Annotated in this window: 90 protein-coding genes (1 of these 90 running past the window's edge); 57 read left to right on the top strand and 33 right to left on the bottom strand. The window is 48.9% G+C overall.

From position 1 onward, the window contains the following. Window positions 1-137 precede the first annotated feature (137 nt). Complete coding sequence (locus HGH92_RS10495) at window positions 138-1,361, top strand: glycosyltransferase family 87 protein (RefSeq protein WP_168870675.1); 1,224 nt, start codon at window positions 138-140, stop codon at window positions 1,359-1,361. Window positions 1,362-1,509: 148 nt separating this feature from the next. Further along, complete coding sequence (locus HGH92_RS10490) at window positions 1,510-3,801, top strand: GH92 family glycosyl hydrolase (protein WP_211092572.1); 2,292 nt, start codon at window positions 1,510-1,512, stop codon at window positions 3,799-3,801. 64 nt (window positions 3,802-3,865) lie between these two features. Here the strand turns inward: HGH92_RS10490 and HGH92_RS10485 are convergent, their stop codons facing one another. The 3 genes from HGH92_RS10485 to HGH92_RS10475 all read right to left on the bottom strand — a co-directional run bounded on the left by HGH92_RS10485 (window position 3,866) and on the right by HGH92_RS10475 (window position 8,306). Continuing rightward, a complete protein-coding gene (locus HGH92_RS10485) occupies window positions 3,866-4,954 on the bottom strand; it encodes a family 10 glycosylhydrolase (protein WP_168870674.1) in 1,089 nt (362 codons plus the stop codon). A gap of 5 nt (window positions 4,955-4,959) precedes the next feature. Then, window positions 4,960-6,096 (bottom strand): carbohydrate-binding family 9-like protein, encoded by a 1,137-nt coding sequence (locus HGH92_RS10480; protein WP_168870673.1) that lies wholly within the window; start codon window positions 6,094-6,096, stop codon window positions 4,960-4,962. 161 nt (window positions 6,097-6,257) lie between these two features. Then, window positions 6,258-8,306: a M13 family metallopeptidase gene (locus HGH92_RS10475; protein WP_168870672.1), complete on the bottom strand. Its 2,049-nt coding sequence runs from the start codon at window positions 8,304-8,306 to the stop codon at window positions 6,258-6,260. Window positions 8,307-8,425: 119 nt separating this feature from the next. Between HGH92_RS10475 and HGH92_RS10470 the strand changes: the two genes are divergently transcribed. The 3 genes from HGH92_RS10470 (at window position 8,426) to HGH92_RS10460 (ending at window position 10,288) form a co-directional block, all read left to right on the top strand. After that, window positions 8,426-9,613, top strand: coding sequence for a DUF5009 domain-containing protein (locus HGH92_RS10470; protein ID WP_168870671.1), 1,188 nt, complete (start codon window positions 8,426-8,428; stop codon window positions 9,611-9,613). A gap of 159 nt (window positions 9,614-9,772) precedes the next feature. After that, window positions 9,773-10,015 carry a hypothetical protein gene (locus tag HGH92_RS10465; RefSeq protein WP_168870670.1) on the top strand — a complete coding sequence of 81 codons (243 nt, stop codon included), beginning with the start codon at window positions 9,773-9,775 and terminating at the stop codon, window positions 10,013-10,015. Between the two features lie 21 nt (window positions 10,016-10,036). After that, complete coding sequence (locus HGH92_RS10460) at window positions 10,037-10,288, top strand: hypothetical protein (RefSeq protein ID WP_168870669.1); 252 nt, start codon at window positions 10,037-10,039, stop codon at window positions 10,286-10,288. Here the strand turns inward: HGH92_RS10460 and HGH92_RS10455 are convergent, their stop codons facing one another. The 5 genes from HGH92_RS10455 to HGH92_RS10435 are packed head-to-tail and all read right to left on the bottom strand — an operon-like array spanning window position 10,289 to window position 18,187. Next, entirely contained in the window at window positions 10,289-12,178 is a 1,890-nt protein-coding gene (locus HGH92_RS10455) for a monovalent cation:proton antiporter-2 (CPA2) family protein (RefSeq protein WP_168870668.1), read from the bottom strand. Next, a complete protein-coding gene (locus HGH92_RS10450) occupies window positions 12,175-12,786 on the bottom strand; it encodes an NAD(P)H-dependent oxidoreductase (protein ID WP_168870667.1) in 612 nt (203 codons plus the stop codon). The genes HGH92_RS10455 and HGH92_RS10450 overlap by 4 nt, the downstream gene beginning before the upstream one ends. A 12-nt stretch (window positions 12,787-12,798) precedes the next feature. Continuing rightward, window positions 12,799-14,649, bottom strand: coding sequence for a chloride channel protein (locus tag HGH92_RS10445; protein ID WP_168870666.1), 1,851 nt, complete (start codon window positions 14,647-14,649; stop codon window positions 12,799-12,801). A 16-nt stretch (window positions 14,650-14,665) separates the two neighbouring features. Then, on the bottom strand, window positions 14,666-15,574 hold the full coding sequence (locus HGH92_RS10440) for a transglutaminase-like domain-containing protein (protein WP_168870665.1): 909 nt from the start codon (window positions 15,572-15,574) through the stop codon (window positions 14,666-14,668). A 33-nt stretch (window positions 15,575-15,607) separates the two neighbouring features. After that, window positions 15,608-18,187, bottom strand: a complete 2,580-nt coding sequence (locus HGH92_RS10435; protein ID WP_168870664.1) for an NACHT domain-containing protein — start codon at window positions 18,185-18,187, stop codon at window positions 15,608-15,610. Window positions 18,188-18,916: 729 nt separating this feature from the next. Here HGH92_RS10435 and HGH92_RS10430 point away from each other — a divergent pair. From HGH92_RS10430 to HGH92_RS10420, 3 genes are all read left to right on the top strand, one after another. Then, complete coding sequence (locus tag HGH92_RS10430) at window positions 18,917-30,520, top strand: gliding motility-associated C-terminal domain-containing protein (RefSeq protein ID WP_168870663.1); 11,604 nt, start codon at window positions 18,917-18,919, stop codon at window positions 30,518-30,520. Window positions 30,521-30,627: 107 nt separating this feature from the next. Next, a complete protein-coding gene (locus HGH92_RS10425) occupies window positions 30,628-31,635 on the top strand; it encodes a PorP/SprF family type IX secretion system membrane protein (protein WP_168870662.1) in 1,008 nt (335 codons plus the stop codon). 60 nt (window positions 31,636-31,695) lie between these two features. Beyond that, window positions 31,696-33,753, top strand: a complete 2,058-nt coding sequence (locus HGH92_RS10420; protein WP_168870661.1) for an OmpA family protein — start codon at window positions 31,696-31,698, stop codon at window positions 33,751-33,753. Between the two features lie 132 nt (window positions 33,754-33,885). Here HGH92_RS10420 and HGH92_RS10415 read toward each other — a convergent pair whose 3' ends face one another. After that, on the bottom strand, window positions 33,886-34,401 hold the full coding sequence (locus HGH92_RS10415; protein ID WP_168870660.1) for a hypothetical protein: 516 nt from the start codon (window positions 34,399-34,401) through the stop codon (window positions 33,886-33,888). Window positions 34,402-34,832: 431 nt separating this feature from the next. Between HGH92_RS10415 and HGH92_RS10410 the strand changes: the two genes are divergently transcribed. Both HGH92_RS10410 and HGH92_RS10405 read left to right on the top strand, forming a co-directional pair. Further along, on the top strand, window positions 34,833-36,248 hold the full coding sequence (locus tag HGH92_RS10410) for an MATE family efflux transporter (protein ID WP_168870659.1): 1,416 nt from the start codon (window positions 34,833-34,835) through the stop codon (window positions 36,246-36,248). An 81-nt stretch (window positions 36,249-36,329) separates the two neighbouring features. Beyond that, window positions 36,330-37,253: a PfkB family carbohydrate kinase gene (locus HGH92_RS10405; protein WP_168870658.1), complete on the top strand. Its 924-nt coding sequence runs from the start codon at window positions 36,330-36,332 to the stop codon at window positions 37,251-37,253. A gap of 76 nt (window positions 37,254-37,329) precedes the next feature. Here HGH92_RS10405 and HGH92_RS10400 read toward each other — a convergent pair whose 3' ends face one another. Continuing rightward, entirely contained in the window at window positions 37,330-38,121 is a 792-nt protein-coding gene (locus tag HGH92_RS10400; RefSeq protein WP_168870657.1) for a S1/P1 nuclease, read from the bottom strand. Window positions 38,122-38,224: 103 nt separating this feature from the next. Here HGH92_RS10400 and uvrB point away from each other — a divergent pair, with 103 nt between their 5' ends. The 4 genes from uvrB to HGH92_RS10380 all read left to right on the top strand — a co-directional run bounded on the left by uvrB (window position 38,225) and on the right by HGH92_RS10380 (window position 44,406). Continuing rightward, entirely contained in the window at window positions 38,225-40,276 is a 2,052-nt protein-coding gene (gene uvrB, locus HGH92_RS10395) for an excinuclease ABC subunit UvrB (RefSeq protein ID WP_168870656.1), read from the top strand. A 409-nt stretch (window positions 40,277-40,685) separates the two neighbouring features. Beyond that, window positions 40,686-42,074, top strand: coding sequence for an ammonium transporter (locus tag HGH92_RS10390; RefSeq protein WP_168870655.1), 1,389 nt, complete (start codon window positions 40,686-40,688; stop codon window positions 42,072-42,074). 276 nt (window positions 42,075-42,350) lie between these two features. Continuing rightward, a complete protein-coding gene (locus tag HGH92_RS10385; RefSeq protein WP_168870654.1) occupies window positions 42,351-43,433 on the top strand; it encodes a porin in 1,083 nt (360 codons plus the stop codon). A gap of 313 nt (window positions 43,434-43,746) precedes the next feature. Beyond that, window positions 43,747-44,406 (top strand): DUF2461 domain-containing protein, encoded by a 660-nt coding sequence (locus HGH92_RS10380; RefSeq protein WP_168870653.1) that lies wholly within the window; start codon window positions 43,747-43,749, stop codon window positions 44,404-44,406. Between the two features lie 107 nt (window positions 44,407-44,513). Here the strand turns inward: HGH92_RS10380 and HGH92_RS10375 are convergent, their stop codons facing one another. Together HGH92_RS10375 and HGH92_RS10370 are read right to left on the bottom strand one after the other, a co-directional pair. Next, on the bottom strand, window positions 44,514-44,765 hold the full coding sequence (locus HGH92_RS10375) for a hypothetical protein (RefSeq protein WP_078669459.1): 252 nt from the start codon (window positions 44,763-44,765) through the stop codon (window positions 44,514-44,516). Window positions 44,766-45,080: 315 nt separating this feature from the next. After that, a complete protein-coding gene (locus HGH92_RS10370; RefSeq protein WP_168870652.1) occupies window positions 45,081-46,070 on the bottom strand; it encodes an aspartate-semialdehyde dehydrogenase in 990 nt (329 codons plus the stop codon). A gap of 151 nt (window positions 46,071-46,221) precedes the next feature. Between HGH92_RS10370 and HGH92_RS10365 the strand changes: the two genes are divergently transcribed. From HGH92_RS10365 to HGH92_RS10355, 3 genes are all read left to right on the top strand, one after another. Beyond that, window positions 46,222-47,901: a lamin tail domain-containing protein gene (locus HGH92_RS10365; protein ID WP_168870651.1), complete on the top strand. Its 1,680-nt coding sequence runs from the start codon at window positions 46,222-46,224 to the stop codon at window positions 47,899-47,901. Between the two features lie 95 nt (window positions 47,902-47,996). After that, the gene (locus HGH92_RS10360; RefSeq protein WP_168870650.1) at window positions 47,997-48,662 is read left to right on the top strand and encodes a DUF5606 domain-containing protein; all 666 of its coding nucleotides are present in this window, start codon (window positions 47,997-47,999) and stop codon (window positions 48,660-48,662) included. A 184-nt stretch (window positions 48,663-48,846) separates the two neighbouring features. Continuing rightward, complete coding sequence (locus HGH92_RS10355; RefSeq protein ID WP_168870649.1) at window positions 48,847-50,559, top strand: M3 family oligoendopeptidase; 1,713 nt, start codon at window positions 48,847-48,849, stop codon at window positions 50,557-50,559. A 122-nt stretch (window positions 50,560-50,681) separates the two neighbouring features. Here the strand turns inward: HGH92_RS10355 and HGH92_RS10350 are convergent, their stop codons facing one another. Both HGH92_RS10350 and HGH92_RS10345 read right to left on the bottom strand, forming a co-directional pair. Beyond that, complete coding sequence (locus tag HGH92_RS10350) at window positions 50,682-51,116, bottom strand: Fur family transcriptional regulator (RefSeq protein ID WP_168870648.1); 435 nt, start codon at window positions 51,114-51,116, stop codon at window positions 50,682-50,684. 14 nt (window positions 51,117-51,130) lie between these two features. Next, window positions 51,131-51,757: an SCO family protein gene (locus tag HGH92_RS10345; protein ID WP_168870647.1), complete on the bottom strand. Its 627-nt coding sequence runs from the start codon at window positions 51,755-51,757 to the stop codon at window positions 51,131-51,133. A gap of 222 nt (window positions 51,758-51,979) precedes the next feature. Between HGH92_RS10345 and HGH92_RS10340 the strand changes: the two genes are divergently transcribed. The 3 genes from HGH92_RS10340 to HGH92_RS10330 all read left to right on the top strand — a co-directional run bounded on the left by HGH92_RS10340 (window position 51,980) and on the right by HGH92_RS10330 (window position 56,292). Beyond that, on the top strand, window positions 51,980-52,378 hold the full coding sequence (locus HGH92_RS10340; RefSeq protein ID WP_168870646.1) for a MerC domain-containing protein: 399 nt from the start codon (window positions 51,980-51,982) through the stop codon (window positions 52,376-52,378). 9 nt (window positions 52,379-52,387) lie between these two features. After that, window positions 52,388-53,572 carry a GTP-binding protein gene (locus tag HGH92_RS10335; protein ID WP_168870645.1) on the top strand — a complete coding sequence of 395 codons (1,185 nt, stop codon included), beginning with the start codon at window positions 52,388-52,390 and terminating at the stop codon, window positions 53,570-53,572. A gap of 257 nt (window positions 53,573-53,829) precedes the next feature. Then, complete coding sequence (locus HGH92_RS10330; protein WP_168870644.1) at window positions 53,830-56,292, top strand: TonB-dependent receptor; 2,463 nt, start codon at window positions 53,830-53,832, stop codon at window positions 56,290-56,292. Between the two features lie 7 nt (window positions 56,293-56,299). On the opposite strand, the gene HGH92_RS10325 is transcribed toward HGH92_RS10330, so the two are convergent. The 3 genes from HGH92_RS10325 to HGH92_RS10315 all read right to left on the bottom strand — a co-directional run bounded on the left by HGH92_RS10325 (window position 56,300) and on the right by HGH92_RS10315 (window position 58,416). Further along, window positions 56,300-56,971, bottom strand: coding sequence for a hypothetical protein (locus HGH92_RS10325; protein WP_168870643.1), 672 nt, complete (start codon window positions 56,969-56,971; stop codon window positions 56,300-56,302). 72 nt (window positions 56,972-57,043) lie between these two features. Beyond that, on the bottom strand, window positions 57,044-57,610 hold the full coding sequence (gene purN, locus HGH92_RS10320) for a phosphoribosylglycinamide formyltransferase (RefSeq protein ID WP_168870642.1): 567 nt from the start codon (window positions 57,608-57,610) through the stop codon (window positions 57,044-57,046). 53 nt (window positions 57,611-57,663) lie between these two features. Beyond that, entirely contained in the window at window positions 57,664-58,416 is a 753-nt protein-coding gene (locus HGH92_RS10315; RefSeq protein ID WP_168870641.1) for a copper resistance protein NlpE N-terminal domain-containing protein, read from the bottom strand. Between the two features lie 447 nt (window positions 58,417-58,863). On the opposite strand from HGH92_RS10315, the gene HGH92_RS10310 reads away from it, so the two are divergent. The 16 genes from HGH92_RS10310 (at window position 58,864) to HGH92_RS10235 (ending at window position 75,452) form a co-directional block, all read left to right on the top strand. Then, the gene (locus HGH92_RS10310; protein ID WP_410493880.1) at window positions 58,864-60,138 is read left to right on the top strand and encodes a c-type cytochrome; all 1,275 of its coding nucleotides are present in this window, start codon (window positions 58,864-58,866) and stop codon (window positions 60,136-60,138) included. Between the two features lie 94 nt (window positions 60,139-60,232). Continuing rightward, entirely contained in the window at window positions 60,233-63,295 is a 3,063-nt protein-coding gene (locus HGH92_RS10305; RefSeq protein ID WP_168870640.1) for a TAT-variant-translocated molybdopterin oxidoreductase, read from the top strand. 117 nt (window positions 63,296-63,412) lie between these two features. Further along, window positions 63,413-64,855 carry an NrfD/PsrC family molybdoenzyme membrane anchor subunit gene (nrfD, locus tag HGH92_RS10300; protein ID WP_168870639.1) on the top strand — a complete coding sequence of 481 codons (1,443 nt, stop codon included), beginning with the start codon at window positions 63,413-63,415 and terminating at the stop codon, window positions 64,853-64,855. 48 nt (window positions 64,856-64,903) lie between these two features. Continuing rightward, window positions 64,904-65,491, top strand: coding sequence for a DUF3341 domain-containing protein (locus HGH92_RS10295; RefSeq protein WP_168870638.1), 588 nt, complete (start codon window positions 64,904-64,906; stop codon window positions 65,489-65,491). A gap of 81 nt (window positions 65,492-65,572) precedes the next feature. Next, a complete protein-coding gene (locus HGH92_RS10290; RefSeq protein ID WP_168870637.1) occupies window positions 65,573-66,181 on the top strand; it encodes a c-type cytochrome in 609 nt (202 codons plus the stop codon). A gap of 50 nt (window positions 66,182-66,231) precedes the next feature. Next, the gene (locus tag HGH92_RS10285) at window positions 66,232-67,437 is read left to right on the top strand and encodes a quinol:cytochrome C oxidoreductase (protein WP_168870636.1); all 1,206 of its coding nucleotides are present in this window, start codon (window positions 66,232-66,234) and stop codon (window positions 67,435-67,437) included. A 141-nt stretch (window positions 67,438-67,578) separates the two neighbouring features. Continuing rightward, a complete protein-coding gene (locus tag HGH92_RS10280) occupies window positions 67,579-68,541 on the top strand; it encodes a cytochrome c oxidase subunit II (RefSeq protein ID WP_317166385.1) in 963 nt (320 codons plus the stop codon). 106 nt (window positions 68,542-68,647) lie between these two features. Continuing rightward, on the top strand, window positions 68,648-70,459 hold the full coding sequence (locus HGH92_RS10275; RefSeq protein ID WP_168870634.1) for a cbb3-type cytochrome c oxidase subunit I: 1,812 nt from the start codon (window positions 68,648-68,650) through the stop codon (window positions 70,457-70,459). A gap of 113 nt (window positions 70,460-70,572) precedes the next feature. After that, window positions 70,573-71,472, top strand: coding sequence for a heme o synthase (cyoE, locus tag HGH92_RS10270; protein WP_168871518.1), 900 nt, complete (start codon window positions 70,573-70,575; stop codon window positions 71,470-71,472). A 17-nt stretch (window positions 71,473-71,489) separates the two neighbouring features. After that, entirely contained in the window at window positions 71,490-72,053 is a 564-nt protein-coding gene (locus tag HGH92_RS10265; RefSeq protein WP_168870633.1) for a heme-copper oxidase subunit III, read from the top strand. Between the two features lie 27 nt (window positions 72,054-72,080). After that, entirely contained in the window at window positions 72,081-72,755 is a 675-nt protein-coding gene (locus tag HGH92_RS10260) for a cytochrome c oxidase subunit 3 (RefSeq protein WP_168870632.1), read from the top strand. An 80-nt stretch (window positions 72,756-72,835) separates the two neighbouring features. Next, on the top strand, window positions 72,836-73,240 hold the full coding sequence (locus HGH92_RS10255) for a cytochrome C oxidase subunit IV family protein (protein ID WP_168870631.1): 405 nt from the start codon (window positions 72,836-72,838) through the stop codon (window positions 73,238-73,240). Window positions 73,241-73,296: 56 nt separating this feature from the next. Further along, entirely contained in the window at window positions 73,297-73,989 is a 693-nt protein-coding gene (locus HGH92_RS10250) for an SCO family protein (protein WP_168870630.1), read from the top strand. Between the two features lie 85 nt (window positions 73,990-74,074). Next, window positions 74,075-74,647: a DUF420 domain-containing protein gene (locus HGH92_RS10245; protein WP_168870629.1), complete on the top strand. Its 573-nt coding sequence runs from the start codon at window positions 74,075-74,077 to the stop codon at window positions 74,645-74,647. A 64-nt stretch (window positions 74,648-74,711) separates the two neighbouring features. Next, window positions 74,712-74,930: a hypothetical protein gene (locus tag HGH92_RS10240; protein ID WP_246496227.1), complete on the top strand. Its 219-nt coding sequence runs from the start codon at window positions 74,712-74,714 to the stop codon at window positions 74,928-74,930. A gap of 45 nt (window positions 74,931-74,975) precedes the next feature. Continuing rightward, window positions 74,976-75,452: a GNAT family N-acetyltransferase gene (locus tag HGH92_RS10235; protein WP_168870628.1), complete on the top strand. Its 477-nt coding sequence runs from the start codon at window positions 74,976-74,978 to the stop codon at window positions 75,450-75,452. Between the two features lie 103 nt (window positions 75,453-75,555). Here HGH92_RS10235 and HGH92_RS10230 read toward each other — a convergent pair whose 3' ends face one another. The 3 genes from HGH92_RS10230 to HGH92_RS10220 all read right to left on the bottom strand — a co-directional run bounded on the left by HGH92_RS10230 (window position 75,556) and on the right by HGH92_RS10220 (window position 77,099). Continuing rightward, entirely contained in the window at window positions 75,556-76,104 is a 549-nt protein-coding gene (locus HGH92_RS10230; protein ID WP_168870627.1) for a MarR family winged helix-turn-helix transcriptional regulator, read from the bottom strand. Between the two features lie 124 nt (window positions 76,105-76,228). Further along, window positions 76,229-76,489, bottom strand: a complete 261-nt coding sequence (locus tag HGH92_RS10225) for a DUF2024 family protein (protein WP_168870626.1) — start codon at window positions 76,487-76,489, stop codon at window positions 76,229-76,231. A 31-nt stretch (window positions 76,490-76,520) separates the two neighbouring features. After that, window positions 76,521-77,099, bottom strand: a complete 579-nt coding sequence (locus HGH92_RS10220) for a protoglobin domain-containing protein (RefSeq protein ID WP_168870625.1) — start codon at window positions 77,097-77,099, stop codon at window positions 76,521-76,523. Between the two features lie 218 nt (window positions 77,100-77,317). Here HGH92_RS10220 and HGH92_RS10215 point away from each other — a divergent pair, with 218 nt between their 5' ends. Continuing rightward, on the top strand, window positions 77,318-78,589 hold the full coding sequence (locus HGH92_RS10215; protein WP_168870624.1) for a chloride channel protein: 1,272 nt from the start codon (window positions 77,318-77,320) through the stop codon (window positions 78,587-78,589). Window positions 78,590-78,613: 24 nt separating this feature from the next. Here HGH92_RS10215 and HGH92_RS10210 read toward each other — a convergent pair whose 3' ends face one another. Continuing rightward, a complete protein-coding gene (locus HGH92_RS10210; protein WP_168870623.1) occupies window positions 78,614-78,940 on the bottom strand; it encodes a DMT family transporter in 327 nt (108 codons plus the stop codon). Window positions 78,941-79,098: 158 nt separating this feature from the next. Continuing rightward, window positions 79,099-80,007 carry a methylmalonyl Co-A mutase-associated GTPase MeaB gene (meaB, locus tag HGH92_RS10205; RefSeq protein ID WP_168870622.1) on the bottom strand — a complete coding sequence of 303 codons (909 nt, stop codon included), beginning with the start codon at window positions 80,005-80,007 and terminating at the stop codon, window positions 79,099-79,101. Window positions 80,008-80,197: 190 nt separating this feature from the next. On the opposite strand from meaB, the gene HGH92_RS10200 reads away from it, so the two are divergent. The 4 genes from HGH92_RS10200 (at window position 80,198) to HGH92_RS10185 (ending at window position 83,471) form a co-directional block, all read left to right on the top strand. Further along, window positions 80,198-80,833, top strand: a complete 636-nt coding sequence (locus tag HGH92_RS10200) for an LON peptidase substrate-binding domain-containing protein (RefSeq protein ID WP_168870621.1) — start codon at window positions 80,198-80,200, stop codon at window positions 80,831-80,833. A gap of 220 nt (window positions 80,834-81,053) precedes the next feature. Further along, a complete protein-coding gene (locus HGH92_RS10195; RefSeq protein WP_168870620.1) occupies window positions 81,054-82,346 on the top strand; it encodes a hypothetical protein in 1,293 nt (430 codons plus the stop codon). A 10-nt stretch (window positions 82,347-82,356) separates the two neighbouring features. Continuing rightward, entirely contained in the window at window positions 82,357-82,905 is a 549-nt protein-coding gene (lptC, locus tag HGH92_RS10190; protein ID WP_168870619.1) for an LPS export ABC transporter periplasmic protein LptC, read from the top strand. Window positions 82,906-83,132: 227 nt separating this feature from the next. Next, window positions 83,133-83,471, top strand: coding sequence for a tRNA-binding protein (locus tag HGH92_RS10185; RefSeq protein ID WP_168870618.1), 339 nt, complete (start codon window positions 83,133-83,135; stop codon window positions 83,469-83,471). Between the two features lie 1,038 nt (window positions 83,472-84,509). On the opposite strand, the gene HGH92_RS10180 is transcribed toward HGH92_RS10185, so the two are convergent. Then, window positions 84,510-86,663: a S9 family peptidase gene (locus HGH92_RS10180; RefSeq protein ID WP_247654860.1), complete on the bottom strand. Its 2,154-nt coding sequence runs from the start codon at window positions 86,661-86,663 to the stop codon at window positions 84,510-84,512. Window positions 86,664-86,968: 305 nt separating this feature from the next. Between HGH92_RS10180 and lysS the strand changes: the two genes are divergently transcribed. The 3 genes from lysS (at window position 86,969) to HGH92_RS10165 (ending at window position 90,346) form a co-directional block, all read left to right on the top strand. Then, window positions 86,969-88,477, top strand: coding sequence for a lysine--tRNA ligase (lysS, locus tag HGH92_RS10175; protein ID WP_168870617.1), 1,509 nt, complete (start codon window positions 86,969-86,971; stop codon window positions 88,475-88,477). A 237-nt stretch (window positions 88,478-88,714) separates the two neighbouring features. Beyond that, a complete protein-coding gene (locus HGH92_RS10170; RefSeq protein WP_168870616.1) occupies window positions 88,715-89,548 on the top strand; it encodes a universal stress protein in 834 nt (277 codons plus the stop codon). Between the two features lie 42 nt (window positions 89,549-89,590). Then, a complete protein-coding gene (locus tag HGH92_RS10165) occupies window positions 89,591-90,346 on the top strand; it encodes a DUF4197 domain-containing protein (protein ID WP_168870615.1) in 756 nt (251 codons plus the stop codon). 72 nt (window positions 90,347-90,418) lie between these two features. On the opposite strand, the gene HGH92_RS10160 is transcribed toward HGH92_RS10165, so the two are convergent. Together HGH92_RS10160 and HGH92_RS10155 are read right to left on the bottom strand one after the other, a co-directional pair. Continuing rightward, window positions 90,419-91,297: a flavin reductase family protein gene (locus HGH92_RS10160; RefSeq protein ID WP_168870614.1), complete on the bottom strand. Its 879-nt coding sequence runs from the start codon at window positions 91,295-91,297 to the stop codon at window positions 90,419-90,421. Between the two features lie 2 nt (window positions 91,298-91,299). Next, a complete protein-coding gene (locus tag HGH92_RS10155; RefSeq protein ID WP_168870613.1) occupies window positions 91,300-92,313 on the bottom strand; it encodes a fumarylacetoacetate hydrolase family protein in 1,014 nt (337 codons plus the stop codon). Between the two features lie 250 nt (window positions 92,314-92,563). On the opposite strand from HGH92_RS10155, the gene HGH92_RS10150 reads away from it, so the two are divergent. Both HGH92_RS10150 and HGH92_RS10145 read left to right on the top strand, forming a co-directional pair. Further along, window positions 92,564-93,811 (top strand): serine hydrolase, encoded by a 1,248-nt coding sequence (locus tag HGH92_RS10150; RefSeq protein WP_168870612.1) that lies wholly within the window; start codon window positions 92,564-92,566, stop codon window positions 93,809-93,811. 177 nt (window positions 93,812-93,988) lie between these two features. Further along, window positions 93,989-94,645, top strand: a complete 657-nt coding sequence (locus tag HGH92_RS10145; RefSeq protein ID WP_168870611.1) for a sterol desaturase family protein — start codon at window positions 93,989-93,991, stop codon at window positions 94,643-94,645. A gap of 115 nt (window positions 94,646-94,760) precedes the next feature. On the opposite strand, the gene HGH92_RS10140 is transcribed toward HGH92_RS10145, so the two are convergent. From HGH92_RS10140 to HGH92_RS10115, 6 genes are all read right to left on the bottom strand, one after another. Further along, a complete protein-coding gene (locus HGH92_RS10140) occupies window positions 94,761-95,108 on the bottom strand; it encodes a hypothetical protein (RefSeq protein WP_168870610.1) in 348 nt (115 codons plus the stop codon). Then, complete coding sequence (locus HGH92_RS10135) at window positions 95,108-96,049, bottom strand: DUF6263 family protein (protein ID WP_168870609.1); 942 nt, start codon at window positions 96,047-96,049, stop codon at window positions 95,108-95,110. Before HGH92_RS10135 ends, HGH92_RS10140 begins: the two co-directional genes overlap by 1 nt. Before the next feature lie 18 nt (window positions 96,050-96,067). Beyond that, window positions 96,068-96,841: a TIGR02757 family protein gene (locus tag HGH92_RS10130; RefSeq protein WP_168870608.1), complete on the bottom strand. Its 774-nt coding sequence runs from the start codon at window positions 96,839-96,841 to the stop codon at window positions 96,068-96,070. 194 nt (window positions 96,842-97,035) lie between these two features. After that, window positions 97,036-98,175, bottom strand: coding sequence for a cystathionine gamma-synthase (locus tag HGH92_RS10125; RefSeq protein WP_168870607.1), 1,140 nt, complete (start codon window positions 98,173-98,175; stop codon window positions 97,036-97,038). Between the two features lie 353 nt (window positions 98,176-98,528). Continuing rightward, a complete protein-coding gene (locus HGH92_RS10120; RefSeq protein ID WP_168870606.1) occupies window positions 98,529-99,119 on the bottom strand; it encodes a DUF2911 domain-containing protein in 591 nt (196 codons plus the stop codon). Window positions 99,120-99,215: 96 nt separating this feature from the next. Beyond that, complete coding sequence (locus HGH92_RS10115; protein WP_168870605.1) at window positions 99,216-99,812, bottom strand: ACP phosphodiesterase; 597 nt, start codon at window positions 99,810-99,812, stop codon at window positions 99,216-99,218. A gap of 376 nt (window positions 99,813-100,188) precedes the next feature. Here HGH92_RS10115 and HGH92_RS10110 point away from each other — a divergent pair, with 376 nt between their 5' ends. Both HGH92_RS10110 and HGH92_RS10105 read left to right on the top strand, forming a co-directional pair. Beyond that, window positions 100,189-100,620, top strand: a complete 432-nt coding sequence (locus tag HGH92_RS10110) for a hypothetical protein (protein ID WP_168870604.1) — start codon at window positions 100,189-100,191, stop codon at window positions 100,618-100,620. A 166-nt stretch (window positions 100,621-100,786) separates the two neighbouring features. Further along, window positions 100,787-101,761 carry a deoxyhypusine synthase family protein gene (locus HGH92_RS10105; RefSeq protein WP_168870603.1) on the top strand — a complete coding sequence of 325 codons (975 nt, stop codon included), beginning with the start codon at window positions 100,787-100,789 and terminating at the stop codon, window positions 101,759-101,761. A 117-nt stretch (window positions 101,762-101,878) separates the two neighbouring features. Here HGH92_RS10105 and hemW read toward each other — a convergent pair whose 3' ends face one another. Next, on the bottom strand, window positions 101,879-103,003 hold the full coding sequence (hemW, locus tag HGH92_RS10100) for a radical SAM family heme chaperone HemW (RefSeq protein WP_168870602.1): 1,125 nt from the start codon (window positions 103,001-103,003) through the stop codon (window positions 101,879-101,881). A gap of 246 nt (window positions 103,004-103,249) precedes the next feature. On the opposite strand from hemW, the gene HGH92_RS10095 reads away from it, so the two are divergent. The 9 genes from HGH92_RS10095 to HGH92_RS10055 all read left to right on the top strand — a co-directional run bounded on the left by HGH92_RS10095 (window position 103,250) and on the right by HGH92_RS10055 (window position 113,762). Further along, window positions 103,250-104,272 carry a DUF4271 domain-containing protein gene (locus tag HGH92_RS10095; protein WP_168870601.1) on the top strand — a complete coding sequence of 341 codons (1,023 nt, stop codon included), beginning with the start codon at window positions 103,250-103,252 and terminating at the stop codon, window positions 104,270-104,272. Between the two features lie 162 nt (window positions 104,273-104,434). Then, window positions 104,435-105,100, top strand: coding sequence for a uroporphyrinogen-III synthase (locus HGH92_RS10090; RefSeq protein WP_247654859.1), 666 nt, complete (start codon window positions 104,435-104,437; stop codon window positions 105,098-105,100). 219 nt (window positions 105,101-105,319) lie between these two features. Next, window positions 105,320-107,365, top strand: coding sequence for a thioredoxin domain-containing protein (locus HGH92_RS10085; protein WP_168870599.1), 2,046 nt, complete (start codon window positions 105,320-105,322; stop codon window positions 107,363-107,365). A gap of 266 nt (window positions 107,366-107,631) precedes the next feature. After that, complete coding sequence (locus tag HGH92_RS10080; RefSeq protein WP_240975088.1) at window positions 107,632-108,915, top strand: SUMF1/EgtB/PvdO family nonheme iron enzyme; 1,284 nt, start codon at window positions 107,632-107,634, stop codon at window positions 108,913-108,915. A 129-nt stretch (window positions 108,916-109,044) separates the two neighbouring features. Further along, complete coding sequence (gldL, locus tag HGH92_RS10075) at window positions 109,045-109,791, top strand: gliding motility protein GldL (RefSeq protein WP_168870598.1); 747 nt, start codon at window positions 109,045-109,047, stop codon at window positions 109,789-109,791. A gap of 48 nt (window positions 109,792-109,839) precedes the next feature. Further along, window positions 109,840-111,381 (top strand): gliding motility protein GldM, encoded by a 1,542-nt coding sequence (gene gldM, locus HGH92_RS10070; protein ID WP_168870597.1) that lies wholly within the window; start codon window positions 109,840-109,842, stop codon window positions 111,379-111,381. A 21-nt stretch (window positions 111,382-111,402) separates the two neighbouring features. Then, on the top strand, window positions 111,403-112,434 hold the full coding sequence (gene gldN, locus HGH92_RS10065) for a gliding motility protein GldN (RefSeq protein WP_168870596.1): 1,032 nt from the start codon (window positions 111,403-111,405) through the stop codon (window positions 112,432-112,434). Window positions 112,435-112,530: 96 nt separating this feature from the next. After that, on the top strand, window positions 112,531-113,100 hold the full coding sequence (locus HGH92_RS10060) for a Crp/Fnr family transcriptional regulator (protein WP_168870595.1): 570 nt from the start codon (window positions 112,531-112,533) through the stop codon (window positions 113,098-113,100). A gap of 65 nt (window positions 113,101-113,165) precedes the next feature. Then, complete coding sequence (locus HGH92_RS10055) at window positions 113,166-113,762, top strand: DinB family protein (protein WP_168870594.1); 597 nt, start codon at window positions 113,166-113,168, stop codon at window positions 113,760-113,762. Window positions 113,763-113,764: 2 nt separating this feature from the next. On the opposite strand, the gene uvrC is transcribed toward HGH92_RS10055, so the two are convergent. Continuing rightward, window positions 113,765-115,343, bottom strand: partial view of an excinuclease ABC subunit UvrC gene (uvrC, locus tag HGH92_RS10050; protein ID WP_168870593.1) — the 3' portion only. It continues 227 nt past the right edge of the window; only the last 1,579 of its 1,806 coding nucleotides appear in the window; its start codon lies beyond the right edge, outside the window; its stop codon occupies window positions 113,765-113,767.

Below are 115,343 nucleotides of genomic sequence, written 5' to 3'. Positions count from 1 at the left end.
CGCCATTAATCTGCAGTCCGCTAAGTGGGCTTCTTTTGAAGATTAATTACTTCCTTACTTTCAGAATTGCCGTCTCCCAATAGGGGGATGCGGCTTTTTGCTGCGTCATATCAGCATATAGAGCATTTAGACCTACGATGAATCACACAGCTGTACAAAGCAAACGAAACCTGCTGACTTATTTGGGCGAAAAGGAATGGTTGATCATGTTCCTTTGGTTTGGACTGGCTTTTATTGGTGCTATTACGGAAATATCCCGCGGTAATATCAATAACTTCCTCATTTTCAAGAATGTATTCTTTCACCTGATACACCAGCAACCCCTGTACATCGAGTATCCGCAGGAATACTACGATGTAAATCTGTATGGACCTGTGTTCAGCCTGGTCATTGCTCCTTTTGCCGGACTGGAAACGAAGGTAGGCGCGCTGTTGTGGGCCATGACCGGCGCTGGCGTATTGTATTATGCCATCCGCCAGCTGCCGCTGAACAGATTACAGCAAAATATTATTCTGCTGTTATGTACGCAGGAGCTGATGGGGGCCAGTGGCTGGTTTCAGATGAACCAGTTCATTGGGGCTTTTATTATTCTCACCTTCGCCAGTATTGTGAAAGGCAAGGATATGCTGGCTGCCTTCCTGATCGTGCTGGGCACTTTGACGAAGATTTACGGTATCGTAGGACTGGCATTCTTCTTTTTCAGCGGCAACCCCAGGCGGCTGATTGGAGGGCTGTTCCTGTGGGGTGCTATACTGTTCGCAGCACCAATGCTGCTTTCCAGCCCGCAATATGTTGTCAACAGTTACTTTGAATGGTATGGTGCCCTCGTACATAAAAATGCGCTGAATGAGGCTGTCACCACCACTTTCCAGAATATTTCCGCCGGAGGGTTTATTCAGCGGGTGCTTCATCTGCCGGCGTTGGATAATATGTACATCCTGGTACCAGCGGTTTTGATTTTCCTGTCACAATACATACGACTTCCCTACCGCTACAATTCCCGGTACCGGTTGTATATACTGTGTTCTGTGCTGATGTTCCCGGTGTTGTTCAGTAGCAGCTCGGAATCACCGACTTACATTATCGCCATACCAGCTATCTGTATCTGGTATGTAATGCAGCCCGCTACGCGTGCGAATAATATATTCCTGTTTTTCGCTATTCTGCTTGTGAGCTTCTCCCATTCCGATGTGGTGACGCCCTGGGTGCGTAAAAACCTGGCTGTGCCTTATGCTTTGAAAGCCCTGCCCTGTCTGGTACTTTGGCTGATGATCGCCTGGGAGATTTTTACAAAACAGTTCCTGAAGAAACCGGCCAAGCCTGAAGCGGCGCCGGCACTGGCACCTGCGGGTCAACTTTAACAGCAACGCTTTTACGATACAGGAGGGCCGGTATGATTACCGGCCCTCCTGATTTTGAGGCATCTCCGTCAATAACCTCCCATTCACAAAAAAAGTGCTTGAAAAGTTATCCTGAGCGCGTATATTAGCTTGCTAAAAGGATTTAGTTATGAATATGGGATTTAGGATCGGTGGGGCGTTGACTTTGTCTGCCCTGATGCTCAACGGCACGCAGGCATCAGCGCAGGCAAAACAGGCAAAGCCCGCCAAAGGCTTCATCGAAAGCAGATCGGTAGCGGCGGTAGACCCTTACATCGGCTCTGGCGGCCATGGCCACGTATTTGTAGGTGCCAGCGTGCCCTATGGCGCGGTACAGGCAGGCCCCACCAATATTGTTAAAGGATGGGACTGGTGCTCCGGCTATCACTACTCTGATAGTGTTGTCATCGGCTTCTCTCAGATGCACCTGAGCGGCACCGGCATCGGCGACCTCGGCGATGTGCTGATCATGCCCTACACCGGGAAAATCCGCACTAACCGCGGCACCCAGGAAAATCCTACTTCCGGCTACGGCTCCCATTATTCACATGCCCGCGAAAAAGCCCGCCCGGGATACTACGCGGTAAAACTCGACGACTATAACATCGATGTAGAACTGACAGCCTCCGAAAGAGTAGCGCTGCATAAATATACTTTCCCGAAAAACGAACCGGCCAATATCATCATCGACCTGAAGGAAGGTATCGGCTGGGACGCCCCGGTGGAAACATTCATCCGTAAAGTAGATGACTATACCCTCGAAGGATACCGCTACTCCAAAGGATGGGCGGAAGACCAGCGCGTATGGTTCACCATTAAATCCAATGTGCCGGTAAAACAATTCCAGGTCTTCGAGGGCGATAACAAACAAACAGGCATCTCCCTGAAAGGAAAAGCAGTAAAAGGAGTCATCTCCTTTGAAAAATCACCGGGACAGGTAATGCTGAAAGTAGGCATCTCCCCTGTCAGCAGCGCTAATGCATTGACCAACATCAACGCGGAAATGCAGGGCTGGGACTTTGCCAAAGTGGTGAACAGCGCCAACGCCAAATGGGACAAAGAGCTGTCTAAGGTAGATATTCAAACAAAAGATGAAGCGGCCCGCCGCGTATTCTACACCGCGCTCTATCATACCATGATAGACCCTGCCCTCTTCAACGACCATGATGGCAGCTACCGCGGTACAGACAAAAAAGTATACCCTAACCCGGGCTTCGATAACTATTCCGTATTCTCCCTGTGGGATATCTACCGCTCTGCCGCTCCGTTGAGCACTATCCTGCACCCGGAGAAAGTGAACAGCTTCGTGAACTCCATGATCACCATACACAAACAACAAGGCAAACTGCCGGTATGGCCGCTCATGGGCAGCGAAACCAACTGTATGGTAGGCTATCATGCAGTGCCTCCTATCGTTGACGCCTATCTGAAAGGATTTACCGGCTTTAATGCAGAAGATGCTTTTGCAGCCATGAAAGCTACTTCCATGCGCGATGACCTCGGCGTTAAATACGTAAAAGAAAGAGGTTATATCCCGGCTGATAAAGAATATGAATCAGTGTCCAAAGCCCTGGAATATGCTATCGATGACTGGTGCATCGCTGCCATGGCTAAAAAAATGGGCAAAACGGAAGACTACGAATACTATAAAAAACGCGCCGCCTACTATAAAAACTACTTCGACAGCACCATTAAATTTGTACGTCCGCGTATGAGCGACGGCAGCTTTAAAACACCATATGATCCGTTCAACTCTATCCACGAGAAAGGCGACTTCACCGAAGGTAACGGCTGGCAATACACCTGGCTGGTGCCACAGGACGTGGAAGGACTGATCAGCCTGATGGGTGGCGACGAAGCTTTTACCCGCAAACTGGACAGCCTCTTCACAGCGAAGGGAGATATGGGCGCAGAGGCATCCAACGATATCTCCGGCCTGATCGGCATGTACGCTCATGGTAATGAGCCCAGCCATCACGTAACGTACATGTACGCTTTCGCCGGCAACCAGTGGAAAACAGCAGAGAAAGTAAGACAGGTGATGAAGGATTTCTACTTCGACCAACCGGAAGGCCTTGCCGGTAATGAAGACTGTGGCGCAATGTCTTCCTGGTATGTGTTTTCTTCCCTGGGCTTCTACCCGGTAAACCCCGCCAATGGCGTGTATGTGATGGGAAGTCCGCTGTTTGACAAAGCGACGGTGAAACTGCAGGGCGGTAAAACGTTTACCGTACAAACCATCAACAATAGCAAAGAGAATATTTATATACAGAGCGTTACGCTTAACGGGAAGCCATATACGAAGAGCTTCATCACACACCAGGACCTTGTAAAAGGTGGTACGATGGTGGTGACCATGGGTAACAAACCTAATGTCAATTTTGGTAAGGCGGTTGCAGACAGACCAGCCAACAATCTGTAAGCATACTGCAAAAAAGAAGCGGGCTGTTTAAGAAATTAAACAGCCCGTTTTTTATGTATTTATTTTATACGCTTTCTCCTAATACCTGTAATACTTCCGGCGTCATGCTGCCGAAAATGGATACCCCTGCCGCTCCATTGTCTATGGCCAGTTTCACGGCTTCACGCAGATCACTGTAGTTATTATTGAAATCAGGGAGGAACAACCCGGCATACAATGGAAAGGCACCATGCAGGGTTTTTACGCCCTCGGCCACCGCGTCCCCAATCCAGGTGATGTTTTCCCGGTAGAAGCCATGGTAGATCATCGGCATAACAGCATTCAACGGCCAGTTGGTCCAGTCCTGCCGTACAATACGTTTGGCAATTTCCGGCGTCGGAAACACAGCGGCGGAAATAGGCTTTTTATGTTGCCGGGCTACCTGCGCCAGATTCTTTACCACGTTGGTGATACGGTCATAGCGGAATTTACGCCAGGAAGGGCTTTGATCAGGATGCTCTATCTCCAGCGGATCTTTGCCATAGGCGGATTTGTAGGCGCTGCGGCAATCCTGGCAATAGCAGAAATCGTATTCCGGTAACTCCTTCGACTGGTCGATGCCGTATTTGCTCCAGAGGTTTACCGGCAGTATCACGTCGCAGAAACGAACATAATCCAGGTGGATACCATCTACATAGTTTTTGGCCAGCGCCTGTTCTACCTGCGATTTCAGATAGTTGACCACTTCGGGTTTGCTGGGACATAACCAGCGGTAGTAATCCACATACGGCGGATGATTGGCGCAGGACTCCCCTTTGCGGTTTACAGCATACCATTCGGGATGACTTGCCAGCAACTCTTTCTCGCCGCGGTTCATCGTCCACATCCAGCGGTGCGCTTTAATGCCGGCAGCTTTGGCTGCTTTAAAGTGTACTTCGCTGTCTGCCTCAAAGAAAAGGTCCGTGATGCCCGCTTTGCGGTAAGTGGCATAACGTTTTTGCAGATCGGCTGCTTTCTCCTTCGGATCTGGATTGATCCATACCCGGTGCTGTATCCCTATTTTTTCCATGGACTGCGGCTGTTCTGTTGCACCGGTCACCATCACGGGCAGTACCGGTTTTGCCAGCGCCAGACTGCCCAGTCCCATTGCTTTGATGAATTTACGTTTATTCATAACCGTTATTTTCTGTTAGTATAGATACGACCTTCCTGGTTAATATAAATCGTACCGTCTAATTTGCCGCCTTTGACGGAGGCGGTAAACTGGGAGCTAATGCCTTCCAGCAGCAGTGTGTAAGTAACGCCATCGGCGGCGGTTTGTCTGGCAGGCACTTTCAGCGCTTCAAGGGTGGCGGCAAATTTGCCGTGCTGCTCCTGATAACGCATCTGCTCATGGAAGACATGCCACAGCAGGCGTTTGGCAGGTTCGGCGACCGGCATCCGGAATGGAGCGGTTGCTTCGCTGGTGGATTGTGTGCTGAACTGCAGGTATCCCCACCTTTCAGGGGCATGCATGTTGATGATTTCCTGCGGAGACCATACCCAGTTGTTTTCCGGCTTTTTCAGCTTCACATACCGGCCATCTTTTATATTGGTGTCCCATTCCACCCGGGAAAAATTGATACGCCAGGTACTGCCATCGGAAGGGCGTTGCACATCGTTGAAGAAACGCAGTGCATTAAACGGTATGGCCATTTCCACGGTCCATTCCTGGTCTTTGTCGTTGGGTTGATTGAGGGTGCCGTTAATATGAACGGCGGTCTTAAGTCCTTTAGTATCCCAGTTGAGCAATGCGTTGCCACCATGCCGGTATGGTTTGTTCATAAACAGGTCCATAACAGTATTGTAGGCGTTGATTTCCAGCTCAAAATACTGATGAGTGTCACCATCGGGATCAATAAACACTTCAAAATCATTGTCCTGAAATATGATGGCATCATGATCCTTAAGAGTGGCCCATATGTGCGGTTCCTGCATCACCGCCGCAATGTAAAGGTAGTGCTGGTCCCACATCATTTTTACGCGGGTACGAAGCGGTGGCGCGGGTTTGGCATCTCCTTCAATATCGGTGAAATCGTCTGTCCAGGGCACCTGGCTCCATGCTTTTTCCGACAACCGGCCATCAATGGCCACACTGTCGGATGTATGATAACATACATAGTGGCGGGGCTTGCCGGTAAATGGTTTGAAGGCTTCTGAAAAAGTTTGTGCCGATATGTTTTTAATACTGGCACAAGTAGCAAATACCCCAATAATAGCAATGGTAAAAAAGTGCGCGACCGGTTTCCGTCGCCCATGATTGAATGAACGTCCCATTTCTCTATAGCTCCAAAGTTAATTTAGCAATCCAATTCCAAAATATGCTCCCAAGATAGGCAATAGTTCGCGCAATATGTAGAGTGACGGCTTTCAGACAAATAAAAAAAACCTGACTGGAAAGGAATCCCAATCAGGTTTTTGAAATGTATAAAATGATATTACCAGATGCGTACCCGTGAACTGTCCGCTCTCCACATGCCATCACCTTCTTTCAGGTTGTACACTTTATAGAAAGCGTCTACATCGCTGAAAGGTCCGTTCACCCTGAATTTAGCAGGTGAATGCACATCAACGAGCACTCTCCTGGCCAGTTCTTCTTTTTTGGTATGGCTCAGCCAACCGAGGGAATAACCCATGAAGTAGCGTTGTGCGGGAGAATAACCGGAGATAGGTTCATTCTTTTTAAACTGTGCTGTTTTCTGGAATGCGTCCCATCCCAGCAGGATACCGCCAAGGTCTGCGATATTTTCGCCGAGCGTGGCTTTACCGTTGATGTGCAGGGTGTCCACTACCAGGTAGGAGTTGAACTGTTTCACCATCACGGCTGCACGCTGATTGAATTTCGCTTCGTCTTCTTTGGTCCACCAGCTTTTCAGGTTACCTTCTGCGTCAAACTGGCGGCCTTCGTCATCAAAGCCATGGGTAATTTCGTGGCCGATGGTGGAAGCGCCGGCATAACCATATACGAGTGCATCGTCGAGCTCTTCGTCACGTTTGCCGGGAACGGTGAAGATGCCTGCCGGCAGTACAATTTCATTGTTGCTGGGATTGTAGTAGGCGTTATATGTCTGCGGTGTCATGTCCCATTCGGTACGGTCTACCGGTTTGCCCAGTTTGCTGACCTGGTAGTTGTGCCACCATTGCTGCGCTGCTCTTGCATTCTCAGCATATGATTGTTCCTTGATGGCCATGGCGGAGAAGTCTTTCCATTTATCCGGGTAACCTACTTTCTTGGTGATTTTAGACAGTTTGTACAGCGCTTTCTGCTTTGTGCTGTCGCTCATCCAGGTAAGGTTTTCGATACGTGTTTTGAGTGCGCCGCGGATATCTTCCACGAGGGTCTCGTATCTTTTTTTCGCGGTAGCGTTGAAGAATTCTTTTACGAACAGCTGGCCAAGTGCTTCGCCCATAGCACCCTCTTCAGCGTCGAGCACACGTTTCCAGCGTGGCTTCTGTTTCTCCTGCCCTTTTAACAAAGTGCCGTAGAAAGCGAAGTCTGTGGAGGCAATGTTATCGCTGAGAGCAGAAGCGGTGCTATTGATCAGGTGCCATTTGAGATAGTTCTTCCATGCGTCCAGCGGCTGCGATTTGATAGCGTTGCTAAGGGCGGTATAGAATTCCGGCTGACCAACAATAATCGTATCTGCGTGACTGTTAATGCCTTGTTGTTTGATAAAGGCCGCCCAGTCAATGTTGCCGGCTATTTTATTCAGCTGGGAAACGGCCATTTTATGATAGTTGGCTTCGGGATCGCGGAGGTCGGCCAGTTTGCGGCTCGACTTGGCCAGTATGGTTTCCAGCTGTACTACGCTGGCAGCAGCAGCTTTGGCTGCGGTACTGTCCATGCCGGTGAACTGCAGCATTTTCGCGATATGCGCAGGGTAAGCCTGCCTTATTTTTGTGGTGCGTTCGTCGGTGTTGAAGTAATAATCACGGTTAGGTAAACCAAGACCGCCCTGATAAAACTGCAGGGCCATGGCTTCACTGTTCTTGGCATCCTGCGCGATGTACGGGCTGCACATGGCGTTGGTGAAGATGTTCTGCTGTGCGGCCAGGGCTACCAGCTCCTGTGTGTTGCTAACAGCATCGATGGCTTTGAGGTCAGCCTCGATAGGTTTAATACCTGCTGCGTTGATGGCAACGGAGTCCATTCCGCTTTTCCAGAAGGCCGCGATTTTACGGGAAATATCATCGCCCGGTTTTTCCACAGCCTGTTCATTGATGAGACGGAGACGTTTGTACAGCTCTTCCTGTACCAGGTTACCAATGCCCCAGGAGCTGTATTCCGCAGGGATAGGGTTACGTTTGATCCACCCGCCGTTGACATAATCAAAGTAATCTTGTCCGGGGTTGACGGTGCTGTCTATGTTGGCAGCCAGGATGTCGGGAGTGGCCTGTTGTTTATCGGCCGTCGACTGGCCCTGGTTGCAGGCGGCGATGCATGCGATGCCAGCGATGCTGACGCCTGTGAGCAGGTATTTCCTCATAAGTGTGAATTGGTTTATGGCCGGAAAGATAAATTTTTTTGACCAGCGGCCGATTAAAATAGGCTTAATACTGTCAGTTTTATATTGTACTTTGGAAGATAGTCAACCACTTTTCCCCTATGATCAATAAACTCTCCACCGGCCGTATTCTGTCTATCGATGCTTTCCGTGGAATCACTATCCTGGTAATGATTTTTGTCAACAGCGTTGCCGGCGTTGCCGGTATCCCTTCCTGGATGCAGCACGCTCACGCTGATGAAGACAGGATGACTTTCGTGGACGTGGTGTTCCCTGCCTTCCTCTTTATCGTGGGCATGTCCATCCCTTTCGCTATCAATAGCCGGCTGAATAAAGGCGACAGCTTCTGGCAGTTGCAGAAACATATCCTGTGGCGCACGCTGGGACTATTGGTGCTGGGGGTGTTTATGGTAAATACCGGTGATCTCAACCCTTCGGCAACAGGTATCAGCAGGGCGTTGTGGGCGCTGTTATTTTACGGCAGTGTGATACTGGTTTGGAATGTGTACACTTTTAAACAAAAATGGATCAGCTGGATGATGAAAGGCATCGGTGCTGTTGTCCTGATCGTCCTGGCAGTGATTTTCCGAGGCGGCGATGATGGAACGCATTATCTCACGCCGCAGTGGTGGGGCATACTGGGACTGATCGGTTGGGCATACCTCTATGCCTGCATCATTTACCAGCTCTTTAAAGGAAACCACAGTGCTATCTTCCTGATGATCGCGGTGTGTATCGGTTATTATATTGTATGCAGACAACCCTTTGCCCAAAAAAGCGAATGGAGCTGGCTGGCATCGCAGAGCGGTAATGCAGCACATACAGCCATCGTGTTGTGCGGGATGCTGTTGACTTTGTTTTATTTTGATGAAGACCTGGGACTGACCGGCAGCCGCCTGATATCGAGGGTTACAGGATTTTGTGCGGTGCTGTTGATCGCCGGTGCCTGGTTGAGGCCAGCCTATAAATTATCCAAGATCCAGGCTACACCCAGCTGGTGCCTGTATTGTGCGGCTATTTGTGTGGCCGTTTTTTCACTTTTGTATTTTTTGATAGATGTAAAACATTTCAGCAGATGGACTTCCTTCTTTAGGCCTGCGGGGGCTAATCCACTGCTCACCTATATTCTGCCGGATATTGTGTATTTCGGAATGATAGCATTAGGACTAAGGCTACCGGCTGTTTTAGAGCAGGGCCTGCCTGGCATTATATGGTGTATGTGTTTCGCAGTAGCCATGTTATTTGTGGTAAAAGGACTGAATAAGTTACATATCCGCCTGCAACTGTAACAATATTCCCCACTCCTTCGTTATAGCGTATACGTTATGTAGAAAAATATCTGCATGAACAACATCCGTATGTCGTTGTTGTACCGTAGATATGGTAATGGCATTTTGTTTGTCGCGTGATTCCGCAGATCGTATTCTTTATCCCAAATTTTACCCCCGATGAAAAAAATAGCAATTGTTCTGATGCTGGCAGGTGTGATTTTAGCTATCTTAGCGCAGTACGCCTACACGAATGACTGGATGTGGTTTCGGATTTTCCACACACTGGGATTCATAGGATACATATTTATCATTAGCGGACTGGCTTATTTTTCCCTGTGGTTCATTCATCAGCTTTCCCGCGATGAAAAAAACAGGATCAAGCGTTATTATCATCAGCAGCACAGCGAAAAAGAAGCCTGAGCCCTACAACGGCAGTAACCAATGGCAACAGATACCTTCACGCTTAAGTTTGAATATAAGGGCCACCCTCATATTCTGGAAGTGAACACCGTACACCAGACCTACAAAACCATATATAAAGTCGTCATCGCTGAACACGAAATTAGTTTTGAGCCAGATGAAGAAGGTTACGTGCGGGCCATTTCCGATAAGCCCATGCACGACCATAGCCGCCCGGTAGACGTCGAATTGTTGCACCACGTGGCGGAACTGATCATCCACCACATCCAATAATCAGCTTTCTGCTTCACCGCGAACTTCATCCCGGACAGATTCCGGGTCCCAGCCCTGCCCTTCGTCCAGCCAGGTCTTGATACGGTCAGAGGCAATGAGTTTCTCCATCTCTTCGATACGCTCCCGCATACTGATGAGGTATTGTTTTTTATCGTCGCGCGTAGCCGATAAGCCCTTCAGCGTCCGTTCATCCTGCCGGAAGAAAGTCCGCGCCGCCCTTTCGCTGTGATAGGCACGTGCACCGAGCATCCGGAGGGCGTCAGCGCCCATGCGCAGTGAGGTGTCCACCGTTTCGCGGTAAATATGCAATACGCCCAGGTCCATCAGCTCAAAACTGTCTTCCACCTGCTGCGCTCTCACCAGCAGCTGCAAATGCGGAAAATATTTCTGGGCCAGTTCCACGATCTGGCGTGTCTGCTCATATTGATCAGTAGCCACAATCAGCAGTTTGGCGTCGGCAGCGCCGGCAGCCGCCAGCAGGTCGTACCGGGAGGCATCGCCATAATATACTTTAATGCCCAGGTTATGCAAGGCGTCCACCCTGTCGGAATCCATATCAAGGATGGTACATTTGATGCCGTTAGCCCGCAGGAAACGCCCGGTCATACTACCAAAGCGCCCAAAGCCCGCAATAATCACCGGGTTCTTTTCATGTATTTCATCGGAAGACCGCTCATCCTGCTTCGGTATCTGACGGGTAAACCGCGGCTGTACCACTTTCTCATACAATAACATAATCAGCGGCGTCAACGCCATACTGATGGCCACAATAGCGGTCAGCATCGCGGAAAGCCTGGCATCGATCAATCTCACCTGGTTGCTGAAAGCCAGCAGCACAAAGGCAAATTCACCAATGTCGGCCAACGCAAAAGCAAACAGCAGGTTCTGGTCTGTACTTAGTTTGAATACCTTCCCCAATATCATCAACACCGCCGCTTTGATTAACATCAGGCCCAGCACAAGCCCAAATATCAACAACGGCTCTTCCATGATAAGGGTAAAATCAATGGAAGCGCCTACAGCAATGAAAAATAGTCCCAGCAGCAAACCTTTGAAGGGCTCTATGTCACTTTCCAGCTCATGACGGTATTCACTGTTGGCGAGCACTACACCGCCCAGAAAAGCACCCAGCGCGGAACTTAAGCCTACCAGGTTCATTAGCACGGCAATAGCCACCACCATTAACAGGGCCATGGCGGTAAACAGTTCCCTTACACGCGTGCGGGCAATGATACGCATCAGCGGATTGACAAGATAACGGCCGGCAATAATAATAGATGCTACAGCCCCCAGTACAACGAGTGTTTGTCCCCATGCCGGAAGATTGTCGCGCAACGACGATTCATGCAGATCGGCAGTATTAGCGGCGCCACTGGCCAGCAGCGGGAAAATGGCCAGCATCGGGATAACCGCGATGTCCTGGAACAACAACACGGAAAAGGCGCTCTGCCCCGCGGCAGTGCCCATCCACCCTTTTTCATTGAGCGTTTGCAACACAATAGCGGTTGATGACAATGACAGGATCATGCCCAACGCCAGTGAAGCGTTGAATGGCTGTCCCAGCAGGTAAGCCAGACCGGCGATGGCAGCGGCACTGCCCAGCACCTGGAGCCCTCCCAGCCCCAGAATGGATGTCCGTAACCGCCATAACAATGTTGGCTCCAGCTCCATCCCGATAAGAAATAACATCATCACCACGCCAAACTCGGCGAAATGCATAATGTCTTCTCCCTCTTTACCAATGAAGCCCATGACAGACGGGCCAATGATCACGCCGGCTATCAGGTAGCCCAATACGGCGCCCAGCCCCATTTTCTTGGCGAGCGGCACAAACACAATGGCGGCGGCCAGGTATACCATTGACTGAAATAGCAGCGAATGTTGGTTCATATGGAGCGGGTTTGGGATGGAAGTTGTAATGCCTCGTTCATGTAAGTCAGCCGTGGCAGGGCTGCCGGATCTATCTTGTCGTCGCGCAGCAACTCCAGCATATGACGGTATTGCTCCGCAGCCGTACGTATATCTTCTATGTCCATGCGGTGTACGCCGTAAATCACATAAGGAGCGGCATATTGCATGTTGCACAATGCAGCGGTCTGTGAATACGGCAACAGAAACTGATGTACCGGATACTGATGGATGCCTTCAGGCTGATAGTTTCTTTCTGAGCTTCCGGCAGAAATCACATTGCCGAAATACTTTCCCTGCAAAGCTTTGCCGGTATGTCCGTATGCCCAGCCGTGTTCCAGCACCAGGTCCAGCCACTGCTTGATAATGGCCGGAGCACTATACCAGTAAAAAGGATGCTGTAAGAGAATGATATCATGCTTTTCGAGCAATTGCTGTTCCCTGGCCACGTCAATGTCAAGATCCGGGTACCATTCATACAAATCGTTGATGGTAATACCCTTGATACCCCTGATGGTGGCCAGCAGCTGCTTATGCACCCTGGATTTTTCCAATGCAGGATGTGCAAAATTGATTAATACCCGCGCCATATTTTGATGTGTCTATCCTTCGGAATATTCCTGTAACAATAACCGGTACTTATTCAGTATACGTGATTTGGAAACAAACCCCATCAGCCTTTTGTCCTGCACTACCGGCAAGTTCCAAACATGTGCCTCATCAAATTTTTTGAGCACCAGCGTAATGTTGTCTTTTAAAGATACTACTGCCGGCGGAGCTTTCATTAATTTCTTAACCGTGATGGTATCATATAGGTCCGGACTGAACATGATGGGACGAATGTCATCGAGCGTGATGATGCCTTCCAGTTTGTCCTGCTGACTTACAACGGCAATGATATTACGGTGCCCGTCTTTCACGAGTTCTATCAGCTCCCGCAGACTGCTGCTGATATCCACCCGCTGGATGTCCTGTTCCACGAGGTCCTGCATCTTCAGCATCAGCAGGATGTTGTTGTCGTGCGCTTTGGTAAAGACTTTACCTTCTTTGGCCAGCTCGGTAAGCTCTGGTGAGATAGGGGAAAACCATTTGGCCATCAGGTACGAAGTGGTGGAAACAATCATCAGGGGGATAAACAAATCATACCCGGAGCTGGATTCTGCAATCAGGAAAATGGCAGTCAGCGGAGCATACATCACACCCGCCATCACGCCAGCCATGCCTACAATTACGAGATTGGTGACCGGTACATCAGTGAAACCTATCTGAGAACAGAGCATCGCAAAAAAGAATCCCAGGAACCCGCCGGCAAAAAGGGAGGGCGCAAAATTGCCCCCATTGCCACCGCTCTGGATGGTGATGGACGTGGCAAACGCTTTCAGCAGGCATACGCAACCGGTGAATACCAGCAGCATCCAGCTTTGTGGTGGGAAGTACCCGAAGAAGCTGTTTTGCAGAATGGTTTCGCCATGACCTCCGGCCAATGATTTTACGACCGTGTAGCCCTCGCCGAACAACGGCGGCATCGCCACGCAAAGGATGGACACCAATACGCCACCCAGCATGGCTTTACGCAACGCGCTCCATTGCAGGTGCTTAAAGAAATGTTCTACTTTCTTCGATAACACCACAAAGTAACGCGCGTAGAAACCGCACAGCAGGCCGAGGACAATATAAAAAGGTACGTTATGATAGTTGAAGGGGGTGCGTGATTCAAAATGAAAGAGCACTTCTTCCTGGAGAATGATCTTCGATAACAGGCTGCCGCAGACGGCGGCCACCACCAATGGCATGAAATCGGAAAACACAACGCCTGTCAGTAAAATTTCAAAGGCAAACATCATCCCGGCGATGGGGGCGTTAAAGGCAGAGGCAATACCCGCTGTAGCGCCAGCGGCCAGCAGCAACGTCCTCTCTTTGTACCCCAGGGAATACGTCCGGGCATAGTTCGAGCCCAGTGCCGCGCCGGTAACGGCAATAGGGCTTTCCAGCCCGGCAGAGCCACCCAGGCCAACGGTGACGGCACTTTGCAGTATCTGCGAATACATTTTCACCGGGGGGATAAGGCTGGAGTTTTGCGCAATTTCGTGCAGAATGGCCGGAATCCCTTTGCGGGACTGACCCTTGAAAAAGAAAATAACGATCAGGGTGGTCAGTACAATCCCCAGAAAGGGAAAGACAACGTAAAAGATCACCTGGGTACTGAAGTGTACCTTGTAGGTAATAACGTAGTGGATATAGTGTACCAGCATTTTGAGCACCACTCCTGCCAGGCCGGCAGAGCAGCCCACGAGAATACCGGACAGCAGCAGGAACTGACTACGGTTCAGTTTGCTGTGAAGCCAGTGTAGAAGCAGCTCATAGCTTTTGGCTTTGCGGAGGCTGTATTGTTCAAAATCCCGTTTAAACCTGAAAAAACCATGGTGCTTCCGGATACGGCTATATTTACTCATGGCGCAAATTTAAAGATCAGAGCTCAATCAACCCATAAACTTTATCATTCATGTAAGGTCCGCCTGGATGTCTGGCGGTATAATCCAGGTTGATCCAGTACTCCCCTTTCAATTCGTGGTAATAGAGTTCTTTGATTACGGGTTTGGGAAACAAGGTGATAATGGCCTGCTTCATGATCTCAAAATCTTCTTTGTCGCCGCAGTACAGCTCAGGATAGGCGTGCCCTTTGATCAGTACGATACGGCAGCGGGCCCCAATGGATTGAAGACAGGAGGTCATCAGGATGGAGTGATCGTCACAGTCGCCACCAAGGCCATTCTGGATCGTTTCCTGCGGCGTGGCGAAATATTCGTCACGACGGGAATCCAGGACATATTTAAAATTGCCGTTGATATACCGGAAGAGAGACAGGAAACGGGTGATCTTCCCGTATTTATAAAAATACTCGTCGTAAAAGTCCAGTGAGTGCTTCACGGAGAAGTTGCGGACCACGGAGTCCTGGTAATTGACTTTTTCCCTGATGCCCCGCACGGTTTTGTCGCGGTAGCTTTCCACGCGACGGGGGTACAAGCTGAGGATGTCCAGCTGCTTGCTGTCTTTTGTGCCCCAGTTGCCTTGCACCATGCCTTTGTAGTCGTTCAATACATTCGTGAAAGTATAGTCATCACGATATTTGTTGATCAGCAGCACGCTGCACACCACCAGGAAAGCGGGGATAATCAAAGGCCGGAAAACCCATCTCAGGGCAAATACTATCAGAAGGCTGATCAGGAAAGACACAGCCAGGTCTATATGGAAGCCTCCCGCTACAATGGGCGGGAGGAACCGGTTTATAAAAGGTGCGAGTGGTGCCAACGTCAGCAGGCTCAATATATTGAGCAACAATTGCGTAGACGTTGAATATTTACTTTCATCAATGGCCATTATGCTATGCAATAAAGCAAAATTATGCCATAATCACTTCGCAAAATTTGGAATGGCCTGTTTAAAGGAGGTGCTGTTGCGAATTAATTCTATTTGTTGTTGCGTGTCTGTGATCTGTTTGTCCATGTTCAGGTCGCGGTAAATGTTCTTCAGCAGGGCGAAGTTCATCAGCGCCAGTATTTTCAGGTCCAGTTTCTGTGCATGTTCAATGGCTATTTCGGCCACACGGATCGCTTTATGGAACTCGTGTTCATTATAATATACCGTGGCATGCAGCAGTTTCTGGAATGATTCCAGGTGTTTTCCGCTGAAATAGTCGGAGGAGTATTTTTTGATGACCTGGTCGGCGTGCCGGCAGATCCTTTCCGCAGATTTGATATTGCCCATTCCCAGATGCCCCTGCGCCTGCCATAGCAGCAGCATCAGGCGGAAGGAGTCCGCTTTGCGGTAAGGCAGTGACGGGTATGCCTGGAACAATCGCTGGGTGAAGTTGAGCAGGTGCTCATAATCTTCCATCAGCAGGAAAGCGGTGCCCATGTTACGGAATACGATTTCCTGTGCCACAGACATTTGCTGCCGGGAAGCATGGCCCCAATACTGTTGGTACTGGTATATCTTGGCGCGGATGCCTTCGTTCACAAAACCGAATTTGAGATACTCATATATAAAGAGGAGTATTTCGTAAGGGGTTACCCACAGTTCTCCGTCAAATTCATCTGCGTTGTACAGCTTTTTGATGCTGTTGAGTTCCAGCTCGCACTGTTCTGCGTCCAGCTGAAGCAATGCCATGCTGAAAAGCATGTTGCGGATCTTGAGTTTGTCTTCCCGGGCTTCGGCCAGTCCCAGCAGGGCATTCAGCACTTTTCGTTTGCGGAAGTGCATGAATTCATCATTGATGATCTGGTTGAGCGGGTTCTTTTTGAAGAATCCTGCGGGGAAGATCGATTTCAGTTCCACCTGGTTGTTGCCTTCATGCTGATAATGAAGCACGAGATATTCGAGCAGATGTGATTTTTCGATGTTTGCCAGCGGGAGATGGAACATTTTGATGATGCCTTCCGTTTGCCGGGTGGTGATCGCATAGCGGAGCAGCCAGCGGAACACCCCGATGCGGTAAGGAGATTGTGGCAGATGGTCGAGTATGTTCCGCAGCAGGTTTTCGTTGATTTCCTGATTGCTTTGCTGGAGGTAATGCATCGCTACGAAGTATTCCAGCAGGAACGTATGGGCGAAGCGCACTTTTACATGGAACATGATTTCCTGGCTGAGGTTTTCCTCCGCAAGGATGTTATCTGCCAGTAGTTCCTTATAGGCAGGGAACAGATCGGCGTTTTGATTAAGCAGTTTGCTCTTGTCGATATAGATGCCGCTGCGGCCATAGTCGAGTTGTGCCAGCAGCTTTTCTATGATCTTTATTTTAAAGGCATTGCTTTGTGAGTTGAAGACGCGGTTCTGTACAAACCGCGACACGATCTCGAACAGGCTGAGGTGTTCATCCACAAAGTTCTGGTCTGGTCCGGTATTAAGCTGACAGAAAAGCTGGAGGTAATACGGGTTCCGTAATTTCTGCAGGAAGCTCTCTGAGAACATCCGGATGGTGGACGGGTCAAAATGGTGGTTATAGAGCACAGACTTCACTTCCTGTTCCGTGAGGGCGGGCAGGTTGATGTTTGTTTCCTCGTCCATTTCCGGTCCCAGGTACCAGTACCGGCGGAAGGCCGGATATTGGTGGGAGTGCTGGAATATCTCTGACCAGGTGCTGCTGCGGATGGAAAGGATGACTTTCACCCAGGGGTAGCGGTCATTCGAATAAACGAAGTCTTCCAGCTTGGTATATAATAGTTTGAGTTTATCTCCTGAAACGGCGATTTCATCGAAGCCATCGATGATGAGTATCAGCCGGCCACCTTTATTATTAAAGTGACTGGAGAAGTATTCGCGGAAGTTTTCTCCTTTGCCGAGGTCCATCTGGTTGTCCAGCCAATTGGCGAGGGAGAAGCCTTTGAGCAGCAGGCTGCCGGCGGCGTGTGCGTGGATGAACCAGCATACGTCGTGTTTAAACCGGGCATCCCTGCAGAACCAGAAGTGTTCGGCGAGGTGTACCAGGGCCACGGATTTGCCCCATCCTGAAGGGGCTATCAGGGCGGTGGCAGCGTAGTCGCTTTCGAGGAACCGCTCAATGTGCGCATTACAGAACGTTCGGGGAACAGTAAACGGGAATGCTATTCCCGAACGGTTTTTAAGCGTCAGGATAGTGTAGTGGGATACTGCATCCGCTTTGGTTTTCAGTTCATCCCATCTCCGTGTGTCCAGTTGCTGGTTGCTGCGACTGGCGCTGTTGAGCAATTGATAATGATGTTGCTGAAAATCCTCCCAGTCCTTAAACCGGCAATATTGTGAGAGCGTGTTCAATGTGTAGCGCGAAAAGCTGTGTTGTGTAACAGCAAATCCGAATACCCTTTTGAGCGTTGTCTCACTCACCAGTTTGGTGGTGTTATCCAATATGGACTGAGCCAGATTTTTGCAATCTGCCGATGACATGACTTCAACACCGTATCTGCGCAATACTTCTTTCTGCAGTGTCATGATGAAGTCATAGGATAGATCAATCATAGGGGACAATAAATGGATTAGGAATTTTCGATACTTCATTAAGTACGTCTGAGTCAGTGGTTTAGATTTATAAAAAGCAAAATGAACAAAATGAACAGGAAATTTTAAAAATGATTATATATATGAGAATTTATAATAAAGATACTTTTGTGTTATTTATTTGTTTATTATTTTATGTGTAATATAATTGTATATTAATTAGATAGATGGAAAGTCAACTCTGGTGGCCTTCGCTGGTGGGTATCTAAAAAAAGCAGAAGAAAAATAAAAAAATTTACCCGTCAGCCCGGTTCCCACCTGCCCGGATAAATGTCAGGACATAAAAAAGATGACCGTCGTCATCAAAATGAACAAATTGAACAGCTGAATCTGCCAATGAATGAAAGGGACACTGCCGCCCAAAATGAACTAAAATGAACCACCTTTTATCCCCTTCTTCACTATACATTCGTAACGTTTTTGCAAACCTTTAACATATGATTGAAAGTGGGATACATCTATCACCTCACTTTTCCATCATTGTCATGTAGCCACGTCGTAACCTATCCTGCCGCCAGAGTAATTTGTAATTCATTGCAAAATGAATATCGTTTTATTTTAATATCTGGTGCTATGCATTCAAACACTACTCCTAATTGCCCTTTTATTGCTGCCCCTATCACCCAATCCAGGGCAAAAAGTGCCTTGAACACAGCCGTGTCACTATTCTTCAAAAGGCATACCCGGTTATTGGGAAACCTGCTCTTACTGTTGATGACCTTCGGGATGATAGCACAGCCGGCCATGGCGCAAACACAGACGCAACGTGTATATGCGAACAGCGAAGCGCATGCAGCCACAGGCCTTTGCCTTATTTGTAGTGTGGCTAACCCTGACAGCGCCAGGGACGTCACCGGCAACTTTCTGCAAACCGGATCAGTAATCAATGCCGGCGTCGCCGCTTTGGCAACTATCTACCAGGAAGTGATCTTCCCCGCCGGCCAGACACCTTCAGCGACTGACCCCGCCATCGTGAAAATCGGTACCGGCGGAACACTGCTGTCTCTTGGCCTGGCAAGTGCAATTAAGGTACAGGCGTATAACGGTTCTACGCCGGTAGGTACTCCGGCCAATGTTGCCGGGACGTTGCTGAACCTCCTCGTAAGCGGCAATCAGGCAGAAGTGTTCGTTCCTGCACCGGGAGCAGCATACGACAGGGTACGCGTAACAATTGACGCAGGATTGCTCTCTGCGGCATTAAGCCTGAAAGTATACGCTGCATATTATAATAAACCTGCTACCGGCACTATAGCCTGTAACACCCCCATTGATGTGCTCACCGGTGCTACAGCCGATCTGGGCCTCGCTTCATTAGGAGGAGTTACCAATGCACAAAATGCAATAGACAACAACATCTCTACATATGCTACCATGCAGACTGCACTGGCAGCTGCCGGACAGGCGCAAATTACTGCCATCTACCCCGGATTGTCCAAGACGGGAGACTCGGTCAGGGTCGTCGTCTCGAATCCAGGCACATTACTAACGCTTCAGCTATTAAATTCGATAACCATTCTAACCTATAATGGCGGTACCGTCGTTGATAGTATTCCAGGCAACAGCAATCTGCTTCGCCTGGATCTGTTGCAAGGGTCCGGTAGCATACAAACGCTTTCGTTTGCTTCAAGCGGACCATTTGACCATATTCAGGTGAGATTCGGGGCAATTGTCAGTGCGCTTGCTGCATTAAATATACATGAGATTCAACGCTTGTCCCCTGCCCCGGTTTCTGCAGGCGGCGTTCTTAAGACCACCTGTCTCGGTACGGATGTAGTACTGAATGTAAGCAATCCTGATAATGTCAATTATAACTATACCTGGTACGATTCTACTCAAACCAACATTGTGGGAACTGGTTCCAGCTTTACCGCTTCGGGGGCTACTGCCGGTTCTTTCCGGTATTATGTATCTGCCATGCTGAAAACATGCTCCGCTTCTGAATCAGCGAAAGCACTGGTGACAGTCCAGGTCAATAAATACGCTACTGCAGCCGACATTACTGTACCGCCTACTACCGCGGTCTGCGCAAATGTCGCTACCATTACACCTTCTGCTACCAATCCTTCCGGTACACCTACCTTCAAATGGTATAAAGACATCAATAAAACCACCCAGATCACCAATGGTCTGGTAGAAGGGGCCATCAGCTACGCTATAGACGCTGCGGGCAAACTCACCATCACCGGACTTACTGCTCCGTCTACTACCTTCTATGTTAGTATCACAGACAGCACCCATTGTGAAAACCAGGCCGGCGCGCTCGCTGCTGCTACTGTTACTGTCGGTACCAGCCCTGTTCCTCCGGTAACAGCTACCGGCGTTTCTGCAGTTGTCAATCAACCCATCACGCTGACGGCCTCCGCTCCTGCCGGCACCATTGAATGGTACACTGATACTACACTGGCCGCGGTTGCTACTGGCCCGTCTTACAACATCGGATCATTCCCCACAGCAGGAGTACATACCTACTTTGTAGGCGTACGGCTGCCGGGTGGTTGCTCCTCCGCCAGAATTCGTGTAGATGTCACCGTTACAACAGGCGGCGCTCCGGTTTCCTGTAATGCACCTACCACCAGCGCATGGGGCACTACCCTCGGTTGTGTGCTTTGTGCGGTGAACAATCCGAACAACGCGGTGGACAGTGATCCGACCAACTTCTCACAACTGAGCGTTCCGGTCGGTCTGCTGGGTGGGTCTGCTTTCGAACAGCTCATCTTCCCGCAACCAGGCGCAGCGACAGACAGTGTGCGGTTTGATCTGGAATTCCCGGATGGTCTGGCCAATGTCTCCCTGCTGGGCGGCGTAGTGCTGACAGTAGCTAATGGCACCAATGTGGTGACAAGAGACACATTGGGCAGCCTGCTGCATATTTCACTGCTTTCCTCTACCAGGGGATATGTGACTATTCCTGCCGTCGGCGCCTTCGACCGCGTGGAAGTGAAAATGACCGGCACGCTGAACCTGCTGAATACCGTCAATATATATGGTGCACGCATCATCAGCCCTAACCCAACCGCACTGGTACGAAATGTAAAAGCCTGTCTTGGTTCCACTGCCACCCTTTCCGCTACCGTGGCACCGGGCACCAGCATCCAGTGGTTCGCGGATTCTACTACCACTACAGTATTGAGCACCAGCAATCCGTTTACTACGCCGGTACTCAATACCCCTGGTACCATAACTTACTGGGCACAGGTGGTAGGCACCAACAATTGCGCTAACCCTGATCGTATACCCGTTGTAGTTACTGTGAATACACTGGGTACTGCGGCAGACATTAACCTGGCAGATACCACCCTTGGTTGCGTTAGCAATACTGCGGTGCTGAAACCTACTTCTACCACGGTTACCAACCCGGTATTCACCTGGTATAAAGACGCGAATAAAACCACCGCCATCACCAACGGCCTGACAGAAGGCGCGGTACACTACGCACTAGACAGCGTGGGTAACCTCACCGTCACCGGTCTGGCCCTTGGCAACTATACTTATTATGTAGCCGTTACCGGCTCCAACCGTTGTGAAAACGCGGCAGGCGCACTGAAACCTGCTGTGGTAAGCATCGTGAATGCTCCGGCTTCACCAGTGGTGACCGGCACTGTTGTAGTGGCGACCGGCCAACAGGCAACACTCACCGCTTCACCTGTTCCGGGCGCGGTAATTAACTGGTACGCTGATTCCACTACTACCACCATTGCCGGTACTGGTACCAGCTTCGTGGTCGGTCCGTTTAATAATCCGGGCACTTACAGCTACTTCGCTGCCGTAAGCGTTCCTGGCGCCTGCTCTTCTGCACGGGTACGTGTAGACGTAGTAGTGACCGGTCCGGTTATTCCTTCTCCGGATTGTAATGTGCCTACCAGCCAGGTTTCCGGTACTACCCTTGGTTGTATTCTCTGCTCCGTGCAGAATCCGACCAATGACATCGACAGTTCTAAAACCAACTTCACGACCCTGAGTGTACCAGTAGGTTTACTTGGAGGTGCCGTATACCAACAGCTCATCTTCCCGAACCCGGGAGCCGCAGGCGACAGCATCCGCCTGACCATGGCAGCTCCGGGCGGCCTGGCCGATGTAAGCCTGTTTGGCGGTATCGTGATCACTCAATATAATGGCGCTACTGCTGTGAAAGCAGATACACTGGCCAACCTGCTGACGCTGCGTCTGCTGAGCGGTCAGCAGTTCAACGCCACCGTAGGCGCTACCGGAACTTATGACCGCGTGGAAGTAAGGCTCACCGGCACGCTCAATCTGCTCAATGCTATTGATATCTATGGCGCACGCGTGCTCTATCCGAACCCAACTATCAGTGGTACTGGAGATACCGTGTGCGTAAACCAGAAAGCAACCCTGTCAGTAACACCTGCTGCCGGCACTACCGTACGCTGGTACGCTGATTCTACCAGCAATACTGTATTAAGCAGCCAGAATACTTATACCACTGATACCCTGAGAACACCTGGTAAAGTAACCTACTTCGTGCAGGTGGTGGGCGCCAACAATTGCGCTAACCCTGACCGTATACCGGTGACAGTAGTGGTAAATCCGCTGAGCACTGCGGCAGACATCAACCTGGCCGATACCACCCACAGCTGTGTTAGCGGTGCCGCCATGCTGAAACCCACTTCTACCACCGTTACCAACCCGGTATTCACCTGGTATAAAGACGCGAATAAAACAACACCTATCACCAATGGCCTGACAGAAGGCGCGGTACACTATGCATTAGACAGCGTAGGTAATCTCACCATCACTGGCCTTGCCCTTGGCAATTATACTTACTACGTGGCTGTAAGCGGCGCAGGCCGTTGTGAAAATGCAGCAGGTGCCTTGAAACCTGCTGTGGTAAATGTGGTGAACGCTCCGGCTTCACCAGTGGTGACCGGCACTGTTGTAGTGGCGACCGGCCAACAGGCAACGCTCACCGCTTCACCTGTTCCAGGCGCGGTAATTAACTGGTACGCTGATTCTACGACTACCACCATTGCCGGTACCGGTACCAGCTTCGTGGTGGGTCCGTTTAATAATCCGGGCACTTACAGCTACTTCGCTGCCGTAAGCGTTCCTGGCGCCTGCTCTTCTGCACGGGTACGTGTAGACGTAGTAGTGACCGGTCCGGTTATTCCTTCTCCGGATTGTAATGTGCCTACCAGCCAGGTTTCCGGTACTACCCTTGGTTGTATCCTCTGCTCCGTACAGAATCCGACCAATGACATCGACAGTTCTAAAACAAACTTCACCACCCTGAGTGTACCAGTAGGTTTACTCGGAGGTGCTGTATACCAACAGCTCATCTTCCCGAACCCGGGAGCCGCAGGCGACAGCATCCGCCTGACCATGGCAGCTCCGGGCGGCCTGGCCGATGTAAGCCTGTTTGGCGGTATCGTGATCACTCAATACAATGGCGCTACTGCTGTGAAAGCAGATACACTGGCCAACCTGCTGACGCTGCGTCTGCTGAGCGGTCAGCAGTTCAACGCCACCGTAGGCGCTACCGGAACTTATGACCGCGTGGAAGTAAGGCTCACCGGCACGCTCAATCTGCTCAATGCTATTGATATCTATGGCGCACGCGTGCTCTATCCGAACCCAACTATTAGTGGTACTGGGGATACTGTGTGCGTGAACCAGAAAGCCACCCTGTCAGTAACACCTGCTGCCGGCACCACCGTACGCTGGTATGCTGATTCTACCAGCACCACCGTATTAAGCAGCCAGAATACTTATACCACCGATACCCTGAGAACACCAGGCAAGGTTACCTATTATGTTCAGGTGGTGGGCGCCAACAATTGCGCTAATCCTGACCGTATACCCGTAACCGTTACTGTATCTCCTGCTCCTCTTGTACCAGGCACCGATCAGACCCTGAACCTCTGCCCAGGTACCAGTGCAGCACTGGCGGTATCCAATCCGAACAGCCAGCTTACTTACAACTGGTACAATGTGGCCACTGGCGGAACCAAACTGAATACCGACAGCGGATATGTATTTAATGTACCGAATATCACCAAAGACACTACCTTCTATGTAGAAGCGATGAGCGCCTGCGGTACTGTTTCTCCAAGACAGGCATTCCACATCGTGATCTCTGCTTCGCTGAGCGCACCGGTGGTAACGCCTAATCCTGATTCTGTCAACATCGGTACACAAGCCGTTCTGAAAGCCAGCTCCAATGCCGCCAACGTGACATTCACCTGGTATGGCAGCCAGGCCGGCAATGACAGCCTGTTCACCGGTCCGACTTACGCACCGCCTACTCAGAACACGCCAGGCACCGTGACTTATTGGGTGAAAGCATCCATCAGCGGTTCCTGCTCTTCTATCCGCGTGCCGGTAGTAGTGGTATACGGACAGTTTACTACTCCAACACAAGTACCTTGCGAAGGCGCCACTACCCAAACTATTGGTGGCAGTGGTCTCCTGGTGCTGGGCAATGTATACAACCCGCAGCTGGCAGTGGACAATGATGCCAGCACCTACTCTTCTCTCGTGATCAACCTCGGTGTACTGAATGCAGAGGTATGGGAAAAAGCAGGCTTTAACGGCCTCTCCGCTCCTGGCGATACCGTAAGGGTACTGCTTTCCGATCCAAGTGTGGTATTGTCTGCTTCACTGCTGGGCGGTGTTCAGCTGACCACTTATAATGGCAATGCTCCGCAGGATTCTGTGACCGTCAGCGATCCGCTGGTGAAACTCAGCCTGTTGAGCAACGGTACCCAGGCTATCGCCGAATTTGTACCGGCCCATCCGTTTGACGCGGTACAGGTGAAACTGAAATCCGGCCTCGTAGGCGCCCTGACAGAAATAGGCTTCAACTATGCACAGCGTGCATTGGCCAAACCTGCTGTACAGGCCTCTCAGGTAGCTGTTTGTTCCGGTAACACGGCAACACTCAACGTACAGAACCCGGCAGCAGGCGTTACTTACCGCTGGTATACTTCCAACGGTACTTACCTGACCGGTAAAGATGGTACTTCCCTGACTACCGGTGCGCTGACTTCAGACACCAGCTTCTTTGTGGAAGCTTACCGCAACGGTTGCGCAAGCACGGCAAGAACACAGGTCGCTGTGAAAGTGGCTGCAGCTCCGGTTGCACCGACCGTTCAGTCCAATGATGTGAAAGTTTGTCCGGGTTCAGATGCGGTACTGGCTATCGCCACCCCGCTGGCCGGCTACACCTACAACTGGTACAATGTAGCTACCGGCGGTACCAAACTGAACACCGACAGCGGATTTACCTATAAAGTTGTCAACGTAACAGCACCTGCTACCTACTATGTAGAAGCGGTGAATGACAGCTGTAACACTATCTCTGCCACCAGAACGGCTGTTAACGTGAGCACAGCAGCATCACTGCCTGATCCGACCGTAACACCGAACCCTGACACCGTGGTAGTCAACCAGCAACCGGTATTTACTGCATCTGCTTCTACCGCTAATGCACAATTCTACTGGTTTGCTACCCAGACCAGCACAGACACCCTGTTTAAAGGTGCGCAGTATGCCGCACCGGCATCCGCTACCATCGGTACCGTTACCTATTGGGTAGTAGCTGCCGTACCTGGCGCCGGCTCCTGTACTTCTGCAAGAATACCGGTAACCGCTGTCACCATCAGCGACAGGCAGGACCCTGTGCCATGCGAAGGCGCAAGCTCCTTCACCATCGGCGGCTCCGGCCTCCTGGTGCTGGGCAATGTGTACAACCCGCAACTGGCCGTTGACCAAAGCGCCAATACTTACTCTTCCCTCGTTATAGACCTTGGCGTACTGAATGCTTCCGTTTGGGAAAGAGCTTACTTCAATGGTGTCTCCACTCCGGGCGATACTGTAAAAGTGATGGTCACCAACCCAAGCCAGGTGCTTTCTGCCGCCGTACTGGCCAGCCTGCAGCTGACAGCCTACAATGGTAATACGGCAGTAGACTCCGTACTGGTGTCTAACCCGCTCGTTAATCTCAACCTGCTCAGTGGCGGAAGAAGCGCACTGCTGTCCTTCGTACCAACCCAGCCGTTCACTGGTGTGGAAGTGAAACTGAAATCAGGTATTGTGGGCGCCCTCACAGAATTAGGCTTCAACTACGCACAACGTGCTATCGTGCAGCCAACTGTACAGGTGACCAACGCCAATATCTGTAAAGGTCAGCAGGCGACGATCAACGTGGTGAACCCTGTGGCCGGTGTAACTTATGGCTGGTACGACAGCCACGGTAATCACCTGCTCGACAGCATCGCCTACGTGACACCGCCAACCCTCGATTCCGGTACTTACACTTATACTGTAAGAGCTATGCGGAACAACTGTAGCGGCGCGGCTTCCCTGCCAGCAACAGTAACTGTGTACGGTACGCCGGCTACTCCGGTTGCCACCAAAGACAGTGTGACCACCTGCTTGAATACTCCGGTTACCCTCAGCGTAAATGCAGTGCCCGGCGTAAACTTCAACTGGTACGATGCTGCTACCGGCGGCGCCAAACTGGCCTCCAATACCAACACGTATACCACTCCGTCCAACCTCGGCGTAGGTACCTATAAATTCTATGTAGAAGCAGTAAACGGCAACAACTGTACAAATGCCGCCGGTACACGAGCAGTCATCACCCTCACGGTGACCACTGCAGCTACCGCAGCTGATATCAATGTAACAGATCAAACCATCTGCGCTGGCGATACCGCTGTACTGACACCGACATCCACTACTGTGGTGAACCCGGTATTCAAATGGTACGCTAATCCGGATAAGACTGGCCCGATCACACAAGGTGTTAGCGCAACCGGTGTGCTGTCAGTCTCCGGCCTCGCACCAGGTACTTACACCTACTACGTAAGCGTAAGCAGCGCAGGCAACTGTGAAAACGCTGCCGGCGATCTGAAAGCAGCACATGTGACCGTTAACAAACGCTCCACTGCGGCAGATATCATCCTCAATGATACTACAGCATGTGCGAAGACAACGGTGACACTGACAGCTGCCACCACCACTGTGACTAACCCTGTATTCAAATGGTACCAGGACGCTAATCTGCAAACACTGCTGTTCACAGGTCCGTCTTACACCACAGGGCTGATCACAGCAAATACTACCTACTATGTGACCGTAGAAGGAAGCAACAGTTGCGCTAACGCAGCAGGTACTGCCAAAGCGGTGAATGTAAACATCACCAGCCTGCAGACACCAACTGTGACCGCTTCCAACACTAATATCTGTGCAGGTGACTCCGTAGTCCTCTCCGTACAGAACCCGGTGAATACCCTTACTTACCGCTGGTACAATGTGGCCACCGGAGGTACTGCCCTCTTCACCGGACCGGTATATATCGTGAGAAACCTCACCGTGTCCACTGACTTCTATGTGGAAGCAAGTGCAGGTAGCTGTACCGATACTACCCGTGTTAAAATATCCATCGGCGTAGGTACTGCACCAACACCGGTACTGGTATCCGACAATGTGACCACCTGTACGAATACACCGGCCATATTGATGATCCTCAACCCGGACAACGCACTTACCTATAACTGGTACACCACACCAACCGGCGGCACGCCAGTCTTCACCGGACAGGTGTTCACCACACCACCGCTGACGACTACCACACAATACTATGTGGAAGCGGTAGGAGATCCGACCAGGTGTGGCGCCGCTTCTCCACGTGCTACTGCAACAGTAACAGTAGTTACTGCTCCGCCTGCACCTGTGGTAACACCGGCGGCTGTTAATACCTGCTCCGGTTCCAGTGTGACACTGACCGTGCAGAACCCGCAGCCGGGTGTGAACTACCAGTGGAATGATGCGGCTGGCAACCTGGTATTCACCGGCACCACCTACACCTTCACTGCCGATAGCACCACCACTTATTATGTAAGAGGAATCGTTGGCGGCACCTGTCCAAGGTCCTGCGGCGGCTGCCCTGGTCCAAGGACTGCCATCACCGTAACGGTTAACGCAGCACCGGCTACTCCGACTGTTGCAGCCACTTCGCTCAACGTTTGCGCTGGCGGCACGGTAACACTCAGCATCCAGAACCCTGTTGCAGGTACCACCTACAACTGGTATGATGCTGCTACCGGTGGCACGCTGCTCGGAACCGGTAACACTTATACTACTAACCCGCTGAGCGTAACGACCGACTTCTATGCTGAAGCCAGCAACGGTAACTGTACCAGCGTGGTAAGAGCGAAAGTGACCGTAAGTGTGGGCACTGCACCAACACCGGTACTCGAATCCAATGCACTGACCATCTGCACAGGATCTACTGCAACACTGCGTGTGACCTCTCCAGTGAACAATATCACGTATAACTGGTACACCGTACCAACAGGCGGTACGCCAGTCTTCACCGGACCGGTTTACACTACCCTGCCGCTCACCGCCTCCACCGACTTCTATGTGGAAGCAGTAGGAGATCCGGCGCTGTGTGGTAATCCTTCCGCAAGAGTAAAAGCTACTGTAACGGTAACCTCAGCTCCTGCTGCACCGGATGTAACAGCTACCAGTCTCAGGACCTGCGCAGGTACCGGTGTGACAGCATCTGTGAAGAATGCTCAGCCAGGATTTATTTATCAATGGTATGACGCACCAGTAGGCGGTACCCTGCTCTTTACCGGTGAGGTATACAACATACCGGCCGTAAACAACACTACTACCTACTATGTACAGGCCAATATCGGCACCGGCTGCTCCAGCGCCACCAGAACTGCGGTTGTGGTGAACGTAGACCCTGCACCGGCAATGCCGACAGTAGCGTCCAACAACCTGACCATCTGTATCGGTGGCAACACCACCTTCAGCATCCAGGCACCAGACCCTGCGCTGACTTATAACTGGTACGATGCTCCGACTAACGGAACGCTGCTGGCCACCGGTCCAAGCTTTACTACCGGCGCGCTGAACAGTACCACTACCTTCTATGTGGTGGCGAAGAATAATAATGGCTGCGCAAGCTCAAGCGTGAGTGTGACAGCCACTGTGATCACCACTATCGACGCTCCGCTGGCAGATCCGATAACAACATGCGCTGGTCAGACCGTGACGCTGGCCGTGAAAAACAGTGTGGCAGGCGTCATCTACAAATGGTATACACAGGCTACCGGCGGTACGCCAGTATTCACCGGTGCTAACTACACCATCACACCGGGCGGTAACGCGACTTACTACCTCGAAGCTGCTACCAGCGGCGGTTGTGTAAGCGCCAGCAGAACAGCGGTGAATGTCACCGTCAATGCAGCCCCGGCAGTACCGGTGGTGGCTAATGCAACACTTCAGACTTGTCAGGGCCAGACCGTGACACTGAGTGTGCAGAACCCTGATGCAACGCTTACTTATAAATGGTATACTACCGCAACCGGCGGAACGGCGATATCAACCGGCAGCAGCTTTACAACACCACCGGTAACCGCTAACGCGATGTACTATGTGGAAGCGGTGAATGCTACCGGCTGTCCAAGTGCAACACGCACCGCTGTAAGCGTTCAGTTGATCAGCGCTCCGGCCGCTCCGACAGTGACCGGCAACGAAAACGGTATCTGCCCGGGTAAATCAGCCACGCTGACAGCCGGTTCAACAACGGCGGGTGTTACCTTCAACTGGTACACCACACCTACCGGCGGCACACCAGTATTTACCGGTCCGGTGTTCACTACACCTGCGCTGAATACGACCACGACCTACTATGTGGAAGCTGCAAGCCCCTCCGGTGGTTGTGTGGGCATAGGCGCAAGAACAGCCGTGATCGTCAGCATGCTGCAACCGCTTGCTGCACCGCATGTGTCCTTCAGCAACATCACTGCTACCAGCGTCACCTTCACCTGGAACGCTGTTCCAGGAGCGGTACGCTACGAAGTGACCCTCGACGGTGGTGCAACCTTCAGCGCTCCAAGCACAGGCCCAAGCGGTACTTCACATACCGTGAACAACCTGCAGCCTAACCAGACCCTGAACTTCGGTGTACGGGCCATCGGCGCCAGCGATTGTGAAACCAGCGGACTGGGTACGCTGACTTGTACAACATCCAACCCGCAAGGCAACAACATCTTCATACCAAACCTCTTCAGCCCGAACGGCGATGGCGTAAATGATGTGTTGTATGTGTACGGAACAGCGATCGCGCAACTCGAATTCAGAGTATACAACCAATGGGGTCAGCTGGTATTCACCTCCAAAGACCAACGTCAGGGATGGGATGGTACCATGAGCGGACAGAAACAACCGGTAGGGGTATACGTATACATCGTGAGAGCGACCATGCAGGATGGACAGGTGATTACGAAGAAAGGTAACGTCACCCTCATGAGATAATGACAGGAACAGAAACCCGTAGATTAATCAAATAAAGAACTAGCCGGGGTGCATGCCAGGCACCGGTTTGCACCCCGGCCAATTTTGAACAAGTAAAAAATGTTCCTATGAAAAGGATCTTAATTGTTGCAGTACTTTTGTGGAGCAGTTTGTTGCCCTGGCAGTCTTTTGCCCAGGTAGACCCTCATTTTTCCCAGTATTATGCTTACCCGCTTTGGTTGAACCCGGCGCTGACAGGCGTAATTGACGGAGATTACAGGGTGTCAGGAAATTACCGTAACCAATGGGCGAACTATGGAAAACCCTTCTCTACCGCCGGTGTTTCCGTAGATGCTGCCACTGACAAGAATATTGGAGTAGGCCTCAATGTTCTCAATATGTCTGCCGGTGATGCCGGATATAATTACTTCAACGCCATGGCCAATGTATCCTATACCGGCGTACGGTTTGGTCAGACTAAAACCAGCCAGATCGTATTTGGTATCCAGGCCGGTATTATCAACCGCCGTGTAGATCCGGCCAAGTTCCAGACCGGTAGTCAATATAAGCCTACCATCGGCTTCGATCCCAGTATTGCCAATGGTGAAAATGTGACAACCACTTCCTCCACCGTTTTTGATGCCGGCGCCGGCGCCATGTTCTTCGATGGTAATCCTAATCATATGCTCAATCCCTTCGTAGGGTTTGCAGCGGCACACCTCACCGGCCCGAAAGATCCTTTCGCCAGCTCAGGGGAAGAAAAGAAGCTGCCGGTACGTTACCTCGTACATGGCGGTACCAAAATAAAACTCAATGAAACAGTAAGCCTCACCCCTACAGGCCTTTATATGCGTCAGGGCAACGCCGAAGAAGTAGTGGCGGGTATGTATGCCCAACTGCTGGTAAACCCCGATTTTGATTTCCTGGTAGGCGGCAACTACCGTTTTAATGATGCCGTCATTCCTTTTGCCGGCTTCCATTTCAAAGGATTTGTCCTTGGCCTCAGCTATGACGCCAATACATCGAATATGCGTCGCCTTGTCAACGGCAGCCAGAGCTTTGAAATTTCCCTTTCCTTTATCAGCAGGAAAAGAAGGGTGCTGAATGAAGAATACTTCATCTGCCCGAGATTATAAGGATAACGTCACATAAGTGGATATAACAGAAGTGGATACATTATTTAAATTAGAACCTTCATGAAAAAAATTACACTTCTTGTACTGGTAATTTTTGCAGGACTGATTAATTCGATACAGGCGCAATACGTAGTTGATTTCAAGCATACGGCAGACGTATATTACAACGCCAAGGACTATTATTCGGCAGCACAGTATTATAATAAAGCCCTGGGCACCTTCAAGGTAAAACCGGAACAGATATTGCCATATGCTATCGCCAACGCAGCTCCTCCCAGCGGTAAGTTTAAAGACTATCAACAGGTGGTGTCCCGGCTGGCGGAATCCTACCGGCTTTACCATGATTTCGGGAACGCTGAAACCTGGTATTCCCAGGTGGTGGGATTCAACAACCCTCAATATATACAAGCCAAATACTGGTACGGCGTATGTCTGAGAGCTAACGGGAAGTATGAAGAGGCGCTTAAACAGTTCAATGAATTTAAATCCAGTTATACCGGCGCAGATGAGTTGTCTACCCGCGTGCCGCTGGAAATCGCCAACTGTGAATTTGCTTTGAGCGAAGCCAGCAAACAACCCCGCTATACCATTGCCAAACTGTCCGGTAATGTGAACGAAGGCGGCGCCAACTACGCGCCGGTGGTGATGGGCCCCAATACGCTGATGTTTACTTCTTCCCGTGCGGAAACGCCGTCATTGCCTGCTAAACAGCCTGCTGAAAAGAAGAAGGACAAAAAAGGCACACCTTACGTAAACGACCTCTATACGGCCAGTGGCACCGGCAGCGATTTTAGCAGCAGCCAAAAGCTGAATATACCGGCGGCCAAAGGATATGATCAGGGCGTATCTTCCATCTCCCCGGACGGTAACTCGATGTACATGACCCGCTGGTCAGTCAAAGACGGCGTGAAACAGGCCGCCATCTACCTAAGTACAAAACAAAACGGTAGCTGGACAGAGCCGCAAAAGATGGGCAGCAATATCAATATGGACGGTTATAACTCCATGCAGCCTTATATCACAGCTGATGGCAGGTACCTGCTGTTTGCCTCCAACAGGCCCGGTGGTATGGGTAAATACGATATCTGGTATTGTGTGATGAACAGCAATGCTCCTGGCAATGCCCGCAATATGGGGACTACTATCAACACGAAAGATGAAGAACAGGCGCCATTTTATGATGCTGAGAAAAATGTGCTCGTGTTCAGTTCAGACGGCCGCGTAGGCCTCGGCGGACTGGATTTCTTCCAGAGCGAAGGTGATTTTGGTTCCTGGTCTACTCCCGTGAATATGGGCAAACCCCTGAACTCTCCTAAAGATGATATCTATTATACTGCAATGGACAATGCGCATCCTTTTGCAGAGGGATTTATCAGCTCTGACCGTGAGTCCGTTTGTTGCCTGGAAGTGTTTAGCATCAAAAGGGTCCGGAAAATGGCCAGTGGCCTGATCGTGGACTGTGATACCCGCCAGCCTTTGGCCGGGGCGACCATCACGCTGCTGGACACGGTAAGACAGAAAACACTGAGCAAAATAACACTTGACGCTACCGGCCGCTACTCCTTTGAAGTAGATCCGCAGCGTTATTATAAAATCATTGCTGAGAAAGAGAACTATTTCACCAAGAGCCTTTACTTTAAATCAGATGAACTTACCAGGGTAGATTCTCTCGACAATCCAACCCTCTGCCTCAAACACTATGAAGTAGAGAAACCAATTGTCCTGAACAACATCTACTATGATTTTGGTAAAGCGACGCTGCGCCCTGAATCCAAAATAGTACTGGATACCGTTGTGGACATGCTAAACGACAACCCCAAACTGATGATTGAAATGTCTGCACATACAGACAGTGTGGGATCTGATAAATTTAACCTGAAACTGTCCCAGGCCCGTGCACAGTCCTGCGTGGATTACCTGATCAGCAGAGGCGTTTCTTCTCAAAGGCTGATCGCAAAAGGATACGGCAAGTCCCGTCCTATTGCCCCCAATTCACAGCCTAACCACAAAGACAATCCGGAAGGCCGTCAGAAAAACAGGCGTACGGAATTTAAAGTGTTGCGCAAACAAATGCCTGTGCTGACAAATAATACCAGCGAAAATCAGTCGTCACAATAGAACAAAAGTAAGCGGGACCTGTCCCGGATTACTTTTCCATATCCTAATAAAAAACAGGAGAATAGCCGGCGTAATGCCGGCTATTTCTTTTCATCACACTATACCAGAACAGTTTTAAGTGGTATAAAGCGTTTAGTTGGATTTGCCGAAATTGCCAATCGCAATCGTATCTGTGGAGAAACGGCTGTGTTTTACCTTGAGATGGCCTGCATAGGCAATAGCGTCATTGTATTTGAAAGGTATTTCTTTGGTAGCGCCGCCGGCCTGCCGTAAGCTGATCTTTTTCACATTTTTAAACAGTTCCACTGTCAGTGCTGCGCCGTTGCCTTTTGCATCGAGGGCTTGCAGTGTATCAGTTGTAGGGGCGGTGTAGCTACCGCCAATGAAATATACCTGATGGGTGGTGTCTTTCTTGTTTTTTCCCAGGGATAAAGTTACGTTGATGGAGCTGTCGCTATTTTCGAGAACAGTAATGAAACCTGTTTCCCGGGCTGCGTCAGTGCCAGTGCCACGTAGCTTGAAAGTGGTGCTGCGCGGTGCAGGTGGAGCAGGAGGACCGTCATCCTTGTTGCAGGCGGTGAAAGCGATGCCCAGTACAGTAGCAGCTACGACTCCCGCTTTGAGAGCGTGTTGGTGAAACTTAAACATAATGTTTGTTTTACAAAAGGTTAATTGGTTAGTTGACTTAGGTTTCCTGTTGTTATTGGTTTCCTTAAAAGGCTTAGCGCGCTGCCTACTGGGATGTTAAACGAAGGACAGTAGTAAATGTTACAACCATTTTACAAAAATAGTCGGACAGGTATTGCCTGTAATGTGTCAGCAGGTTGTCTGTATTGATTTTAACGGAATGTAATTTATGGAAGCATGCCAGGTAAGCGTTGCAACAACGGTTTTCGTGCCTTTACGGAATTTGCACTTTTCAAAAAAACGGCTACTTTTGTTTTACATCGTACTGGTGTAAAAATGATAGCATATGAAAGACTAATTTAAACGTGGTCCTTCCGCGTTTGCCCTTCCCTCCTGAATGCTTAATGGTGGCTGCTTGCAGGCACTGAGTTTACATTTTTAACATATTGGACATGCCTTTCTTTAAACAGGCACGGCTACGTGTAGTTCATTTTTTTGAACTGTTTCGTATCGCTGTTGCCGGAACAGAAAAAGAGTTTACGACCGGGAGTATCAACCGGGCTATATTTTTACTGGCTATTCCCATGGTGCTGGAGATGGCCATGGAATCGTTGTTTGCGGTGGTGGACATTTTCTTTGTCAGCCATCTGGGTGTGAATGCCATTACCACGGTTGGTTTAACGGAATCTGTATTAACGCTGGTATACACTTTCGCCATGGGGCTAAGTATGGCTGCTACGGCTGTGGTAGCGCGGCGTACCGGTGAAAAGAACCATGAGGAAGCGGCCCATGCCGCGATGCAGGCGCTGTATGTGGCGCTGGTGCTCTCGGTGATCATCAGCGTTATCGGATTTCTTTTTTCCCGAGATATTTTATTACTGATGGGAGCTTCGGTAGAAGTGGCTGACTACGGTACTGGTTATACGAAAATATTGCTGGCCGGCAACGTGGTGATTGTATTGTTATTCCTGATCAACGGTATTTTCCGGGGCGCTGGTGATGCAGCATTGGCTATGCGTTCGCTGTGGCTGGCCAACGGGTTGAATATCATACTCTGTCCGCTGCTGATCAACGGTTGGGGACCGGTGCCGGCCATGGGGCTGCAAGGGGCTGCCCTGGCTACTTTCATTGGCCGTGGTACCGGTGTCTGTTACCAGGTGTATCATCTGGTAAGAGGAAAAGACCTGATCCGTATTACCAGGCAGCAGCTGTCGCCTGCCTGGAACACGATCGTATCTGTCCTGAAGCTCGCTGCAGGCAGCACTGCGCAGATGTTGATCGCTTCTGCCAGCTGGATTTTCCTGGTGAGGATTATATCTTATTTCGGAAAAGACGCGGTGGCAGGCTATACGATCGCCATCCGGGTGGTGATTTTTACGATTTTGCCGGCATGGGGCATGGCCAACGCAGCGGCGGCCCTGGTAGGGCAGAATTTGGGCGCACAACAGCCGGACAGGGCTGAAAAGTCGGTGTGGCGCGCGGCTTTCCTGAATATGGTCTTTCTTGGGGTCGTGGGCCTTGTTTTCCTGACAGGTGCTCCGGCGATCATTAAATTATTCACTCCGGAGGCCGATGTGGTCGGCTATGGCGTCCAATGTTTACGCCTGATGAGCCTTGGCTATGTGTTTTATGCTTACGGGATGGTAATTACCCAGTCGTTTAACGGTGCCGGCGACACCCGTACGCCCACCCTGATCAATCTGGTGGCGCTGTGGATGTTCCAGGTGCCGCTGGCCTATTCCTTGTCGATATGGCTCAATTGGGGCCCTCAGGGCGTTTTCTGGGCTATTGCGATTGCGGAGTCCATGATGGCTGTAGCAGGGGTACTGTTATTCCGCCGCGGTACTTGGAAACAGGTAAAGATTTAACCTTTTTTCCTTTCTCCGGAAGATGTTACCTTTGCCTGGTTTTGTATTAAATTTTAAACTAATAAACTTCAGGAAAGTAACATGGCTCTTACAGTCGTAGGCACAATGGCGTTTGATGAAATTGAAACGCCCTTTGGTAAATCAGGAAAAATCATTGGCGGTTCCGCCACCTATATCGCATGGGCTGCTTCTAATTTTGTACAACCGGTTAACCAGGTTTCCGTGGTGGGTGAAGATTTCCCACAGGCTGAGCTGGACGCGCTGACTGCCAGAGGTGTGGCATTAGACGGAGTACAGGTGAAGAAAGGCGAAAAATCTTTCTACTGGTCCGGTAAATACCACATGGACATGAACACCCGCGATTCGCTGGTGACTGACCTGAACGTACTGGCGGACTTTAATCCGGTTATCCCGGAAAGCTACCAGGGCAGCGAATTCCTCATCCTGGGGAACCTTACACCGCAGGTACAGATGAGTGTAATTGACCAGCTGACGGTCCGCCCTAAGCTCATCGTAATGGACACCATGAACTTCTGGATGGAAGTGGCCATGGAAGACCTGCTGAAAGTGCTGAAGAAAGTAGACCTGCTGATGGTGAACGATAGCGAAGCACGTCAGTTGAGCGGTGAATACTCTCTGGTGAAAGCGGCCAAAAAAATTCTGACCATGGGCCCCCGCTACCTGATCATCAAAAAAGGTGAACATGGTGCGCTGCTCTTCCACGAAAACCATGTGTTCTTCGCTCCGGCTATGCCGCTGGACGAGGTATACGACCCAACCGGCGCCGGTGACACCTTCGCAGGTGGTTTTATCGGTTACCTGGCGAAAACCCGCGATATCTCCTTCGAAAACATGAAGACCGCGATCATCGTAGGTTCTGCTATGGCGTCCTTCTGCGTGGAAAAATTTGGTACTTCCCGCCTGACAGAAGTAACGCATGAAGAACTGAATGCCCGTCTGGAACAGTTTGTACAGCTGGTAAACTTCGACATCGACCTGGTATAGGCCAGATAAGTCATATAAAAGGAGCGGCCAACCTGTTCAGGTTGGCCGCTCCTTTTATATGATAGCCCGGAGGAAATTATTTGAAGATCCCGTTCAGGATGGTGGCGAGGCGCAGGCCTCCTTTCAGGAGCTGGTTGTTCATGTCTTCCACAAACACATAGTTGTAGCGGTAACTGAGTTTAGCGTCCGGGTTAGTGTAGCCGTACACTTTGTCTGCCAGCAGGTGAGACTCAAACATCCAGTCAGCGATAGTGCCGCTTTGCAGGGCTTTGACCCGCGCAGGAGTGGCGATGTCGATAGCTTTGGTATATTCCGTGTAGCTGAGCTGCTGAAAGTCGATCAGTTGTTCATCCCATACGCGATGCAGGTTGGATGGCTGGTTGAACCACATGACATTGATTTTGTTGCCGCCCATGTCTTCATCACGCCCGACGTGCAGCGGCTGGTGCATATCGCCCAGCATATGTACGAGGAAGGTGAGGGAAAAAAGCTTCTTTTCTTTGGTCAGCTGTTTGTTTTTCAGGTCACGGACCATCGCCTGTGTTTGAGTGTACAGGTTTTCACCGGTGGCTGCTTTCAGGAGGCTGTCAAATTCCGCGCGGCTGATATTGGCCGGAAAATCGAGATAGTGCCATTTGTTGGTATGGTCGTACTGGTGTGTAGTGTCGGATTTGATGAAATCAGGCCAGTTAGCGATCATAGGCAGGCTTTGGCGGCCCAGGATGTTGGCAATGGCTTTTTTAGCCTGTGGCGTCAGGTGCTGCCAGGCAATCTCTGCTACAATGCGGTGCCCGTTAGGCCCCCAGGCAAAGCTGGCTAAAGGAAGTAAAAAGGCCAGAATCAGGCCTGTCAGGATCTTTTTTCTCATGAGTAAGTCAGTGATTGAAAGGGCAAAAGTAAAGCTCTTTTTTTAACACTTTGACATGTGTCATTTTAGTATTTTTACATACTGCTCAAATGAAATTTTCAATATGCCATTTAAGATACATGCGCCTTATGCTCCCGCTGGTGACCAGCCGGAAGCTATCAGACAATTGACTGAAGGAGTACTGGAAGGTGAACAATATCAGACACTTTTAGGGGTGACCGGATCGGGAAAAACCTTTACGGTGGCCAACGTCATCCAGAATGTACAGCGCCCTACCCTGGTGCTGACCCACAACAAGACCCTGGTTGCCCAGTTATATGGAGAACTTAAACAATTTTTCCCGGAGAATGCGGTGGAATATTTCGTGTCCTACTATGATTACTACCAGCCTGAAGCATATATGCCGGTGAGCGATACCTATATAGAAAAGGACCTCGCCATCAATGAAGAACTGGACAAGTTACGACTGAGGGCCACGTCCAACCTGCTTTCCGGACGCCGTGATATTATTGTGGTGGCCAGCGTTTCCTGTATTTATGGTATGGGTAACCCCACCGAATATGAAAACGGGATTATCCGTATCCACCAGGGACAGACCTTTAGCCGGAACGCCTTCCTCCATGGACTGGTGAATTCCCTGTACAGCCGTACTACCGGCGATTTTAACAGGGGGAATTTCCGCGTACAGGGCGATACGGTAGACATCAACCTGCCTTATGTGGATTATGGTTACCGTATTACCTTCTTTGGTGATGAAATTGAAGAAATAGAAAGCTTCGATGTACAGAACGGAAAACGTATCGGTACCATGGACAATGCGGCCATCTTCCCGGCCAACCTGTACCTTGCGCCTAAAGACATCATGCAGCAGGTGATCTACGAAATACAGGACGAACTGCATGCCCAGGTGGAATATTTTAAATCCAACGGGAAACTGATAGAAGCCCAACGATTGTCCGAAAGAGTAAACTATGATGTGGAGATGATCCGTGAGCTGGGCTACTGTAGCGGTATTGAGAACTATTCCCGTTTCCTGGACCGCCGTAAGCCTGGTACCCGTCCATTCTGCCTGATGGATTATTTCCCGAAGGATTTTCTGTTGGTGATCGATGAAAGCCACGTGACCATTCCGCAGATTGGCGGTATGTATGGTGGCGACCGTTCCCGTAAGCTAAACCTCGTGGAATTCGGTTTCCGCCTGCCTTCAGCGATGGACAACAGGCCGCTCAATTTTTATGAGTTTGAGAACATGGTGAACCAGGCCATCTTCGTGAGTGCTACTCCGGGCGATTATGAGCTGAAAAAGACAGAAGGTATTGTGGTGGAACAGGTGGTCCGTCCGACGGGCCTGCTGGAGCCACCTATTGAAATACGTCCGAGCGTGAACCAGGTGGACGACCTCCTGGATGAAATAGATAAGCGGGTGCTGAAAGGCGACCGTGTGCTGGTGACTACGCTGACCAAACGGATGGCTGAAGAGATGGACAAATACCTGGGACGTATTAATATTAAGTCGCGTTACATCCACTCTGAGGTGGATACGCTGGAGCGTATCGAGATATTGCGCGACCTGCGTTTAGGAAATATCGACGTACTGGTGGGCGTGAACCTGCTGAGGGAAGGGCTTGATCTTCCGGAGGTGTCGCTGGTGGCTATTCTGGATGCCGACAAAGAAGGCTTCCTGCGTGATGAGCGTTCGCTGACGCAGACGGCCGGTCGTGCTGCGCGTAACGTAGACGGGCTGGTGATCTTCTATGCGGACCATATCACGGACAGTATGCAGCGTACGATTGATGAAACCACGCGTCGCCGGGAAAAACAGGCGGCGTATAATGTGGAACATAATATTACGCCAAGGACAGTGCGTAAGAGCAAGGAGCAGATACTCGGACAAACATCAGTATTGGAAATCAAACATTTTGACGAGTCCTCTCCTTATGCCGTGCATGACGTGTCGCTGGTAGCGGAAGATGCTGTACAATTGGCCAAAGAAACGACAGCTTCGGCCAAAACGATTCCGCAGATGGAAAAAGCTATTCAGAAAGTGAAGAAGGACATGGAAAAAGCGGCAAAAGACCTCGACTTTATGGAAGCTGCCCGTTTACGCGACCAGATGTTTGCGATGGAGCGGGAATTGCAGGATATGAAACATTAAATCGTCCTCCGTTTTTAAAAAGTTATATAGAATTATTTATAATATATCACTGGAAAAATTAAGAATCCAGTGATATATTATATATGTGTATAAAGTTGATAAACAATTTACTGTAAAGGATTATAGCTAATCATAGTAACACCTCTCCCTGATTTTATTGAAAAAAACTTAAGCCTCTTAGGTTGATTTGTAATTAATTGATTAAGAGTTTATTATGTTTATGATATCGATTGCAAAATGTACCCCGTAGCAATAGAATAAAAGATTGATATTATTATTTATTGGTATATGATTGAGTTAATCCTAATTTTAATAGCGATTATTCAAATAATTCTATTTTTAGGCCCTTCTATTTGATGTTTTAAATTTCATATCTACTTTTATTTAAGAAATTTAAAAATCAAATGCTATGAAGAAAAGTTCATTCCAAGACTATCTCCCCTTTATTTTTCTGGCGGTAATAGCAGTAATTGGAATTTTTATTCCAGCTCTCCCCAATTTTTCAGATGTTAGTAAATATAATACGGCTGACATCGCCTGGATTCTTGTAGCCTCTTCTTTGGTGTTTTTGATGACTCCCGGCCTTTCCTTCTTTTATGGAGGTATGGTGAACCGGAAAAATGTGATCTCTACCATGATGCAGAGTTTTATTGCAACCGGGTTGATCAGCATAGTATGGGTAGTTGTTGGGTTTAGCCTGGCATTTGGAAAGTCTTATCATGGCATTATCGGTTCTCCTTCTACATATTTTATGTTTAACCATGTTGGTTCCGGCGCTCCCTGGAGCCTGGCTCCCACAATCCCGTTGTTGTTGTTTGCGCTCTTCCAGATGAAGTTCGCCATCATCACGCCGGCGCTGGTGGTAGGTGCAGTAGCGGAAAGAATTCGTTTTACTTCTTATGTACTGTTCATGGTGCTGTTCAGCGTCCTGGTATATGCTCCTATTGCACACTGGACCTGGCATCCGGATGGTATTCTCTTTAAGCTGGGTGTACTGGACTTTGCCGGCGGCACAGTGGTACACATCTCTGCTGGTTGCGCTGCCCTCGCGGGTGCCCTGGTGCTGAAACGCAGAAAAGACCATATTGAAAAGAAAGAACTGCAGCCTGCAAATATTCCCTTTGTACTGTTAGGCACTGGTTTGCTGTGGTTTGGCTGGTTTGGTTTCAACGCCGGTTCTGCACTGGGTGCCAATGCTCTGGCGGCCACCGCTTTTGCCACTACCAATACGGCTACTGCAGCTGCGGGCCTTTCCTGGGTTTTCTTTGATGTGATCCGTGGAAGAAAACCATCGGCGCTCGGTTTCTGCATCGGCGCAGTAGTAGGCCTGGTGGCTATTACACCGGCAGCCGGCTATGTTGCTATCCCGCAAAGCATATTCATCGGCTTTATTGCTGCCATTGTTTCTAATATGGCAGTTCACTGGAAATCAAAAACCAGCATCGACGACACACTGGACGTGTTCCCCTGTCATGGACTCGGTGGTATGGTAGGCATGCTGTTGACCGGCATCTTCGCTACCAAGGCTATCAACGAAGGCGGCAACAACGGCTGGTTCTACGGAAACTTCGAACTGTTCAAAAATCAGGTGCTGGGACTGTTACTGGTAGTGGCTTACAGCTTCACCGTGTCTTATGCTATCTTCAAACTGATCAACCTCATCCATCCGCTGCGGGTTACTGAAGACGAAGAAGCACTCGGTCTGGACGCTACCCAGCACAATGAACACTATCATCCTGCCATGCTGAGTGTAACCGACAACGGATCACTCAAAGAAGAAGAACTGGTGCACTCCTGAAAAGCTGCACCAGTGATGACCCTCCGTGATAGTAAGTTCTTTGAGTTCGATTCTGACCTTTATCAATTTTATTAAGACGTATAGACAATATCGTTTGAAAGATCTGGAATGGATAATTAATGAGATAGCATGCTGTAAATAGTGAAACGCTTTCTTAATTATCCATTCCTAACTATGTAGCATCAGCACGCGCAAGTACGCACACATGTCCCCAAAACAATCCGCAGGAGAAGGCCGCATCATTGCTTACCATTTTATCAACCAAACTATAAGTACATGAAACGAATGCTAACGACCTTATTTGTTATGGGTAACTCCTTTGTTGCCTGGTCTCAATCTTCCGACACCCTGCCGGCACCGGCATTCAAAATTTCAGGTTCTGCGGACGTCTATTATAAATATAACCTGAACGGTAATTATACAGATAATAAAACCAGCTTCACCAATTCCCATAACTCCTTTGAACTGGGAATGGTTTCGCTTAAAGTAGAGCATGGATTTAAAAAAGGTAGCATAGTAGCCGATCTCGGCTTCGGAAAAAGGGCTGGTGAATTCTCCTATAATGAACCGCCGTCACCGTCAAACGGCCTGTCAATGGCCATCAAGCAATTATATGTGTCCTATCAGCTGACAGAGAAAGTAAAGCTGAGCCTGGGCAGTTACGCTACCCATGTAGGATATGAGCTGGTAGATGCTTACCAGAACCGGAACTATAGCATGAGTTATATGTTCAGCTACGGGCCGTTTTTTAATACCGGCGTAAAAGCAGATATCACCCTCAGTTCCTCCCTGAGCGCGATGGTAGGCGTGTTTAATCCTACCGATCTTAAATCAGTCACCTTAAACAGTCATAAATATATAGGCGCACAGCTGGGCTTCGCCCCTGCCGAAACGCCCATCAAACTTTATCTCAACTATCTCGAAGGAAAAGATACGCTCGGCGTACAGAACCATCAGGTAGATGTGGTAGCCACCTATCAGGTAAATAAGGTGCTGGGACTGGGTTACAACGGTACCTACAGCACTTACCTCAATACCCGTGCACCTAAAGAAGAGCGCAGCAGTGCCAACTGGTGGGGTTCTGCCCTGTATGTGAATTGTGATTTTACCCAAAAAGTTGGACTCACGCTCCGGGGAGAATATTTCAGCGATAAAGACGGCGTGAAAGTATTTGGCGCCGTGCCGGGTGGAGGTAATGTAGTGGCTGGTACCCTATCCCTTAATTATAAGGCAGGAAACCTGACCATTATCCCTGAATTCAGAGTAGATAAAGCGTCTGTGGATATTTTCAATAAATCCGGTGGAACACCCGCCGATGTTACGGCAAATGTACTGTTTGCCGCTGTTTACCACTTTTAATAACCAAAATCTGACTAATGTAGGAAAGAGAGACTGGGAAACCCTTGCTGTGAAGGAGGCGGGCTCAAAAGGCCGGCCTCTTTTGCAGTTTTGTATTTTCCGGTCATATCATACACCTCTGCACCTCCGCGTTATCGCAAGATCTGATATTTGAAACATTGTGGCCGCAGGCTTCAGCCTGTTATCTCATACACCTCTGCACTTTTGGGTTATCGCAAGACCGGACTGTTGAAACAGATCGTAGCCCCGGGCTTCAGCCCGGGGAAATTTTATCAGCCGCATGTATTATCTTGCTATAAAAAAAGTATAACCAATGTTACAGCCTTCCACGTTGAAATTTCTAAAATCACTGAAACAGCATAATAATAAGGTCTGGTTCGATGAGCACCGGGATCAGTATCTGACTGCCAAAGCAGATTTTGAAAGCATGGTCCAGCAACTGATAGATGGTATGGCCAAACAGGACGCCACGCTTGCCGGACTGCAGTTGAAAGATTGCGTATTTCGTATATACAAAGACGTTAGGTTTTCGAAAGATAAGACGCCTTACAAAATAAATATGGCCGCATCCTTTCAGGCTGGCGGAAAGAAGTCTACCCTTGCGGGCTATTATTTTCACCTGGAACCGGGCGGCAATAGCTTCGCCGGCGGCGGCCTCTGGATGCCACCTGCCCCTGAGCTGAAAAAAGTGCGGCAGGAAATCGACTACAACTTTGACGAGTTTGAACGCATCATCGCCAATAAGGGTTTTATCAAACATTTCGGAAAGGTAGAAGGCGACGCCCTCAAGACGGTACCCCAGGGATATCAGAGCGATAATCCCGCTATAGCCTACCTGAAATTAAAAAGCCTCATTGTATCACACCCCATTACGGATGATGCCTGCCTGCAGCCATCACTCGTCCGGGAAATCCTAAAAACATTTGCGCTCATGCAACCGCTGATTGCATTCATTAACCGTGCAATGGACTGACCCATTTAGTCATTTTTTCATTTTATTATTTAACTATCGCATTGGGTAGATGGGCCTGGCATAGGCTTTAAATAGCCAAATAACAAAATGGAAAAATGACTAAATGATTAGTTTTTGTGAATCAGAAATTCAAACGGACGCGCTTTTCTGTTCTTCAGTAAATTCTCCTTGTCTGTACGCGCGTGGGCAAACCGCTGATTGTAAACATTTGCCACCTCGATGGTAGGAATTATTCCATCCAGTGTGTCCTGCTGGTCCACGATATTCATGATTCTGGACACCTGAGATGAAAAATTGGTGCTCCACTCTTCAGTAAACTTGTGCATTAACAAAAGCTCACGATTGGTGTTGGTTTTCATAGGACTAAAGGGTGTTTTCTGATTAGAAAATAACGAAAATATCCGGCATCTCTCTAAAATTGGACTACTCTTTTTGCAAAAAGCTTAGTTGGCATAGGATTATGTTATCAAAATTGGATTTTATAAGCCACAAATCAATACTACTTCCGTGTAATTTTTACACTTTGTGTGTTATGCTATTGTGAAATATTCAAAAAAAAGCAAGCGATAAGACGCTTGCTTTTAAGGAGTTATGATTTCGTTTTTCGTATAGCCATACGCGGGACTACGTTTAGGGTGCATTACGGCACACAATTACATAGCACGACAGTATGATTACAACCAATTCTTTTGTTGCAAATATTCCGCAATCTGCACAGCATTGGTAGCAGCACCTTTACGCAGGTTATCCGCCACAATCCACATATTTACAGTGTTAGGCTGTGTTTCATCGCGGCGGATACGGCCAACGAACACTTCGTCTTTGTCGTGTGCATCCTTCGGCATCGGGTATTGCGCCCTGGACGGATCATCTACCACGATCACACCAGGCGTCTGGGAAAGCAGCGTACGAACTTCATTGACATCATAATCGTTTTCAAATTCGATGTTCACTGCTTCGCTATGCCCACCCATTACCGGAATGCGTACAGTCGTAGCCGTTACTTTGATGGTATCGTCGCGCATAATTTTCTTAGTCTCGTTCACCATCTTCATCTCCTCTTTCGTATAGCCGTTATCGAGAAACACGTCGATCTGAGGAATAACGTTCAGGTCAATCGGATATGCATATGCCATCTCCCCGCTGATGCCTTGTCTTTCGTTCATCAACTGGGTAACAGCTTTTACGCCGGTACCGGTTACAGACTGGTAAGTGGACACCACCACTCTTTTAATCTTGTATTTTTCGTGCAGGGGCTTCAGCACCAGCACCATCTGTATGGTAGAACAGTTAGGATTCGCAATAATTTTATCTTCCTGTGTGAGCGCATCACCATTTACTTCCGGAACGACCAGTTTTTTATCCGGGTCCATTCTCCAGGCGCTGGAGTTATCGATGACAGTAATGCCTGCTGCCGCAAATTTAGGCGCCCACTCCAGGGAGGTGCTGCCGCCGGCAGAGAAAATAGCCACATTAGGTTTCATGGAAATAGCCGTATCAGCGCTCACCACCTTCCAGGTCTTACCCTTAAATGTTACTTCCTTACCTACGGACTTCTCAGAAGCCACGGGAATCAATTCTGTGACAGGGAAATTCCGCTCTGTCAACACCTGTAACATTTTTGAGCCTACCAGACCGGTCGCTCCTACTACGGCAACTTTCATTTTGTTTTACATTTTAATTTTTGGAGTCCCAAAATTAATATATACGCACCGCTTTTCATAACAATCGAAGGTATTTATTCAGCGTTAAGACGGCATTAACATACAACTGGCAGATTACCTGTATGTTTGAGGCTTAACCCCCAACTGCACCATGAATATACCCATTGTTTGTATCGCCCTGCTGTGGCAGGTTGCGTCGGGCAGCGACACGGCCGCTGTCCCTGTTTATGACGTCGTGATTCACGAGATGATGATAAAACCCTCGTCCGTTGCAGGTTTGCCGCCTTTTGAATACATTGAGCTGCGCAACAGAAGCCGCCGCGCTGTCCAGTTGCAGCACTGGACACTGGCAGTGAATAAGCGGGAAGTCGCCCTACCGTCTTATTTACTGCAGCCGGACAGCCTGTTGCTGCTCTGTCCCGCGGCGGCAGGCTTTACAGGGACTAATGTGTTACAGGTGGACCGGTTTCCGGTCCTGCCCGACGACACCGGGCTGGTAGTGTTATATAATAACCGCCGGGAAGTGATGCATGCAGTGGCTTACACACCTTCCTGGTATGTGCTGCCCGCCGCCTCCCGGGCAGGCCGCAGCCTTGAAATGATAGACCCGTCGCTGCCCTGTGGCGGTAAAATAAACTGGGCGGCTTCTTCCTCCCCGGCGGGAGGTACGCCAGGGGCCTATAATTCAGTGGCCGGGCATATCACAGAGGATACCCGGCCGGACCTTTATTTTATAGAGATGCCCGATAGCCTCCACCTCCTGCTTCATTTCAGTAAAACGCTTGACAGCCTGAAAGCGGCTTCCCCGGCCGGTTATCGGGTCGGCTCTTCTCCTGTGGCTGCTGTGACAGTACTGCCCCCGTTGTTTAACATTGTAGCCCTCCGGCTGGCATCGGCAATAGATTCGGGCACAGTGGCCGTAAATGGCATTTCCGATTGTGCAGGGAACGAAAGCGGCATTAAAAACAGCCTGCCGTTTTCCCGGCCACAGTCGCCGGTTTTGGGGGAGCTGGTCATCAATGAACTGTTGTTTGACCCGCCCGCAGGCATACCGGAGTTTATAGAACTATATAACCGCGGCACGCACGCTGTTAGCCTGGAACATATTTTTCTTTGCGTCAGAAAGGCAGATGGGCAACCAGGTCCCAAAAAAAGACTGGCTGCCGGCAGCCGCCTGCTGATGCCCGGGCAGTGGCTGGCCATTACTACAGCGGCCGACCGCCTGTGTGGTTACTATCACTGCGCCAGCCCTGAAAATATCCAGGAGATCGCCAGTCTGCCCTCTATGCCCGCAGAGGGCGGGACGCTGCTGTTACTTGCCGACAGTACTGTGCTGGATGAGGTGCGTTACCTGCCAGATTTTCATTTTCCGTTGGCAAGTCAGCCGAAAGGCGTGGCCCTGGAACGGAGAGACAGCGGCCATACCGTTAATTGGATATCAGCGGCTGCTTCCGCCGGATATGCCACACCGGGATACGCCAACTCCCACATATGGCCTGATATGACAGACAATGCCCGGGTTACGCTGGAACCGGCAGTGTTTTGTCCGGACGATGCGACCGCCACCAATCGCGCGGTGTTGCAATGGACGCTCCCCCATGCCGAATGGGTGGGCAACGTAACGGTCTTTACTGCCGACGGCCGTCCAATCCGTTACCTGGCGCGGAATATGACAATGGGAAATAAAGGAAATCTCTACTGGGATGGATTTGGAGAAAATAAAGTACTTTTGCCGCCAGGTATTTATATATTTTTTATTGAAATATTTGACCTCAAAGGCCGGGTCAAACGCTGGAAACAGCCCCTGGTCATGGCACGAAAGTTGAATTGATGCCAGCCCTTTGCTGACGGCATTTTCAAGGTGAAAATTTGTCAGCGGGCAATCTATTATAATTATTTATATTTGCGCTTCCTAAAAATTAGAACATGCAGTACAGAGAAATTGTTGCAGTAACCGGATTGGGCGGTTTGTTTCAGTTAATTGCCAGCAAACAAGATGGCGCCATCGTTAGGTCACTGGAAGATAAAAGCACAAGGTTTGTATCTTCCCGCGTGCATAATTTTACTCCACTGGAAAGTATCGAAGTTTTCACTACCGGTGAAAACGTAAACCTGGCTGAAGTATTCAAAGCCATGGACGAAAAAGCGGCTGCTTTTCCGCTGATTGACGGTAAAGCAGATAATAACGCGATCAAAGCTTATTTCAAAAACGTATATCCTGAATTCGACGACGAAAGGGTATATGTGAGCGATATGAAGAAAATGGTGAAATGGTTTGGTATCCTCAAAGCGAACGATCTGCTGAAGTTTGAGGAAATCCTGGCCGAAGGTGAAGAGGTAGCGGAAGAAGCGGTGGAAGTGGAAGAAGCTCCGGCTCCTGCTAAAAAGAAAAAAGCTGCTGAACCTGCTGCTGAAGAAGCCGCCGGCGAAGAAAAGCCTAAGAAAGCCCGCGCTAAAAAAGCTGCTGCAGCTGAAGGCGAAGAGGAAAAAGCACCTAAGAAAGCAAAAGCTAAAAAAGAAGATGCTCCTGCTGCCGAAGGTGAAGAACCTAAAAAAGCGGCTAAACCCCGCAAGAAAAAAACAGAAGAGTAATTTTCGATGTAGAAATTTTTTGATCTTCGGATTTAAATTCGAAAATCAGAAAATTCGAAAGTCAGCAATATCTTTCAGGCTTCCGCATACAGTACTTCACTGTAACGGAAGCCTGATTCATTTGTGGGAATTGAGGTAAATTGACTAAATTCCAAATCCGAAAAATTCAGTAAAACATCAGCACATGAACGCAGATATAAAAAAACTCCCCCGTCACTTTCTGCCGGAAACGTTTGAAGTGACTACCTGGGACGCCCTGCAGCCATACTATGAAGCGCTGCAGCAAAGAGACATCAACAGCGTGGCAGACCTGGAACAATGGCTGAAAGACGTCAGCGAACTGGAAGCGGTGGTCAGCGAAGACGCCTGCTGGCGCCAGATCAAAATGACCTGCGATACCACCAATAAAGAACTGGAAGATGCTTTCACCTACTTCTGCATGGAGATACAGCCCCGCCTGCAACCCTATGCAGACGCCATCAATAAAAAACTGCTGGGCAGTCCCTTCCTGAAAGAACTGGACCAGGACCTGTATAAAACCTATCTGCGCAACGTAGAGAAACAGGTGAAACTTTTCCGCGAAGAGAATATTCCCCTGCAGGCTGAACTGAGCGTAACAGCACAGCAGTATGGCGTTATTTCCGGCAAAATGACCATCTCTGTTAACGGTCAGGAATATACGCTGCAACAGGCGGCCAAATTCCTGAAAAATGAAGACCGCGCGCTGAGAGAGGAAGTATTCGGGAAAACCGCCGCCCGCCGCCTCCAGGACCGCGAAGCACTGGACACGCTGTACACCAGCCTCGTACAAAAACGGGACATGGTAGCTAAAAATGCAGGCTTCGCCAACTACCGCGATTATAAGTTCGTGGAACTGGGCCGCTTTGATTACACCAAAGAAGACTGTTTCCTGTTCCATGAAGCCGTGAAAACACATATCCTGCCGCTGGTACAACAAATACTGGAAAAACAGCAGGCTAAACTGAAGGTGGACAAACTGAAGCCATGGGACACAGAAGCGGAACCAGTAGGCGTAAAGCCGCTTGAACCCTTCCAGACCGGAGAGGAACTGATCACTAAAACAATCGAAATCTTCGACCAGCTGGGGCCTTTCTTTGGAGATTGCCTGCGGGTAATGAAGAAAATAGGCCGCCTCGATCTGGAAAGCCGCATCGGTAAAGCTCCCGGAGGATACAACTGCCCACTGGCGGAAACCGGTGTGCCTTTTATCTTCATGAACGCAGCCGGCCAGATGAGCGACGTTACCACCATGGTACACGAAGGTGGACATGCTGTTCACTCTTTCCTGAGCCATAACCTGCCGCTGAGCGCCTTTAAAGAATATCCAATGGAAATCGCTGAAGTGGCCAGTATGAGCATGGAGCTGATGGCAATGGATTATCTGGATATTTTCTTCGATAATAAAGAAGAATTGCGCCGCGCCCGTCTTCAACAATTGGAAAGGTCACTGACCATTTTCCCGTGGATTGCAACAATCGATAAATTCCAACACTGGGTATATGAACATCCGCAACATACTACAGAAGAACGTACTGCCAAATGGCTGGAAATATTGAACGAGTTCTCTCCCGACGTGGTGGACTGGAGCGGATATGAAGACTACCGCGCCGCCAACTGGCAACGGCAGTTGCACCTCTTTGAAGTGCCTTTCTATTACATTGAATACGGTATCGCTCAACTGGGGGCTATCGCTATGTGGAAGCAGTTCAAGGAAAACAAACAACAGGCACTCGATAACTACGTACGGGCGTTAAGTTTAGGAAGCACCAAAACATTGCCTGAATTATATAGAGCTGCCGGTATCCGGTTTGACCTGTCTCCGGCATACATCAAAGAGCTGGCTGATTTTATGAAAAGCGAGATAGAAAAAATTTAGGGATTTTTTGATTTCGTGAATAAAAAATTGATAATAAAAAAGCGAGGACCAACACGACTATCGTATCGGTCCTCGCTTTTTTTATTCGGAAATCAAAAATCGGAAATCAAAAAATTCCTGAATTATTTACAGGATTTACAGACACCGTTTACCACTACTTCCACGTTGTGCATGGCATAACCTTTCGGCAGCTGTATGCTGGGCACATCGGTTTCATCCAGGCAGGTAGTGTTACCGCAGGTTTCGCATTTGAAATGTATGTGATGGTCATGATGGTGATGTTCTGTACATTCCGATTTGCATACAGCGTAACGTACAGAGGTATCTGTGGTCGGTATCTTATGGATAATACCTTTTTCAAGAAATGTCTGCAGGGTACGGTATACTGTCACACGGTCAAATGACTTGCCCGCGAGTTTTTCAAAGTCACTATGTTCAAGTGCTCCGTTACTTTTCATGAACAACTCCAGAATTTTCACTCTGGTATCTGTTATGCTCAATTTGCTGTCCCGCAGTAAGGCGCTGATTCTCTCTGTTAATTGTTGTTTGGTACCCATGATGAAAAAAACTTTTATTCTTCCATTAATCGGTCTATATCGTCAATCAGTTTGTCTACGTCTTGTTTTTTGGTGCCTTCGTACAGGCCGCGTATCTGCCCGGTTTTGTCTACCAGTGCGAACCACTGCGTGTGTACAAAGTCTTCGTCGCCGGTGTAGGTGCCGTCATCCACCAGGTAACCCTGACGGGCAAGTGCGTACAGCTCTTTTTTGCTACCGGTGAGGAACCACCAGTTTTTGGAGTCTGCACCATGTTTTTCGGCGTAGGCTTTTAATACCGGAACGCTGTCATGTTCGGGATCTACCGTATGTGACAGGATCAGGAAGTTCGGTTTGTCTTTATATTTCGCGTATACTTTTTCCATATTGGCATTCATCTTCGGACAAATACCGGTACAGGTAGTGAAAAAATATTCCGCTACATAAATTTTGCCCTGCACGTCTGCCTTGCTTTTGGTATGGCCGTCCTGGTCTGTAAAGGAAAAGCCCTGAACGGTATGCCCCGGTGCGCCGAGGACCGGCAATTTTTCCTTACCCAGAAAAGTACCTCTTTCCCCTTTAATAACATAACCGGCATATCCCAGAAATCCGAGGCTCAGCACGGTAAAAAATACAATATATAAGATCGCTTTCTTAGACATAGGTGAAAAATCCCCGCTGTTTAACGTCAAAAATTAGTCAATGCACAAAGGTAACACTTGTTTGACAGACACGAATCATGTAAAGCTATTTTACCCTGTTTTAGATAGATGATCAACCGATTAGAAATTATTTTTAAAAATATGTTCAAATCGAGTTGTTTTTTATTTGCAACATTGTTGCAAAATTACATAGTTTTGTGACAGGATCAAAATTCAGGTAAGGTGGAGAATATATTTAGAAGAATGAATCTGGACATGATAGGAATAGGGGCTTCTATGATCTGTGCGGTACATTGCGCGCTGCTGCCGCTGGTATTTGCTGCGCTTCCGCTACTGGGAATGGAAATAACGGAAAACACGTTGCTGGAGTATTGCCTGTTGCTGTTTTCCTTTGGCATAGGCGTGCTGGCCCTGGGCCAGGGGTACCTGCGCCACCACCGCCGGCTGTTGCCACTGTTACTGTTTATTGCGGGTTTTGCCCTGTTGCTGGCCGGACATTTCTGGACCGCCGCGGCCTCCTGGGAATACACCCTGATATGCATCGGAGCCGGCGCTATCGTTGGCGCGCACCTGCTCAATCAGCGCCATCGCCGCTATTGCAGGATACATAAGCATCACTAACTATATTATATGAAAAAATTGCCCGTTACCGTGCTGAGTGGCTTCCTCGGCGCAGGGAAAACTACGCTCCTGAACCACGTGTTACATAACCGTGAAAATCTTCGTGTAGCCGTTATCGTTAACGACATGAGCGAAGTGAATATTGACGCTCAACTGGTGAAGAATGAAAACACGTTGCACAAAACAGAAGAGCGACTGGTGGAAATGAGCAACGGCTGCATTTGCTGTACCCTGCGTGATGATCTGCTCATAGCGGTGGAACAGTTGGCCAGGGAAAACCGGTTCGATTACCTGCTGATTGAATCCACCGGTATCTCAGAACCGGTGCCGGTAGCGCAAACATTCTGTTACCAGGATGAAAACAATGGCATAGACCTGAGCGCCGTTAGCCGCCTGGATACCATGGTGACCGTAGTGGACGCTTACAACTTCGCACGGGACTACAGCAGCATCGCACGCTTACAGGACGAAGGCCTGGCAACAGATACCGCCGACCAGCGGACCATTGTGAACCTGCTCACCGATCAGGTGGAATTTGCCAACGTCATTGTGCTGAATAAATGTGATCTCGTCACCCCGGACCAACTGGGGAATCTGAAAGCGCTGCTGCGTAAGCTCAATGCCACCGCTGTGATTACAGAAGCGGTAAACGGCCAGGTGCCGCTGGACCAGATACTGGACACTGGTTTATTTGATTTTGAAACAACCTCGCAAAGTGCCGGCTGGCAGGCGGAACTGGAACAGGAGCATACACCGGAAATGGAGGAATATGGCATCGGTTCTTTCGTATACCGGAGCAGGAAACCTTTCCACCCGGAACGTTTCTGGCGATATCTGAATGAAGACTGGCCGGGTAACATCATCCGCAGCAAAGGACTGTTCTGGCTGGCGTCGCGACCGAAGCTGGCGGTCAACTGGAGCCAGGCCGGCGGTTCCCTCCGCGCGGAGAAAGCAGGCTACTGGTGGTGCGCCATCCCCCGCCAGCAGTGGGACCTGGATGAAGAAACGTATCAGTTGGTCACCAGCCGCTGGGACGAACGTTTCGCTGACCGTTACAATGAATTGGTGCTGATCGGACAGGATATGGACCAGGCCACTATTACAGCGGAGCTGGACCGTTGTCTCTGTACTGAAACGGAAGTGGACCTCTATGTACAGGGAAGTATTTTCCGCGATCCTTTTCCGGCCATGTAACCCCTGCCGATAGATTCAAACGGGGCCTTCCTGCTGTTATTGACCACCTTGTTCCTTTATGCATGGCGTGTTCCGCCACCGGCCCACTCATCTCCCGATTATAAAAATCTAAATTTAGATTAGTCTAAATAATAATTAAGGCTAGTGTAAAATAAGATTATAGTTTTGTGAAAAAATAACCGCAGTCGCACGGGGAAGTGTCATCACTTATCCCGGGACCCCGTGCGCCTGCTTTACCTACAAGTGTCAGATTTTGCATGAAACATTTATTTACACTACTGGGTGCCCTGTTGTTGATGCTATCGTCGCAAGCACAACAGGGGACCATCAAGGGAAAAATTACTGCCGGCGGTAAACCGGTACAATTTGCAAACGTTGCCATACCAGCGTTGAAATCCGGTGCTGTGGCGGATCAACAGGGAACGTTCCTGGTCCGGAACGTACAACCCGGAACATACGATATCAAAGTATCGATGATCGGATACCAACCAGTGACGCTGAAAAAAAGCATCCGCAGCAATCAGACCATTACGTTGGACATCACGCTGGAAGAAGACCTGTCGAAACTCAACGAAGTGGTGGTAACAGGCGTGTCGCGCGCTACGGCCGTGCGCAAAAATCCTATACCCATTGCCGTTATAGGCAAGCGGGACATGAACATGCACGTAAACAGCAATATCATTGATGCGATCGTAAAAGGCGTACCCGGCGTGAGCGCCGTCACCACAGGGCCTAACATCTCCAAACCCTTTATCCGCGGCCTCGGATACAACCGCGTATTAACGCTCTTCGACGGCGTACGGCAGGAAGGACAACAATGGGGCGATGAACATGGTATCGAAGTAGATCAGTACGGCATAGCAAGGGCGGAAGTTGTAAAAGGCCCTGCCAGTCTGACTTACGGCTCCGATGCGCTCGCCGGTGTTATCAATATGATCCCCGACGTGCCGGAAACCGGACCGGGCAAACTCAAAGGCAGTTTCCTGACAGACTATCAAACCAACAACGGCATGATCGGCTCTTCACTGGGACTGGCCTACAGCAAAAATGACTGGAAATATGTACTGCGCGGCACCATAAAAACCGCCCACAACTATCGCAATAAAATTGATGGTTTCGTGTATGGCACTGCTTTCCGTGAGTACAACATTTCCGCGCTGGCCCGGGTGGATAAATCCTGGGGACATTCACAATGGGGCGCCAGCCTGTATGATAATACCCAGGAAATCCCCGATGGCAGCCGGGATTCGCTGACCCGCAAATTTACCCGTCAAATAAAGGATGCCGATGACGATATCAAAGACAGGCCCATCGTGCCGGACAACGAGCTGCGCACCTATACCCTGAACCCATTGCATCAGCATATTCAACATTACCGGTTATATAACCGTACCCGTTGGCAGCTTGGCAAAGGCGACATCAACACCTTGCTGGGTCTGCAACAGAGCGTGCGCCGGGAATATAATCATCCGGAAATGCCGGTCCAGCCGGGACTGTACGTTGTGCTCAACACGCTCAACTACGATCTTCGGTACAACCTGCCGGCCCTCGCCGGCGTGGAAACCACAGTGGGCGTAAATGGCATGTACCAGCTTAACCGCAGTCGTAACGCCACAGACTTCCCCATTCCGGATTACAACCTGTTTGATATCGGTGGGTTTTTCTTTGCGAAGAAGACCATCGGCCAACTGGACATTTCCGGTGGCCTTCGATATGACAGCCGGCATATCCGCTGGAACGATTTTTATGTAGGTCCCAACAAGGACAATGGTTTCGATAAAAAATACGACCTGCCGGATACCGCCGGCGCAACGTTGCAGTTCCCCGCTTTCGGGCATAACTACACCGGTATCTCCGGCAGCCTGGGCGTTACCTGGAACCTGAGCCAGCGGGTGCTATTGAAGGCTAACATTGCCCGGGGCTACCGGGCGCCCAATATAACGGAAATCGGTTCCAACGGGCTTGACCCCGGCGCACACATCGTATACCTGGGCAACCGGGAGTTTAAGCCGGAATTCAGTCTCCAGCAGGACCTTGGTTTCCTGGCTTATCTGCCCGACCTGGACATCAGCGTGGAAGTGTTTCACAATAACATCGAGAATTACATCTACCAGGCGCGATTGTATGATGCCGCTGGCGAGCCGGTGGTGATAGTGCCCGGCAACGCTACGTATCGTTACCAGCAATCCGGTGCGCGGCTGTATGGGGCAGAAGTGGGTGTAAATCTGCGTCCGCGTACCGTGCCCTGGTTGACCATGGATAACAGCGCCGCCTATACGGAAGGGCGTAACCGCAACCAGGCGCTCATTGACTTACATGGCGATGCAGCCCGCTACCTGCCTTTTATACCGCCGCTGCATATGCGTTCAGCCGTCAAGGCCACCGCATCCCGCAACTTTGGCGTGTTCTCCAAGGCTTATGTGCGGGTCGGAGCGGACCGGTTTTCTGCACAGCGTCATTTTTACGGAGTCGATAATACCGAGACTTACACTGCCGGCTATACGCTGATGAATGTGGGAGCAGGCTCCGGTATTGTAAATAGGAAGGGAAAGACGGTGATGGAGCTGTTTTTCCAGCTGGACAATGTATTTGATGTCGCCTATCAGGCCAACATGAACCGGTTGAAATATTTCGAATACTATAGCAGTTCCCCCAATGGCCGCACGGGCATTTATAATATGGGGCGTAATTTCAGCGCGAAGGTGATAGTTCCTTTTTAGATAATGGTTATTTACGAAGGCGGAGGCCCAGTTTGATACCAAGGTGCAGGCTGGGCAATACGCTCACCAGCGTGCCTTTATTACGGTTTACCACTCCGTCGTCGCCGAGCACATAGTTATCCGAGTGGTAGGCTTTGCCCCGGAGGCCGATGCCGAAATAGGGATCGAGCACCAGTTTCTCCCTGCGGAACTGGCGGCCTACTAATAATTGTATGGCATATACATCTTTGGAGGCGGAGTTGGTGTAGGTATTGTTGTTCAGGGTTACATCCTGGTTGGAATAGAACACTTTTTTAAAGATCAGTACCGGTTCAAAGTAGGTTCCGGCAGCCGAGCTGGGGCCTATTTCCTTGGTGATCAGATAATAGCGAAGCCCTGCCCTGAATCCCAGTCCTGCGCCATCCACAAACTGTTCAGTAGTGATGTCCGGTTTTTTCTGGCCGATATCGATCTTTTTGGCCAGCACATAGTCGGGGTAGTCGGTATAGATGCCACTGATGCCCAGTTCTATACTGATTTTATCAGAGATGTCCTGTTCCAGAACGATGTCCAGTTCATTGATCAGGGTGGTGGGATTTATTTTGAGATAGGTAGACCTGAACCGTTTTCCATCTTCCTGGGCATAGGAGAAGGCAAAAGACAAAGAGAGTATTCCGATAAGCAACAAAGTCTTTTTCATACAGTTAGTAGGTAGCTAAGGGTGAGGGTTGACGGGCGGTGTGCGGCAGCTGGTGGGGCCGCACACCGTCTGTTATTTTAGCAATATTCGTTCCACAATTACCGGAAACCATTGATGCTCCAGTGCCTGCACCTTGCGGGCAACAGTCTCCGGAGTGTCTTCAGGAGTAACGATGCAACGTTCCTGGAGGATGGGTTCTCCGTCATCATATTTTTCATTGACGAAATGGATCGTGATGCCGCTTTCCGTTTCCCTGGCAGCCACCACCGCTTCATGTACAAAGTGTCCGTACATGCCTTTGCCTCCGTACTTGGGGAGCAGGGCCGGGTGGATGTTGATGATCCGGTTAGGAAATGCCTGTACCAGGTTGGCCGGCACTTTCCAGAGGAAACCGGCCAGCACGATCAGGTCCGTACCTTGCTCCTGCAGGAGCTGTACATATGTGTCCGTATGGAAAAATTTCTCTTTGTCAATTAAAACGGCGGGTATGCCTTCCCGTTGGGCGATGTCCAGCACCCCTGCCCCGGGTTTGTTACATACAATCAGGGCCACCCTGCCTTTATCCGAATTTCTGAAATGATCGATGATCTTTTGCGCGTTGCTTCCTGCACCCGATGCGAAAATGACAATATTTTTCAACAGTACTGTTTTACGCGCAAAGGTACTATTTCAGATGTTTTTTTGACCGGGAGTTATTTCAGGAACTCTCCGCAGCCATGATAAGTTTGTTCCTTTGTCTTCACCTCTACGCTGTTTGGGCGCATGAGCCCGCTCATGTCGTCCGTGCACATGGTGTTACGGATGGTAAGTGTCAGCTGCGGGGTGGTATATACCTTCAGGGTATCGGTATTGGGCCTGGGCGCAGGGAGGGATGCCACAAGGCTGTCGCCGGAGGCGGTGCGGAACAGGATTTTCCGGGCTTCCAGGTCGAGGCTCCAGAAAGGTTCGTTGCCGTTGGCGGTGAAGGTGATGCCGGCGCCGGCTTTTTGCGCCAGCAGGTCGCGGCGGTCGCCGCCTTCTACCGGTTTAAGGACGTAGTTGCTGGCGAGGGCGCCTTCAATGCGTTTGCCTTGCTTATCGAGTACGAGGAGTTTGCTGTCGGATGCCAGGAAAGAGGTGCTATCTGTTTTTTTCCGGATGCTGACGATAGAATCGTTGATTTGCTGCCAGGTACCCTTCTCTGTGAAGGCGATTCCCTGTCCCCTTCCCTGGTAGGATACCAGTTCGGTAAAGGTATGGTCGTCGAAGAGGCTGATCTGGTAGTCCATCCCCGGGCAGTCGGCGCAGGGCAGCGTACCCTGGTAGGTGCCTGTGATATGGGGTTTGGCGGCAGTGGCGGGCTGTTGGCCGGCAGCGGTGCTGTCGGTGGCGGTTTTGGAGGTTGGATGATTGTTGCAGGCCATGAGGGCGGCAAACAGGGTTGTTAAGCAAATGAGTTTACGCATGGGACTAATATTTTACAGACAGATTTGAACATTCTTGTCCGGTGGCAGGTTATTAAGGGTAAAAATAAGATACTTACCGTAAATTAAGGCGGCAGAGATCATATAATATATTATGTGGCAAGGATATAGGGAGCCGCTATGAAGTTTTGATCAGCATATAATAATATTATATCCCGCTGAAAACGCCTGTCCTCCTACTTATAGGTCTGTCAGCAAAAGGGGATTGAACTTTCAATGAAAATAATAAGTTTTGAAAGGTCTGGAGGGCATAACTCCTAAATTAGCCAGCATAAAGGATTTCAGCAGAAAAGTTACAGTTCAGGGAGCAAAAATGAAGCATTTCTTAAGGCAAATAATTTTTAGAATTGTTGGTAAATTGTCAACATTGTGTCTTATTTTTGCTGGCACTTTTAAGAAACTTTAGGTCAAATCTAAACTATATAGGCTGTGTATCGTCGTGTTTCCATTCTTTTGCGCAAGCATTTTGTGAGTGTGCTTATTCTATGCGCTAGTATAGTAATTCCGTTTTCTGCCGTAAAAGCAGCGGATCCTGCCAAGGGTAAGCAAATCTTCCAACAAAACTGCGCTTCATGTCACAATGTCCATAAGAAGCTGACAGGTCCTGCACTGGCGGGTGTAGAAGGTCGCTGGTCCGATAAGAAATTATTGCACCAGTGGATCCACAACTCCGCTTCCGTACTGGCGTCTGGCGACAAGTACGCCAACGACCTCTTTAATGAGTACAACAAAACCGCGATGACGGCTTTCCCTTCATTAAGCAATGAAGATATTGACGACATCCTGGCGTACATCAAAGTTGAAGAGGCGAAACCTGTAGGTACTCCTAAAGAAGGTCCTGCTACTAGCGGTGCCGGTGCTAAAGAGCAAGGCAGCGACAACAGTCTTCTTTTTGGTATCATCACCCTGATCCTGGCTGTAGTAGCCCTGATCCTGATGCAGATCAACAGCAACCTGAACAAACTTGCTGGTGATAAAGAAGGCCATCCTACTCCGGAGCCAATCCCCTTCTACAAAAACAAGGCTTACATCGCACTGGGTATTCTCCTGCTCTTCATGGTAGGCGGTTATTTCACCATCCAGGGAGCTATCGGGCTGGGTCGTCAGAAAGACTACATGCCTGAGCAGCCGATCTTCTACAGCCACAAAGTGCACGCCGGCATCAACCAGATCAACTGTCTGTATTGCCACGCCGGTGCCGAGAAGAGCAAGCATGCTATGATTCCTTCCGAGAACATCTGTATGAACTGTCACAAAGCCATTAAAGAGTACTCCGGCCCTGAGCTGTTTACTGCTGAAGGCAAAAAAGTTGACGGTACTGCGGAAATCGCGAAATTATACGATTACGTAGGCTGGGACGCTGAAAAAGGTAAGTATACCAAACCAGGTCGCCCTATCGAATGGACCAAGATCCACAACCTGCCTGACCACGTTTACTTCAACCACTCCCAACACACAGTGGCCGGTAAACAACAGTGTCAGACCTGCCACGGTGCCATCACCGAAATGGACGAAGTACATCAGTTCGCCGACCTCTCAATGGGCTGGTGTATCAACTGCCACCGTACTACCAAAGTGCAGTTCGCTGACAACAACTACTACAGCATCTTCGAGAAACTTCATCAGGATATTAAAGATAAGAAGATCGATAGTGTGACTGTTGAAATGGTAGGTGGTACTGAATGTCAAAAATGTCACTACTAGAAAGGATTTAACGCGTCATGATTTTCTGCTTACAGAAAATCATGACCTGTTTCAGAAGATATCAAAATTTATAAACGTAACTCGTTAATATAACATGGAGCAAAAAAAGTATTGGAAAGGCTTGGAGGAGTTGCACAATACCGAAGCGCATCAGGAAATTGTGAAGAACGAATTCAGAGAAGAATTACCGTTTGAGAGTGAAGGCCTGTTGAATGCTACTACCCCCCGCAGGGACTTTCTGAAATACCTCGGTTTTACCACGGCTGCCGCTACTATCGCTGCCAGCTGCGAAACTCCCGTTCATAAGGCTATCCCTTACGTGAACAAACCGGAAGAGATCACTCCGGGCGTAGCCAATTATTATGCTTCTTCTTACGCCATCGATGGCGAGTACGTGCCTGTTGTGGTGAAAACCCGCGAAGGCCGTCCTATCAAAATAGAAGGTAACACCCTGTCTTCCATTACAGGTGGTTCTACCTCCGCTAAGGTACAAGGTGCTGTACTGAGCCTGTACGACGTGGCCCGTCTGCGTTTCCCGACTATCGGCGGTACTGAAACAACCTGGACAGAGCTGGACAAACAAGTTGGCGCTGCACTGGCCGGACTGGGCGGTGCGCCGGTTGTTTTGTTAAGCACTTCCCTCCTCAGCCCTACTACCAAGAAAGTAATCGACGCTTTCCTGGCCAAGTATCCAAACTCCCGCCACGTAGTATACGATCCGGTGTCTTACTCCGGTATGCTGCTCGCGAACGAGGCTGCCTACGGTAAAAGGACCATTCCTTCCTACCACTTCGAAAATGCTAAAACCATCGTTAGCCTTGGCGCCGACTTCATCGGTACCTGGCTCAACCCGGTTGAATATGCCCGTCAGTTTGCCCAAACCCGTAAGGTAAGCGCTAAAAAACCGGAAATGTCCAAACTGTTCCAGTTTGAAAGCAACATGAGCCTCACCGGTGCAAACGCAGACGAAAGATATACACACAGACCTTCTGAAGCCGGTGCCGTAGCACTGGCCCTGCTGGCCGCCGTAGGTGGCAGCGTTAGCGCTCCCAAACTGGACGCTAAAGTGGAAGCAGGCATCAAGAAGGCTGCCAACGAACTGAAAGCCAGCGCTGGCAAAGCACTGGTAGTAAGCGGTTCCAACGACGTGAACGTTCAGCTGATCGTAAACGCCATCAACAACATCGTAGGCGCTAACGGTACCACCATCGACTGGGCCAACCCTTCCGGTTACCGTCAGGGTATCGACGCAGACATGGCTAAACTGGTGAGCGATATGAACGCCGGCAGCATCGGTGCTGTAGTAGTATACGGCGCTAACCCCGCTTATGACTACTTCGACGCCGCTAAATTCAGCGAAGGCCTGAAGAAAGTGAAAACTTCCATCTCCTTCAACGACCGCCTCGACGAAACAACTGAACTGTGTAAATATGCCGCTCCTGATCACCACTTCCTGGAAAACTGGAACGATGCTCAGGGTAAACCAGGCTACTACAGCTTCGCACAACCTACCATCTCCCCGCTCTTCAAAACCCGTGCTGCACAGGACTCCCTGTTGGCATGGACCGGCAACACCACTACCTGGGCAGACTACCTGAAAGCTGAATGGATCAGCAAACTGGGCAGCCAGGAAGCATGGGACAAAGCCCTGCAGGACGGTGTGGTAGAACCAGCCACAGCTCCGGCTCTGGGTGGCGCTTCCTTCGCTGGCGACATCGCCGGCGCCGCAGCTAAAATCAGCAGCGCTAAAAAAGGTGGCAAATACGAACTGGTACTGTACGAAAAAGTAGCCATCGGTAACGGTAGACAAGCCAACAACCCATGGTTGCAGGAAATGCCTGACCCGATCTCCCGCGCTACCTGGGACAACTACGCTTGTATCTCCAACACCCTCGCTAAAACATTCTCCGCTGAGCTGGGTGACGATTACGAAATCAACGTTGAAAAGAAAGAACTGAAAATAAAAGCCAACGGCAAAGAAATCGTGCTGCCAATGCTGATCATCCCGGGTATGCACCCTGAAGTGATCGCTATCGCGGTAGGTTACGGCCGTGGTAAAAACGTAGGCCGCGCTGCCGCTGAAATCGGCCAGAACGCCTATCCGTTTGTAACCTTCAACGGTCAGACTTTCGATTACTTTGCAGTTGACGCCGCTGTAGAAGCTACCGGTAAAAAATACCCTGTTGCTTTAACACAAACGCACAACAGCTACGAAGGCCGTCCTATCATCAAGGAAACGACCCTCGAAGAGTTCAAACACAATCCTAAAGAAGTAAACGAAGACAGGGAAGAACTGAAGAAGTTCGGTAAAGACTTCCGCAGCGACGCTACCCTGTATTCTACTCACCCATACCCTGGTATCAAATGGGGCATGTCTATCGACCTGAACACCTGTTTCGGTTGCGGTGCTTGTACCATTGCCTGCCAGGCAGAAAACAACGTTTCCGTAGTAGGTAAAGAGGAAGTAGGAAAAGGGCACGAAATGCACTGGATCCGCATCGACCGTTACTTCAGCGGAGATGAAAACAATCCGGAAGTAGTGTTCCAGCCGATGCTGTGCCAACACTGCGATAACGCTCCTTGCGAAAACGTTTGTCCGGTAGGTGCTACCAACCACAGCTCTGAAGGTATCAACCAGATGGCTTACAACCGTTGCATCGGTACCCGTTACTGCGCTAACAACTGTCCTTACAAAGTTCGTCGCCTCAACTGGAGAGACTGGAACGGTGCAGACAGCTTTGAAAACAACCTGTATGATGTAGCAGATATGAACGATAACCTCACCCGCATGGTACTGAACCCTGACGTAGTGGTTCGTAGCCGTGGTGTGATGGAAAAATGCTCTTTCTGCGTACAACGTTTACAGGAAGCTAAACTGGAAGCAAAAAAAGCCGGCCATCCGATGAAAGACGGTGCTGCTAAAACAGCTTGCCAGCAGGCTTGTGGCGCTGATGCGATCGTGTTCGGTAACATCAACGACAAAAACAGCGAAATCTATAAGATCCGTAACGAAGAGCAAACTGAAAGAATGTACTACGTGCTGGAAGAAACACACGTACTGCCTTCTATCAACTACCTGGCTAAGATCAGAAACAAAGATGCCGCTCCTAAAGCAGAGAAAGAATCTGCTCACAAGGAAGAAGCGCATCACGCGTAAGATCTTTTAACAGGTAACGTTAAAGGAGAAAAATAACAAAAGAAGTTACAGAATCTGAGATCATAACAAAAGACAAGGGCTAGTAGCTAGAAGCTAGCAGCTAAAAGCTTATAGAATATGAGTTTAAAATACGAATCCACACTGAGAGAACCTTTAGTTGACGGGGTTAAGGATTATCACCAGGTAACGGAAGATATCATTAGTCCCATTGAAGGGAAGCCTGGTAAATTGTGGTATGTAGGCTTTTTAATATCACTGTCACTGTTGGGCTTCGGCGCATTTTCAGTGTTTTGGCAAATTTATTTCGGTGTGGGTGTTTGGAATCTGAACAAAACCATCGGCTGGGGTTGGGACATTACCAACTTCGTATGGTGGGTAGGTATCGGTCACGCCGGTACCCTGATTTCGGCCATCCTCCTGCTGTTCCGTCAGGGATGGCGTACAGGGGTGAACCGTGCGGCAGAAGCGATGACCATCTTCGCGGTAATGTGCGCCGGCCAGTTCCCGATCATTCACATGGGCCGTGTATGGATGGCATTCTTTATCCTGCCTTATCCTAACACCCGCGGTCCGGTATGGGTTAACTTTAACTCTCCGCTGCTGTGGGACGTATTCGCGATCTCCACTTACTTCACCGTATCACTGTTGTTCTGGTACTCCGGCCTGATTCCGGACTTCGCCACCATCCGTGACAGGGCTAAAACCAAACTGCGCAAGCTGTTATACGGTGTGGCTGCTTTCGGCTGGACAGGTTCTACCAAACACTGGCAACGTCACGAGGCGCTGTCACTGGTACTGGCAGGTTTATCCACTCCGCTGGTACTGTCTGTACACACCATCGTATCTTTTGACTTTGCTACCTCTGTTATTCCCGGCTGGCATACTACCATCTTCCCTCCTTACTTTGTGGCGGGTGCGATCTTCTCTGGTTTCGCGATGGTACAAACACTGCTGATCATCACCCGTAAAATATTACACCTGGAAGAATACATTACCCTGGGCCACATGGAAGCCATGAACAAGGTAATCGTACTGACAGGTTCCGTAGTAGGTTGCGCTTACCTGACTGAGCTCTTCATGGCATGGTACGGTGCTAACCCTTACGAGTTCGCTACTTTCTTCAAATACCGCGCTGCCGGTCCGCTGGGTTGGTCTTACTGGATCATGATGACCTGTAACGTAATCACGCCGCAGGTGTTCTGGTTCCGTAAAATGAGAAGAAACGTGATGGTGACTTTCGTAATGTCCATCATCGTAAACATCGGTATGTGGTTCGAACGTTTCGTGATCATCTGTACTTCCCTGTACCGCGACTATCTGCCGTCCAGCTGGTCTTACTATCGTCCATCCTGGCCAGAAGTTGGTTTCTACATGGGTACCTTCGGTCTGTTCTTCACCTGCTACTTCCTGTTCGCTAAATATTTCCCGGTAATTGCAGTGGCTGAGATCAAGGCTATCCTGAAAACTTCCGGTGAGAACTTCAAAGAGAAAATGGAAGTGTACGAAGGAGAATCAGCAGAGCAATTTGCAAAAGCTGTTCACCACGAACATGCTCACTAATAGATGAATTGACAGAATTAATTAATTGGAATTTGAATTTTTAAATATATGGCTGTTAAAAATTTTGTTGTAGGCTTGTTTGACGATGAGGCAGTGTTGTTTCCGGCAGTGAAAAAAGTTCGCACTGCTGGCTACAAGTTGCACGATGTATACACTCCTTTTCCTGTTCACGGCCTGGATCATGCGATGGGTTTAAGGGAAACCAGCCTGCACACAGCCGGTTTCATATATGGTATCACTGGTACCACCACGGCTTTAACTTTCATGAGCTGGGTATTTAATGTTGACTGGCCGCTGAACATCGGTGGTAAGCCACACTTCCCGTTACCAGCGTTCATTCCCATTACCTTCGAGCTGACTGTATTGTTCGCCGCTGTGGGTATGGTGATGACATTCTGTTATCTCTGCCAGTTAATGCCAGGCGTAAAGAAACATATCTTCCACCCAAGACAGACTGATGATAAGTTTGTAATGGTTATTGAGCTCACCGAAAAATCCAATGCGGAAGAAATCAAACGCTTCCTCAATGAAGCTGGTGCGCATGATGTCAATGAACAGCGGGCAGAAGCCGGCTGGTGGTATGGCAGATATGACAAGAACGACGAAGACGTTTACGCTCGTCCGGTTAACGCTTAATACATTAACAGCAAAAAAATACAGTTGCAACCATTAGATACTGGAAGCAGAACTAATGAAAGCTAGAATAAATAATTTCTGATGAAAAGGACTTCTAACATATTGATTGTAGCCGCATTGGCAACTGGAGCTTTCCTGGCAGCCTGTAATAAAGGGGAGCACAACAGAAAGCCCGGCAGGATTTATATGCCCGACATGTATGAATCCCGTGCGTATGAGTTTTACAGTGCTCGTTTGGCAGGTCTGAAGCCAGTGGACGGAACAGTTAAGAGAGGTGAACTTTTGCCTTACCATCTGAAAGAAGCAGATACGGCACAGGCAAATCTGGTGAAAAATCCGCTGACTATCACCGCTGATGATCTGAAGGAAGGTGAACGTTTATTTAATATTTACTGCGGTATCTGCCATGGTACTGCACTGGATGGTAACGGTCCGCTGTACAAAGGGGGCGAAGGTCCTTACTCTGCAGCTCCTGCCAACCTGGTAGCCGGTGCTAAATCCGGTTACTCCGAAGGCCGCCTGTTTCACGTAATGACCTATGGTTATAACATGATGGGCAGCTACGCCAGCCAGCTCGACAGGGCACAACGCTGGAAGATAGCCGCTTACATCAAGAGCAAACAGCCTGGTGCTGCTGCACAGCCTGCAGCCGCAGCTGCTCCGGCAGCAGACAGCGCAAAAGCTAAATAAGTTAGAGAGAGTTAAAACTGAATTTCAAACAAGTATTTTAATATACAGTAATGAAAGACCAATTTGTAGTACCGGCAAGATTAAAAAAGACCAGCTTCGTGTTAATGGGCGTGGGCTTGCTGACTTTATTGATCGGATTAATTGCGTTTCAAGGTGAGAATTCGACACGGTTCTGGGCCGGTCTGTTGCAAAACAGCAGCTTCTTTTTGCTGATTACATTGGCCAGCACCTTTTTTATTGCAGCCACAACACTGGCGCACGGTGGTTGGCAGATCGCCTTCCGTCGCGTTCCTGAAGCTATCTCCATGGCAGTTCCTGCTTTGGCGGCTGTGCTGTTTATCATTGTGATGATCATCGTTTTCGGTGGTAAAGAACACATCTACCACTGGATCAATGCACATCATGTAGCAGAAGACAAAGTCCTGACCTGGAAATCCGCTTTCCTGAACAAAGGATTCTATACTACCGCTACCATCCTCACCCTGGGCCTGTGGATTTTCTTCACCCTGAAACTCCGCAACATGTCCATCGAAGAAGATGGTTGGGACCTGAAACCTGAAACCGGCCGCAAACTCATCTGGAGAAATACCGTTTGGTGCGGTGGCTTCCTGGTGATTTACACCCTGAGCGTTGGCTCCACCACTCCCTGGATCTGGTTAATGAGCATCGATGCACACTGGTTCTCCACCATGTATTCCTGGTATACTTTCGCCAGCAGCTGGGTATCAGGCCTGTCCCTGATCGCACTGTTCGTGGTATACCTGAAAAAACACGGTTACCTGACTTATGTGAATGAAGAGCACCTGCACGATCTGGGTAAATTTATCTTTGCTTTCAGCATCTTCTGGACTTACCTCTGGTTCTCCCAGTACATGCTGATCTGGTACGCTAACATGCCGGAAGAAACTGAATACTTCCAGCCACGCGTATGGGGCGAATGGAGACCTATCTTCTTCCTGAACCTCCTGATCAACTTTATTACGCCGTTGCTGTTCCTCATGAAGAGAGACACCAAACGTAACTATACTTCCGTAGCCTTCATCGCTGTTGTAGTAATCGCCGGCCACTGGCTCGATTTCTGGCAGATGGTAGGCCCCGGCACCTACAAACACCTGGTATTCCCCTGGTATGAACTGGGTCTGGGCGCTGGCTTCGTTGGTCTGATTATTTTCCTGGTTTCCAACGCGCTGACCAAAGCTCCGCTGGTACCGAAAAATCATCCTTACCTGAAAGAAAGTATTGTTCACCACACCTAATATGGTGATAACGAAGATTTAGCAATAGAAAAGCATTAGATAACTTAATTATTTCATATAGCAATGTCAGGATTTTTAGCAGTCTTAGTTATTGTTCTCATATTCATAGTCATCTTCCAGATTGCGAAGGCGAGCGAATATGTGTCCATATTGAAGGGAGAAAAGAAAGCGCGCCAGCAAAGTAACCGTATCAATGGTTTCCTGCTGATAGCATTCCTGGTGCTGGGGCTCATCGGCGTGTATTATTGTAATAATCTGCTGAAAGGCAAGATCCTGGGCGAATCTGCTTCTGTGCAGGGTGAAGGTGTAGATACCCTCATCTATGTAACTCTCGCCATCACCGGTGTCGTGTTCGTGGCTACGCAGATCCTTTTGTTCTGGTTCGCATTCAAATACCAGGAAAAAGAAGGCCGCAAAGCATTTTATTTTCCGCATAACAACAAACTGGAAGTGATCTGGACCGTTATCCCGGCCATCGCACTGACAGTTCTGGTGGCTTTCGGTCTGAAACATTGGTTCCAGCTGACTTCTGATGCACCGAAAGATGCAGCAGTGGTTGAAATCACTGGTAAACAATTTAACTGGCTCATCCGCTACCCGGGTAAAGACGGTGCGCTCGGCCGCCGCGATTTCAAGAAAATCGACGAAGCTGCCAGCAACCCGCTGGGTATGGATTGGGACGACCAACTGGGCAAAGACGACTTCATGGCAACTGAAGTTCACCTGGTAGTAGGTAAACCTGTAAAATTCGTAATCGGTTCCCGTGATGTAATTCACGACGTTGGTTTACCTCAGTTCCGTATGAAAATGGACGCTGTACCCGGTATCCCTACCACCCTGTGGTTTACGCCTAAGTTCACCACCAAACAAATGAAGGAAAAAACCGGTAACCCGGATTTCACCTACGAAATATCCTGCGATCAGATGTGTGGTTCCGGTCACTACTCTATGAGAGGCGTGATTGTTGTTGAAACTCAGGAAGAATACGACGCCTGGGTTGCCAAACAACCGCTGCAGTACAGCCTGGCCCACCCGGCTCCTGCTGAAGCGCCAAAGGCCGACAGCACACAAAAAACAGTGGCAGCGAATATCGGTAAGCCGTAATTTTGTGTAGAAGAAATTTTTGACGCAGTACTTAACCAATAATAAAAGACAAACTAACAAACGCGATACTTCCCGGGCGTTGGTTTATTAATAAACAGAACCGATTATGAGTAACGAAGCAACATTGCACAGTCAACAGGAGGTAATGCACGGCGCGCATGATCATCATGATCATGAGCACCATCATGAAGACAATTTCATCTCGAAATATGTATTCAGCCTTGATCATAAAATGATTGCCAAACAATTCCTGATCACCGGTATCGTTTGGGCTATCATCGGTGCTTTCTTTTCTGTGGTGTTCCGTTTGCAACTGGGTTTTCCCGATGCTACTTTCCCCTGGCTGGAAAGCATTCTGGGTCACTGGGCTAAAGGTGGCCGTATCACTCCCGAAGCTTACTATGCATTGGTAACAATGCACGGTACTATCCTCGTATTCTTTGTATTGACCGCTGGTTTGAGTGGTACCTTCTCCAACCTGCTTATTCCCCTGCAGGTAGGTGCCCGCGATATGGCTTCTCCTTTCATGAACTGCCTGAGCTACTGGTTCTTCTTCCTGGCCAGCCTCGTTATGATGGCTTCCCTGTTCGTTCAGACAGGACCGGCTTCCGGCGGTTGGACCATGTACCCTCCGCTGAGTGCACTGGGAGACGCTTCCATCGGTTCTAAAATAGGTGTTGACCTGTGGCTCACTTCCATGGCGCTGTTTGTTGTTTCGCAGCTGCTGGGTGGTCTGAACTACATCTCTACCCTGCTGAACATGCGTACCAAAGGTATGAGCATGACCAAAATGCCTTTAACCATCTGGTCATTCTTCTTTACCGCTGTACTGGGCGTATTGTCTTTCCCTGTTCTGCTGTCCGGCTTCATTCTCTTGTTGTTCGACCGTCACGCAGGTACCAGCTTCTATCTATCTGATATCTTTATCGCAGGTAAAGCCCTGGCAAACGAAGGTGGTAGCGCCATCCTCTACCAGCACTTGTTCTGGTTCCTGGGCCACCCTGAAGTATACATCATCATTCTCCCTGCCATGGGTATGGTGTCTGAAGTACTGGCAGTTAGCTCCCGTAAACCTATCTTCGGCTACCTCGCCATGATCGGTTCCCTGTTCGCTATCTGTATCCTGGCCTTCCTGGTTTGGGCTCACCACATGTTCGTTACTGGTCTGAACCCATTCCTCGGTGCCTTCTTCGTACTGCTCACCCTCCTCATCGCGGTGCCATCTGCCATCAAGGTATTTAACTGGCTCACCACCATCTGGAAAGGTAACATCCGCTTTACGCCGGCGTCCCTGTTCTCTATCGGTTTCGTGAGCACTTTCATCTCTGGTGGTCTGACCGGTATCTGGCTGGGTAACTCCTCTATCGATATTCACCTGCACGATACCTACTTTGTAATCGCACACTTCCACATTGTAATGGGTGTGTCCGCATTCTTCGGTATGTTCGCCGGTATCTATCACTGGTTCCCGAAAATGTATGGCCGCTTTATGAACAATACTATCGGCTATATCCACTTCTGGGTAACCCTGATCGGTGCTTACCTGATCTTCTGGCCTATGCATTACGAAGGTATGGCCGGTATGCCAAGAAGGTATTTCGACTACTCCAGCTGGACTTCCTTCAATCAGTTCGGTGGCCTGAACCAGTTTATCAGCATCGTGGTGATCCTGGTATTTGCTACACAGCTGCTGTTTGTGTTCAACTTCTTCTACAGCATTTTCAAAGGAAGAAAACTGACCGAACAGAACCCATGGAAAGCTACCTCCCTGGAATGGACTACGCCGATCAACCCGGGTCACGGCAACTGGCCTGGTGAAATTCCTGAAGTTCACCGCTGGGCTTATGACTACAGCAAGGATGGAAGAGACTTCATCCCGCAGACAGAACCAATTGGTCCTAACGAGTCAGCTCACTAACTTATAAGATGAGATTCCGGAGCGCAGAAATAAACTGCTTTCCGGAATCTTGTTCACCGTGATGTTTGTAAATTTGTCCCGGATTTAAAACCCGGGATGTGGATAGAAATAAAATGTTGCAAGAAAACTCCATAAAGTTGTCGTCATCGTATGCAGTAGCGAGTAAGGTGAAAGATTATTCTCAGTTAATGAAGTTTAATCTCACCTTCATGGTGGTATTTTCATCTGTGGTAGCTTATCTGCTGGTGCCGGGTGTGGAGTTTGACCTGATCAAAGTTCTTTTGTTATTTGCCGGTGGTTTGCTGGTTTCCGGATCAGCCAATACCATCAACCAGATATGGGAAAAAAATACCGATAAGCTGATGGCCCGCACCGCCACCCGCCCCCTGCCCTCCGGCAGGATGAGCGAAACGGAAGCGATCATCGTTGCTGCGGTGACCGGTGTAGCGGGTTTCCTGATCATGGGTTATTGCTTTAACTGGCTAAGCGCCGCCCTGAGCCTTTTCTCCCTGGTGATGTACGGTTTCGTATATACACCCTGGAAAAAATGGAACTCCCTGGCCGTACTGGTTGGGGGCATTCCGGGCGCCATGCCGCTGCTCATTGGCTGGGCCGCAGGCGCCAACAACCTTTCCGAAGGCGGTTGGTCACTGTTTGCCATCCAGTTCCTGTGGCAGTTCCCGCACTTCTGGGCTATCGCCTGGATTGCACATAAAGACTATACCCGTGCAGGATTTAAACTGCTGCCTGCCAATGGCGAACCTAACAAGTTCACCGCATTACAGGCGGTTATGTATACCCTGTTACTGATCCCTGCCGGTGTAGCACCCTACCTGCTCAAAATCACAGGCGGTATTTCCGCTATCGTGGCTATTCTGGCAGGTGTGTTTTTCCTGTACCGCGCGATTAACCTGTACAGAAAGAATGATGTTCCGGCAGCACGTAAACTGATGTTTGGTTCATACATTTACCTGACCATTGTTCAGCTGGCACAGCTGCTGGACAAGGCCTAAAAGAAATAGAAGGAGTGATGCATACAATGAGCATACAACGTAAGAAAATTCATCCGCACAAGTATTCCCTATGGATAGCAATGGGTAGTATTACCATGATGTTCATCGGATTTACGAGTGCATACGTTGTGAAGAGATCGCAGGCTAACTGGCTGGCATTTGAACTGCCGCATATTTTCTGGTTGTCTACTGCTGTGATTTTACTCAGCAGCCTGACCGTCCACCTGGCCCTGAAACAGTTCAGGGAAAGAAATATGCAGCGTTACAAGCAGCTGATCACCATTACGGCCTTACTGGGCGTAATTTTCGCTGCTTGCCAATGGATTGGCTTTTCACAATTGAAAAATAGCGGACTTCCCCTCAACGGGCCTGTTTCCGCTTCGTTTATTTATGTTATCGTAGGCGTGCACATGTTGCACGTATTGGGTGGTGTGGTAGCACTGCTCATCATGTTTGCCAGGGCCTACCGGACCCGCATTCGTACCTACTCCTCAGTACCCATCGAAGTAGCCGCTACCTACTGGCATTTTGTGGATGTGCTGTGGATCTACCTGTTGATTTTTTTAAGTATCGCGAGATAAACTTTGTAAAATTTTATAAAACTAACAATGGACACAGCAGTTACAGCGAAGAAAAAATGGTGGGACGGAGGATACTCTCCCTTTAATGTGAGCTATGGCAAGTTGATGATGTGGTACTTCCTGATATCAGATGCCTTCACTTTCGGAGCATTACTGATTTCTTACGGAACTATTCGCTTCTCCAGCACTTCCTGGCCTGATCCGAACGAGGTTTTCCGCTCTTTCCCTGGTATGGGCCATGCCAACATGCCACTGGTATTCGTGAGCTTGATGACCTTTATCCTGATCATGAGCTCTGTAACCATGGTACTGGCCGTTCATGCCGGTCACATGAGAGATAAAAAAGCTGTTGCCAAATGGCTGACCTGGACTATCGTTGGTGGTGCCTGCTTCCTGGCCTGTCAGGCATGGGAATGGACACACCTGTTCCACGAAGGCGCCTGGTGGGGCCGCAATCCTTTCCACAACGTGGACGGTACAATGGCTTCTACCAACTTTACTAACTTCTTCTTTACCATTACCGGTTTCCACGGTCTGCACGTAACCTCCGGTGTTGTACTGAACATCATCATCCTCGCTAACGTACTGAAAGGTACCTACGAAGAAAGAGGTCACTACGAAATGGTGGAAAAAGTAGGTCTTTACTGGCACTTTGTAGATCTGGTTTGGGTATTCGTATTCACCTGCTTCTACCTGCTCTGATCAGGAAGTATCAGCTGCAACGAATACAAGGTTTGTAATTAGAATTATCGCATTTTAGAATTTATTTAATCTCAATAGGAATGGAGCATACGCATACCGCAGAAGGACATGCACATCATGATTCATCTACCAAAAAGATCTGGAAAACTTTCTGGATTCTCCTGGCTGTAACCATGGTAGAAGTTGGCCTGGCGTTTTTACACCTGGAAACAGGTTTCCCCAGCAGAGTACTGCTGAACGCTGTGTTCATCGGACTGACAGTAGTGAAAGCATTTTATATCGTTTCCGAGTTCATGCACCTTGGCAGCGAAATCAAAAACCTGATCTACACTGTTCTGCTTCCTTTGCTGCTCTTTATCTGGTTCATTATCGCTTTCCTGTATGAAGGTAATTCATGGAAAAACCTGAACAGGGACCTGAAACCAGGTACTCCGGTTGAAGCAGTGAAAACTGCACCGGCTGAAGGCGGACACGGACACCACTAAGTTTTTGACTATTAAATTTCAGCGTCATCTCACGCAGGGCTATATTAGGAGTTGCATTGGCTATATTGGTACCGCTGACGGGTTACCTGATTGTAGATCATTACGGGAAAAACGTAGTACCTATTCCAAAGTATTACATTCCCGAAAGAGTGGACACGATCGTTAAAGATGGCAAAACCACTTACGACACCGTTTTCCACCAGATCAGGGATTTTAAAATGACCAATCAGCTGGGCCAACAGGTAAGCCTGAAGGATATGGAAGGTAAAGTGATCCTGGTAGATTTCTTTTTTACTTCCTGCCCTTCTATCTGCCCTACCCTGACTAAAAACCTGAGAAAGATCCAGAGCGCTTACGGTAAAACAGATACGCTGCTCCAGATCCTCTCTTTCTCAGTAGACCCTGTCAGAGATTCAGTACAAAAGCTGCGGAAATACGGATATGACTACCAAGTGAATCCGGACAACTGGTGGCTGCTGACTGGTGATAAAAAAGAAATCTATGACCTCGCCAGACACGACTTCTTCGTTTCTGTAACAGAAGGTGACGGCGGACCGGATGATTTCATTCACACGGAAAAGCTCATACTGATCGATAAAAACAGACATATCAGAGGATATTACAACGGGCTCGATTCCAATGCCGTTAAACAATGTGCAACAGATATCGCCACCCTGTACCTTGAAAAAGACAGGCACCGCCCGGGATTCTGGAAATTCCTGAAAGGTTTGTTTAAGAATTTTAGCTGATTAATCATAAAATAATCGTGAAAGGTGGATAAAAGAAAGGGTTTTCACCTTTCTTTGTCCACCTTTCTCATATCCGGAACATATTATGGAACTAAAGAATAAAAATCTAAACACACCTATTGCCATCGTTTCTGTCGTGATCCCTGCGCTGGTGGCTTTACTGTTTTTCCTGCCGAAGCCTGATTTTCATCCCGGCTTTGATATCAAAATCCTCCCGTTGTTCCATGCTATCCTCAATTCCGCTACTGCGGTGCTGTTGGTGGCCAGTCTTTACTTCATCAAAAATCAGCAGGTAAAAGCGCATAAAACCACTAACCTGATTGCAGTGGGGTTGTCTGTTATTTTCCTGTTGTCGTATGTTACTTATCATGCCCTGGCGCCCGAAACCCGGTTTGGCGATGTGGACCACAACGGCGTGGTGGATGCTGCTGAAAAAGCGACGCTTGGCGGTATCCGTTATGTATATTATTTCCTGTTGCTCACGCATATTGTACTGGCTGGTATTATTGTGCCGCTGGTGCTGTTCACCCTGCTGCGTGGCTTCCAGAACGATATCCCCCGTCACCGTAAAATTGCCCGCATTACCTGGCCTCTCTGGTTCTATGTGGCTGTAACCGGTGTAATTGTGTATATCATGATTTCTCCATATTACCATTGATATATTTCGACGGTATTTTTTTCCGTTAGATGACCTAATTTTGTTTTGATTAAAATATGCCGATATGAATAAGCTGTGTTTGTTTCTGCTGACTGTAATGCTGACGGTGATGAGTTCTCCGCTGATGGCGCAATGCTCACTTTGTACCAAAACAGCACAGCAGTTGGGAGAAGGTCCTGCAAAAGGATTGAACAACGGTATTCTGATGTTGGCATTTACGCCACTGGCCATCATTGGCCTGTTGGCTTTCCGCTGGTGGAAAAGCAACAGGGAAGCATCCTGATCACCCGCGTTTGCTGCAATGTTTTAACCCCTTTTGTTTGTCACTATGATTACCTATCGCAAAGCGGATATCCGGGACATTCCACAAACGGTATCATTGCGTCTTCAGTTTCTCAAAGAAGTGTACCCACAGGCAGATGCCTCCCGCGACGTGCTGTTGCAGGAAAAGATCACTGCTTACCTTCAGGAACACCTTCCCCAGGGAGATTTTGTAAACTTGTTTGCCGAAGATAATGGCGTGATAGTGGCCAGCGCAGGTATCGTTTTCTATAACCAGCCGCCCCTCTATCATAACCTCGATGGCCAGGTGGCCTATATCCTCAATGTATATACGCTGCCCGCTTACCGTGGGCAAGGGATTGCCAGGGCCTTAATGGAAAGGCTCATAATAGAGGCAAAGGATCGTAACACGGGTAAACTGAGCCTGCATGCCAGCAAAGACGGGCGTTTGCTCTACGAAAAGCTGGGGTTCCTGGCCGGAGATAATGAAATGACCTTACAATTGCCGCGGGTGCAACCCTGACAGGCTCCCGGAGGAGCGTTCTGCTGAAAGGCAGGAAAAATAGTTGGCATCTCCCGAAAACATACAACAAAACACTCACACCGGACAAGCGCTGAATCCCGGCCTAGTCTCTGGTTTCAAATACCGGACAGTCTACCCGCAGGTTGGCCTGCTTCAGGGAGATTCCCAGCTCATTGCAATAAGGGCCTTTTTTGCTGCTTGCGAAATGTTCGCAATTGAAGCACATCGGCTGATGAGTGATCACCTCCTGCTGGTTCAGCTGATAAATCAGCTGCATCAGTTGCTCCAGCAGTATGCCCTGTTCTTTCACAGGACTGGCTGCTACGGCTTCCTGCATCGGTGCGGCGAAGTGCTCTACCTTTTTGGCGATGGCACGTCCTTCCTTCAACAGGTGCAGGGAATGGCTCCTGGTATCCGTTTGGCTCGGCTTTCTTACCAGGTAATTTTTTTGCTCCAGCGATTTCACAGCGTCGCTGATGGTGGCTTTTGTCATGTTGAAATACAACGCCAACGAGGTTACTGTACGTTGCTCTTCCGGATAATGGAGTAGGAACGTCAGTACCTGAATTTGTATGGGACTCAACCCATATTGCGTGGCCTCCTGCCAAAGGAGCACCCTGAAAGCCTCTGATAAGCGCTCAAGAGCAACCACAATTTTGCTTGGTGTGTTTTCTGCCTGCTGCGCGGGGCTGAATGTGGAAACTTTCCCCATATTTACTACTGTCCTTAATTAGCGGGGCAAGGTACAATAATAAAGCCTGCTTGTAAATAGCATATTAGTGACATCCTTGGGATTCGTGAATATAATATCCCTGTTCGGATATCTGCAGCTCCCAGCGGGGAACGGTTTCTGTGGTATAGCTAAACCGGCAGTCCCGGCTGCTTACCGGCAGGTTTTCCTGCAGGCGGCCCTGTAGAAAAGCGCTCCCATAGGCCAATACAGCGGCAAATGCCGTATCGGGAGGTACGATAATGTCAAAGAGAAGAACGCCTCCTGTCCTCTTTTTTGCGCAAGCCTTGTATACGGCCACTTCCATAAATATAGTTTTGGGGGGTGAGGGAAAAATATCAAAAAGGGGCCGGCTGCCCGCCAGGATAAATCCATAATAAAGCACTCAGGCTCACGGCCTTAAACCAGGCCTGGTGCATAGCGGCGGCTTCGGGCCCACTGTATCCTGCATGATTGATAAAATAACGGCCGGCTTCACTGACCGGAAATACGAAAGTTGTCATGTACCGCAGATATACCGGTGACAGGGCATGTAAATCGTCAAGCGGAACATTCCTCAACTGCAACTGCCGGGCAATACGCTCTTCAAATTCCCACCATCGGTGACTGTCACGACGCCGGCACAAACTGGTGATCCAGGCATTGAAATGAGGCCGGAGACTGTTCAGATAATCCAGGTCCGGCGCCCCGCTGCTGGTGAAGTAGTGAGCGAGATAATTATTGCTGACAATATGCTCATACCACTGGTTCAATATTTCTTCCGCATGAGGCGCCAGTATCTCCCCTGCCATCGTCAGATATTGTTCGTCTTCATGTGTGAATAGCATCATGCGTTTGATCTTGATCAATACCTGTGCATCAACAGAAGTGCTTTGGGGCTCGGGAATCATTGATGACCGCTCAGCTGCGTTAATCATAGCTTACGTACGTTTTGAACTGCTGCAATTAGATAATGGTCATGTGCAAATATAGTAAGGAATCCTATTCAGTTGCAACATTGTGCAATTGCAACAACATTTTTATTTGCGGTACCCTTTCTGTTTTGCGCAGCTATATGGGTTTGAATTAATTTGAGATTTTCGGTTGAACTGTATAGTTTTGATCACCTGTTAACCAGGTATTTTGAACTATCGTAATGAAAAGTATTCTGACACGCTTATATAGAAACGGTCTTGGTATCCACTCCGTACTATCCGAAGACAAAGAAAATTTTAAAATAATTCCCGGAGAGGGGTATTTACGACGTGTTTTTTACCTCACGGCGCTGGGCGCTGGAGCGGGAATACTCACTGTGGGCGTGGGAATAGGGCTGTTATGGCTCATCCGGCTTATAACCAGTCTGGCCTTTTTCGGGGAACTAACAACGGAAGCACGCCTGCTGGCAGAAAGCGAGATGGGCATCTGGTTACTGTTCATCCCGGTAGCTGGCGCCTGTTTGTCGTTGCTGTTGCTCAGGAAGCGCATGCCGGCACTAAAACTGCCTGCGCTGGCCGTTAATATCGGCACCGGCGCGCCGTTGGGCGTAGAAGGACCTGTGATGCTGATTGCCGGCGCCGCCGCCATCCAGGGGCAGCGGTTGCTGCGGATCTCCCGCCCCGAAGCGCATCTCCTGCTGGTGGCAGGAGCGGCTGCGGCAGTAGCCTGGTATTTCGGTGCTCCGGTATCAGCCCTGCTACTGGCGCTGGAGCTGTGGCTCGTCAGCAGGTCACTGTTTACCCTGCTGCCGGTACTGGCGGCTATTATAGTGGGAGGTCTCGCCCACTATTGCTTCCGGGACATGCAACCGTTTTTTACGGTGGATTGTCCCCTGCCGCTCCTGAACGGTCCCGGTTTACTGATGTATATGGTATTGGGATTGATCATCGGATTGATGTCCGCAGGCATTGTCCGGGCTTCCCGCGGCCTTGCCCGGCTGGCAGAACGGCTCAGACGGCACAATCCCTGGTGGCTGCTGCTGACAGCTGTTCCCATAGGCGTATTGGGCTACCTGGCGCCGGAAAGCCTGGGTAACGGGGAAGCCTATGGCAGCGATCTGCTGCGGGCACATGTTACGCTGCAATTGTTATTTGTGGCGGGTATTGTGAAACTGATAGCCTGGCTGTTTTTCACCAGTGGAAATAATACGGGGACCACTATCACGCCCCTGCTCATTATGGGAGGGGCCATAGGAATGTTATTGGCGGTAGTGGCACTGGGCATATGTCCCGGTGTGGCAACTAGCCCCGTACTGGCCGCAATAATAGGCATGGCGGCTTTGTTTGCCGGCGTTACAAGGGCCTGGCTGACGGCCATTGTGTTGATGCTCGAATTGACACATTATCTGCCGGCGGCGCTGCCGGTAACAGGAGCGGTCATCATCGCCGTACTGGTATCATGGCCGCTGATAAAAACAAGGCGCACCGCCTGATGCGGGCGCCCTGCCGGAATATTATTATTCGCCTCCGGAAACGGCTTTCAGTCCTGCAATAGAACCAATCAGCATCACCAGAAAAAATATACGCCACATAGCCGCCGGCTCTTTAAAAAAGATCATACCTGCAATAGCGGTACCTGCCGCGCCGATGCCTGTCCATACAGCGTAGGAAGTCCCAATGGGCAAGCCGTTGTTGATCGCTTTGTTCAGGAAAAAGAAACTCAGCGTAATACAGATAAAAAAGGACACTGAAGGCCATAGCTTTGAAAAATTCTCAGAATACTTCAGTGAAACAGTAAAGCCAACTTCAAATAGTCCGCCTATAAGCAGGAATAACCAAGCCATAATAACCAGATTTATACGTGAAAAATAAAATTTGTGTAAGAGGAAAGAGTGGGGACAACAAAAGCCCGCAGCCTCAGGATCAGAGGCCGTAGTTGAATACTGCGTAAGCGATGGATATGCCGAAAGAGGTTGTCCGCATGCGGCAAAGATAATAAAATTTAGCGACCCGCCTTTTCTGATACGTAGCGGTACAGGTTAAATGACTGTTGTGCTATCTGTGCCTGTATTTCTGCTTGTAGTGTCTTTTTGCTGATATCGTGCATGCGGCGGTACTGTATAAGCTGGTAGGCCTTTTCCGCCAGCAGCAGGGAATGCCGCTGGTGCTGGTGTTGCACGGCCTCATGATGCCGGACAATAGCTGTGGTAATTTCGTTTATCCCTTCCTGTTGGGTGGCGATGGATTTGAGGACAGGGATCTCCCAATGTTCCTGTTGTTTGCTATGGGCCAGCAAACGCAGATTTTTTACGAAGCTGTCTGCATTATCACGGTCTGCCTTGTTGACCACAAAAATGTCTGCGATCTCCATCAGGCCTGCTTTCATGGTCTGGATTTCATCTCCTGCTTCGGGCACTACTACCACAATGGTAGTGTCGGCGATGCCGGCAATTTCCACTTCGCTCTGGCCTACGCCCACGGTTTCTATGAAGAGGTAATCGAAGCCGGCAGCTTTTATCAGATCGCTGACTTCAATGATTTTCGGGCTAAGGCCGCCCAGCGCGCCACGGCTGGCCATGGAACGGATAAATACATTAGGGTCTCCGAAATGTTGCGCCATCCGGATCCTGTCGCCCAGCAAGGCGCCGAAATTAAAAGGGGAAGAAGGGTCTACTGCAATGATGGCTACTCTTTTTCCTGATGCCAGCAGGTGGCTGATGAGTGCGTTGACCAGGGTACTTTTACCGGCGCCGGGAGGACCGGTAACGCCCACCACTTTAGTGTGACTGTTGTCCGGCAGTTGTTCCAGCAGCATTTCATAACCGGTCGCTTCATTTTCCACCAGAGAAATACAACGGGCCAGCGCTTTTATCTCTCCACGCAAAAGTCCATCCATATATTGCTGGTACATGTACAAAGTCTTTAGTTGATCAGGTATGGCAGGATACCCTTATCTGTTATGTCTGAGAATGAGTAATAATGTTGTTTATAAAGGTATTCCTTTTATTTAATATATACATGTCATGAGTGCTAATAAGCAGATTCTGCGTCCGTTATGCGGGCCGTTTTTTTTACCTTTAGCGTAAACTCTGAGCCGTAAGATGACAAATTTTATTTCCATATTTCCCCTTGGCATTGTGGTATATCCGGGAGAACAGCTGAACCTTCACGTGTTTGAGCCCCGGTATAAACAGCTGGCGCGGGAATGCGTGGCGGAAAACAAACCCTTTGGTATTCCCGCGGTCATCGACAGAAGAATAATGGAATATGGAACACTGGTCACTATCGAAAAAGTGCAGAAATTGTATGATAACGGTGAAATGGACCTGATTACCCGTGGTACCAGCGTATTCAGAACGCTTGAACATATAGGCGACATTCCTCATAAATTGTATGCCGGCGCGATTGTCAATTATCCCGAAAACCATGTCAACAGTAGCTCCCGCCTGTTGAAAGAGGTGCTGCACGGTATCCGGGAGCTGCATGCCATCCTTCAGATACATAAAACCTTTCCCAGGGAGGACGTCAGCCTTACTTCCTATGATCTGGCCCATCACGCAGGCCTGTCGTTGACAGAGGAGTATGAGCTGTTGCATCTTTTTTATGAGGTACAACGACTGGAATACCTGAAACGGCATCTTCACAAGGTTATTCCCATGATGGCGGAAATGGAGCGCCTGAAAGAACGGGTAAAGCTCAATGGTCATTTCAGGAATCTGTCTGCCGGGGACCTGTAAATTTTTTTACCACGAAAAAACGCGCTAAGATATTGTCAAAAAAATATATTTTTGATGGAAGATGACGGCCTGTCAAGGCTTTCAGCGTTCGGGAATGTTAACTTTAACGCGCTTTTAACAGGGCGGATTTTGGTTTTTTTTGCTTCCCGCCTTAAAAAGTAGATATTTGCAGACCCATAATTTTCACTGGACAAGGGTTTAAACTCAATTCTGATACGAAATGCATTGGACAAAAGTCAGTATTCTTTGCTTCCTGGTTGGATTTTTCCTGGTGGCAAATAATGCTACAGCACAGGATAATTCACCCTACTCGCGTTACGGTTTAGGCGATCTGAACAACAACCAGAATACAGTCAACCGTGGTATGGGTGGCGTATCTCAGGCATACGGAGATCCTACATCTGTTAACTTTATCAATCCGGCCAGCTATTCCAACCTGCTGCTCACCACTTTCGATATTGGTGTGGAAGCCGGTGCCAGGTCTATCTCCGACAAAAACGCAAGCTTTAGCTCCGGCTTTGGTACCCTGTCTTATCTGCAGGTGGGTATTCCCATCCGCAAGAAATGGGGCCTGAACCTGGGCCTTCGCCCGGTGACCAGAGTGTCTTACAACATTCAGGAGTCTAAAGACCAGATTTTTTACGATACCCTTAAACTGCCGGTAGCGCACCGTTACCAGGGCAGTGGTGGTTTATATCAGCTGTATGCCGGTACCGGTGTGGGAATCGGTAATTTCAGCATTGGTGTTAACCTGGGCTATCTGTTCGGAAATATTGAAAACAATACCCGTGTTATTTATCCTGTAACTGATATCAATGCTTCCAGGCACATGACACGCATTAGTTATAGCAGCTTCTTCTATAAAGTAGGTGTTCAGTACAAGGCCAAATTGAACAAGGATATGGACCTTACACTGGGCGCTTCCGGAAGCCTGAAGCAGGATATGTCGGTTCGCCAGGAGAACCTGAGCGAAAGCCTCATATACAATGCCGCCTCCAATAGTTTTGTTACACTTGATTCCGTGAAGTCCGAAAAAGGCCCTAAAGGTACCGTGGTGTACCCACAGGACTTTGGCGCCGGTTTCATTCTGCGCAAGCTGGATAAATGGCAGGTGGGTATGGACTTCAATACCACACAATGGAGCAACTTCAGAAAGTATGAGCAGGCCGATTCCCTCCAGAATTCCTGGAAGCTGGCTATCGGCGGACAGTTCGTTCCCAATGCCACAGCGCTCAGCGGTTACTGGAACCGTGTAGCTTACCGCCTTGGTGCCTATTATGGCCTTGATTACCTGAAACTGGGTGGCCAGGACATGAACATCATGGGCTTTACGGTAGGTGCCGGATTACCCGTACGCCGTATGCCTTACTCCAACCAGTACACGATGGTCAACGTTGCATTTGATGTGGCCCACCGTGGTAGCAACAATACCGCCCTCAAGGAAAATATCTACCGGTTGTCTCTCGGCTTTACCCTGAGCGACAGATGGTTTATCAAGAAGAAATACGATTAAGCCTGACCGTATGATCGGGAAAAGACTCATATATCTGTGTATCGCGCTGACAGCGGTTGCCTGCGAAAATGATATCCAGGCGGTGATGGAATTTGATTCCAAGAAAGCGGCTGTTGAAAACGGTACAGATATCGAGGCTATTTTCAGCCAGAACGGCAAGGTAAATGCAAAGCTGATGGCCCCTGCCATGGAAAGAAGCCTGGATAAGCCATCCTACGTGAAATTCAAGCAGGGCCTGAAAGTGCTCATGTTTAATGACACCCTCGGTGTGGAAAGCACCCTCACCGCCGATACCGGTCGTTATATGGAAGACGAAGGAGCTATATTCCTGTCCAAAAATGTAGTGGTCGTGAATAAAAAAGGGGATCGCCTTAATACCGATGAGCTGAACTGGGACCCCAAGAAAAAAGTTTTTTACTCCACCAAGGAAGTCTTTATTAAGACGCCCACCGATTCTCTGCACGGCTGGGGACTGATTGCCAACGAAGATTTTACCGACAGAAAGATTATCAACGTTAGCGGACCTATCACAGTACAGGACAGCCTGTCAATGCAATAGCCCGCTTCCGGAAAGTATATAAACGAAAGAACCCCACCTCTGCAGGTGGGGTTCTTTCGCTTTAACCTATTTTTTAACCTAAAATTTGGTAATATTAAAAACAATAACTATGCCAGATTACCCTTTTGTAGGCGTATTTCAACACGTTGTGCGACCGCTCTTCACAAACAGATCCCGACTTTTGCTTTTTTGCCTTCAGTCCGTTATTTTTAGATAAAACGAATGTAATGGAATTGATCAACTGGCAGGACTTTGAGAAAATAGAAATGAGAACAGGAACAATAGTAGAAGCAAACGACTTTCCCAAGGCCCGTAACCCGGCTTATCAGTTGTTGATAGATTTCGGCCCGGAAATCGGCACGAAAAGATCTTCTGCACAGATTACCCGGCTTTACCAGAAAGAAGAGCTGATAGGCAAACAAATCATTGCTGTAGTAAATTTTCCTCCTAAACAGATCGCGAACTTTATCTCTGAGTGCCTCGTGTTGGGAGTATTGGGCGATGACAAGGAAGTTACCCTCCTGCAGCCCGGTAAGTCCGTCCGGAACGGCCAGCGAATAGCCTGAGGCCAACGCCGGAATACGGTCCGTCAACGCAACCTTTTTTACGGTTAACGCATAAAGTTATCAGGATATCAAAGGACCAATTCAATAAAAAACTTGAATTTCACTGCATTAAATCTATGTTAATTATTGATTTATAAGTATATATACATATTTATAAATAGTAATTCTATATAATTATAATATTGTAAAATTGTTAATATAATAACATATTTACCATTATCCTGTTTTCACGAACAATATTACAGCGTTCACGGAAATGGAAGCCTGGGACTAAAATTCACAGTATATCTTTGTTTTAGGTTTTTCATAGGATATGGTTAAAATTATTACAAGGGCGGTATTCTTACCACCCTTTTTTTATTCCCTTTACCCTGCAGCGCTACTGATTTATAACAAAACATACGTTTTATAACTTTTGCTAATGCTTCCGGAAATTATCCGGGTCTTTCCACTCATCATTTTACGTTCACTTCCTTTTTTAATGCGTTTACCTGCAACCAGTTCGCAGCCGCTGGAAGCGACTTTACGGCAAAACAACACAACTTTATGATATAACAAACTGATAATCAAATTTATATATCAAAATAAGATACATTATGATTAACTAGCAAGCGTTTAACTGCAATATGCGTTCACCGTCTTTTTTGCCACGTTCCCCGAGAAAAATATATCGTTCACAAAAATGGAGTAACATCTAATTCAAAAAACGCCCACCTTTGGGTTAGGTTTTTCAATAAAGATATGGTTAAAATTTTTCGGGGCTGTAGTCTTGCAGCCCTGTTTCTTTCTCCTAAAAACCTGTGATTACTCTCCCTGATACTTACTCCCTTACCTGACATTCAAATCATTACATTTAACCCACAAGATTTTTTGGTCCTATTTACTTTGGTCCTGTTTATCCTTATCGCCTGTGAAGTCGCAATTTTACCTTCCTGTACGTTGATTTACACACTCTTTTATGGCAAAAAAAATAAGGTCCCGGAAAGGATATCATGCCTGATATTTTTCCGGGACCCCATTTAAAGGTTACTGTAGCGGCTATTTCGCATTAAAGGCAGACGGGAACGGCTTGTCCAGCAGATGGGTGTAAATGAACCTTGCCGTTTCGGTGGAAGCATGCAGGGCGTTAGGACCTCTCCATCCGTGGCGCTCGCCGGGATACAGCATAAATTCAAAGTGTTTGTTCAGGCTTTGCAGCTTGTCTACCAGCTGAATAACATTTTGCATATGCACATTGTCGTCCATAGTGCCATGTGCCATGCGGAGCAGGCCTTTATAGCGGTTGGCGTAGGTCATCACGGAAGTAATTTTATAACCTTCCGGATTTTCTGCGGGAGTGTCCATATAACGCTCGGTGTAGTGGCTGTCATACAGCTGCCAGTCCGTTACCGCAAAATTGGCCATACCATGGGTGAATACATCAGCGCCATAGGTAAGGGCCATATCGGTCATATAACCACCGAAACTGCCACCGGTCATGCATATTTTGGATGGATCGGCCCAGGGCTGGGAACGCAGCCACATAGCGGCGTCCATATAGTCTTCAATTTCATACTTGCCCAGCTGACGGTGGATGTAGTTCATGCCGGTTTTGCCTAACTGACCGCTGCTGCGGTTGTCGATGGCCACCTGGATAACGCCTTCCTGTGACCACCACTGGGAGCCGGGGCTGAATTTCCAGGTATCGTATACGGTGCCGGCGTTAGGGCCGCCATAGATGCTGATCAGGATAGGATATTTTTTCCCGGGCTGCAGGTGTACCGGCATAGTAATGGTCATCGGTAACACCAGTCCGTCGCGGGTTTTGTAGGTAGTCAGTTCAGGCTTGTACAGGTTGTACTGGTCAAACTTGCTGCCTTTGCTGTTGCCCAGTTCCCGGACAACTTTCCCGTTATTGTCCAGCAGCGCCATCCTGTCGGGTGTTTGCAGGTTGGAATAGGTGGTAATGAAGTATTTGCCACCAGGCGCGATGTTGATGATGTGGTTGTAATTGCCGAAAGTCAACCGCGTAATGGCGCCGGTTTTCATGCTTACCTTATACAGGTCGAAACGGGTGGATGCTTCCTTGCGGGCGGTAAAGTAGATGATCTGGTTTTTTTCATCTGTAGCAACCACGTCTTTTACGGTCCAGTTACCGCTGGTCAGCTGTTTTTTCAGGGAGCCATCCATGTTATGGAGGTACAGGTGGGACCAGCCTGTTTTATCGCTTTGCAACAGAAAGCCCTGGTTGTTTTGCAGGAAGGGAACAGCATCGAACCAGTCCACCCATGTTTTCTGGCTTTCGCTGTAGATTGTTTTCTTGGCGCCGGTTTTTGGATCTATGCTGTATATTTTCAGGTTGTCCTGGCTGCGGGGCATCCACTGCATCCAAAGTTGTTTGCTGTCGGCCGTCCAGAAAGGCATGCCGAAGTACTGGTCGTCTTTTTCGTTGAAGTCGGCCCATATGGTATTACCGCCTTCTACCGGCACCACGCCTACTTTTACTGCCGGGTTGGGGTCGCCGGCTTTGGGATAGCGGGTGTTTTCGAGATATCCATGCTGTCCTCTTTCACTGTAGATCGGGAATACGGGCACTTTGGTATCATCAAAGTGCATATAGGCGATCTGTTTACTGTCGGGGCTCCACCAGAAAGCGCGGTAATGGGTAGGGCGACCGAGAATTTCTTCATAATACACCCAGGAAGACCATCCATTGTAGATCACATCAGTGCCGTCGTGGGTATAGCGTGTTTCCTTTTTAGAAGTTATTTCCAGGCTGTACAGGTCATTGTTGCGGGTAAAGGCCACATAGCGCCCGTCTGGTGAGAGCGTGGGATTTTTCTCTTCCAGGGTGTCATTTGTCAGGCGGATGCTATTGCCGTCAACGCCCTTGTAGTAGATGTCCCTGTCGCGTACTTCCACGCTGGGGCCGTCTACCGGAGCGGTATATATTTCTGCTTTTCCGGTGCGGGCGTCCACTTTCATGGCCTGCGTACGGCCGGAAGCAGCGTCGCGGCGCATTTCCAGGTAGTGCTCCGCATCTGCCCAGCCTTTGATGACCGGTAAGGGTTGTATAATATCCGTGGCCTGGCCTCTGAAGGCCTGTTCAAAGGTAACATCCTGCTTTTCCTGCGCCTGTAAACGTGGCATAGCGGCAAGCAACAGGGCGGCACTGCCCAGGCAGGCGGGTGTAAACCATGATATGCTTCTCATAATACGATGTTGATTTTTGTTGTTGTTGGCGGGCGAAAATAAGCATAACTCAAAAATACCCTTCACAAAATCCATAAACGGCCGCCTGATATTGCCGGATATCCATCTACAGGCGCCATTTACGCAATAGTTGACCACGTTCGTTAACTCCCGCTGCTTATAGCAGTGGAACAGGCTAACTTTAAACCGGTTTTCATAGGATATGGTCAAAAAATAAGAGGGCTGTAGTCTTACAGCCCTTTTCCATAAGATTTTCCCTATAATCAGTTATTTTTGCACTCCATTTGGCATTTACAAATAATCACATGACACAATTATCTGAGCAAGAGATTATACGCCGGGAAAAATTACAGGAGCTGCAAAAACTAGGGATCGACCCCTACCCTGCAGCGGAATACCCGGTTAATGATACTTCCGTTAACATAAAAAATAACTATTCGGAAGCTACTAAGGAGCAATTCCAGGACGTATGCCTGGCAGGCCGTATTATGTTTATCCGTGATATGGGTAAGGCAGCTTTCGTGGAACTCCAGGACAAGGCCGGCCGTATCCAGCTGTACGTACGCCGCGACGATATCTGTCCTGGTGAAGACAAGACTGCTTACGACGTTGTTTTCAAGAAACTGATGGACATCGGTGACATCATCGGTGTAAAAGGATATGCTTTCGTGACCAAAACCGGCGCCACCTCCGTTCACGCGAGGGAAGTGACCATGCTGTCCAAAGCCCTGCGCCCGCTCCCGATCGTAAAATCCGTGGAAGGACAGGTTTTTGACGAGGTAACCGATCCGGAATTTAAGTACCGTCAACGGTATGTGGACCTGGTCATCAACCCGGAAGTGAAAGATGTGTTTGTAAAACGCACCAAAATCCTCCAGACCATCCGCGATTTTTATAATAACCTGGGCTACCTGGAAGTGGAAACACCTATCCTGCAGCCTATTCCCGGCGGCGCTACCGCCCGTCCGTTCGTTACGCACCACAACGCGCTGGATATTCCTTTATATCTCCGCATCGCGAATGAATTATACCTGAAACGCCTCATCGTAGGTGGTTTTGAAGGTGTGTACGAATTTGCGAAAGACTTCCGTAATGAAGGTATGGACCGTACCCACAACCCGGAGTTTACCGTAATGGAAATGTACGCCGCCTATAAGGACTATGAGTGGATGATGCGTACCACCGAAACCCTGCTCGAAAAAGTAGCGTTGGCCCTTCATGGCACCACAGTAGTGCCGGTAGGTGATAAAACCATCGACTTTAAAGCGCCTTTCCGCCGCGTGCCGATGTACGAAGCCATTAAGGAACATACCGGTTTCGATATCTCCGGCATGGACGAAGCGCAACTGCGCGATGTCTGCAAACAACTGGACATCCACGTAGACGCCAAATTCGGTAAAGCCAAACTGATCGATGAGATCTTTGGTGAAAAATGCGAAGGCCATTATGTACAGCCGACCTTTATCACCGACTACCCGGTGGAAATGAGCCCGCTGACTAAAAAACACCGCAGCAAGGAAGGACTGGTAGAACGTTTTGAGCTGATTGCCAATGGCAAGGAAATCGCTAATGCTTACAGTGAGCTGAACGATCCGATCGACCAGCGCGAACGTTTCGAAGACCAGGTGAAACTGATGGAACGCGGCGATGACGAAGCCATGTATATCGACTACGATTTCCTCCGAGCCCTGGAATATGGCATGCCGCCTACTTCCGGTATCGGTATCGGTATCGACCGTCTGACCATGCTGATGACCAACCAGCCTTCCATCCAGGACGTGCTGTTCTTCCCGCAAATGAAGCTGGAAAAATAGTCAGGCAAACGGATCATAAGATTAGTGGGCAGTAAGCCCGCAAAGAGATAAAATAAGACCACATTTTGTTGTTTATATTAATTTATGTTAATATGATCGGCAGAATGTGGTCTTATCGTTTCTTCGCGTGCGTGAAATTTCCGGCATTAAATTTTCTATACCCTTTTCAGAAGCGCTCAGATACCGTGTCACATAGTTAACTTTAAGTAACGCTTTCTGTATCTTAAAATTAGTCATATGAAAACTATACTTGTACCCACTGATTTTTCTGATACCGCCTATAATGCAGCTACTTATGCGTTGGCAATGGCCGCGCAACTGAAGGTAGACCGTATCGTGCTTTATCATGCCTATGAGTTGATTGTCCCGATTCCTGACGTACCTACGTCTATTCCCATGGTCAATCCCGATGACCTGCGGATCGCCTCACAGGAAGGATTGGACAAGATGCAGAAAGAGCTTTTGCCCCTTGCGGCAAATGGCGTTAGCATCGTGACCCGGGCGGACAACACCCTGCTGGCAGCCACTATCGATGATGTGGTAAAACAGGAAGAAGCCACGCTGATCGTGATGGGTATCACCGGCGGCAGCAAAGTGGAGGAAATACTGGTAGGATCTAATACCGTCGACGTGGTGAAACATACCACCTGTCCGGTGTTAATTGTTCCTGGGAAAGCAACCTTCAAAGGCATCACGAAAATTGTATTCGCCTGCGATCTGCGCCAGGTGGCCGACACCACCCCGATTGCACCGTTGAAGAAGCTGCTTGCCGCATTTCATGCAGAACTGCATGTGATCAATATCGATCATGAAAGCAGGCACTTTTCCACCGACACGCCTTTTGAAACGCTGATGCTCGATACCCTGCTGGAAGGCCATCAGCCGGAGTATCATTTCATAGACAACCCGGACGTGGTACAGGGAATTACAGAATTTGCGGAAAACATACAGGCGGACCTCATTCTGACCATTCCTAAAAAACATGGCTTGTTCGAACGGATCTTCAAACGTAGTAATACGGCTAAACTGGCCTACCAGACACATATTCCGCTATTAACGATACACGAATAAAGTTATATATTTGAAACATTAATACATCATCATCACAACATTATGCTGAAAAAAACACTGTTGGTACTCCTGGGCGTTGGCTGCATGCACGCCAGCCAGGCACAACTACTGAACAAACTGAAAAAGCTCGGAAAAGCCAACTCCACTACTAACACTACCACCACTACTTCCAGCAATGGCGGCAGTATAACTGAATCAGAAGCCGGTTCTGCTATCAAGGAAGCACTGGCAAAAGGGGTTGCTAATGGCATTGCCAATCTCAATAAAACAGACGGTTTTTTTGGTAATGATCTTTATAAACTGTTATTGCCCCCTGATGCGGTAAAAATCGGTAACACGCTACGTGCTATCGGTCTTGGCCCGCAGGTGGACCAGGCTATCCTGCAAATCAACCGTTCTGCTGAAAAAGCAGTAGGATATGCCGCTCCCATCTTTGTGAACGCGATCAAACAAATGACGCTCACCGATGCGCTCAATCTTGTAAAAGGCGGTAACAATTCTGCCACAGAATTTTTCAAAAGCAAAACTACAGATCAGCTGAAAGCAGCCTTTAATCCTGTAGTTAAAAAATCACTCGACAGTACCAGCGCTACACGCTATTACTCAGACATCGTGAACACCTATAACAAACTGCCGACAACGTTCAACAAAGCGAACCCTAACCTGCAGGACTATGTGACCACCATGGCTGTTAATGCGCTGTTTGACCAGATCGGCAAAGAGGAAGCGGCTATCCGCGCCAATCCTGCCGCGAGGACAACTGATCTCCTGAAAAAAGTATTCGGGAATATCCTGTAATAACTGTTTCAGATCACATAAAAAAGGAGCGAAGATTCTTCGCTCCTTTTTGTTTTTACAGGCATGTTTTTATTATGCGCTGAGCAATACCTGCCACGCCTCTCCAACCTTGTTGGCTTCCAACAGTTGTTTGGCATAATGATGCAGCTCACGCTCCATCTCATCCGGTGTGAGGCTATAGTACTGAATGATATTTTTCAGGTGATGATCATCAAACGTAGGGTCTACAAAAGGCATTTCATGTACATTGCCCAGTTTGCCCAGATCATTGCCGCTGAGAATAACGCTGTTGCGTATAGGTAACGGTAACGCATCTACGCCGATGCCCAGTTGCGTGTTTGGTTTGGGCACTTCAAAAACGGCATCACCGGAAGCACGGCAATAATAATCGCCGCCCATGCGTGCTACGAGGTCTATCTTGTGAGGATCTATTTTGCCTTTGGCGTCGAATATTTCATCATTGATATGAATCAGTACAGGCTCGCAAATGACGAGATTGCCGGCGCCGCCCTGGTTGCCGGTTTCGATGATTTGTTTTACCACACATTCCAGTTGTACCGGGCTTTCCTTTACGCGGAACGGTTTCACTTTTTCTGATGCCATTGGCGTAAACCCTGCTTTTACAAATTCATCCACGCCTTCCGGATACTCGCAGCTGGCAAGGGACGTTTGTTGCACCATACTATAGGTGACCACGTTGATCACCACTTCGCCGGTGGCATAAACATTGGCCAGTGTATGTTTGGTGGTGTTGTCGCGCACGCGCCGGGACGGAGAAAATATCAGCGTAGGCGGATTGGTGCCGAACATGTTAAAAAAACTGAAGGGCGATAAATTGGGTTTGCCTTCAGCATCTATGGTACTGGCAAAACAAATCGGGCGCGGGGCTATGGCTCCCTGCAAATAAGCCTGCAGTTCGCTGGTTTTAATTTCTGACGGAACTACCTTCATGCCTATACGTTTTTCTTAAGTGCCAGTATAGAGAAGTCAGTGTCTTCCTTTACGATGGTATTGGTCAGCGTGCCCAATCCGTCGATGTTCATTTCCACCACGTCGCCGGGTTGCAGCCATTGCTCGGTATAATTGGGATCGTTGAGTTTGCCGGTGCCGTTCAGTTCCAGGAAGCAGCCGGTGCCTACCGTACCGCTGCCGATCACATCGCCGGGCATGATGTTGACGCCATAGGCGCAACGCTCAACGATTTCCGCAAAGGTCCAGTCCATATCGCCCATGTTGCCTTCGCTCACCTGCACACCGTTGACTTTACAGGTCATCTTCAGGTTATAGTTATTGCCGGTATGCCCTGGTTTGGCAGGAATCAAAAAAGGTTCCAGTTCATCAGGCGTTACCAGCATAGGACCGATCACTGTGCTGAAATCCTTACCCTTGGCAGGTCCGAGGTTGAGCTTCATTTCTTCCATCTGCAGGGTGCGGGCGCTCATATCGTTCATGATCATAAAACCGCCGATGTAATCGTCCGCTTCTGCTGCGGTAATGTTGCGGCCGGCTTTACAGATCACAATGGCTGCTTCCAGCTCAAAGTCCAGTTTGTCGAAATGGTCAGGCATGCAGTGAATATCGCCGGGGCCCTGGATGGCATTGTGATTGGTGAAGTAGAAGATGGGATACTGGTCAAATTCAGGGATCATCTCCACTTTACGGTTTCTGCGTGCGGCAGCTACGTGTTGACGGAAAGCATAGCCGTCGCGGCAGGAAGTAGGGAACGGTACGGGCGACAGCAGTTGGACGCTGTCTACAGCTATGCCATGAGCTGTACCCGGATGTTTACCTGCTTTCAGACTGGCATCGGCCTGCCGGGCAATATCGATCACATCTTCCCACATCATCAGGAACATACCCATGTTGTTGGGCAGGTCAGGATGCAGCTCCTGGGTGTTGTATAACAGTCCGTCAACAAGGATAGCCAGCTGGTCTGTTTCCTCTCTTAAATAACTTACAAGTTTCATGATTTGTAGTGTTCTGGTTGTATGATTGACCAAATATAAGGATGCTCCTGCGGTTTTTTTATATAAATTAGGAAGATAAATACCTGTTATGAAATCCCTTTTATGGCGCCCCTTTACCTGCTGCTGGTGCTGGGTCGCACCACACCCATTTCGGGCTTACACAGGCTAATTTTAACGAAAACATCAGAAAGCGCTTAGTAGCCAGCTGATAATTTTATATTTTGGCAATCAGAACCACTATTGCTGCTCTATGACGCGTCACTGTTTGTTGTTGTTGCTTTGCGGCTGCCTGTCCTTTGCACAGGCACAGCCCCGTACAGATACCCTGCTCAAAAACATGTTCAACCGCGAGGCTACGCCGTTGTTGCGGCATATGCTGCAGCATCCGGACTCTTTCCGGTACCAGCTGATCTACACGCAAATTGACCGGGATGCCAATAACAAACCGCATTTCCGGCATTATTACCTCAATGTGGACGCAGACCAGTATTTTAATCCGGCCAGCACCGTGAAGCTGCCTGTTGCCTTGCTGGCATTGGAAAAGATGCGGGAGCTGAAAGTGCCGGGGCTGGATGGCAATACCACGATGTTTACCGACAGCAGCGGAAGCGGGCAGTTGACCGTGCATACTGACAGTACCGCGAAAAGCGGGCTTCCCTCCATCAATCATTACATCAAACGAATATTCCTGATCAGTGACAACGATGCCTATAACCGTTTGTATGAGTTTGTCGGACAGCAGTCTATTCATGAGCGGCTCTGGAAAAAGGGATATAAGGATGTCCGTATCGTCCGGCGGTTTATGCCTTTGTCGGAAGATGAAAACAGGCGCACCAATGCCATCCGGTTTGTTAAAAACGGCAAAACGCTGTACTGGCAGGCGCCCGCTGTGAGCACGCTGCAATATGACTATAGCAGGAACATCCGGATTGGTGCGGGGTACATGGATAAAAACGATCATCTGGTATCTGAGCCGATGGATTTTACGAAGCATAATAACCTGCCGTTGCAGGACCTGCAACAGCTACTGCAATCGGTGATTTTCCCGCAATCAGTGCCGGCGTCACAGCGTTTCCGGATAACGCCTGAGGACTACCGGTTCCTGTACCGGTATATGTCGGAGTACCCTTCTGAAAGCACAGACCCCGTTTACGACACTACGGAGTACTTCGACAGCTATACGAAGTTTTTCCTTTTCAAGGGTGCGGGGCGTCATATACCGTCCGGCATACGGGTCTTCAATAAAACGGGCTGGTCGTACGGTTTCCTCACAGATGCGGCTTACATCGTTGATTTTGAACATCATGTGGAGTTTATGCTAACCGGAACAGTGTATGTGAACCGCGATGGTATTTTAAATGATGATAAATATGAATATGAGGAAGAGGGGTATCCGTTTTTCCGGGATGCCGGGAACATCCTTTATCAATACGAGTTACAACGCAAACGGGCCTACCAGCCGGATTTAAACGAGTTTCGTATCAATTACAGGCAGTAGCGGAAAGCGGGCGTTATAATATTTGATGGATAATTTAGGAACTAAAATATCCCAATTAAGGTGAAGATTGTATTTTTGTGCCTGAAATCGGCAGACGGGGACTAAACTACCTGCCGGGGTAAATAAGAAGGGTCTTATTCATTTTCCCGTAACTGTTACGCGTTAAAACTGGGATTCATGAAATTTGAAAAGATTAAGAACAAAGGACAGGCAAGATTATTTGAAAGCCAGTACCTCGAGATGCTGACAAAAACGCATCCCCTGGTGATCTGGGGAATGTATTTGCCCATTATTGGCTATATGCTTTACTATAGCCACGACTCATTAGGTTTTGAAGTTGGAACGGTAGCTCTGATATTTGTTGGCGCGATGTTATTCTGGTCGCTCTTCGAGTATATCATGCACCGGTTCATCTTTCACTTTGCCAGTGAGAGCCCCAGGGTGCAACGCTTTATTTATGTGATGCACGGTAACCACCACGAATATCCGCGGGACAAACAGCGTTTGTTCATGCCGCCGGTACCGAGCCTGATCCTGGCTTCAGCGATCTTTGGCAGCCAGTATATTTTCCTGCGGCAGTACACGTTCATGTTCTTCCCGGGCTTTCTGCTGGGATATCTCATTTATGGCAGCATGCACTATGCCATTCATGCCTGGAACCCACCCTTTAAGTTTATGAAGCCACTGTGGCGTAATCACCACCTCCATCACTACAAAAGCGAGGAGAAAGGTTTTGGCGTAAGCTCTGCGTTCTGGGACCGCGTGTTCGGCACTTTCTTCGACCTGGACAAGGAAAAGGAAGACAAGGAGAAAGTAAAGGAGCTGATGTTCTGATTTACGAACTTTTTGATTTACAGATCAATAAAAAAACGGCCAAAGCAGGTTTCCGCTTTGGCCGTTTTTTTATATTCATTTAACTGGTCACGAAATCAAAAAATCCGTAAATGCTTCACCATCTTTCTTCATCGTCCGGCAGGTTATCTTGCCGGAAAGCTTCCCGGGAAGCTATTTTCTGCAGCTGCCTTTCAATGATCAGGGCAGCGATGGGCCGGTAGGGATCAGTGCCCTGTTCGGCGGCATATGCGAGTATTTGTTTTACTTTTTTCTCTGCCACGTCTATACGATAGAGCAGAAAAATAAACTGTTGTAAATCGTTGCTGATGAGATACTCCAGTCTTCTGCCCAGTATTTCCTGCAGTTGATCGAAACTGATATTGCCCGGTGGTACGCTCACCTCAAATGTTTGTTGCGCCCAGGTGGCCGTCTCCTGAAGGTATGGTGCAGGAAAGCTGTTCATTATTTCATCTGTTTTATTTTGTAGGAAGCGTTGGTGATTACTTTCACCGGCACTTTCAGATCGTGTTTAATGCCTTTTGCTTTGTTCACTTTGTAGGTGTAGTTACCATTCATTTCCGTATTCTGCACGCAGATGCTGGGCATACCGCTACTGCGCATGACCAGGTAGTTGGACGAGGTGGTGCCGCTGATTTCGGCCGTGGCTTTGATATCATCGTCGAGGGTCAGGGTTTGCACCTTGTCAGTATTGATTTTGGAGGTACCTCCAATCTTGGCGGTCTGAGAGTCCCAGGTCTGGAGATTCCAGTAAAGGTCTATCCTGCCTATGAGGCCGCCGCGAAGGGGTACGCTTTCTTCCCATTGGGTGCCTGTTTTGATGCCATGTGCCGGATACATAATGAGTAGTTGTTCCAGCCAGGCGCGGAAGGCGTCGGTGCCAAACTGGTCTTTCATCAGTTTCTTATACGCTTCCTGCTCATTTTTTTTCAGGGAGCTGAAGGCGGCTTCTGCGTTGCTAAGCAGGTTATCGAGGCCATCGATCTTAGTGATCACGCCGGTGCTTTGCAGTTCCACGGTAAACGGCTGGTCCAGCAGTTTTTTCAGGCCGGCCTGAAAAGGTTCTTCGGCTTTATCCACTTTGGCATCCACAAAGATGTTCTGGTTTTTAGCGTTGAAATTGAATCGCAGTTCTTTATACCGGAACGTGAGCACGGCTTTGCCGGGTATTACATCGGTGACATCGATAGTGATGATATTGTTATAGTCGCGGGTAACCCGTTGCTGAGTCTCATTAACAGTGGTATAGGTCTCCGTACGGCTTTTCTGTTCCAGTTCGAACTGTTCTCCCTTGTTGAAGTTGTAATTGATCGACATATAGTCCTGTGCTTTTGCGGCAAAGGATAATGTCAGCAAGGTTGCAATGGCGCCCAATAATTTTTTCATTACCGTAATTTAATTTAATCAAACATACTTTTCGATCACACCTAATCCAAACAGGGCGAAGTCGTATTTGGCCGGATCTTCCGGGTCCAGTTTTTTGAGCTCGTGGGTGAGCGATACCGCTGTTTTCCAGTCAGACTTCGCATCTGATATAAGTCCCAGCCTGGTGGCCACGCGGCTTACGTGAACATCCATCGGGCATATCAGTTGTGATGGTGAAATATGTTGCCACAGCCCAAAATCCACGCCATTTTCATCTTTTCGCACCATCCAGCGCAAATACATGTTCAATCGTTTGCAGGCAGAGTGCTTGGCAGGGGAAGATATATGTTTTTCGGTACGGGCGGGATGTTCCAGGGAGAAAAACATTTTATGGAAGCCGGTCAGGGCTTTTTCAACGTTTTCATCCTCCGGGCTCAGATGTCCGCTGAAGGCGAATTCAAGGGAGGTGATGTTGGTGTAGTAATGCTGTAGGAATTCCACGAAATACAGGAGGTCTACCCCGTTAAAGGTGCGGTGGCAGAAGGTCATCAGCTTCATCCGGTCGCGCGGGTCATGATTGCGGATGTAGTCATAGGGCGCATTGTCCATATGCCGCATCAGTTCCGTGCATTTGTTGATAATGCTGGTACGGTTGCCCCAGGCCAGTATAGCGGCAAAGAGGCCGGCAATTTCTATGTCCTGCAGTTCGTTGAAGCGGTGCGGGATGCAAATGGGGTCATTTGCAATAAAATCCGGATGATTATAGGATGCCGCTTTCGCATTCAGGAAGTCCTTCAGTTGTTGGATCTTCATAGTGTGTCACATGTAGCATCTGCAGCCTGGCTATACGCGTCAACCACCTGTACTGCTGCCCTCCGGCAACCGTACAGGTGGTTTATTTCGTCAGCACTGTTTAAAATAGGCTGTGGATATGGTCCAGGTAAAATGATATACCTGGTAAAGATAATTTTTAACCTGTAAGAATTAAAATCAGATTGATGAGCGTGTTATCCGATTGCCTGGTCCAGGTCAGCGATCAGGTCGTCCACATCTTCGATGCCCACGCTCAGGCGGATGAGTGAATCGGCCAGCCCGTTTTTAATCCGCTCTTCCCGGGGGATGGATGCGTGTGTCATGCTGGCCGGGTGTCCGATCAGTGACTCTACGCCACCGAGTGATTCTGCCAGGGAGAACAGGTGTGTATGGCTCAGGACCCTGTTGGCAGCGTCCATATTATCATCTTTCAACGTGAAAGACATCATGCCGCCATAGCCCCGCATCTGGCGTTTGGCAATGTCATGGTTGGGATGATCGGTAAAGCCGGGCCAGTATACCTTGTCCACTTTATCATGATTACGCAGGAAGTGAGCGATTTTTTCCCCGTTTTCACAATGGCGTTGCATACGCACATGCAGGGTTTTAATGCCGCGCAGCACCAGGAAGCAGTCCTGAGGCCCCGGCACAGCGCCGCAGCTGTTTTGTATGAAATACAGTTGTTGGGCCAGTTCTTCGTTTTTAACGATGACGGCGCCATGTACCACATCACTATGGCCGCCCAGGTATTTGGTGGCTGAATGCAGTACGATGTCAGCGCCCAGGTCCAGCGGATTTTGCAGGTATGGAGACGCAAAGGTATTGTCTACGCACAGCAGTACGCCGTTCTTTTGGGCGATCTGCGCCACTGCAGCAATATCAATGATGTTCAGCAGCGGGTTGGTGGGTGTCTCCAGCCAGATCATTTTGGTTTTAGGCGTGATATGCGCTGCCACGCTGGCGGCGTCGCGCATGCCCACAAAAGAGAACTTAATACCGTACCGTTCAAATACTTTGGTGAAGATGCGGTAGGTGCCGCCGTATAAATCATTGGTTGCCACAACTTCATCGCCGGGCGACAGCAGTTTCATGACTGCATCGGTAGCGGCCAGGCCGCTGCCGAAATTAATACCATGTGTACCGTTTTCAATGGCTGCCAATGCATTTTGAAGGGCGTCGCGGGTGGGGTTTTGTGTACGGGCATATTCGTATCCTTTGTGTACCCCCGGAGCACTCTGCACATAGGTGGAGGTTTGAAAGATAGGTGTCATAATGGCCCCTGTGGAGGGATCGGGCGCTACACCTGCGTGTATGAGTTTAGTTCCCAGCTTCATGTCTTAAATATTTTATAATGAACAATTTCTGGCGGTTTTTCAAATATACTCCCTTTTGTGATTGGAACATTTTAGCGGGCACGGCAATTATTGTCCAATTTAGCGCCCGAAAAATTGTTGATGGAATGATTTAGCACGCTTACGAACATTTTTATATCGTTCACCAAATGAAGTCTAACGGGTACGGATATTCGATATACATTCGTTTAGGTTTTTCATAGGATATGGTTAAAATTCTTAGGGCGGTAGTCTTACCGCCCTTTCTTTTTGAAACATAGTTCATACTATATAAATACAATGGCCCAACGGTTTTGACATCGTTGGGCCATTTGTATTTTTATCTTGTGAGGGTGTTATTTCCTGGCACCGCCATCCGTCCACCGGATAGGAAGGCTTACGCTTACCTTGTCCCAGGCGATGATCAGATTGGCACCGGGATCACCTTTTTCAAATACCATGGTGAAGGCGTCCAGCGGGGTGTCCAGTGGTGTTACGGGGAGGGCTGTTCTCACCACGTCTTTACGTTGGTCATATTTAAATGCGCCCCAGATATCTGTTTCCTTGTTGAGGATAATGGTCCATGTTTTTTCGGTGGGGATGGCATACATGGTATACCGTCCTTTCGGAACGTTTTTGCCGGCAATGACCACCGGTCTGAAAAATTCTATCTCAGTGGCTTCGTTGGCGCCCAGCCTCCATATTTTTCCGTATTCTTCCAGGTTACCAAAAATCTCCCTGCCCTTTGTTTGCGGACGGCTATAGATGACCCTGGCCACCAATGTGCCTGGCTCACCCTTTACCTTTACCACATAAGGGTACATGGGCGGGTAATAAGCCATGTCCATAGGGCTGGCGTCGAGTGGTGGTAATTTTTTATCCTGGGCTCCTGCGTTGGCGGCAAATACTCCGAGTGCAAAGGCGAAAATGATGGCTTTTTTAAACATCCTGTGAGCTTTATTTTCTTTTAAAACAATTTGCGGCCCCAAACCTAGAGATTTTTAGTGAATCCGGAAAGTAACCTGAGGGGCTTTAACAGGCCCTTAGCGGGTTTCGTTTTGTAACAAATTTTCCACATGTGTCTGGAGCGCGGGGAAAAAGGCCTGGTAGCAGTCCTTTAAGGCATCATAATGTTCCAGAAAGATAGCAAAAATAACGGCAGGACTGCTTTCTAATCCTTTGGCCCTGGCGCTGATGCCCCGAAAGGCCCTTTCCATGCCGTCGTTGCCACGGTAATTGAAGAGCCAGTTGTACTGCCGCATGTAGGCGAACATCTCCAGGAACCTCTCCGGCAGCACTTCTTCCCGGCCGGTAATGACATCATATACTTCTTTGGAAAAATCATACAGGGTGTCTTCAGAGAAGCGGGTACTGTCTGTTGCCAGGAAATGGTCATATACCAGGTCTGTAAATACGCCGCTGTAAAGGCCGCAGGCCGGGCGGAAAAAAGTCTTGGCCTGTGCGGTGACAGCATGTTGGTCGGTGAAGGTATCAATAGCCCGGTGCAACCGTATGCCCTGCTGCACATCGGGGGGGTATAACGCCAGCTGCTGCCGGCCTTTTACATAATCCGCGATCAGGTTGCCGGTGATCAGTGCCGGCTGATGAAAGGAGAGGTAAGCATGTGCCAGATAGTTCATAATAAAGCCTTTCTGATGATTTGACCAGACAAATGTAACGATTCGTTTTGCCACTGATAGTCAAGGCATGCCGGTTTTCACGTTGAACCACATTTCTCATCCACTTTAACACAATCTTAACACACGCCCATGCAACATTGGCAAGGTGGCACCAACAAACAGGCCATGGCTGCGGTACATACGCGGTTGTCCGCCACCGGCCAGCCGAACGTCCGATAGCGGATAGTTCAAATTATCTAGTGCCTCCACCAGTAAAGTATGGCTTGACCAACCATCCATTCCCGTCGTAGTTTTGAGTCATCAAAGCAAAAAACCAACACAAAAACATTTAAAAACCTCTTAATTTTTTTCCGCCATGAAAAAATTAATCCTTTTGATGAGTGCAGCATTACTGCTTAGTGCAGGCGCCCTCTTTGCAAATCCGTACGAAACTAAAGTTAACAGCAGAATAGAACATTCTTTTAGCGAGACTTTTGCCGGAGCCAGTGAAGTAAAATGGTATACCGATGATAACAAAACCTTCACAGCGAAATTTAACATGCGCAGCAGCAAGGTGACTGCCTTCTTCGATGATGCAGGAACACTGCTGGCCACTTCCCGCTACCTGGGCCCTGAACAGCTGCCACTGTCACTGACCTCCAGGCTCAATAAAAGATATCCGAACGACAGCATCTACTGCATCGTGGAATATGCTGCCAATGGTAATGTTGTTTACTTTATCACCCTTGAGGGAAAAGATACCTGGACCACTTTAAAAGCAGATGCGAGCGGCAGTACCAGTGTACAGAGCCGTCTCAAAAAAGCATAGTTTTAGTTGTGCTTTCCGTTTGATTGAAATGAACAGGTCTGTGGGCGCCGCCACGGACCTTTCTCTTTTATGGACCTCTCCCCTTTCGCCTTGGAAAATTATCTTAACTTTGCCAGCTGTTAAGGCTTTATGAGCCAGGCTGTTAATGTATAAATGATTAAATGACATGAATAAGGGACCCATTTCTCAATTTATCCAGCACCATTACCGCCACTTTAATGCTGCTGCATTGGTGGATGCTGCCAAAGGATATGAAACACATTTACTGGAAGGTGGTAAAATGATGGTAACATTGGCCGGTGCTATGAGTACGGCCGAGCTGGGCATTTCTTTCGCTGAAATGATCCGTCAGGGCAAAGTAGACATCATCTCCTGTACCGGCGCTAACCTGGAAGAGGATATTATGAACCTCGTGGCGCACACTCACTACAAAAGAGTGCCTAACTACCGTGACCTGAGCCCGCAGGAAGAATGGGACCTCCTGGAACAAGGCTTTAACCGTGTTACCGATACCTGCATCCCTGAAGAAGAGGCTTTCCGCCGCATCCAGAAACACATCCACAAAATCTGGAAAGACGCGGAAGATGCCGGTGAACGTTATTTCCCGCACGAGTTCATGTACAAACTGCTGCTGAGCGGTGTGATGAAAGAGAACTACGAAATCGATCCTAAAAACAGCTGGATGCTGGCCGCTGCTGAAAAAAATATTCCTATCATCGTTCCGGGATGGGAAGACAGCACCATGGGCAACATCTTCGCTTCCTACTGCATTAAAGGTGAGCTGAAAGCCTCTACCATGAAGAGCGGTATCGAATACATGATCTTCCTGTCTGACTGGTACCGTAAAAATTCCGGTGGTAAAGGCGTTGGCTTCTTCCAGATCGGTGGCGGTATTGCGGGCGACTTCCCCATCTGCGTAGTGCCAATGATGTACCAGGACCTGGAATGGACCGATGTTCCTTTCTGGAGCTATTTCTGCCAGATCTCCGACTCTACTACTTCCTACGGTTCTTATTCCGGCGCTGTTCCCAATGAAAAAATCACCTGGGGCAAACTGGATATACATACGCCTAAGTTCATCGTGGAATCAGATGCCACTATCGTAGCGCCGCTGATCTTCTCTTACGTGCTGGGCTGGTAGAATTATTTTGATATTTTTTTATTTAGGGATTTGATTATTTGGAATGTGTCCGGATAATTGAATCCCTGAATTTTTTCCTGTAAAAAGGGATAGCCTGCTGACAATTTAGCCCCGGGCTCAAATGAAAAAATCCGCTGCGATACCGTCTGCAAACAGCCGTCCGGCTTTGGTGAGCCGCAGCGTTTCTCCTTCTTGTACCATCCATCCTTTGGCTATCAGTGACTTACTCTCCCGTTGCAGGCGAAGGCTTTGGTCTGCGCCAAATTTTTCAGCGACCCATTCCAGGTGGCAGCCGGCGGAAGTCCGCAGGGAGGTCATAATGTATTCATTGAACTGCATCTCTTTGGTGAGACTTTCTGTTTCCGCTGGTACTTCGCCGGCGGTGATGCGTTTAATATAGGCAGTGTTATTGGCAATGTTCCACTGGCGGGAGTGGCCGTTGAAAGAGTGGGCCGAAGGGCCGATGCCCAGGTAAGACCGGCCTTGCCAGTAGCTGCTGTTATGCTGTGAGTGCCAGCCGGGCAAAGCGAAATTGGAGATTTCGTAGTGCTCGTAGCCGGCGGCTTCCAGCCACTGCATCAGTTGTTCAAAATGACGGGCTGCTTTATCGGGGTCAGTGGCTTCCATCTTTTTCTTACGGATAAAATGGTCGAGCGCCGTGCCGGGTTCCACGGTCAGCGCGTAACATGACAGGTGCGGCACGCCCAGTGCGATGGCCTGTTCCACGTTCTGCCTCCACCCTTCGTCGGTGAGCGTGGGGCCGCCATAGATCAGGTCTATGGTGATATTGCGGAATCCGAGTTGTTGCGCCTGGACAATACATTCCAGCGCCTGTTGGCTGTTATGGGCGCGGTTCATCCATTTCAGATCTGCTTCGTGGAAAGACTGTACCCCGATGCTGAGCCGGTTGATGCCGGCAGCGCGGAGAGACTGGAGCTTAACCAGGTCCAGGTCGTCAGGATTGGCTTCCAGTGTGATTTCCACGTCAGACGCCACGTCGAAGGTGCTGTACAGGCGGGCCAGCAGCAATTGCAGTTCTGCGGTGTCCAGTAAGCTGGGGGTTCCGCCACCGAAATAGATGGTGTCTATCCGTTCACCGCCGAGGTAGTCCTTTTGCAGGTCTATTTCCTGCAGGAGGCATTGCACCATCTCCGCTTTGCGGGCCAGTGAGGTGGAAAAATGGAAGTTGCAGTAGTAACAAGCCTGCTTACAGAAGGGAATATGTAAATAAATTCCGGCCATGGACGTTTTTTATAATAGCCTGCTGTTGCCGTATTACAGGTCAACTATGGACTATTTTAATATCTTTGCAAACAGCAAAATTACGTTTCAGTTTTGTTATGTGAACAGGACGGTGTTAATTGCCCCCTGGTTGGTGTGGTGAGGGGCACACGTTGAAATTGGAAAACCGATTAAAAGTCATTGCAAAATATTTTCCTGGTGCGCAACTGGTTATTGTTTCTATTTATTTTCAGCTACTTACCGATAATGGCACAAACAGCAGACAGTACTGCCGTGCCTGCCCCTGTCAAAAAGAAACCTGCGGCTGTCCGCACGGTGCCGGATTCACTTCGTCCGAAGCCGAAACCGAAGCCTGCTGCCGTGGCGTTGAAAAAAGATACGACACGGACCATCAGAAAAGATACGGTAAAGACCGCTGTGGTGCCAGCTACGGCTACAGTGCCGGTAGACACCAACGCTCACAAAACAGACAGCGCAGCGCTGGCGGCGGCGCCCAGGCCGAAGCCGGTATCTGAGTTTGACCTGTACATGAAGAAGCTGGCGCAGGAGAACATTTTTCTGAAGCCGGGAAGGCCTTCCTTTCGGGACACCAATCCCCTGCGGCCTTTTCGGAATATGGACTGGCTCGTGTATCTCGTAGGCGGTATATTATTGCTGCTGAGCATCATCCGGTTGTCGTACACCAAATATTTTGCGGACCTCTTCAGGGCTTTCCTAAACCCCACGCTGAGCCAGCGGCAGCTGAAGGACCAGCTGTCACAGGCGCCTTTCCCGAATATGCTGCTCAATACCTTTTTTGCGGTGTCGCTGGGGGTATATCTTTACCTGGTATTGTACCGGCAGCAGGTGTTTCCACAGGCGGAGCCGTGGTTGCTGATTCCCGGGCTGATCGTCCTGGTGGCAGTTGTGTATGGTATCAAATATGTGATGCTGCGTTTCTGTGGCTGGTTGTTTGGTAACAGCGAGCTGGCCGATGCCTATATTTTTATTTTGTACCTGATCAATAAGATCCTGGGGGTGCTACTGGTGCCGTTCCTGGTGGTGTTGGCTTTCTGTGACGTGGAAATAGCCCGTACTTTCCTCTATATTTCGATATTTTTTATAGTATTATTAGTTGTCTATCGGTATATTAGATCTTATTCTTTAGTTAGGCAATACCTATCCTTCAGTAAATTGCATTTTTTTCTTTACCTTTGCGCATTCGAAGTAGCGCCGGTGCTAATATTAACAAAGGTGCTGCTGAATATCTGGTTAACTGGTAATCCTTGATTATCGCCTATTGTTAACACAAGAGCATAAAAAAGTATGATTAAAGGCGGGCCAAAAAAAGATTTGCAAGGTAAACAAATTCAGTCAATCCTAATTTCTCAACCTAAGCCTGAAACAGAAAAGTCTCCCTATTTTGATCTGGCGAAGAAGTTCAATATAAAATTGGACTTTTATCCATTCATCAGGGTGGAAGGCTTACCCGCTAAGGAGTTTCGGAAACAGAAAATTGACATCCTGGCTTTCACGGCAGTAATTTTTACCAGTCGTAATGCGGTGGACCACTTTTTCCGGATCTGTGAAGAAATGAAGATTAAGGTATCGCAGGATTGCAAGTACTTTTGTATCACGGAAGCAGTTGCGCTATACCTGCAGAAATTCATTCTCTATCGTAAGCGGAAGGTGTTTTACGGAGCTGACGGTTCTACCAAAGGTGTACTGGAAGTGATGAACAAACACCGGGACAACGAGAAGTTTCTCTTCCCCAGTTCTGACAGCCAGAAAAAGGACATTGAGGAATGGTTGAAAACGAACAAATGTGAGTATGCCACAGCCACCCTTTATAAAACCGTTTCCAACGATGTAAAGGAGATACTGGGCAAGACGAACTACGACATGATCGTGTTTTTCAGTCCTTCCGGTGTGAGGTCTTTATTCGAGAACGTGCCTTCTTTTGAACAAAATGGTACGCGTATCGGGGCTTTCGGGCCTACTACTTCAGCTGCGGTGGAAGAAGCAGGTTTAAGACTGGATGTGAAAGCGCCGGCCCCGCAGGCACCCTCTATGGCTGCTGCACTGGACCAGTACCTCGCAGGTCTTTCCAAGAAATAAGCGAATAATGTGTGTCGCATAAATAGTTTACCAGGGATGGCAGTAGCCATCCCTGCTTTGTTACTGCTAAGCGGTCGCAGCAGCAGTTTTCTCCGGTTGTTATTATCTCCTCAAAAAATCTTTTCAGGAACTGGTAATTCTGTCAAAATCTTTTTATTCTTGTAGCGTGTATCGTTATCAATCAAAACTATCCCAGTTTCAATTATTTAAGCGGATTCCATGAATAAACTTGCGGGCGAAACCAGTCCTTATTTATTGCAGCACGCGCATAACCCGGTGGAGTGGTATCCCTGGGGAGAAGAGGCACTGGAGCGGGCCAGAACGGAAGACAAGCCTATTCTGGTGAGTATAGGGTACGCCGCTTGTCACTGGTGTCATGTGATGGAGCGGGAAAGCTTTGAGGATGCAGCAACCGCTGACATCATGAATACGTATTTCATCAATATCAAGATAGACAGGGAGGAAAGGCCGGACCTGGACCATATCTATATGGATGCGGTGCAGGCCATGACGGGCGCCGGCGGCTGGCCGCTGAACGTATTTCTTACGCCTGATAAAAAGCCGTTTTACGGCGGTACCTATTTCCCGCCGGTAAAGGCTTACAACCGGCCGTCGTGGAAAGATGTGCTGTTGTCGCTGGCAGATGCTTTTGCCAACAAACGGGAAGACATCGAAACACAGGCGGATAATCTGACACAACATATTGACCAGTCGAGCCAGTTTGGGCTTGATGCCGGTGTGAACTTCAATATACCAAGGGAGGAGCTGTTTACCCGCCAGCAATGTGATACCATCTGTGAAAACATGCTGCGGCAGGCAGACACGGTATGGGGCGGTTTTGGCCGGGCGCCTAAGTTCCCGCAGACTTTTACCATTGCGTACTTGCTGCGGTACCACCATGCGTTTAAGCATCCCGAAGCGCTGCAGCAGGCGTTGTTGTCGCTGGACAAAATGTTGCAGGGTGGCTTGTATGATCAGCTGGGCGGCGGTTTTGCCCGTTATTCCACTGATGAGAAATGGCTTGCGCCCCATTTCGAGAAGATGTTGTACGACAATGCTTTGCTGATAGATGTGTTGTGTGATGCGTGGCAATTGACCCGTAACAATGTATATGCACAGACTATAAAAGATACCCTGGCTTTTATTACCCGGGAGATGACATCGCCGGAGGGTGGTTTCTATGCTGCACTGGACGCGGATTCTGAAGGGGTGGAAGGGAAATTTTATACCTGGAGCAAAGCGGAGATACACCATGTGCTGGGAGAACAGGCAGGCCCTTTCTGTGAGTTTTATGATGTGACGGAGCATGGCAACTGGGAAGAGCAGAATATATTATGGATACAACAGCCGCTGGAGCAGTTTGCCGCTGAAAGAGGCTATGATCCGGCAGTATTGGGCGCTATGCTGAAAGGCTGCCGGGAGAAGCTGCTGGCGGTACGTGCCAGTCGTGTCCGTCCGGGGCTGGACGATAAGGCGCTGTTGGGCTGGAATGCCCTGATGGTACATGCCTGCTGCCGTGCTTTTGCGGCACTGGGCGATGAAACCTACCGGCAGATGGCGGTACGCAATATGGATTTCCTGCTGGCCAATTTCCGGCAAAACGATGGTACACAGGCGTTTTTTCATACCTGGAAAAACGGACAGGCCAAATACCCTGCTTTCCTGGACGATTATGCCTGCCTAATACGGGCGCTGATCGCCCTGCAGGAAATCACCGGTGATACCCGTTATCTGTACCAGGCGCATGATATCACGGCTTTTGTGAACGATCATTTTGGGGATGGTGGTCATCTTTTTTACTATACCATCGACGGGCAGAATGATGTGATTGTGCGGAAGAAAGAGGTGTATGACGGGGCAGTGCCCAGTGGTAATGCCATAATGGTGCAGAACCTTTGGTATCTTTCGATTGTTTTCGATAATAAAGATTGGGGAAACAAGGCCGTAGCGGCTTTGGCAGGTATTGCCCAGACGGTGGTCCGGTACCCTACTTCTTTCGGCGTGTGGGCGAGCCAGTTATTGCAGCTGGTAAAAGGCACTCCTGAAATAGCGGTTGTAGGAAAAGATTTCCGTGTGCGGATGCAGGAGGCGGGCAACTGGTTTATCCCTTTCCGGATTTTAATCGGCTCGGAAAAAAATCAGCCGGAAATTCCGCTGTTGCAGGACAGATACCGGGAAAACGATACATTAGTATATTTATGCAAGGATTACCATTGTATTAAGCCAGTGTTTTATATACAAGAAATTATTAATTTAATAGAATAATTATGTAACTTGCCCGTTATAAGGGTGGTTTATGTAAAATAAATGTTGGACCGGTGATATAATAAAATGTTAAAAAATACGTTTAAATTAGTTACCGAACCGACGTATGTGGAATTGAAAAAGTTGTGTAAAAGTTGACTACAAATTAAATTTTATTATTACATTTGCTATCTTTCATATAAACAAAGCGGGTGATAAATATGAGAAATGTGTTCCCTAGCATTCAGGCAAAAAACACCAGGCTGGTTATAGAAAAACATATTCTGATGAAAGCTACCCTTATGAAGCTTAATTATTTAAGAGGTCTGTTGGCACTTTTGCTGGTTTCCCTGCTGGCCAGCTGTGGCGGTAGTAAAGGCCCCAAAAACGCACAAGGGCAACTGATCGGCGTAAGCCCCAGACCAAAGTACACCCCCCCTGTACCCTATGGGATGGTTTATGTTCCCGCGGGAACATTTCACATGGGCCCCAGCGATGAGGATGTGAACTATGCCTACACAGCGCGTAACAAGTCTATCTCTATTTCCGGCTTCTATATGGATGCCACGGAGATTACGAACAACGAGTACCGCCAGTTTGTGCAATGGGTCCAGGACTCTATCGCCCACATTCTGTTAGGCCATGTTAAACAGGATGATGGACATGACATCATCGACTGGAAGCAGAAGATCAACTGGAAAGACAAAGCGACAGTGGAAAAACTGGACGCGATGATATACACAGAAGCTGACCGTCTGTACGGCCGCAAGGACGTGGACGTTGGAAAGCTGGTTTATCACCAGGAAACGTTCAACTGGGACAAAGCCAAGCTGAGGGAGAACTTCGGCAAGCCTCGTTCTACGTTCATCGTTAAGAAAGACGTGCCTATTTATCCGGACACGCTGTGCTGGATCAGGGACTTCTCCTATGCGTATAACGAACCGATGACCCGTATGTACTTCTGGCATCCGGCATTCGACAACTATCCGGTAGTAGGCGTTAACTGGCACCAGGCAACCGCTTTCTGCGAATGGAGAAGTAAATTCTGGGAAGATTACCGCAACTCTAAAAAATTATTCACGGAAGATAAATTCCAGCTGCCTTCTGAAGCACAGTGGGAATATGCTGCCCGTGGCGGCAGAGAGCAAACACCTTATCCCTGGGGTGGTTACTATATCCGCAATAAAAAAGGCTGTCTGCTGGCCAACTTCAAACCTGGCCGCGGTAACTATCCGGAAGACGGCGGTTTCTACACCGTACGCGCCGATGCTTACTGGCCCAACGATTACGGTCTGTATTGCATGGCCGGTAACGTAGCGGAATGGACTGCTGACATCTTCTATGAAAACGCCTATTCATTTACGTCCGATATGAACCCTTATCTCAGAATGGACGTGCCAGACGATGCGCCTTTGAAAATGAAGCGTAAAGCCATCAGAGGCGGCTCCTGGAAAGATGTGGGATACTTCCTGCAAACAGGTACCAGAACATATGAATATCAGGATAGTGCTAAATCGTATGTAGGTTTCAGATGTACGATCGCATTGAGCAGAAGGGCCAAACACAGATAATTAGATAATTGCTGATCCGTTAAACCAGAAAAGCCTTTATTTATGCACACATTAAGCAAATCACGGAGAAATAACTATTCCATACAGAGAACTTTAACACTTATCACTTTAACCAGTAAATTTTAACCTATGGCTATGAATCCTAACAAAGCTAAATGGCTGAACTTTTTCGTATGTATTGCCGCTTCTGTTGTAATTATCGGAGCGTTATTTAAACTGCAACACTGGCGGGGAGCGGATATCGCTTTGATTTTAGGTCTGAGCACTGAAGCGCTCATCTTCTTTGTATATGCTTTCGTTCCTGACTCCGGTGCCTCCCATGCTGAAGGCCAGGTAGTAGCCGTTGCCGGCAGCCCTGCTGTTGCTGGTCTCGACAAAATGCTGCAGGAAGCAGACATCACGCCTGCCAATCTGCAACGCCTGAGCGAAAACTTCCAGAAACTGGGCACTACCGTTGATAAAATGAGAGATATCAGCGACGTGGTAGCTGCTACCGGTGACTACACCCAGAAAACAAGAGAAGCTGCCGCTGCTATCGGTAATGTGGCTAACGCCTACACTACTGCTGCTTCCGCAGTATCTTCCTTCAATAGCGCCTCTGAGTCTACCAGAAGCTTCCACGAACAGATGCAGGGCATGACCAAAAACCTGGCTTCCCTCAACGCTATCTACGAACTGGAACTGCAAGACACCAACAACCACCTGAAAGCGATGAACAACTTCTACAGCAACCTGAACAAAGCTGCTTCCGCTATGAGTGGTAGTGTTGATGATGCTAAGAAGACTCAGGAGCAGATCACCATGCTGGCCAAAAACCTTAGCAACCTCAATACTGTTTATGGCAACATGCTGACTGCCATGAGCGGAACCAGATAAGTATTGCTTATAGTTTAATAAACCATTCATTAAATCTGCTAAAGAACTATGGCACTACCTAAAGATCCCAGGCAGAAGATGATCAACATTATGTACCTGGTCTTAACGGCCATGCTCGCGTTGAACGTCTCTGCTGAAATACTAAACGCTTTTAATATTGTAAATAACTCTATCGTTACTTCAAACGGCGCCCTCACTGATAAAAACAACTTCATTTATCAGCAGTTTGTGGAGCAAATGAAAGATAACGCCGAGAAAGTTGGTCCGCTGAAAGCTAAAGCTGAAGAAGTAAAAAAAGCCTCCGCTGAAGCATACAACTACGTGGAAAGCTTAAAAAATCTCATCATCACCGAAAGCGGTGGTAAAGACGAAACAGGCGAAATCAAATCCAAATCCGACCTGGACGCTCCTACCCGCGTGATGGAGAACATGAAAAAAGGCCCTGAACTGGAAGCCAAACTGATAGCCCTGCGCAAACAGTTGCTTACTTTCGTAGAACCTAAAGACCAGGCTAAATTTGCAAAAACTTTACCTCTGAAAATCGAAGTGGGAAAATCCGGCGGCGACGATCATGGTACCGGTCCTAAAACATGGACTACCTACCACTTCAACATGGTTCCTACCATCGCTGCGGTAACCATCCTGGGTAAATTCCAGAACGATATCAAAAACTCTGAGTCTGCCATCATCGACGACCTGTATCGTCAGATCAATGCGAAAGACTTTAAGTTTGATAAAATCAGGCCGTTCATCTCCCTGAACTCTAAAAACCTGATGTCAGGCCAAACGCTGACTGCTCAAATCGCAGTAGGCGCCTATAGCACTACCGTAAACCCAACTATCACAGTTAACGGTCAAACGATTACTGCTACTGAAGGTCTGGCTACCTACTCCCTGCCGGTGAGCGGCCTCGGTGAGAAAACCATCTCCGGTACTATCACCCTGCCTAACCCTGCTGGTGGCGAACCTATCACACAGTCTTTCACTGAAAGCTATAACGTAGGTGCTTCTACTACTTCCATCTCTGCCGACAAAATGAACGTACTGTACATTGGTCTGCAGAACCCGATCTCCATCTCTGCTGCAGGTGTACCTGCTGAAGCAGTGTCTGCTTCCATCAATGGTGGCACCATTACCAAACGCGGCTCCGGTGAATACACTGTAACCGTTAGCCAGCCTGGTAAAGCGGTGATCAACGTAGTAGCCAACATCGATGGTAAAGTAAAACAGCTGGGCCAGAAAGAATTCCGTGTAAAACGTGTTCCGGACCCTGTTCTGAAAGTAGGATTTAACAAAGGTGGCAGCATGAAAGCCGCTGACTTCAAAGTTCAGCTGGGCCTCGCTGCTGCTCTGGAAGACTTCGAATTCGAAGGTGTGAAATATGACGTAGTAGGTTACCGTATCGGTGTATCTGCCAAAGGCAAAGAATACCAGGAAGGTGAGGCCAACTCCGCTTATTTCCCTAACAACGTAGCCGCTTCTATCCGTGCACTGCGCCCGGGTGATGAAGTATACTTCGAAAACGTAAAAGTAAAAGGCCCTGATGGCATTGTACGTACAATGCCCAGCACAATATTCAAATTAAATTAACAGGTCATAAATTACTGAAATATGCGAGCAGTAATATTTAACAGAATTGGTTGGTGTACGATGTTGCTGGTAATGCTGGCAACAGCTGCGGAAGCACAAAGACGTGGTGGTACTACCCGCCGCAGAACAGCTACCGAAGCACCACAGACAGACCCGAACGCGCCGGTTGTAAACCCCGCTACCGGGAATGCTGTAACACCGCCTCCTCCTGCTCCTAACGCCGCGTCCCAACGCCCCGACGGTATCACCGCCCCGGTATCGGACACGCCGCGCAAATCATTGCGCGTAGATGGTGTGGTAGAGAGAAACCTCGCAAGAGAACGCGTTCCTATCGTATACGACTACATCCGCGAGGATGACCGTTTCTGGGAAAAACGTGTCTGGCAGGTGATCGATGTTCGGGAGAAAATCAACCTCCCCTTCCAATACAACGTGGAAGACGAAAGTGGCATTAACCAACTGTTTATTAATATTCTGCTGAACGCTATCAAGAATAAGGAAGTTGAAGCATTCAACCCTATCGATGACCGCTTCACCACTGTCATCCCGTATTCTGAAATCCAGAATAAGATTGCAGGTGAAGAAAGGACCGTACGCAGTATTGACCCGGTAACCGGCGAAGAGAAAATGGTGACCACCCGCGACGACTTTGACCCCCGTACTATCAGACAGTACAAAATCAAGGAAGTATGGGTGTTCGACAAAGAAGCTTCAGCCCTGAAAGTCCGTATCCTCGGTATCGCGCCAATGGTGTCCCGTATGAACGAAGATGGCAGCGTACGCGCTTCTATCCCCCTGTTCTGGGTGTATTATCCCGACCTGCGTCCAACCCTGGCCAAGTACGATGTGTACAACCAGAACAACGACGCTTCCACTATCAGCTGGGAAGACCTCTTCGAGATGCGTTTCTTCGGCAGCTATATTGTGAAGGAAAACAATACCTATAACCGCGAGATCAAAGACTACATTAAAGACGGTGTGATGCGTCTCCTCGAAGGCCAGTCCATCAAAGACCGCATCTTTAATAAGGAACAGGACCTCTGGCAATACTAATCAATCTGTCTTACGTACTTACGTATAAAAAGCAAAAGACCCGGCATCGTCCGGGTCTTTTGCTTTTTATACACAGTTATTTGTATTTTGTTGATCATGGAACTTCTGCGTAAAACAGCCTTCAGTATCATGCCCCTTCCGGAGAAAGAATGGGAGGCACTTTCTGCCTGCTGGACCCCGGTGACCTTTAAAAGAAAGGACATGGTCACCGTTGCCGGCGAAGTGGAGAAATATATCTACTTCGTGGAAGAAGGCGTGCAACGGCTGTTTAGCCTGGAAGACGACCGGGAAGTGACCATCCTGTTTACCTATACCGGCTCCTTCTCGGGAGTGATAGACTCCTTCCAGCTACAGCGCCCCTCCCCCTGGTACCTTGAAGCGCTGACGCCCAGCCGTATGTTGCGCATGTCATGGCCGGATTTTGACGGCCTTACCCGGCAATATCCACTGATCGACAGATGGGTGCGCCTCGGTTCCATAGCCGCTCTGGGCGGCATTCTGGAACGACACAAGGAAATCCTTTCCTATAGCGCCGAGCAGAAATTCAGGACACTGCTTACCCGCAGCCCGCATGTATTGCAGCTGATACCACAAAAATACCTCGCCTCTTACCTCGGCATAGACCCGGCCACTTTCAGCAAGCTGCTGAAATCAGTAAAGTTGTAAAATCTTGATCTGCGCCAACTTTTTCCGTTGGTCCCTAAAGTAGTTTTGCAGTAAATCTTTTGAATATGGCATCCGTTAACACCAACGTGCTTTTAAAACAACTTGGCAGACAGATCCTGGCAGCGCAGTATAAAGCAGAAGACCGTTTCGGTGGTCAGCCGGTGGAAGTATTATCTTACACGCCCCAGGCGGGAAAATGGAGCGCGCTTCAGTGCCTGGAACATCTGAATACCTATGGCCGGTTTTATCTTCCGGCATTAGATAATGCCATCACCGCCGCGGAACAAAACAACAGCCGGCCGCTGGAAACGTTTAAAAGCAGCTGGCTGGGCGCCTGGTTTACCAAACAGATGCAACCCACACCGGAAGGGAAACTCCGCTCCCGCATGAAATCTCCGAAAGGGCATCTGCCCTCCGTACAACCCGATGCCGGAATGGTACTCAGTGAATTTATCCAACAACAGGAAACGATGGAAGCACTGATGGACAGGGCGTCAAAAATCAATCTACAGCAGGCAAAGGTCGCTACCTCCCTCTCCAGTTTAATCAAACTGTCGGTGGGTGATACCTTCGGCTTTATGACAGCACATATCAACCGGCATGTATTGCAGGCGGAAAATATGGTCCGCAGTTGTCCGCAAAAAGTGGGAAAAGCGGTATAGCGTTAGCTTTTATGGAAATGGTCCCATACCAGTTTGGCTTTGGCGCCGCCAATTTCCTGCGCCAGGTCCTCTTCCGTAAGTTGTTTGATTTTGGCAACAGAGCGGAAGGTTTTCAGTAGCTGCGTGGCGGTTTGTTCCCCGATGCCTTTAATGGTTTCCAGTTCATTTTTAAAGGTGCCCTTGCTGCGTTTCTGACGGTGGAAAGTGATACCGAAACGGTGTACCTCATCGCGGACACGGCGTATCAGCTTCAGGCTTTCACTGTTGAATGGCAGTTTGATACTTTCTGAATCACCGGGGAAGAAAATCTCCTCCTCATTTTTTGCCAGGCCCACAACGGTCATGCTGCCAATCAGGTCCAGCTCACGGATGCTTTCCATGGCTGATCCCAGCTGTCCTTTACCACCATCAATGATGACAAGCTGCGGCAACGGCTGTTGTTCTGCCAGCAGGCGGGAATAACGCCGGTACACCACTTCTTTCATGGATGCGAAGTCGTTGATGCCCTGTACTGTTTTGATGTTAAAATGCCGGTAGTCTTTTTTGGACGCCACGCCGTCTTTGAATACCACGCAGGCTGATACGGGATAGGCACCCTGGAAGTTGGAGTTATCGAAACATTCGATGTGCTCCGGCAGCACCGGCAATTCCAGGTCGGCCTGCAGTTGATAGAGCACCTGTTTTCGCTCCATGTCACTCTTGCCTTCGAGATGGAGTATTTTTTTACGGTATAATTCTTCTTTGAAATAGTTCACGTTTTTCTCCGACAGGTCCAGTAACTTCTTTTTGTCACCTCCCTTGGGAACGGTAACCGTAATGCTGCTGTCCGGGTATTCTAACGGGAAAGGCACAACGATTTCAGTGGTGATGCTTTTGAATACGTCCCGCAGATAGGCGATCGCGTAGCTGAGCACTTCTTCGTCTCCTTCTTCCAGTTGTTTCTCCAGGGTGACGGTCTTGGTATCAGAGATAGTACCGTTAAGAATACGGAGATAGTTGACATATGCATGATTGCCATCGCTGATGATGGAAAACACGTCTACATTGCCCATGCGGGTATTGACAACGGTGGATTTGGCGGAATAGTCTTCCAGGCTGGCAATCTTTTTACGCATGATTTCTGCCTTTTCGAATTCCATCGCTGCAGCGTACTGCTGCATTTGGTCTTTGAAAAGGTTCACCACTGGCGACAGGTTGCCTTTCAGCACGTTTTTGACCTGTGCCAGTCCTTCGCGGTAGTCTTCCTCTGTTTGCAGTCCTTCACAGGGACCTTTACAGTTGCCCAGGTGATATTCGAGACATACCTTGAACTTTCCTTTTTTGATGTTCTGATCGCTGAGATTGAGATTACAGGTGCGTAGCGGAATATTGTACCGGATCACCTCGAGTATTTCGCGGACGCGGCCTACCGAGGTAAACGGCCCCAGGTAATCTGAACCGTCTTTAATCACATTGCGGGTAAAGAACACCCGTGGAAACGGTTCATGTTTGATGACGATATACGGATAGGTCTTATCATCTTTCAGGTTGATATTATACCGCGGCTGGAACTGTTTGATCAGTGAATTTTCCAGCAGAAAG

This window comes from Chitinophaga varians, assembly GCF_012641275.1.
Lineage (GTDB): Bacteria > Bacteroidota > Bacteroidia > Chitinophagales > Chitinophagaceae > Chitinophaga > Chitinophaga varians_A.
Note: the sequence above shows the minus strand (reverse complement) of the source record. Positions and strands in the feature narration are given on the sequence as shown.

Excerpts from the sequence above, each read along its gene's own strand:
- HGH92_RS10495 (WP_168870675.1), top strand. The coding sequence starts at position 138 with ATGAATCACACAGCTGTACAAAGCAAACGAAACCTGCTGACTTATTTG.
- HGH92_RS10490 (WP_211092572.1), top strand. The coding sequence starts at position 1,510 with ATGAATATGGGATTTAGGATCGGTGGGGCGTTGACTTTGTCTGCCCTG.
- HGH92_RS10485 (WP_168870674.1), bottom strand. The coding sequence starts at position 4,954 with ATGAATAAACGTAAATTCATCAAAGCAATGGGACTGGGCAGTCTGGCG.
- HGH92_RS10480 (WP_168870673.1), bottom strand. The coding sequence starts at position 6,096 with ATGGGACGTTCATTCAATCATGGGCGACGGAAACCGGTCGCGCACTTT.
- HGH92_RS10475 (WP_168870672.1), bottom strand. The coding sequence starts at position 8,306 with ATGAGGAAATACCTGCTCACAGGCGTCAGCATCGCTGGCATCGCATGC.
- HGH92_RS10470 (WP_168870671.1), top strand. The coding sequence starts at position 8,426 with ATGATCAATAAACTCTCCACCGGCCGTATTCTGTCTATCGATGCTTTC.
- HGH92_RS10465 (WP_168870670.1), top strand. The coding sequence starts at position 9,773 with ATGAAAAAAATAGCAATTGTTCTGATGCTGGCAGGTGTGATTTTAGCT.
- HGH92_RS10460 (WP_168870669.1), top strand. The coding sequence starts at position 10,037 with ATGGCAACAGATACCTTCACGCTTAAGTTTGAATATAAGGGCCACCCT.
- HGH92_RS10455 (WP_168870668.1), bottom strand. The coding sequence starts at position 12,178 with ATGAACCAACATTCGCTGCTATTTCAGTCAATGGTATACCTGGCCGCC.
- HGH92_RS10450 (WP_168870667.1), bottom strand. The coding sequence starts at position 12,786 with ATGGCGCGGGTATTAATCAATTTTGCACATCCTGCATTGGAAAAATCC.
- HGH92_RS10445 (WP_168870666.1), bottom strand. The coding sequence starts at position 14,649 with ATGAGTAAATATAGCCGTATCCGGAAGCACCATGGTTTTTTCAGGTTT.
- HGH92_RS10440 (WP_168870665.1), bottom strand. The coding sequence starts at position 15,574 with ATGGCCATTGATGAAAGTAAATATTCAACGTCTACGCAATTGTTGCTC.
- HGH92_RS10435 (WP_168870664.1), bottom strand. The coding sequence starts at position 18,187 with ATGATTGATCTATCCTATGACTTCATCATGACACTGCAGAAAGAAGTA.
- HGH92_RS10425 (WP_168870662.1), top strand. The coding sequence starts at position 30,628 with ATGAAAAGGATCTTAATTGTTGCAGTACTTTTGTGGAGCAGTTTGTTG.
- HGH92_RS10420 (WP_168870661.1), top strand. The coding sequence starts at position 31,696 with ATGAAAAAAATTACACTTCTTGTACTGGTAATTTTTGCAGGACTGATT.
- HGH92_RS10415 (WP_168870660.1), bottom strand. The coding sequence starts at position 34,401 with ATGTTTAAGTTTCACCAACACGCTCTCAAAGCGGGAGTCGTAGCTGCT.
- HGH92_RS10410 (WP_168870659.1), top strand. The coding sequence starts at position 34,833 with ATGCCTTTCTTTAAACAGGCACGGCTACGTGTAGTTCATTTTTTTGAA.
- HGH92_RS10405 (WP_168870658.1), top strand. The coding sequence starts at position 36,330 with ATGGCTCTTACAGTCGTAGGCACAATGGCGTTTGATGAAATTGAAACG.
- HGH92_RS10400 (WP_168870657.1), bottom strand. The coding sequence starts at position 38,121 with ATGAGAAAAAAGATCCTGACAGGCCTGATTCTGGCCTTTTTACTTCCT.
- uvrB (WP_168870656.1), top strand. The coding sequence starts at position 38,225 with ATGCCATTTAAGATACATGCGCCTTATGCTCCCGCTGGTGACCAGCCG.
- HGH92_RS10390 (WP_168870655.1), top strand. The coding sequence starts at position 40,686 with ATGAAGAAAAGTTCATTCCAAGACTATCTCCCCTTTATTTTTCTGGCG.
- HGH92_RS10385 (WP_168870654.1), top strand. The coding sequence starts at position 42,351 with ATGAAACGAATGCTAACGACCTTATTTGTTATGGGTAACTCCTTTGTT.
- HGH92_RS10380 (WP_168870653.1), top strand. The coding sequence starts at position 43,747 with ATGTTACAGCCTTCCACGTTGAAATTTCTAAAATCACTGAAACAGCAT.
- HGH92_RS10375 (WP_078669459.1), bottom strand. The coding sequence starts at position 44,765 with ATGAAAACCAACACCAATCGTGAGCTTTTGTTAATGCACAAGTTTACT.
- HGH92_RS10370 (WP_168870652.1), bottom strand. The coding sequence starts at position 46,070 with ATGAAAGTTGCCGTAGTAGGAGCGACCGGTCTGGTAGGCTCAAAAATG.
- HGH92_RS10365 (WP_168870651.1), top strand. The coding sequence starts at position 46,222 with ATGAATATACCCATTGTTTGTATCGCCCTGCTGTGGCAGGTTGCGTCG.
- HGH92_RS10360 (WP_168870650.1), top strand. The coding sequence starts at position 47,997 with ATGCAGTACAGAGAAATTGTTGCAGTAACCGGATTGGGCGGTTTGTTT.
- HGH92_RS10355 (WP_168870649.1), top strand. The coding sequence starts at position 48,847 with ATGAACGCAGATATAAAAAAACTCCCCCGTCACTTTCTGCCGGAAACG.
- HGH92_RS10350 (WP_168870648.1), bottom strand. The coding sequence starts at position 51,116 with ATGGGTACCAAACAACAATTAACAGAGAGAATCAGCGCCTTACTGCGG.
- HGH92_RS10345 (WP_168870647.1), bottom strand. The coding sequence starts at position 51,757 with ATGTCTAAGAAAGCGATCTTATATATTGTATTTTTTACCGTGCTGAGC.
- HGH92_RS10335 (WP_168870645.1), top strand. The coding sequence starts at position 52,388 with ATGAAAAAATTGCCCGTTACCGTGCTGAGTGGCTTCCTCGGCGCAGGG.
- HGH92_RS10330 (WP_168870644.1), top strand. The coding sequence starts at position 53,830 with ATGAAACATTTATTTACACTACTGGGTGCCCTGTTGTTGATGCTATCG.
- HGH92_RS10325 (WP_168870643.1), bottom strand. The coding sequence starts at position 56,971 with ATGAAAAAGACTTTGTTGCTTATCGGAATACTCTCTTTGTCTTTTGCC.
- HGH92_RS10315 (WP_168870641.1), bottom strand. The coding sequence starts at position 58,416 with ATGCGTAAACTCATTTGCTTAACAACCCTGTTTGCCGCCCTCATGGCC.
- HGH92_RS10305 (WP_168870640.1), top strand. The coding sequence starts at position 60,233 with ATGGAGCAAAAAAAGTATTGGAAAGGCTTGGAGGAGTTGCACAATACC.
- nrfD (WP_168870639.1), top strand. The coding sequence starts at position 63,413 with ATGAGTTTAAAATACGAATCCACACTGAGAGAACCTTTAGTTGACGGG.
- HGH92_RS10295 (WP_168870638.1), top strand. The coding sequence starts at position 64,904 with ATGGCTGTTAAAAATTTTGTTGTAGGCTTGTTTGACGATGAGGCAGTG.
- HGH92_RS10290 (WP_168870637.1), top strand. The coding sequence starts at position 65,573 with ATGAAAAGGACTTCTAACATATTGATTGTAGCCGCATTGGCAACTGGA.
- HGH92_RS10285 (WP_168870636.1), top strand. The coding sequence starts at position 66,232 with ATGAAAGACCAATTTGTAGTACCGGCAAGATTAAAAAAGACCAGCTTC.
- HGH92_RS10275 (WP_168870634.1), top strand. The coding sequence starts at position 68,648 with ATGAGTAACGAAGCAACATTGCACAGTCAACAGGAGGTAATGCACGGC.
- cyoE (WP_168871518.1), top strand. The coding sequence starts at position 70,573 with ATGTTGCAAGAAAACTCCATAAAGTTGTCGTCATCGTATGCAGTAGCG.
- HGH92_RS10265 (WP_168870633.1), top strand. The coding sequence starts at position 71,490 with ATGCATACAATGAGCATACAACGTAAGAAAATTCATCCGCACAAGTAT.
- HGH92_RS10260 (WP_168870632.1), top strand. The coding sequence starts at position 72,081 with ATGGACACAGCAGTTACAGCGAAGAAAAAATGGTGGGACGGAGGATAC.
- HGH92_RS10255 (WP_168870631.1), top strand. The coding sequence starts at position 72,836 with ATGGAGCATACGCATACCGCAGAAGGACATGCACATCATGATTCATCT.
- HGH92_RS10245 (WP_168870629.1), top strand. The coding sequence starts at position 74,075 with ATGGAACTAAAGAATAAAAATCTAAACACACCTATTGCCATCGTTTCT.
- HGH92_RS10240 (WP_246496227.1), top strand. The coding sequence starts at position 74,712 with ATGAATAAGCTGTGTTTGTTTCTGCTGACTGTAATGCTGACGGTGATG.
- HGH92_RS10235 (WP_168870628.1), top strand. The coding sequence starts at position 74,976 with ATGATTACCTATCGCAAAGCGGATATCCGGGACATTCCACAAACGGTA.
- HGH92_RS10225 (WP_168870626.1), bottom strand. The coding sequence starts at position 76,489 with ATGGAAGTGGCCGTATACAAGGCTTGCGCAAAAAAGAGGACAGGAGGC.
- HGH92_RS10220 (WP_168870625.1), bottom strand. The coding sequence starts at position 77,099 with ATGATTAACGCAGCTGAGCGGTCATCAATGATTCCCGAGCCCCAAAGC.
- HGH92_RS10215 (WP_168870624.1), top strand. The coding sequence starts at position 77,318 with ATGAAAAGTATTCTGACACGCTTATATAGAAACGGTCTTGGTATCCAC.
- HGH92_RS10210 (WP_168870623.1), bottom strand. The coding sequence starts at position 78,940 with ATGGCTTGGTTATTCCTGCTTATAGGCGGACTATTTGAAGTTGGCTTT.
- meaB (WP_168870622.1), bottom strand. The coding sequence starts at position 80,007 with ATGTACCAGCAATATATGGATGGACTTTTGCGTGGAGAGATAAAAGCG.
- HGH92_RS10200 (WP_168870621.1), top strand. The coding sequence starts at position 80,198 with ATGACAAATTTTATTTCCATATTTCCCCTTGGCATTGTGGTATATCCG.
- HGH92_RS10195 (WP_168870620.1), top strand. The coding sequence starts at position 81,054 with ATGCATTGGACAAAAGTCAGTATTCTTTGCTTCCTGGTTGGATTTTTC.
- lptC (WP_168870619.1), top strand. The coding sequence starts at position 82,357 with ATGATCGGGAAAAGACTCATATATCTGTGTATCGCGCTGACAGCGGTT.
- HGH92_RS10185 (WP_168870618.1), top strand. The coding sequence starts at position 83,133 with ATGGAATTGATCAACTGGCAGGACTTTGAGAAAATAGAAATGAGAACA.
- HGH92_RS10180 (WP_247654860.1), bottom strand. The coding sequence starts at position 86,663 with ATGAGAAGCATATCATGGTTTACACCCGCCTGCCTGGGCAGTGCCGCC.
- lysS (WP_168870617.1), top strand. The coding sequence starts at position 86,969 with ATGACACAATTATCTGAGCAAGAGATTATACGCCGGGAAAAATTACAG.
- HGH92_RS10170 (WP_168870616.1), top strand. The coding sequence starts at position 88,715 with ATGAAAACTATACTTGTACCCACTGATTTTTCTGATACCGCCTATAAT.
- HGH92_RS10165 (WP_168870615.1), top strand. The coding sequence starts at position 89,591 with ATGCTGAAAAAAACACTGTTGGTACTCCTGGGCGTTGGCTGCATGCAC.
- HGH92_RS10160 (WP_168870614.1), bottom strand. The coding sequence starts at position 91,297 with ATGAAGGTAGTTCCGTCAGAAATTAAAACCAGCGAACTGCAGGCTTAT.
- HGH92_RS10155 (WP_168870613.1), bottom strand. The coding sequence starts at position 92,313 with ATGAAACTTGTAAGTTATTTAAGAGAGGAAACAGACCAGCTGGCTATC.
- HGH92_RS10150 (WP_168870612.1), top strand. The coding sequence starts at position 92,564 with ATGACGCGTCACTGTTTGTTGTTGTTGCTTTGCGGCTGCCTGTCCTTT.
- HGH92_RS10145 (WP_168870611.1), top strand. The coding sequence starts at position 93,989 with ATGAAATTTGAAAAGATTAAGAACAAAGGACAGGCAAGATTATTTGAA.
- HGH92_RS10140 (WP_168870610.1), bottom strand. The coding sequence starts at position 95,108 with ATGAACAGCTTTCCTGCACCATACCTTCAGGAGACGGCCACCTGGGCG.
- HGH92_RS10135 (WP_168870609.1), bottom strand. The coding sequence starts at position 96,049 with ATGAAAAAATTATTGGGCGCCATTGCAACCTTGCTGACATTATCCTTT.
- HGH92_RS10130 (WP_168870608.1), bottom strand. The coding sequence starts at position 96,841 with ATGAAGATCCAACAACTGAAGGACTTCCTGAATGCGAAAGCGGCATCC.
- HGH92_RS10125 (WP_168870607.1), bottom strand. The coding sequence starts at position 98,175 with ATGAAGCTGGGAACTAAACTCATACACGCAGGTGTAGCGCCCGATCCC.
- HGH92_RS10120 (WP_168870606.1), bottom strand. The coding sequence starts at position 99,119 with ATGTTTAAAAAAGCCATCATTTTCGCCTTTGCACTCGGAGTATTTGCC.
- HGH92_RS10115 (WP_168870605.1), bottom strand. The coding sequence starts at position 99,812 with ATGAACTATCTGGCACATGCTTACCTCTCCTTTCATCAGCCGGCACTG.
- HGH92_RS10110 (WP_168870604.1), top strand. The coding sequence starts at position 100,189 with ATGAGTGCAGCATTACTGCTTAGTGCAGGCGCCCTCTTTGCAAATCCG.
- HGH92_RS10105 (WP_168870603.1), top strand. The coding sequence starts at position 100,787 with ATGAATAAGGGACCCATTTCTCAATTTATCCAGCACCATTACCGCCAC.
- hemW (WP_168870602.1), bottom strand. The coding sequence starts at position 103,003 with ATGGCCGGAATTTATTTACATATTCCCTTCTGTAAGCAGGCTTGTTAC.
- HGH92_RS10095 (WP_168870601.1), top strand. The coding sequence starts at position 103,250 with ATGGCACAAACAGCAGACAGTACTGCCGTGCCTGCCCCTGTCAAAAAG.
- HGH92_RS10085 (WP_168870599.1), top strand. The coding sequence starts at position 105,320 with ATGAATAAACTTGCGGGCGAAACCAGTCCTTATTTATTGCAGCACGCG.
- HGH92_RS10080 (WP_240975088.1), top strand. The coding sequence starts at position 107,632 with ATGAAAGCTACCCTTATGAAGCTTAATTATTTAAGAGGTCTGTTGGCA.
- gldL (WP_168870598.1), top strand. The coding sequence starts at position 109,045 with ATGGCTATGAATCCTAACAAAGCTAAATGGCTGAACTTTTTCGTATGT.
- gldM (WP_168870597.1), top strand. The coding sequence starts at position 109,840 with ATGGCACTACCTAAAGATCCCAGGCAGAAGATGATCAACATTATGTAC.
- gldN (WP_168870596.1), top strand. The coding sequence starts at position 111,403 with ATGCGAGCAGTAATATTTAACAGAATTGGTTGGTGTACGATGTTGCTG.
- HGH92_RS10060 (WP_168870595.1), top strand. The coding sequence starts at position 112,531 with ATGGAACTTCTGCGTAAAACAGCCTTCAGTATCATGCCCCTTCCGGAG.
- HGH92_RS10055 (WP_168870594.1), top strand. The coding sequence starts at position 113,166 with ATGGCATCCGTTAACACCAACGTGCTTTTAAAACAACTTGGCAGACAG.